117 protein-coding genes and 2 pseudogenes (1 of these 119 running past the window's edge) are annotated in these 110261 nt (G+C 71.8%); 61 read left to right on the top strand and 58 right to left on the bottom strand.

What is annotated here, in order from left to right; translation table 11 throughout:
- Together ABZ714_RS18085 and ABZ714_RS18080 are read right to left on the bottom strand one after the other, a co-directional pair.
- A protein-coding gene (locus ABZ714_RS18085) for a (Fe-S)-binding protein (protein WP_358826222.1) crosses the window boundary here: on the bottom strand, nt 1-569 show its start. The gene continues 1726 nt to the left of window position 1, outside the view; only the first 569 of its 2295 coding nucleotides appear in the window; its start codon is at nt 567-569; its stop codon lies off the left edge, out of view.
- Between the two features lie 144 nt (nt 570-713).
- On the bottom strand, nt 714-1313 hold the full coding sequence (locus ABZ714_RS18080) for a sugar transferase (RefSeq protein WP_358826221.1): 600 nt from the start codon (nt 1311-1313) through the stop codon (nt 714-716).
- A 300-nt stretch (nt 1314-1613) separates the two neighbouring features.
- Between ABZ714_RS18080 and dnaK the strand changes: the two genes are divergently transcribed.
- The 4 genes from dnaK to ABZ714_RS18060 are packed head-to-tail and all read left to right on the top strand — an operon-like array spanning nt 1614 to nt 5859.
- Nucleotides 1614-3470, top strand: coding sequence for a molecular chaperone DnaK (dnaK, locus tag ABZ714_RS18075; RefSeq protein WP_358826220.1), 1857 nt, complete (start codon nt 1614-1616; stop codon nt 3468-3470).
- A complete protein-coding gene (grpE, locus tag ABZ714_RS18070; protein WP_358826219.1) occupies nt 3467-4150 on the top strand; it encodes a nucleotide exchange factor GrpE in 684 nt (227 codons plus the stop codon). Before dnaK ends, grpE begins: the two co-directional genes overlap by 4 nt.
- A 60-nt stretch (nt 4151-4210) precedes the next feature.
- Nucleotides 4211-5407: a molecular chaperone DnaJ gene (dnaJ, locus tag ABZ714_RS18065; protein ID WP_358826218.1), complete on the top strand. Its 1197-nt coding sequence runs from the start codon at nt 4211-4213 to the stop codon at nt 5405-5407.
- 5 nt (nt 5408-5412) lie between these two features.
- Nucleotides 5413-5859 (top strand): helix-turn-helix domain-containing protein, encoded by a 447-nt coding sequence (locus ABZ714_RS18060; protein WP_358826217.1) that lies wholly within the window; start codon nt 5413-5415, stop codon nt 5857-5859.
- A 294-nt stretch (nt 5860-6153) separates the two neighbouring features.
- On the opposite strand, the gene ABZ714_RS18055 is transcribed toward ABZ714_RS18060, so the two are convergent.
- Nucleotides 6154-7209, bottom strand: a complete 1056-nt coding sequence (locus tag ABZ714_RS18055) for a helix-turn-helix transcriptional regulator (RefSeq protein WP_358826216.1) — start codon at nt 7207-7209, stop codon at nt 6154-6156.
- A 344-nt stretch (nt 7210-7553) separates the two neighbouring features.
- On the opposite strand from ABZ714_RS18055, the gene ABZ714_RS18050 reads away from it, so the two are divergent.
- Complete coding sequence (locus ABZ714_RS18050) at nt 7554-7880, top strand: (2Fe-2S)-binding protein (RefSeq protein ID WP_358826215.1); 327 nt, start codon at nt 7554-7556, stop codon at nt 7878-7880.
- Nucleotides 7881-8111: 231 nt separating this feature from the next.
- Here ABZ714_RS18050 and ABZ714_RS18045 read toward each other — a convergent pair whose 3' ends face one another.
- Entirely contained in the window at nt 8112-8525 is a 414-nt protein-coding gene (locus ABZ714_RS18045; RefSeq protein ID WP_358826214.1) for a TIGR03618 family F420-dependent PPOX class oxidoreductase, read from the bottom strand.
- 145 nt (nt 8526-8670) lie between these two features.
- On the opposite strand from ABZ714_RS18045, the gene clpB reads away from it, so the two are divergent.
- Complete coding sequence (gene clpB, locus ABZ714_RS18040; protein ID WP_358826213.1) at nt 8671-11304, top strand: ATP-dependent chaperone ClpB; 2634 nt, start codon at nt 8671-8673, stop codon at nt 11302-11304.
- A gap of 135 nt (nt 11305-11439) precedes the next feature.
- Nucleotides 11440-11976: a YbjN domain-containing protein gene (locus ABZ714_RS18035; RefSeq protein WP_358826212.1), complete on the top strand. Its 537-nt coding sequence runs from the start codon at nt 11440-11442 to the stop codon at nt 11974-11976.
- 63 nt (nt 11977-12039) lie between these two features.
- On the opposite strand, the gene ABZ714_RS18030 is transcribed toward ABZ714_RS18035, so the two are convergent.
- Complete coding sequence (locus tag ABZ714_RS18030) at nt 12040-13413, bottom strand: hypothetical protein (protein WP_358826211.1); 1374 nt, start codon at nt 13411-13413, stop codon at nt 12040-12042.
- 446 nt (nt 13414-13859) lie between these two features.
- Complete coding sequence (locus ABZ714_RS18025; RefSeq protein WP_358826210.1) at nt 13860-15071, bottom strand: pyridoxal phosphate-dependent aminotransferase; 1212 nt, start codon at nt 15069-15071, stop codon at nt 13860-13862.
- A 94-nt stretch (nt 15072-15165) separates the two neighbouring features.
- Here ABZ714_RS18025 and ABZ714_RS18020 point away from each other — a divergent pair, with 94 nt between their 5' ends.
- The 8 genes from ABZ714_RS18020 to ABZ714_RS17985 all read left to right on the top strand — a co-directional run bounded on the left by ABZ714_RS18020 (nt 15166) and on the right by ABZ714_RS17985 (nt 23984).
- Complete coding sequence (locus tag ABZ714_RS18020) at nt 15166-15378, top strand: hypothetical protein (protein ID WP_358826209.1); 213 nt, start codon at nt 15166-15168, stop codon at nt 15376-15378.
- 505 nt (nt 15379-15883) lie between these two features.
- The gene (locus ABZ714_RS18015; RefSeq protein ID WP_358826208.1) at nt 15884-16432 is read left to right on the top strand and encodes a DUF2617 family protein; all 549 of its coding nucleotides are present in this window, start codon (nt 15884-15886) and stop codon (nt 16430-16432) included.
- A 118-nt stretch (nt 16433-16550) separates the two neighbouring features.
- Entirely contained in the window at nt 16551-18200 is a 1650-nt protein-coding gene (locus ABZ714_RS18010) for a polyamine aminopropyltransferase (protein ID WP_358826207.1), read from the top strand.
- A 65-nt stretch (nt 18201-18265) separates the two neighbouring features.
- Nucleotides 18266-19195 (top strand): SRPBCC domain-containing protein, encoded by a 930-nt coding sequence (locus tag ABZ714_RS18005; protein ID WP_358826206.1) that lies wholly within the window; start codon nt 18266-18268, stop codon nt 19193-19195.
- A gap of 57 nt (nt 19196-19252) precedes the next feature.
- Nucleotides 19253-20044 (top strand): aldose 1-epimerase, encoded by a 792-nt coding sequence (locus ABZ714_RS18000; protein ID WP_358826232.1) that lies wholly within the window; start codon nt 19253-19255, stop codon nt 20042-20044.
- A 195-nt stretch (nt 20045-20239) separates the two neighbouring features.
- Nucleotides 20240-20788 carry an orotate phosphoribosyltransferase gene (gene pyrE, locus ABZ714_RS17995; RefSeq protein WP_358826205.1) on the top strand — a complete coding sequence of 183 codons (549 nt, stop codon included), beginning with the start codon at nt 20240-20242 and terminating at the stop codon, nt 20786-20788.
- A gap of 344 nt (nt 20789-21132) precedes the next feature.
- Complete coding sequence (fbaA, locus tag ABZ714_RS17990; RefSeq protein ID WP_358826204.1) at nt 21133-22155, top strand: class II fructose-bisphosphate aldolase; 1023 nt, start codon at nt 21133-21135, stop codon at nt 22153-22155.
- Nucleotides 22156-22421: 266 nt separating this feature from the next.
- The gene (locus ABZ714_RS17985; RefSeq protein ID WP_358826203.1) at nt 22422-23984 is read left to right on the top strand and encodes an MFS transporter; all 1563 of its coding nucleotides are present in this window, start codon (nt 22422-22424) and stop codon (nt 23982-23984) included.
- Between the two features lie 161 nt (nt 23985-24145).
- Here ABZ714_RS17985 and ABZ714_RS17980 read toward each other — a convergent pair whose 3' ends face one another.
- Nucleotides 24146-25057, bottom strand: coding sequence for a LysR family transcriptional regulator (locus tag ABZ714_RS17980; RefSeq protein WP_358826202.1), 912 nt, complete (start codon nt 25055-25057; stop codon nt 24146-24148).
- Between the two features lie 134 nt (nt 25058-25191).
- Between ABZ714_RS17980 and ABZ714_RS17975 the strand changes: the two genes are divergently transcribed.
- Nucleotides 25192-26427, top strand: a complete 1236-nt coding sequence (locus tag ABZ714_RS17975) for an MFS transporter (RefSeq protein WP_358826201.1) — start codon at nt 25192-25194, stop codon at nt 26425-26427.
- Nucleotides 26428-26444: 17 nt separating this feature from the next.
- On the opposite strand, the gene ABZ714_RS17970 is transcribed toward ABZ714_RS17975, so the two are convergent.
- Complete coding sequence (locus tag ABZ714_RS17970) at nt 26445-27176, bottom strand: hypothetical protein (RefSeq protein ID WP_358826200.1); 732 nt, start codon at nt 27174-27176, stop codon at nt 26445-26447.
- A 183-nt stretch (nt 27177-27359) separates the two neighbouring features.
- On the opposite strand from ABZ714_RS17970, the gene ABZ714_RS17965 reads away from it, so the two are divergent.
- The 3 genes from ABZ714_RS17965 (at nt 27360) to ABZ714_RS17955 (ending at nt 29822) form a co-directional block, all read left to right on the top strand.
- On the top strand, nt 27360-28709 hold the full coding sequence (locus ABZ714_RS17965; protein WP_358826199.1) for a histidine kinase: 1350 nt from the start codon (nt 27360-27362) through the stop codon (nt 28707-28709).
- A gap of 10 nt (nt 28710-28719) precedes the next feature.
- A complete protein-coding gene (locus tag ABZ714_RS17960) occupies nt 28720-29403 on the top strand; it encodes a response regulator transcription factor (protein ID WP_358826198.1) in 684 nt (227 codons plus the stop codon).
- A gap of 179 nt (nt 29404-29582) precedes the next feature.
- On the top strand, nt 29583-29822 hold the full coding sequence (locus tag ABZ714_RS17955; protein WP_358826197.1) for a DUF6411 family protein: 240 nt from the start codon (nt 29583-29585) through the stop codon (nt 29820-29822).
- A gap of 103 nt (nt 29823-29925) precedes the next feature.
- Here the strand turns inward: ABZ714_RS17955 and ABZ714_RS17950 are convergent, their stop codons facing one another.
- Nucleotides 29926-30477, bottom strand: coding sequence for a Uma2 family endonuclease (locus ABZ714_RS17950; RefSeq protein WP_358826231.1), 552 nt, complete (start codon nt 30475-30477; stop codon nt 29926-29928).
- Nucleotides 30478-30644: 167 nt separating this feature from the next.
- Here ABZ714_RS17950 and ABZ714_RS17945 point away from each other — a divergent pair, with 167 nt between their 5' ends.
- The 4 genes from ABZ714_RS17945 to ABZ714_RS17930 all read left to right on the top strand — a co-directional run bounded on the left by ABZ714_RS17945 (nt 30645) and on the right by ABZ714_RS17930 (nt 34597).
- Nucleotides 30645-31058 (top strand): DUF3151 domain-containing protein, encoded by a 414-nt coding sequence (locus ABZ714_RS17945; protein ID WP_358826196.1) that lies wholly within the window; start codon nt 30645-30647, stop codon nt 31056-31058.
- A gap of 187 nt (nt 31059-31245) precedes the next feature.
- The gene (locus tag ABZ714_RS17940) at nt 31246-32133 is read left to right on the top strand and encodes a tryptophan 2,3-dioxygenase family protein (RefSeq protein WP_358826195.1); all 888 of its coding nucleotides are present in this window, start codon (nt 31246-31248) and stop codon (nt 32131-32133) included.
- Nucleotides 32126-33472, top strand: a complete 1347-nt coding sequence (kynU, locus tag ABZ714_RS17935; RefSeq protein WP_358826194.1) for a kynureninase — start codon at nt 32126-32128, stop codon at nt 33470-33472. Before ABZ714_RS17940 ends, kynU begins: the two co-directional genes overlap by 8 nt.
- A gap of 171 nt (nt 33473-33643) precedes the next feature.
- Nucleotides 33644-34597, top strand: coding sequence for an alpha/beta hydrolase (locus ABZ714_RS17930; RefSeq protein WP_358826193.1), 954 nt, complete (start codon nt 33644-33646; stop codon nt 34595-34597).
- A gap of 294 nt (nt 34598-34891) precedes the next feature.
- On the opposite strand, the gene ABZ714_RS17925 is transcribed toward ABZ714_RS17930, so the two are convergent.
- The 5 genes from ABZ714_RS17925 to ABZ714_RS17905 form a co-directional block, all read right to left on the bottom strand.
- Nucleotides 34892-35071: a hypothetical protein gene (locus tag ABZ714_RS17925; protein WP_358826192.1), complete on the bottom strand. Its 180-nt coding sequence runs from the start codon at nt 35069-35071 to the stop codon at nt 34892-34894.
- Nucleotides 35072-35407: 336 nt separating this feature from the next.
- On the bottom strand, nt 35408-35617 hold the full coding sequence (locus tag ABZ714_RS17920) for a DUF397 domain-containing protein (protein ID WP_358826191.1): 210 nt from the start codon (nt 35615-35617) through the stop codon (nt 35408-35410).
- Between the two features lie 114 nt (nt 35618-35731).
- A complete protein-coding gene (locus tag ABZ714_RS17915; protein ID WP_358826190.1) occupies nt 35732-36250 on the bottom strand; it encodes a hypothetical protein in 519 nt (172 codons plus the stop codon).
- The gene (locus tag ABZ714_RS17910) at nt 36250-36495 is read right to left on the bottom strand and encodes a hypothetical protein (RefSeq protein ID WP_358826189.1); all 246 of its coding nucleotides are present in this window, start codon (nt 36493-36495) and stop codon (nt 36250-36252) included. Before ABZ714_RS17910 ends, ABZ714_RS17915 begins: the two co-directional genes overlap by 1 nt.
- On the bottom strand, nt 36485-36700 hold the full coding sequence (locus tag ABZ714_RS17905; protein ID WP_358826188.1) for a hypothetical protein: 216 nt from the start codon (nt 36698-36700) through the stop codon (nt 36485-36487). The genes ABZ714_RS17910 and ABZ714_RS17905 overlap by 11 nt, the downstream gene beginning before the upstream one ends.
- A 141-nt stretch (nt 36701-36841) precedes the next feature.
- Between ABZ714_RS17905 and ABZ714_RS17900 the strand changes: the two genes are divergently transcribed.
- Together ABZ714_RS17900 and ABZ714_RS17895 are read left to right on the top strand one after the other, a co-directional pair.
- Entirely contained in the window at nt 36842-38176 is a 1335-nt protein-coding gene (locus tag ABZ714_RS17900) for a tetratricopeptide repeat protein (protein ID WP_358826187.1), read from the top strand.
- Nucleotides 38177-38239: 63 nt separating this feature from the next.
- Nucleotides 38240-39289: a transcriptional regulator gene (locus ABZ714_RS17895; protein WP_358826186.1), complete on the top strand. Its 1050-nt coding sequence runs from the start codon at nt 38240-38242 to the stop codon at nt 39287-39289.
- Between the two features lie 65 nt (nt 39290-39354).
- On the opposite strand, the gene ABZ714_RS17890 is transcribed toward ABZ714_RS17895, so the two are convergent.
- Nucleotides 39355-40620, bottom strand: a complete 1266-nt coding sequence (locus ABZ714_RS17890) for an MFS transporter (protein ID WP_358826185.1) — start codon at nt 40618-40620, stop codon at nt 39355-39357.
- Between the two features lie 414 nt (nt 40621-41034).
- Here ABZ714_RS17890 and ABZ714_RS17885 point away from each other — a divergent pair, with 414 nt between their 5' ends.
- Together ABZ714_RS17885 and ABZ714_RS17880 are read left to right on the top strand one after the other, a co-directional pair.
- Nucleotides 41035-41502: a TIGR03618 family F420-dependent PPOX class oxidoreductase gene (locus ABZ714_RS17885; RefSeq protein ID WP_358826184.1), complete on the top strand. Its 468-nt coding sequence runs from the start codon at nt 41035-41037 to the stop codon at nt 41500-41502.
- Nucleotides 41503-41555: 53 nt separating this feature from the next.
- Nucleotides 41556-42074 (top strand): GNAT family N-acetyltransferase, encoded by a 519-nt coding sequence (locus ABZ714_RS17880; RefSeq protein ID WP_358826183.1) that lies wholly within the window; start codon nt 41556-41558, stop codon nt 42072-42074.
- Between the two features lie 30 nt (nt 42075-42104).
- Here the strand turns inward: ABZ714_RS17880 and ABZ714_RS17875 are convergent, their stop codons facing one another.
- Nucleotides 42105-42638, bottom strand: a complete 534-nt coding sequence (locus tag ABZ714_RS17875) for a MarR family transcriptional regulator (protein ID WP_358826182.1) — start codon at nt 42636-42638, stop codon at nt 42105-42107.
- Nucleotides 42639-42789: 151 nt separating this feature from the next.
- On the opposite strand from ABZ714_RS17875, the gene ABZ714_RS17870 reads away from it, so the two are divergent.
- Both ABZ714_RS17870 and ABZ714_RS17865 read left to right on the top strand, forming a co-directional pair.
- Nucleotides 42790-43779 (top strand): ABC transporter ATP-binding protein, encoded by a 990-nt coding sequence (locus ABZ714_RS17870; protein ID WP_358826181.1) that lies wholly within the window; start codon nt 42790-42792, stop codon nt 43777-43779.
- Nucleotides 43780-43910: 131 nt separating this feature from the next.
- Nucleotides 43911-45428 (top strand): ABC transporter permease, encoded by a 1518-nt coding sequence (locus tag ABZ714_RS17865; RefSeq protein ID WP_358826230.1) that lies wholly within the window; start codon nt 43911-43913, stop codon nt 45426-45428.
- Nucleotides 45429-45781: 353 nt separating this feature from the next.
- Here the strand turns inward: ABZ714_RS17865 and ABZ714_RS17860 are convergent, their stop codons facing one another.
- Both ABZ714_RS17860 and sigK read right to left on the bottom strand, forming a co-directional pair.
- Nucleotides 45782-46531: an anti-sigma factor gene (locus ABZ714_RS17860; RefSeq protein WP_358826180.1), complete on the bottom strand. Its 750-nt coding sequence runs from the start codon at nt 46529-46531 to the stop codon at nt 45782-45784.
- Entirely contained in the window at nt 46528-47121 is a 594-nt protein-coding gene (gene sigK / locus ABZ714_RS17855; protein WP_358826179.1) for an ECF RNA polymerase sigma factor SigK, read from the bottom strand. The genes ABZ714_RS17860 and sigK overlap by 4 nt, the downstream gene beginning before the upstream one ends.
- Before the next feature lie 449 nt (nt 47122-47570).
- On the opposite strand from sigK, the gene ABZ714_RS17850 reads away from it, so the two are divergent.
- Both ABZ714_RS17850 and ABZ714_RS17845 read left to right on the top strand, forming a co-directional pair.
- Nucleotides 47571-49157, top strand: coding sequence for a molybdopterin-dependent oxidoreductase (locus ABZ714_RS17850; RefSeq protein WP_358826178.1), 1587 nt, complete (start codon nt 47571-47573; stop codon nt 49155-49157).
- A gap of 88 nt (nt 49158-49245) precedes the next feature.
- A complete protein-coding gene (locus ABZ714_RS17845) occupies nt 49246-49890 on the top strand; it encodes a fasciclin domain-containing protein (protein WP_358826177.1) in 645 nt (214 codons plus the stop codon).
- A gap of 112 nt (nt 49891-50002) precedes the next feature.
- Here the strand turns inward: ABZ714_RS17845 and ABZ714_RS17840 are convergent, their stop codons facing one another.
- The 4 genes from ABZ714_RS17840 to ABZ714_RS17825 all read right to left on the bottom strand — a co-directional run bounded on the left by ABZ714_RS17840 (nt 50003) and on the right by ABZ714_RS17825 (nt 54689).
- The gene (locus ABZ714_RS17840; protein ID WP_358826176.1) at nt 50003-51208 is read right to left on the bottom strand and encodes a cytochrome P450; all 1206 of its coding nucleotides are present in this window, start codon (nt 51206-51208) and stop codon (nt 50003-50005) included.
- 72 nt (nt 51209-51280) lie between these two features.
- Nucleotides 51281-51949, bottom strand: a complete 669-nt coding sequence (locus ABZ714_RS17835) for a response regulator transcription factor (protein ID WP_358826175.1) — start codon at nt 51947-51949, stop codon at nt 51281-51283.
- Entirely contained in the window at nt 51946-53316 is a 1371-nt protein-coding gene (locus ABZ714_RS17830; RefSeq protein WP_358826174.1) for a sensor histidine kinase, read from the bottom strand. Before ABZ714_RS17830 ends, ABZ714_RS17835 begins: the two co-directional genes overlap by 4 nt.
- Nucleotides 53317-53900: 584 nt before the next feature.
- Nucleotides 53901-54689, bottom strand: coding sequence for a diacylglycerol kinase (locus ABZ714_RS17825; RefSeq protein WP_358826173.1), 789 nt, complete (start codon nt 54687-54689; stop codon nt 53901-53903).
- Nucleotides 54690-54853: 164 nt separating this feature from the next.
- On the opposite strand from ABZ714_RS17825, the gene ABZ714_RS17820 reads away from it, so the two are divergent.
- On the top strand, nt 54854-56137 hold the full coding sequence (locus ABZ714_RS17820; RefSeq protein ID WP_358826172.1) for an adenylosuccinate synthase: 1284 nt from the start codon (nt 54854-54856) through the stop codon (nt 56135-56137).
- A gap of 238 nt (nt 56138-56375) precedes the next feature.
- Entirely contained in the window at nt 56376-56900 is a 525-nt protein-coding gene (locus tag ABZ714_RS17815; protein WP_358826171.1) for an RICIN domain-containing protein, read from the top strand.
- A gap of 78 nt (nt 56901-56978) precedes the next feature.
- Here ABZ714_RS17815 and ABZ714_RS17810 read toward each other — a convergent pair whose 3' ends face one another.
- A complete protein-coding gene (locus ABZ714_RS17810; protein ID WP_358826170.1) occupies nt 56979-57356 on the bottom strand; it encodes a hypothetical protein in 378 nt (125 codons plus the stop codon).
- A 366-nt stretch (nt 57357-57722) separates the two neighbouring features.
- Here ABZ714_RS17810 and ABZ714_RS17805 point away from each other — a divergent pair.
- A pseudogene (locus ABZ714_RS17805) lies at nt 57723-58191 on the top strand (hypothetical protein).
- Between the two features lie 97 nt (nt 58192-58288).
- Here the strand turns inward: ABZ714_RS17805 and ABZ714_RS17800 are convergent.
- Nucleotides 58289-60178 (bottom strand): ABC transporter ATP-binding protein, encoded by a 1890-nt coding sequence (locus ABZ714_RS17800; protein WP_358826169.1) that lies wholly within the window; start codon nt 60176-60178, stop codon nt 58289-58291.
- A 145-nt stretch (nt 60179-60323) separates the two neighbouring features.
- On the opposite strand from ABZ714_RS17800, the gene ABZ714_RS17795 reads away from it, so the two are divergent.
- Together ABZ714_RS17795 and ABZ714_RS17790 are read left to right on the top strand one after the other, a co-directional pair.
- The gene (locus ABZ714_RS17795; protein ID WP_358826168.1) at nt 60324-60632 is read left to right on the top strand and encodes a hypothetical protein; all 309 of its coding nucleotides are present in this window, start codon (nt 60324-60326) and stop codon (nt 60630-60632) included.
- The gene (locus ABZ714_RS17790; RefSeq protein ID WP_358826167.1) at nt 60629-60877 is read left to right on the top strand and encodes a hypothetical protein; all 249 of its coding nucleotides are present in this window, start codon (nt 60629-60631) and stop codon (nt 60875-60877) included. The genes ABZ714_RS17795 and ABZ714_RS17790 overlap by 4 nt, the downstream gene beginning before the upstream one ends.
- A gap of 103 nt (nt 60878-60980) precedes the next feature.
- On the opposite strand, the gene ABZ714_RS17785 is transcribed toward ABZ714_RS17790, so the two are convergent.
- Genes ABZ714_RS17785 through ABZ714_RS17770 form a run of 4 tightly spaced genes read right to left on the bottom strand, consistent with a single transcriptional unit; the run spans nt 60981 to nt 65377 of the window.
- Entirely contained in the window at nt 60981-62687 is a 1707-nt protein-coding gene (locus tag ABZ714_RS17785; RefSeq protein ID WP_358826166.1) for an FAD-dependent monooxygenase, read from the bottom strand.
- Nucleotides 62684-63490 carry an ABC transporter permease subunit gene (locus ABZ714_RS17780; protein ID WP_358826165.1) on the bottom strand — a complete coding sequence of 269 codons (807 nt, stop codon included), beginning with the start codon at nt 63488-63490 and terminating at the stop codon, nt 62684-62686. The genes ABZ714_RS17785 and ABZ714_RS17780 overlap by 4 nt, the downstream gene beginning before the upstream one ends.
- Nucleotides 63471-64499, bottom strand: coding sequence for an MqnA/MqnD/SBP family protein (locus ABZ714_RS17775; RefSeq protein WP_358826164.1), 1029 nt, complete (start codon nt 64497-64499; stop codon nt 63471-63473). Before ABZ714_RS17775 ends, ABZ714_RS17780 begins: the two co-directional genes overlap by 20 nt.
- On the bottom strand, nt 64496-65377 hold the full coding sequence (locus tag ABZ714_RS17770; RefSeq protein WP_358826163.1) for an ATP-binding cassette domain-containing protein: 882 nt from the start codon (nt 65375-65377) through the stop codon (nt 64496-64498). Before ABZ714_RS17770 ends, ABZ714_RS17775 begins: the two co-directional genes overlap by 4 nt.
- A 464-nt stretch (nt 65378-65841) precedes the next feature.
- On the opposite strand from ABZ714_RS17770, the gene ABZ714_RS17765 reads away from it, so the two are divergent.
- The gene (locus ABZ714_RS17765) at nt 65842-66291 is read left to right on the top strand and encodes an RICIN domain-containing protein (protein ID WP_358826162.1); all 450 of its coding nucleotides are present in this window, start codon (nt 65842-65844) and stop codon (nt 66289-66291) included.
- Nucleotides 66292-66382: 91 nt separating this feature from the next.
- Here the strand turns inward: ABZ714_RS17765 and ABZ714_RS17760 are convergent, their stop codons facing one another.
- Entirely contained in the window at nt 66383-67006 is a 624-nt protein-coding gene (locus ABZ714_RS17760; protein ID WP_358826161.1) for a TetR/AcrR family transcriptional regulator, read from the bottom strand.
- Nucleotides 67007-67166: 160 nt separating this feature from the next.
- Between ABZ714_RS17760 and ABZ714_RS17755 the strand changes: the two genes are divergently transcribed.
- Together ABZ714_RS17755 and ABZ714_RS17750 are read left to right on the top strand one after the other, a co-directional pair.
- Nucleotides 67167-68624 (top strand): FAD-binding oxidoreductase, encoded by a 1458-nt coding sequence (locus ABZ714_RS17755; RefSeq protein ID WP_358826160.1) that lies wholly within the window; start codon nt 67167-67169, stop codon nt 68622-68624.
- A gap of 75 nt (nt 68625-68699) precedes the next feature.
- Entirely contained in the window at nt 68700-69068 is a 369-nt protein-coding gene (locus tag ABZ714_RS17750) for a peptidase inhibitor family I36 protein (protein WP_358826159.1), read from the top strand.
- A gap of 141 nt (nt 69069-69209) precedes the next feature.
- On the opposite strand, the gene ABZ714_RS17745 is transcribed toward ABZ714_RS17750, so the two are convergent.
- From ABZ714_RS17745 to ABZ714_RS17735, 3 genes are all read right to left on the bottom strand, one after another.
- On the bottom strand, nt 69210-69983 hold the full coding sequence (locus ABZ714_RS17745; RefSeq protein WP_358826158.1) for a hypothetical protein: 774 nt from the start codon (nt 69981-69983) through the stop codon (nt 69210-69212).
- A 32-nt stretch (nt 69984-70015) separates the two neighbouring features.
- Complete coding sequence (locus tag ABZ714_RS17740) at nt 70016-70786, bottom strand: hypothetical protein (RefSeq protein ID WP_358826157.1); 771 nt, start codon at nt 70784-70786, stop codon at nt 70016-70018.
- A gap of 96 nt (nt 70787-70882) precedes the next feature.
- Nucleotides 70883-72631, bottom strand: a complete 1749-nt coding sequence (locus ABZ714_RS17735; RefSeq protein WP_358826156.1) for a serine/threonine-protein kinase — start codon at nt 72629-72631, stop codon at nt 70883-70885.
- A 343-nt stretch (nt 72632-72974) separates the two neighbouring features.
- Between ABZ714_RS17735 and ABZ714_RS17730 the strand changes: the two genes are divergently transcribed.
- A complete protein-coding gene (locus tag ABZ714_RS17730; protein WP_358826155.1) occupies nt 72975-73478 on the top strand; it encodes an RICIN domain-containing protein in 504 nt (167 codons plus the stop codon).
- A gap of 86 nt (nt 73479-73564) precedes the next feature.
- Here the strand turns inward: ABZ714_RS17730 and ABZ714_RS17725 are convergent, their stop codons facing one another.
- Nucleotides 73565-74050, bottom strand: a complete 486-nt coding sequence (locus ABZ714_RS17725) for a helix-turn-helix domain-containing protein (RefSeq protein WP_358826154.1) — start codon at nt 74048-74050, stop codon at nt 73565-73567.
- Nucleotides 74047-74688: a DJ-1/PfpI family protein gene (locus ABZ714_RS17720; protein ID WP_358826153.1), complete on the bottom strand. Its 642-nt coding sequence runs from the start codon at nt 74686-74688 to the stop codon at nt 74047-74049. Before ABZ714_RS17720 ends, ABZ714_RS17725 begins: the two co-directional genes overlap by 4 nt.
- A 147-nt stretch (nt 74689-74835) precedes the next feature.
- Between ABZ714_RS17720 and ABZ714_RS17715 the strand changes: the two genes are divergently transcribed.
- A complete protein-coding gene (locus ABZ714_RS17715; protein ID WP_358826152.1) occupies nt 74836-76236 on the top strand; it encodes an aspartate aminotransferase family protein in 1401 nt (466 codons plus the stop codon).
- A gap of 14 nt (nt 76237-76250) precedes the next feature.
- Here the strand turns inward: ABZ714_RS17715 and ABZ714_RS17710 are convergent, their stop codons facing one another.
- From ABZ714_RS17710 to ABZ714_RS17690, 5 genes are all read right to left on the bottom strand, one after another.
- On the bottom strand, nt 76251-76448 hold the full coding sequence (locus ABZ714_RS17710) for a hypothetical protein (RefSeq protein ID WP_358826151.1): 198 nt from the start codon (nt 76446-76448) through the stop codon (nt 76251-76253).
- A gap of 4 nt (nt 76449-76452) precedes the next feature.
- Nucleotides 76453-76731, bottom strand: coding sequence for a hypothetical protein (locus ABZ714_RS17705; RefSeq protein WP_358826150.1), 279 nt, complete (start codon nt 76729-76731; stop codon nt 76453-76455).
- An 86-nt stretch (nt 76732-76817) separates the two neighbouring features.
- The gene (locus ABZ714_RS17700) at nt 76818-77246 is read right to left on the bottom strand and encodes a hypothetical protein (RefSeq protein WP_358826149.1); all 429 of its coding nucleotides are present in this window, start codon (nt 77244-77246) and stop codon (nt 76818-76820) included.
- A 133-nt stretch (nt 77247-77379) separates the two neighbouring features.
- Nucleotides 77380-77607, bottom strand: coding sequence for a hypothetical protein (locus tag ABZ714_RS17695; RefSeq protein WP_358826148.1), 228 nt, complete (start codon nt 77605-77607; stop codon nt 77380-77382).
- A gap of 50 nt (nt 77608-77657) precedes the next feature.
- Complete coding sequence (locus tag ABZ714_RS17690) at nt 77658-77888, bottom strand: hypothetical protein (RefSeq protein ID WP_358826147.1); 231 nt, start codon at nt 77886-77888, stop codon at nt 77658-77660.
- Between the two features lie 103 nt (nt 77889-77991).
- Between ABZ714_RS17690 and ABZ714_RS17685 the strand changes: the two genes are divergently transcribed.
- Both ABZ714_RS17685 and ABZ714_RS17680 read left to right on the top strand, forming a co-directional pair.
- Nucleotides 77992-78831 carry a helix-turn-helix transcriptional regulator gene (locus ABZ714_RS17685; protein ID WP_358826146.1) on the top strand — a complete coding sequence of 280 codons (840 nt, stop codon included), beginning with the start codon at nt 77992-77994 and terminating at the stop codon, nt 78829-78831.
- Nucleotides 78831-79046, top strand: coding sequence for a DUF397 domain-containing protein (locus tag ABZ714_RS17680; RefSeq protein WP_358826145.1), 216 nt, complete (start codon nt 78831-78833; stop codon nt 79044-79046). The genes ABZ714_RS17685 and ABZ714_RS17680 overlap by 1 nt, the downstream gene beginning before the upstream one ends.
- A gap of 154 nt (nt 79047-79200) precedes the next feature.
- Here ABZ714_RS17680 and ABZ714_RS17675 read toward each other — a convergent pair whose 3' ends face one another.
- Genes ABZ714_RS17675 through ABZ714_RS17665 form a run of 3 tightly spaced genes read right to left on the bottom strand, consistent with a single transcriptional unit; the run spans nt 79201 to nt 81919 of the window.
- Nucleotides 79201-79665 carry an NUDIX domain-containing protein gene (locus ABZ714_RS17675; protein ID WP_358826144.1) on the bottom strand — a complete coding sequence of 155 codons (465 nt, stop codon included), beginning with the start codon at nt 79663-79665 and terminating at the stop codon, nt 79201-79203.
- On the bottom strand, nt 79662-80921 hold the full coding sequence (locus tag ABZ714_RS17670) for an aminotransferase class I/II-fold pyridoxal phosphate-dependent enzyme (RefSeq protein ID WP_358826143.1): 1260 nt from the start codon (nt 80919-80921) through the stop codon (nt 79662-79664). Before ABZ714_RS17670 ends, ABZ714_RS17675 begins: the two co-directional genes overlap by 4 nt.
- Complete coding sequence (locus tag ABZ714_RS17665; protein WP_358826142.1) at nt 80918-81919, bottom strand: Gfo/Idh/MocA family oxidoreductase; 1002 nt, start codon at nt 81917-81919, stop codon at nt 80918-80920. Before ABZ714_RS17665 ends, ABZ714_RS17670 begins: the two co-directional genes overlap by 4 nt.
- Before the next feature lie 237 nt (nt 81920-82156).
- Between ABZ714_RS17665 and ABZ714_RS17660 the strand changes: the two genes are divergently transcribed.
- The 6 genes from ABZ714_RS17660 (at nt 82157) to ABZ714_RS17635 (ending at nt 86815) form a co-directional block, all read left to right on the top strand.
- On the top strand, nt 82157-83467 hold the full coding sequence (locus ABZ714_RS17660) for a helix-turn-helix transcriptional regulator (RefSeq protein ID WP_358826141.1): 1311 nt from the start codon (nt 82157-82159) through the stop codon (nt 83465-83467).
- Between the two features lie 183 nt (nt 83468-83650).
- Nucleotides 83651-84073 carry an ATP-binding protein gene (locus tag ABZ714_RS17655; RefSeq protein ID WP_358826140.1) on the top strand — a complete coding sequence of 141 codons (423 nt, stop codon included), beginning with the start codon at nt 83651-83653 and terminating at the stop codon, nt 84071-84073.
- Nucleotides 84074-84382: 309 nt separating this feature from the next.
- Nucleotides 84383-84679 (top strand): putative ATP-grasp-modified RiPP, encoded by a 297-nt coding sequence (gene tgmA, locus ABZ714_RS17650; protein ID WP_358826139.1) that lies wholly within the window; start codon nt 84383-84385, stop codon nt 84677-84679.
- A gap of 5 nt (nt 84680-84684) precedes the next feature.
- On the top strand, nt 84685-85116 hold the full coding sequence (locus ABZ714_RS17645) for an MvdC/MvdD family ATP grasp protein (RefSeq protein WP_358826138.1): 432 nt from the start codon (nt 84685-84687) through the stop codon (nt 85114-85116).
- Between the two features lie 41 nt (nt 85117-85157).
- Nucleotides 85158-85649, top strand: coding sequence for a hypothetical protein (locus ABZ714_RS17640; RefSeq protein WP_358826137.1), 492 nt, complete (start codon nt 85158-85160; stop codon nt 85647-85649).
- Nucleotides 85646-86815 (top strand): methyltransferase domain-containing protein, encoded by a 1170-nt coding sequence (locus tag ABZ714_RS17635; RefSeq protein ID WP_358826136.1) that lies wholly within the window; start codon nt 85646-85648, stop codon nt 86813-86815. The genes ABZ714_RS17640 and ABZ714_RS17635 overlap by 4 nt, the downstream gene beginning before the upstream one ends.
- 32 nt (nt 86816-86847) lie before the next feature.
- On the opposite strand, the gene ABZ714_RS17630 is transcribed toward ABZ714_RS17635, so the two are convergent.
- The gene (locus tag ABZ714_RS17630; protein WP_358826135.1) at nt 86848-87954 is read right to left on the bottom strand and encodes an acetylhydrolase; all 1107 of its coding nucleotides are present in this window, start codon (nt 87952-87954) and stop codon (nt 86848-86850) included.
- An 84-nt stretch (nt 87955-88038) separates the two neighbouring features.
- Here ABZ714_RS17630 and ABZ714_RS17625 point away from each other — a divergent pair, with 84 nt between their 5' ends.
- A complete protein-coding gene (locus tag ABZ714_RS17625) occupies nt 88039-89004 on the top strand; it encodes a winged helix-turn-helix domain-containing protein (protein ID WP_358826229.1) in 966 nt (321 codons plus the stop codon).
- Between the two features lie 34 nt (nt 89005-89038).
- Here ABZ714_RS17625 and ABZ714_RS17620 read toward each other — a convergent pair whose 3' ends face one another.
- A complete protein-coding gene (locus ABZ714_RS17620; RefSeq protein WP_358826134.1) occupies nt 89039-90616 on the bottom strand; it encodes a TerD family protein in 1578 nt (525 codons plus the stop codon).
- A gap of 84 nt (nt 90617-90700) precedes the next feature.
- Nucleotides 90701-94660, bottom strand: a complete 3960-nt coding sequence (locus ABZ714_RS17615; RefSeq protein ID WP_358826133.1) for a hypothetical protein — start codon at nt 94658-94660, stop codon at nt 90701-90703.
- A 136-nt stretch (nt 94661-94796) separates the two neighbouring features.
- On the opposite strand from ABZ714_RS17615, the gene ABZ714_RS17610 reads away from it, so the two are divergent.
- On the top strand, nt 94797-96296 hold the full coding sequence (locus tag ABZ714_RS17610) for a glycosyltransferase family 39 protein (protein WP_358826132.1): 1500 nt from the start codon (nt 94797-94799) through the stop codon (nt 96294-96296).
- Nucleotides 96297-96339: 43 nt separating this feature from the next.
- Here the strand turns inward: ABZ714_RS17610 and ABZ714_RS17605 are convergent, their stop codons facing one another.
- Nucleotides 96340-97194, bottom strand: coding sequence for an SDR family NAD(P)-dependent oxidoreductase (locus ABZ714_RS17605; protein ID WP_358826131.1), 855 nt, complete (start codon nt 97192-97194; stop codon nt 96340-96342).
- 91 nt (nt 97195-97285) lie between these two features.
- Here ABZ714_RS17605 and ABZ714_RS17600 point away from each other — a divergent pair, with 91 nt between their 5' ends.
- From ABZ714_RS17600 to ABZ714_RS17590, 3 genes are read left to right on the top strand one after another with little or no spacing between them, the layout of a single operon-like run.
- Nucleotides 97286-97846 carry a helix-turn-helix domain-containing protein gene (locus ABZ714_RS17600; protein ID WP_358826130.1) on the top strand — a complete coding sequence of 187 codons (561 nt, stop codon included), beginning with the start codon at nt 97286-97288 and terminating at the stop codon, nt 97844-97846.
- A gap of 38 nt (nt 97847-97884) precedes the next feature.
- Nucleotides 97885-98382 carry a hypothetical protein gene (locus ABZ714_RS17595; RefSeq protein WP_358826129.1) on the top strand — a complete coding sequence of 166 codons (498 nt, stop codon included), beginning with the start codon at nt 97885-97887 and terminating at the stop codon, nt 98380-98382.
- A 44-nt stretch (nt 98383-98426) separates the two neighbouring features.
- Nucleotides 98427-98942, top strand: a complete 516-nt coding sequence (locus tag ABZ714_RS17590; RefSeq protein ID WP_358826128.1) for a GNAT family N-acetyltransferase — start codon at nt 98427-98429, stop codon at nt 98940-98942.
- Here ABZ714_RS17590 and ABZ714_RS17585 read toward each other — a convergent pair.
- From ABZ714_RS17585 to ABZ714_RS17570, 4 genes are all read right to left on the bottom strand, one after another.
- Entirely contained in the window at nt 98923-99081 is a 159-nt protein-coding gene (locus ABZ714_RS17585) for a hypothetical protein (protein ID WP_358826127.1), read from the bottom strand. The genes ABZ714_RS17590 and ABZ714_RS17585 overlap by 20 nt on opposite strands.
- Nucleotides 99078-99356 carry a hypothetical protein gene (locus tag ABZ714_RS17580; RefSeq protein WP_358826126.1) on the bottom strand — a complete coding sequence of 93 codons (279 nt, stop codon included), beginning with the start codon at nt 99354-99356 and terminating at the stop codon, nt 99078-99080. The genes ABZ714_RS17585 and ABZ714_RS17580 overlap by 4 nt, the downstream gene beginning before the upstream one ends.
- A gap of 373 nt (nt 99357-99729) precedes the next feature.
- Nucleotides 99730-99918 carry a hypothetical protein gene (locus ABZ714_RS17575; protein ID WP_358826125.1) on the bottom strand — a complete coding sequence of 63 codons (189 nt, stop codon included), beginning with the start codon at nt 99916-99918 and terminating at the stop codon, nt 99730-99732.
- A gap of 94 nt (nt 99919-100012) precedes the next feature.
- Entirely contained in the window at nt 100013-101185 is a 1173-nt protein-coding gene (locus ABZ714_RS17570; protein WP_358826124.1) for a helix-turn-helix domain-containing protein, read from the bottom strand.
- A gap of 116 nt (nt 101186-101301) precedes the next feature.
- Here ABZ714_RS17570 and ABZ714_RS17565 point away from each other — a divergent pair, with 116 nt between their 5' ends.
- Both ABZ714_RS17565 and ABZ714_RS17560 read left to right on the top strand, forming a co-directional pair.
- Nucleotides 101302-101841, top strand: coding sequence for a flavoprotein (locus ABZ714_RS17565; protein WP_358826123.1), 540 nt, complete (start codon nt 101302-101304; stop codon nt 101839-101841).
- 19 nt (nt 101842-101860) lie between these two features.
- A complete protein-coding gene (locus ABZ714_RS17560) occupies nt 101861-102439 on the top strand; it encodes a class IV adenylate cyclase (RefSeq protein ID WP_358826122.1) in 579 nt (192 codons plus the stop codon).
- A gap of 75 nt (nt 102440-102514) precedes the next feature.
- Here the strand turns inward: ABZ714_RS17560 and ABZ714_RS17555 are convergent, their stop codons facing one another.
- The 5 genes from ABZ714_RS17555 to ABZ714_RS17535 all read right to left on the bottom strand — a co-directional run bounded on the left by ABZ714_RS17555 (nt 102515) and on the right by ABZ714_RS17535 (nt 104953).
- The gene (locus tag ABZ714_RS17555) at nt 102515-102982 is read right to left on the bottom strand and encodes a hypothetical protein (RefSeq protein WP_358826121.1); all 468 of its coding nucleotides are present in this window, start codon (nt 102980-102982) and stop codon (nt 102515-102517) included.
- A gap of 93 nt (nt 102983-103075) precedes the next feature.
- The gene (locus ABZ714_RS17550) at nt 103076-103306 is read right to left on the bottom strand and encodes a DUF397 domain-containing protein (RefSeq protein WP_358826120.1); all 231 of its coding nucleotides are present in this window, start codon (nt 103304-103306) and stop codon (nt 103076-103078) included.
- A 91-nt stretch (nt 103307-103397) separates the two neighbouring features.
- Nucleotides 103398-104240: a helix-turn-helix transcriptional regulator gene (locus tag ABZ714_RS17545; RefSeq protein ID WP_358826119.1), complete on the bottom strand. Its 843-nt coding sequence runs from the start codon at nt 104238-104240 to the stop codon at nt 103398-103400.
- The gene (locus ABZ714_RS17540) at nt 104230-104754 is read right to left on the bottom strand and encodes a DUF6879 family protein (RefSeq protein WP_358826118.1); all 525 of its coding nucleotides are present in this window, start codon (nt 104752-104754) and stop codon (nt 104230-104232) included. Before ABZ714_RS17540 ends, ABZ714_RS17545 begins: the two co-directional genes overlap by 11 nt.
- Nucleotides 104738-104953 (bottom strand): hypothetical protein, encoded by a 216-nt coding sequence (locus ABZ714_RS17535; RefSeq protein WP_358826117.1) that lies wholly within the window; start codon nt 104951-104953, stop codon nt 104738-104740. The genes ABZ714_RS17540 and ABZ714_RS17535 overlap by 17 nt, the downstream gene beginning before the upstream one ends.
- 400 nt (nt 104954-105353) lie before the next feature.
- On the opposite strand from ABZ714_RS17535, the gene ABZ714_RS17530 reads away from it, so the two are divergent.
- Nucleotides 105354-105665: a 4a-hydroxytetrahydrobiopterin dehydratase gene (locus tag ABZ714_RS17530; protein ID WP_358826116.1), complete on the top strand. Its 312-nt coding sequence runs from the start codon at nt 105354-105356 to the stop codon at nt 105663-105665.
- Between the two features lie 27 nt (nt 105666-105692).
- Here ABZ714_RS17530 and ABZ714_RS17525 read toward each other — a convergent pair.
- The 3 genes and pseudogenes from ABZ714_RS17525 to ABZ714_RS17515 all read right to left on the bottom strand — a co-directional run.
- Nucleotides 105693-105914: pseudogene (locus ABZ714_RS17525) on the bottom strand (peptidase); the annotation flags it as partial.
- 139 nt (nt 105915-106053) lie between these two features.
- Entirely contained in the window at nt 106054-106467 is a 414-nt protein-coding gene (locus ABZ714_RS17520; RefSeq protein ID WP_358826115.1) for an NUDIX hydrolase, read from the bottom strand.
- Nucleotides 106464-107126: an NUDIX domain-containing protein gene (locus ABZ714_RS17515; protein ID WP_358826114.1), complete on the bottom strand. Its 663-nt coding sequence runs from the start codon at nt 107124-107126 to the stop codon at nt 106464-106466. Before ABZ714_RS17515 ends, ABZ714_RS17520 begins: the two co-directional genes overlap by 4 nt.
- 463 nt (nt 107127-107589) lie before the next feature.
- On the opposite strand from ABZ714_RS17515, the gene ABZ714_RS17510 reads away from it, so the two are divergent.
- The 4 genes from ABZ714_RS17510 to ABZ714_RS17495 form a co-directional block, all read left to right on the top strand.
- On the top strand, nt 107590-108099 hold the full coding sequence (locus tag ABZ714_RS17510; RefSeq protein WP_358826113.1) for a nucleoside-diphosphate kinase: 510 nt from the start codon (nt 107590-107592) through the stop codon (nt 108097-108099).
- 105 nt (nt 108100-108204) lie between these two features.
- Nucleotides 108205-108513, top strand: a complete 309-nt coding sequence (locus tag ABZ714_RS17505; RefSeq protein ID WP_358826112.1) for a hypothetical protein — start codon at nt 108205-108207, stop codon at nt 108511-108513.
- Between the two features lie 166 nt (nt 108514-108679).
- Nucleotides 108680-109327, top strand: a complete 648-nt coding sequence (locus ABZ714_RS17500) for a hypothetical protein (RefSeq protein WP_358826111.1) — start codon at nt 108680-108682, stop codon at nt 109325-109327.
- 35 nt (nt 109328-109362) lie between these two features.
- Nucleotides 109363-110261: hypothetical protein (locus ABZ714_RS17495; RefSeq protein ID WP_358826110.1), on the top strand; the 899-nt coding region annotated here is incomplete at its 3' end.

Raw genomic sequence — 110261 nt, 5'->3', positions numbered from 1 at the left:
ACGAAGTACGCGGCCTCGTAGCCGGCCACGCCGTGGATGGCGCCTTCCAGTCCGCGCAGGACGAGGATCGCCAGGCCGATGGTGAGGATGACGTACTCGACGAAGTACGCCTGCCATGCCTTGGAGCCGGTGAACCGGGACTTGCGGCCCGCCCGGGAGGGCAGGTTCAGCAGCCGGATCGCGATCAGTACGAGGATGCCCACGACCGTCATCAGACCGATGAACTCGGTATACATCTCGAACGGGATCCAGCCGCCGATGACCGGCAGGATCCACTCGGCCTCGAAGAGCTGGCCGTACGCCTGGAGCAGGGTCGGCGGCAGGGTGAGGAAGCCGATCGCGACGAACCAGTGGGCGAAGCCGACGATGCCCCAGCGGTTCATCCGGGTATGCCCCAGGAACTCCTTCGCCAGGGTGATCGTGCGCTGCTTGGGGTCGTTGACCCGGCTGCCCGCGGGGACGGGCTGGCCGAGCTTGACGAAGCGGTAGATCTGCGCGACGGCTCGGGCGATGAGCGCGACGGCGACCACGGTCAGGACCAGCGACACGACGATCGCGGCGAGCTGCATTTCGGGCTCCTCGGGACTGCGAGGGGAGCGGTCCGGCACGACCGCACTACTAAGCGGTAACTTAATGGTTTCGGGCCGAGACTACCCACTTATGACGCCGCACTGTAGCCGCGCGGGCGGTGATCTGTGTCGCTCAGGCTCGCCTCAGTCCCGGTGGGCGCGGTACGCGGGCTCGGCCTGGTCCGGGGGGCGTGCGGAGGGGCGCGGTACGCGTACGGCGGCGCCGGGCTCCGCGGCCGTACGGGCGGGTCTGCCGCGCCGGAGTACGGGGAGCGTACGGGCCATGATCGCCAGGTCGAGCCCGAGCCAGTGCTCCCGTACGTAGTAGAGGTCCTGGACCGCCATCTCCTCCCACGGCAGCCCCGATCTGCCGCCGGTCTGCCAGAGCCCGGTCATTCCGGGGCGTACGGCGGTACGGGCCCGCTCCGCGCCGGTCAGGATCCGGTCCGGGGGCAGCGGGCGCGGGCCCACCAGTGACATCTCGCCCCGGACCACATGCCAGAGCTGGGGCAGATGGTCCAGGTAGTGGCGGTGCAGCAGCCGGCCGGTCCGGGTGCCGGGGACGGCCCGGAACATCAGCATCCGGAACGGCCGCCCGCCCGCGCCCGCCCGGGCCCCGCCGGTCAGGATCCGGCCGCGCGACGGGACGGCGACGGCGATCGCGAGTGCCAGCAGGGCGGGGGCGAGGAGCAGTAGTAGGAGGGAGCCGCCCAGGAGGTCGACGGCGCGCTTGGAGGGGGACATCGCTCTTCTCCCACCGGAGGGACGGCCAGGGGAATCGTACGGAATGGTGCTGTATGGGGGTTTTGTGAATTCCTCGGTGGACGACTGTGGCAGATCGGGGTCGGGGGGTGGAGATGCCACGCCCGCGCCCGCCCCGCGCCCACCCGCGCCGGTCCCGGAGCCGCGATCCGGCCCGCGGTCGGGGTGCGGATAAGGGGCGGATAAAAGTTGAGCGGGCCCGACTCAGGTCTGTTGACTCGCGCGGAGGTGTGAGGCATCCTTGAGTCAGTTCCACTCAAGTAGTCAGCTGGAGGAATTGACATGGCACGTGCGGTCGGCATCGACCTGGGCACGACTAACTCCGTCGTCAGCGTTCTGGAGGGCGGCGAGCCCACCGTCATCACCAACGCCGAGGGAGCCCGGACCACGCCGTCCGTCGTCGCCTTTGCGAAGAACGGCGAGGTGCTGGTCGGCGAGGTCGCCAAGCGCCAGGCGGTCACCAACGTCGACCGGACGATCCGATCGGTCAAGCGCCACATGGGCACTGACTGGAAGATCGAGATCGACGGCAAGAACTTCAACCCGCAGCAGATGAGCGCCTTCATCCTGCAGAAGCTGAAGCGCGACGCCGAGGCGTACCTGGGCGAGAAGGTGGCCGACGCGGTCATCACCGTCCCGGCGTACTTCAACGACTCGGAGCGCCAGGCCACCAAGGAGGCCGGTGAGATCGCGGGCCTCAACGTCCTGCGGATCGTCAACGAGCCCACCGCGGCCGCCCTGGCGTACGGCCTGGACAAGGACGACCAGACGATCCTCGTCTTCGACCTCGGCGGCGGCACCTTCGACGTGTCCCTGCTGGAGATCGGTGACGGCGTCGTCGAGGTGAAGGCCACCAACGGCGACAACCACCTCGGTGGTGACGACTGGGACCAGCGCGTCGTCGACTACCTGGTCAAGCAGTTCCAGAACGGCCACGGCGTCGACCTCGGCAAGGACAAGATGGCGCTCCAGCGCCTCCGCGAGGCCGCCGAGAAGGCCAAGATCGAGCTGTCGTCGTCCACCGAGACCACGATCAACCTGCCCTACATCACGGCCTCCGCCGAGGGCCCGCTGCACCTGGACGAGAAGCTCACGCGCGCCCAGTTCCAGCAGCTCACCTCGGATCTGCTGGACCGCTGCAAGACCCCGTTCCACAACGTGATCAAGGACGCGGGCATCGCCCTCTCCGAGATCGACCACGTGGTCCTGGTCGGCGGCTCCACCCGGATGCCCGCGGTCGCCGAGCTGGTCAAGGAGCTGACCGGCGGCAAGGAGGCCAACAAGGGTGTGAACCCGGACGAGGTCGTCGCCATCGGCGCCTCCCTCCAGGCCGGTGTCCTCAAGGGCGAGGTCAAGGACGTCCTGCTGCTCGACGTCACCCCGCTGTCCCTCGGTATCGAGACCAAGGGCGGCATCATGACCAAGCTGATCGAGCGGAACACCACGATCCCGACCCGCCGCTCCGAGATCTTCACCACGGCCGAGGACAACCAGCCGTCCGTGCAGATCCAGGTCTACCAGGGCGAGCGCGAGATCGCGGCGTACAACAAGAAGCTCGGCATGTTCGAGCTGACCGGGCTGCCCCCGGCGCCGCGGAACGTCCCGCAGATCGAGGTCTCCTTCGACATCGACGCCAACGGCATCATGCACGTGACCGCCAAGGACCTGGGCACGGGCAAGGAGCAGAAGATGACCGTCACCGGCGGCTCCTCGCTGCCGAAGGACGAGGTCGACCGGATGCGCCAGGAGGCCGAGCAGTACGCGGAGGAGGACCACCGCCGCCGCGAGTCCGCCGAGAGCCGCAACCAGGGCGAGCAGCTCGTCTACCAGACCGAGAAGTTCCTCAAGGACAACGAGGACAAGGTCCCGGGCGAGGTGAAGACCGAGGTCGAGACGGCCGTCACCGAGCTGAAGGAGAAGCTCAAGGGCGAGGACGGGGCCGAGATCCGCACGGCGACCGAGAAGCTGGCGGCCGTCTCCCAGAAGCTCGGCCAGGCGATGTACGCCGACGCGCAGGCCCAGCAGGCCGGCGCGGCCGACGGCGCCCCGCAGGGCGACGCCGGTCAGGCCAAGGCCGACGACGACGTCGTCGACGCCGAGATCGTCGACGACGAGAAGCCCAAGGACGGTGCCGCGTGACGGAGGAGACCCCGGGCTTCGACGAGAAGCCCGACGTCCCCTCCGGCGCCACCGCCGACGACGCCGCCGAGACCGCCGCGCCCTCCGAGAAGGAGGGCCCGGCGGCCCCGGCAGGGGACGCGGAGAAGACCGCAGGCCTGACGGCCGAGCTGGACCAGGCGCGTTCGGCGCTCGCCGAGCGCACCGCCGACCTCCAGCGGCTCCAGGCCGAGTACCAGAACTACCGCCGCCGTGTGGAGCGGGACCGCGTCACGGTCAAGGAGATCGCCACCGCGACCCTCCTGTCCGAGCTGCTGCCCGTGCTGGACGACATCGGCCGCGCCCGGGACCACGGGGAGCTGGTCGGCGGATTCAAGTCCGTCGCCGAGTCCCTGGAGACCGCGGTCGCCAAGATGGGCCTCCAGCAGTTCGGCAAGGAGGGCGAGCCCTTCGACCCGACGATCCACGAGGCGCTGATGCACAGCTACGCGCCGGATGTCACCGAGACGACGTGCGTCGCGGTGCTCCAGCCGGGGTATCGCATCGGCGAGCGGACCATCCGCCCCGCGCGGGTGGCCGTCGCCGAGCCCCAGCCGGGCGCCGGGCCCGCCGCCAAGGAGGGCGACGAGTCCGACGGCGGCGAGGAGACCGGTGGCCGCGAGGCCGACGGTGAGGAGAGCGGTGGCCCGGACAAGGGCTGACGCACAGGAAGGCGTACGCGTACGGAGCGTGCGCGGCACCGCCCGGAAGGAGGGACGTCGATGAGCACGAAGGACTTCGTCGAGAAGGACTACTACAAGGTCCTCGGCGTCCCCAAGGACGCCACCGAGGCCGAGATCAAGAAGGCGTACCGGAAGCTCGCCCGCGAGTACCACCCGGACGCCAACAAGGGCGACACCAAGGCGGAGGAGCGCTTCAAGGAGATCTCCGAGGCCAATGACGTGCTCGGCGACCCCAAGCGGCGCAAGGAGTACGACGAGGCGCGCGCCCTCTTCGGCAACGGCGGCTTCCGGGCCGGCGGCCCCGGCGGTCCCGGCGGCGGCAGCTTCAACTTCGACCTGGGCGACCTCTTCGGAGGCGCCCAGGGCGGGGGGCAGGGCGGCGGCGCCGGGGGCTTCGGCGGCGGTCTGGGCGATGTGTTCGGCGGGCTGTTCAACCGGGGTGCCGGTGCCGGCACCGGCACCCGGGTGCAGCCCCGCCGGGGCCAGGACATCGAGTCCGAGGTGACGCTCAGCTTCACCGAGGCCGTCGACGGGGCCACGGTCCCGCTGCGGATGTCCAGCTCGGCGCCGTGCAAGGCGTGTTCGGGCACCGGCGACAAGAACGGCAACCCCCGGGTCTGCCCGACCTGTGTCGGTACCGGACAGGTCTCGCGCGGCGGCAGCGGCTCCTTCTCCCTCACCGACCCCTGTGTCGACTGCAAGGGCCGCGGGCTGATCGCCCAGGACGCCTGCGAGGCGTGCAAGGGCAGCGGGCGGGCCCGCTCCTCGCGCACCATGCAGGTCCGGATCCCGCCGGGCGTCTCCGACGGCCAGCGGATCCGGCTGCGCGGCAAGGGCGCCCCGGGCGAGCGCGGCGGCCCGGCCGGTGACCTCTATGTCGTCGTCCATGTCGGCGAGCACCCGGTGTTCGGCCGCCGCGGCGACAATCTGACGGTCACCGTGCCCGTCACCTTCACCGAGGCCGTCCTCGGCGGCGAGGTGAAGGTGCCGGTGCTCGGCGGTCCGCCGGTCACCCTCAAACTGCCGCCCGGCACGCCCAACGGGCGTACGATGCGGGCCCGCGGCAAGGGAGCGGTCCGCAAGGACGGCACCCGCGGCGATCTGCTGGTCACCGTCGAGGTCGCGGTGCCGAAGGATCTGAGCGGCAAGGCGAAGGAAGCGCTGGCGGCCTATCGCGAGGCCACCGCGGACGAGGACCCCAGGGCCGAGCTGTTCGAGGCCGCGAAGGGAGCATGAGGACGATGGACGGAAGGCGTCGCAACCCCTACGAACTCACCGACGAGTCCCCGGTGTACGTGATCTCGGTGGCGGCCCAGCTCTCCGGGCTGCACCCGCAGACGCTCCGGCAGTACGACCGGCTGGGCCTGGTCTCCCCCGACCGTACGGCGGGCCGGGGGCGGCGCTACTCCGCCCGGGACATCGAACTGCTCCGGACCGTGCAGGCGCTCTCTCAGGACGAGGGCATCAACCTCGCCGGGATCAAGCGCATCATCGAACTGGAGAACCAGGTCGCGGCGTTGCAGTCCCGGGTGGCCGAGCTGTCGGCGGCGGTCGAGGGAGCGGCGGCGGCGATGCGGCAGCGCGAGTCGCAGGTCCATGCCTCGTACCGACGCGATCTGGTGCCGTACCAGGACGTCCAGCAGGCCGGCGCGCTGGTGGTGTGGCGCCCCAAGCGGGGCGGCGAATAGCCACCGGCCGCGCGCACCCTTCTGTGTCCCCGTGCGGGCGCTCTCCGGAGCGCCGGCCCGGGGACACGGCCGTTTGCGGGGCGGGTTGCCGCTGCGAATCGATCACCCCGGGGGCGTACGCCTCCGGGCGCGCGCGAGCCGGTACGCGCCCCGTCGAGGGGCGCGTCCGGGCTCCCCCGGGTACCGCGAAACCGGGGCGAATACGCCCGTCCGCGCCCCCGGGCCTCGTTGTGTCCGGATCCTTTCGCCGGGCCCCGCCCGTACCGCCGGTACGTCGGTCGCCCGGGGCCCCGCTCAGCCCGGGTTTCCCGTTGTGCCCGGGTGTCCCGGCGCCCCCGGGGCCGGTGGATGCGGCGGTGCCGTGGTCTGGGTCTCGTGCGCCAGGATCCCCGACTGGGCGATCAGATAGCCCAGCTGGGTCCGGCTGCCGCTGCCCAGGGACGAGCCCAGCTTGGCGATATGGGCCCGGCAGGTGCGGACGTTCATTCCGAGCCGACGCGCGATCGCCTCGTCCACATGTCCTTCGACCAGCAGTTTCGCGATGGACCGCTGGACGCCGGTGACCCCGTTGAGATCGGGGCCGTAGGAGATCGGCTCGTCCCAGGGCAGTCCGTGCAGCCAGAACTGTTCGAAGACGCCGACCAGATAGTCGACGATCCCCTTGTGTCGCAGCTCCAGGGCGAAGAGCCGGTCGCTGCTGGCGGGGATGAAGGCGACCTTGCGGTCCACCACGATCAGCCGGTCGATGATCTCCTCCAGCGTGCGGACCTCCACGCCGGACGGGCCGACCTTCTCCATATAGGAGAGGGTGGCGGGGTGGTGCCGGGCCGTGTGCTGGTAGAGGGTCCGCATCCGGACCCCGCGTTCGATCAGCGGCTGGACCCGGCGCAGGGCCTTCTCCAGGGAGTGCGGCTGGCGGCCGCTGCCCGGCTGGACTGTGAGAAGCTCCTCCGTGCAATCGGCGGTGACCTGGTCCAGGGTCGAGTTGATGCGGTTGAGGCCCTCGAGGACGGTGATGCCGTCCGGGACGGATGTCGACTGGGCCGTTATCGACAGAAAGGGTTCGAGGGCGTCGGTGAGGGCGACGGTCCGCCGGCGGCGGTCCTGGATCTCCCTCTCGATCGGGTGAATCAGTTGTGCCAGTGCCGTGGTCGGGGCAACCGGACGGAGCCACTGGGCGTCATACGGGTCCGGATCGAGTAGGGCGAGGTCGAAGAGACAGGGTGTGGACTCGGCCTCCAGCCGGGACAGGCGTCCGGTTCTCAGGGCCGTGATGTAAAGACTCTTTCCCGCCTCGCACAACTTGCCGTCTGAGTGAGGGTGTCCGAGTTCGCCCCCATGAGACGTCATATGTACCCCCTCATGTTCCTGCATTACAGGAACATGATGCCTGCCGTCGCTGGTGCAAGCGTTCGGAGTGAGACATCGTCTTATGCGCGGGGGAGGAGGAATGATCAAATGAGGTGGAGATCACCCATGTCTAGGACGCTACGTGCGCTATGTGCTCTTGCCTTGGCGGGCGCCGCGCTGGGTGCGGCCGCATCCGTCGGCGAACCCTCCTGGGAGCGCGTCCCCGTCGCCGTGTCGGTGGCGGACCAGGGTGAGCCCTCGTGGGAGGCCGTAGGACCGTTCGCGGCAGCGGGCGAGCCTTCCTGGGAACTCACCACCGCACCCGCTTCCGAAGGTGCGGACGCATGACCGTGCCACCGGACGACCGGTCCTTCCGGCGCGAGATGGCCACGGCCTACCGCTCCGGGTGGCACTTCATCGATCTCGTCACGGCCATTCCCCACCGCGGCGATTCGTTGATGGTCACCCTGTTCGGCGAGCCCATCGTCGTGGCCCGCGAAGAGGACGAGGACGTACGCGCGTATCGCTGCCTCCGGCGGCCGAGGGGTGCGCCGCAGCCGGTCCGCTGCGCCATCCGCTACGGAATGATCTTTGTCAATCTCGACCAGCGTGACCACCAGCTGGCCGACCCGGATACGAACACCACTCGAGCCACCCCCCGCAGTGCCTGAGCGATTCCCCCGTCGTAACAGATCGCTCCGGCACTTCCCCCACACAGCGGCGCCATCGCGGACCTGAAACGCGATGGCGCCGCTGTGCTTTCACATTCGGACGCAGGTATTCCGGATGTGTTTATCCGGTGTACGAATGTCCCGGGAGCGGGTGGCCCTTCCCGGGCGTGCGGCGGCTTTCGCCGGGCGCGGGGCGGCGCTCCCCGTACGCCGGGCGGCGCTTCCCGGGCGTCAGGCGCGGCCCAGGGCCCGTTCGACCGCGATCTCGATCACGACCCGGTCCGGATTGGGCTTCGGCGTCCGGCCGTACCGCTCCGCGTACCGAGCCACCGCGTCCGCCACCACCTCCGGCTCGGTCCGCACCCGGGCCCGGCCCTCCAGCGTCGCCCAGCGCCCCCGGTCGAACTGGCAGACCGCGACCCGGGCGCCCGGCTCCGTCCCGGCCGCCGCGAGTACGTTGGCGACCTTGCGGCTGCCCTTGTTGGTGATGATCCGGGCGATACCCGCCCCGGGGTCGAAGGTCACCCCCACCGGCACGACATGCGGTGAGCCGTCCCGGCGGAGGGTGGTCAGGGTGCACAGCTGGTGCTCGCGCCAGAACGCCAGGTAGTCCGGGGTCAGCTCGCTCAGCTCGGTGATCGCCATGTTCCCCAGCCTAATCGGGCCCCGCTACGGCCCCGATTCTGTTGAGCGATGCCCTTGAGTGGAATAGACTCAACTTTGTGCAGGTTGATTGAGTCAGATTTTGAGCAGTGTTTCCGAGCCGACCTGCGAGGAGGAGTAACCGCACGTGGACGCCGAGCTGACCAACAAGAGCCGGGAAGCCCTCAACGCCGCCACCAGCCGGGCGGTGGCGGCGGGCCATCCCGATCTGACCCCCGCGCATCTGCTGTTGGCTCTGCTGGCGGGGTCCGACAACGAGAACATCGTCGATCTGCTGGCGGCCGTCGAGGCCGACCAGGCCGCCGTCCGCGGCGGCGCCGAGCGGATCCTCGGCGGGCTGCCGAGCGTCGCCGGTTCCACGGTCGCGCCGCCCCAGCCCAACCGGGAGTTCCTCGCCGTCCTCGCGGACGCGGGCGAGCGGGCGAAGGAGCTGGGCGACGAGTTCCTCTCCACCGAGCATCTGCTGATCGGGATCGCCGCGAAGGGCGGCCGGGCCGGTGAGGTGCTGGCCGGGCAGGGCGCGACCGCGAAGAAGCTGCTGGCCGCGTTCTCGGCCGCGCGCGGGGGGCGCCGGGTGACCACCGCCGACCCCGAGGGGCAGTACAAGGCGCTGGAGAAGTTCGGTACGGACTTCACCGCCGCCGCCCGCGAGGGCAGGCTCGACCCGGTCATCGGCCGGGACCAGGAGATCCGCCGGGTGGTCCAGGTGCTGTCGCGCCGGACCAAGAACAACCCCGTCCTGATCGGTGAGCCCGGCGTCGGCAAGACCGCCGTGGTGGAGGGTCTGGCGCAGCGGATCGTCAAGGGCGACGTCCCCGAGTCCCTGAAGAACAAGCGGCTGGTCTCCCTCGATCTCGGCGCGATGGTCGCCGGGGCCAAGTACCGGGGCGAGTTCGAGGAGCGGCTGAAGACCGTGCTCTCCGAGATCAAGGAGAGCGACGGCCGGATCATCACCTTCATCGACGAACTGCACACCGTGGTCGGCGCGGGCGCGGGCGGCGACTCCGCGATGGACGCGGGCAATATGCTCAAGCCGATGCTGGCCCGCGGCGAGCTGCGGATGGTCGGCGCGACGACGCTGGACGAGTACCGCGAGCGGATCGAGAAGGACCCGGCGCTGGAGCGCCGTTTCCAGCAGGTGCTGGTGGCCGAGCCGACCGTCGAGGACACCATCGCCATCCTCCGCGGTCTCAAGGGCCGTTACGAGGCCCATCACAAGGTTCAGATCGCGGACGCGGCGCTGGTCGCCGCCGCCTCCCTGTCGGACCGCTACATCACCTCCCGCTTCCTTCCGGACAAGGCCATCGACCTGGTCGACGAGGCCGCGTCCCGGCTCCGGATGGAGATCGACTCCTCCCCGGTCGAGATCGACGAGCTGCAGCGCGCCGTCGACCGGCTGCTGATGGAGGAGATGGCGCTGAAGAACGAGTCGGACGCCGGGTCGCGCCAGCGTCTGGAGAAGCTCCGCCGCGATCTCGCCGACAAGGAGGAGGAGCTGCGGGGGCTGACCGCCCGCTGGGAGAAGGAGAAGCAGGGCCTGAACCGGGTCGGCGAGCTGAAGACCCGGCTGGACGAGGTCCGCGGCCGGGCCGAGCGGGCTCAGCGGGACGGCGACTTCGACGCCGCGTCCAAGCTGCTGTACGGGGAGATCCCGGCGCTGGAGCGGGAGCTGGCCGAGGCGTCCGAGGCCGAGGCGGAGGCCCGTACCGACACCATGGTCAAGGAGGAGGTCGGCTCCGACGACATCGCGGACGTCGTGGGCTCCTGGACCGGGATCCCGGCCGGGCGGCTGCTGGAGGGCGAGACGCGGAAGCTGCTGCGGATGGAGGACGAGCTGGGGCGGCGGCTGATCGGCCAGTCCGAGGCCGTCCGGGCGGTCTCCGACGCGGTGCGCAGGACCCGGGCGGGGATCGCCGACCCGGACCGGCCCACCGGCTCCTTCCTCTTCCTGGGCCCGACGGGGGTCGGCAAGACGGAGCTGGCGAAGGCGCTGGCGGACTTCCTCTTCGACGACGAGCGGGCCATGGTCCGGATCGACATGTCCGAGTACGGCGAGAAGCACAGCGTCGCCCGGCTGGTCGGCGCGCCTCCCGGCTATGTCGGCTACGAGGAGGGCGGCCAGCTCACCGAGGCCGTCCGGCGGCGGCCGTACAGCGTCGTCCTGCTGGACGAGGTGGAGAAGGCGCATCCGGAGGTCTTCGACGTACTGCTCCAGGTCCTGGACGACGGCCGGCTCACCGACGGACAGGGCCGGACGGTCGACTTCCGGAACACCATCCTGATCCTGACGTCCAACCTGGGCAGCCAGTATCTGGTCGAGCCGCTGACCTCGGCGGAGGAGAAGAAGCAGCGGGTCCTGGAAGTGGTCAGGGCCTCCTTCAAGCCCGAGTTCCTCAACCGGCTGGACGATCTGGTGGTCTTCTCGGCCCTCGACCGGGACGAGCTGCGGCGGATCGCGGAGCTCCAGATCGGCCGGCTGGCGAAGCGGCTCGCGGAGCGCAGGCTCACCCTGGACGTCACGCCCGCCGCGCTCGACTGGCTCGCCGACGAGGGGAACGACCCGGCGTACGGTGCCCGTCCGCTGCGGCGGCTGGTGCAGACCGCGATCGGCGACCGGCTGGCCCGGGAGATCCTGGCGGGCGAGGTCGGCGACGGCGACACCGTACGGGTGGACCGGTTCGAGGACGGTCTGATCGTGGGCCGGGCGGAGGCGCCGGAGACGTCGGAGCCGGAGTCCGCGGCGGAGGCCGACGCGGGCTGAGCCGTACGGGGCGGGGCGCGGGGCGGGTTTACGGCCCGCCCCGCGCCCCGGCCCGGTGCCGGGCCCGGAGGGGGGTTGCGGTTCCCGCCCCGGGATGGGGGAGGATGGCGGCATCCGTACGAAGGGAAAAACAGGGTGACCATCGATCCGTCCTCGATTCCGAATTTCGGGGGCCAGCCCCAGCCGCAGGCCGCTGGACCGGCGGGCCCCGTCGTTCCCGACCAGGACCTCGTCAAGCAGCTCCTCGAACAGATGGAGCTGAAGTACGTCATCGACGACGAGGGCGACCTCGCCGCGCCGTGGGAGGAATTCCGTACGTACTTCATGTTCCGCGGCGAGAAGGAGCAGCAGGTCTTCTCCGTCCGCACGTTCTACGACCGTCCGCTGGACGTCGAGGAGCGCGACCGGATCCTGGAGAAGATCGACGACTGGAACCGCCGTACCCTGTGGCCCAAGGTCTACACGCACCTCCACGAGGACGAGGAGGGCGGCGCCTCCGTCCGGCTGATCGGCGAGGCGCAGATGCTGATCGGGATGGGCGTCAACCTCGACCACTTCGTCTCCTCCACCGTGAGCTGGGTCCAAGCGTCGATGGAGTTCGACAACTGGTTCTCCACGGAGATGGGCCTCAAGCCCGCGAGCGGCGAGGACGCCGGGTCCGACGAGGCGTGACGGTCCGGGACGGTTCGCCGACGGCAGTCCGCCGACGGCGGTCCGCCCGGTGCCCCGCGCGGCTCAGAGCGCGATCGGCGACAGCGTCAGCAGATACGTCCCGTAGCCGAACGAGAGCCCGGCCAGGGCGGCGATCACCACGATCGCCGGTCTCGGCCGGGCTCTCGTCAGTGCCAGCGCCAACGGCAGCAGCAGCGGGAACGCGGGCAGCAGGAACCTCGGCTTGGACTCGAAGAAGCCGGAGCCGCCGACCGTGATCAGTACCAGGACCGCGGTGTACACCAGCAGGGCTGCGGGCGGTCGGCCCAGGACGAACAGGACGAACAGCACCACGGCGGCGAGCACGATCAGCAGCGCCGCGGTGAGCGGCAGTACGGCGGGCCGCAGCACGATGTCCCGGACGACCCGGGCCGAACCCGCGCCGAAGTCGAAGGTGGAGGTCCAGCCCCGCTGGACGGCGAAGTAGCCGCCGAGCGGATCGCCGGTACGGAACCCCACCCACAGCACATAGCCGCACCAGCCGGCCGGGGCGAGCGCGGCGGCGGCCCAGAGCCGGGGGTCGCGGCGGGTGGCCCGCCCGGTCCTGTCGGTTTCGCCGGATCGCTCCGGGCGCGTACGGCCCCGGGCGCCGCCCCGGACGATCTCGTACGCGACGACCCAGAGCACCGCCGCGACCACGGCGATCCCGTTGGGCCGCGAAAGACCCGCGAGGACCGCCAGACCGCCGGCCCACAGCCAGCGGCGGGTCAGCAGCGCGTACAGCGTCCAGGCGGCGAATGCGGTCAACAGGGGCTCGGTGTACGCCATCGTCAGCACCACCGAGTGCGGCAGCAGCCCCCAGAGCAGTACCAGCAGCGTCGCCGCCCGGCGGCCGTACAGCCGCTCGCCCACCGCGTAGATCCCGCCCGCCGCGACCAGAGCCGCCGACCAGGAGACCAGCAGCCCCAGAGTGCCGCTCGTCACGCCCGGTACCAGCTCCGACAGCCCGCGCACCAGCGCCGGATAGAGCGGGAAGAAGGCGAGATCGCTCTGGACCGCGCCCGGCCAGTTCAGTACCCGGCCGTAGCCGTGCTCGGCGATCAGCATGTACCAGTCGGCGTCCCACGCCCGGCCGAGGATCGCCCTCGGCCGCCGCCCGATGCGCTCCGCCCAGCCGCCCATCAGCAGCAGCCCGGTCAGCCGCGCGACGGCGAACAGCCCGACGGCGGGCGCGGCCCGGCGCAGGAACCGCGTGGCGGCGTTCAGTTGGTGGGGGTTGTGCCGGGTGGCGGGCGCCGCGGTCTCGTCGAAGGTGGTCTCGGCGGACAGGGGGACACCTCCGGGCGCGGTTCGTCTCTCCGGGACAACATGCGGGGCGCGCCGGAGCAGTGCGAGCGTTGCTGCGGCGACACGCCCGTACGCGCCGCCCCCGCCACCCTTTCGGCGGTACGCCCCCATGCGCCGTGCGCCATGCCCCGGAGCGCCTCCCCGAACTACCCGGGCCGCGTCCGGCGGCTTGCTGTTGTCGGCGGCCTGCGGACCGCCTGTGGTTGCTCGCGCAGTTCCGCCCCCTACGCCTGGCGGCGTGGGGGGACCCCCAGCGCCACCTGGGTTGCCCTTCTCGCCGCCCTTGCAGAGAGGCGGGCCCTGTTCAAGGGCAGAGCTGGGGAGAGCGTTGAGGGGCGCGGGGAACTGCGCGACAAGCCCACGACGGCGGGCGGTCGCCCGACGACATTCGCCCGGCTGGGCGGGTGGCGTGGGCCTCACCCGGAGGGCCGAGGCGCTGGGGGTCCCCCCATTGCCGAAGGCATAGGGGGCGGAACTGCGCGAGCAACCACAGACGGGCCGCAGGCGGCGGAACAGTTTCCGTGGCAGACGGGTCCCCGCACCGGTGGAGGGACCCCTCAGCGGGAGGCGCGGAGGCGGGTGAGGGCCTCGTGGAGGACCTCGGGGCGCTTGCAGAAGGCGAAGCGGACGAAGGGCGCCCCGCGCGCCGGGTCGTCGTAGAAGACCGCGTTGGGGATCGCGACCACGCCTCGCCGCGCGGGCAGTTCGCGGCAGAACGCGAAGCCGTCCGTCTCGCCGAGCGGCCTGATGTCGGCGGTGACGAAGTAGGTGCCCGCCGGGCGGTGGACGCCGAAGCCCGCCTCCGCGAGCCCGGCCGTGAGGAGGTCGCGGCGGGCGCGCAGGGAGTCGCGGAGTTCGTCGTAGTAGGAGTCCGGCAGTCGCAGCGCCTCCGCGATCGCGTACTGGAAGGGGCCCCCGGAGACATAGGTGAGGAACTGTTTCGTGGTGCGGACGGCCGTGACGAGCGGGGCCGCCGCGGTGATCCAGCCGACTTTCCAGCCGGTGAGGGAGAAGGTCTTGCCGGAGCTGGAGATGGTGACGGTCCGTTCCCGCATGCCGGGGAAGCCGGCGATGGGGTGGTGCTCGCCGTCGAAGACGAGGTGTTCGTAGACCTCGTCGGTGACTACGAGGAGGTCGCGGTCGACGGCGAGTTCGGCGATCGCGGCGAGTTCGGCGTGGTCGAGGACCGTACCGGTGGGGTTGTGGGGGGTGTTGAGGAGCAGGAGACGGGTGCGGTCGGTGACGGCGGCTCGGAGTTCGTCGAGGTCGAGGTGGTACGTACCGTCGCGCGGCCGGAGGGTGACGGGGACCCGCCGTCCGCCCGCCATGGCGATACAGGCGGCGTACGAGTCGTAGTAGGGCTCCAGGGCGATCACCTCGTCCCCGGGTTCGACCAGGGCGAGCAGGGCGGCGGCGATGGCCTCGGTGGCGCCCGTGGTGACCAGGACCTCGGTATCGGGGTCGAAGGCCAGGCCGTAGCGGCGGAGCTGGTGGTCGGCGACGGCCTGCCGCAGTTCGGGGACGCCGGGGCCGGGCGGGTACTGGTTGCCGCGGCCGTCGCGGATGGCGCGTACGGCCGCCTCGCGGACGGATTCGGGGCCGTCGGTGTCGGGGAAGCCCTGGCCCAGGTTGATCGCGCCGGTCTCGGCGGCCAGTGCCGACATCTCGGCGAAGATCGTGGTCCCGAAGCCCGCGAGGCCGCGGTTGAGGAGGGGGCGGGCCGCCGGGCCCGTCGCCGGTTCCGGTGTGCGTTCGTCCATGGTCGGCATGCGGTCATCCTGGGGCGAAGCTCTGGACTTGCTCAAGTCGGCTTTCACGCGCGGCGGGGCGGGGCATCCCGGGTTAAGGAGAAGCTCGGAAGGAATGGTGAACGTCGTGGGGGTAGTCCTGGTGATCGGGGTCGCGGCCCTGGCGGTGGTGGGCTGGCTGGTGTGGATGTCCGTGCTCAAGCAGGGCAACACCCGCCCGGCCCGGCGGAGGAGCGGCTCGGACGGCGGCGGCGGTGGCTGGCTCGGCGGCGGGGACTCGGGGCACAGCTGTGGCGGCGGGGGCGGCTGCGGCGGCGGCGGGGACTGAGCCCTCGGGACCCGGGGCCCGTGGCGGGGGCCCGGCCCGGGTCCGGGGACGTAGCGGACGGTGTGTCGACCAGGGGGACCTGACGGCGGAAGCGGCTGACACGGGGCAGCCGATCCGCGACCCGGAGGCACCTGGCGGGAGGAACGGCTCTCCCGCCAGGTGCCGAAGTCGTTCCGGCGGGGCGGGCGTTGGGGCCGTCGGGTCCGCCGGGCCGGGCCGGGGCCGGGCGCCGGAAGGTTACCGTCATTCGATACTACGTGCGGATTTTCTTGAACAGGTGAACCGCAAGGCCACCCAGGGGATGGAAACCCCGCCAACTTGGGTAAAAACGCTGTGAGCCCCGCGTACTTCGTGATTCCGTTGACGCTGGAACCTGTTGGAACCGTCCAGCCTCCGGGCCGGCGCCCGGGCCCGATCAGGCGTGTCCCTTCCCTTCCGCCCCTGCCGCCCAGGGCGCCTTCAGGTCCCCATGACCACCGCCGAAGCGTGTTTGCGGAGCCCACCCATGCTCACGACCCTCCATACCGCCTACACCGATACCCGAGCCGATGACCTCGCCTGGGCACTCGGCCGGGAGCCCCTTCCCGCCCTCGCCGTGCTCGATCTCGAACTCGCCGGGGCCAAACTCCAGCTCAGGCTGCTCGGCGCCTCCCATCAGGTGCTGCTGGAGGAGGAGCAGGGCACCTGCTCCGAGACCGTGGCCTGTATGCCGGGCAGCAGAACCCCGCTCCCGCTGGGTGTCTCCGAGCGGCTGGGCGCCTGGGAGTACGAGTTCGCCGCCCGGGTCGAGACGCTCTCGGAGGGATCGTTCGCCGGGCGCGCGCAGGAGCTGCTCGCCCTGGTCGCCGACCATCCGAACTCGCTCGCCGGAACGTTTCCCGGAGATCCGAACGCCTTTACGGCGATGATGGCCCAGCGGCTCGGCCGCCAGGTCCTCTGGCGTACCTGGCACGCCTATCCGCAGGAGGGCAGGCTCGTGGTGACCCGGACCCGGGTGGGTGTGCCGGTCCGGGGCGCGAAGGCGGCCTGCTGTCCGGAGCAGGTGCTGTTGTAGTCGCAGGCGCATTTACCGGATAACCCGGGGGCGCGTACAGGGGGCGGACTGCGTTCGCACTACGGATCCACACGTGTGAGTGACAAACCGTGGATGAATCGTGACGTAGCGTTACTACATGGTGATCGACCGGCCCCCTCAGTTGTCCCCGCCGCCACCGGCCGTGCTGCCGCTGCCGGTGCGTCCGGACGCGGGCCGGTTCCTGGTTCTGCTGGGAGTCTTCGTCTGCGCCGCCTGCGGATTGGTGTACGAGCTGGAGCTGGTGGCCCTCGCCTCCTATCTGATCGGCGATTCGGTCACCCAGGCGTCCGTCGTGCTCTCCCTGATGGTCTTCGCGATGGGCGTCGGCTCCCTGCTCGCCAAGCGGCTCCGCTGCCGGGCGGCCGTCGGTTTCGGGGTGCTGGAGCTGGCGCTCGCCCTGGTCGGCGGCTGCTCGGCGGTGGTGTTGTACGCGAGCTTCGCCTGGCTCGGCGAGTCCCGGACGGTGCTGGTCGCCTTCTCCCTGGCGATCGGGGTGCTGATCGGCGCCGAGATCCCGCTGCTGATGTCCCTGATCCAGCGGATCTCCCGGCGGGACGCGGAGGGTACGGTCGCCGATCTGTTCGCCGCCGACTATGTGGGCGCGCTGGTCGGCGGGTTGGCGTTCCCGTTCCTGCTGCTGCCCTGGCTCGGCCAGCTCACCAGCGGCCTGCTGACCGGCGCGGTCAACGCGCTGGTCGGCGGCGGTCTGGTGCTCTGGCTCTTCCGCCGGGATCTGACCGCCCGTTCCCGGATCTGGCTGCTGCTCGCCAATGCCCTGGTGCTCGCCCTGCTGGCGACGGCGACCGTGCTGGTCGGCGATTTCGAGGAGGCCGCCCGGCGGGCCCTCTACGGGGACCGGGTCCGGGTCGCCGTCCAGACCGGGGTCCAGGAGGTGGTGCTGACCGGTGACGGCTCCGGGCCGCCGGATCTCTTCCTCGACGGCAGGCTCCGGGTCAGCGGCCGGGACGAGTACCGCTATCACGAGGCGCTGGTCCACCCGGCGATGAACGGCAGGCACCGGCGGGTGCTGATCCTCGGCGGCGGCGACGGGCTGGCCGCGCGGGAGGCGCTGCGCTATCCGGATGTGGAGTCGGTGACGATCGTGGAGCTGGACCCCTGGGTGGTCCGGCTGGCCCGGACGGACCGGGCGCTGGCCGCGCTCAACGACCATGCCTACGAGGACCCGAGAGTGCGGGTGGTCACGGCCGACGCGTTCGCCTGGCTGCGGGAGCCCGGCAGCGGGGTGCCCGGGGCGTACGACGTGGTGCTGGCCGATCTGCCGGACCCGGCCGCCACGGAAGGCGGCAAGTTCTACTCCCAGGAGTTCTACGGCCTGGTCGCCGGGATCCTGGCGCCGAAGGGGCGGCTGGCGGTGCACGCGGGCCCGCTGGAGGGCCGCAGACGCGCCTACTGGACGGCGGAGGCGACGCTGCGCGCCGCCGGTTACGGCACCAGCCCGTACCGGGTCGGGACCGGCGGGCCCGCCGCCGGAAGCGGCGGAAGCGGTGGAAGCGGCGGGTTCAACGAGGACTTCCAGACGCTGGGCGCGGGGTCGGCACCGGACGACTGGGGGCTGCTGCTGGCAGCGTCCGGCGGCCGGGCGCCCCGGCTGGCCCTCGGCCCGGACGCCCCCGTACTGCGGTCGCTGACGGACGCGGATCTGCTGGCGGACGCCTGGGACGCGGAGCGGACCCGGCTGACCGGGCTGCCGCCGTCGACGCTCGTCCATCCGCGCTACACCGGCTGAGGCGGCTGGCCCGGGGACCGCGAGCGGCAGACGGCGGACGGGCGCCGTGGGTAGGCTCGGTTGCCATGGAGCATGAGGTGTTCGTTCCGGTTCCGGCCGAGACCGTACGAGGGGTGCTCGGCGACCCCGTACGGGCGGCGCGCTGCGTCCCCGGCTTCCGGCCCGACGCGGATCAGGGGACAGAGGCGGGGGCGGGGGCGCGGGGCGTCCCGGGGCGGCTGAAGATCCGGGTCGGCAGCCATACCATCACCTACCGGGGCACCCTGCGGATCGCCGGGCACGACGGCGAGTTCACGGTGGACGGCGACGGTACGGAGGCCCGGGGCGACGGGTCCGCGCGGATCGCGCTGACGTTGCGTACGACGGCGGTCGAGGGCGGAACGGACCTCGCGTTCGCCGGGAGCGTGGCGTCGGAGGGACGGCTGGCGGAGGCGTCGGACGCGGCGCGCGAATCGGCGGCGCGTCGTCTGCTGGACCGTTTCGCCGAGGCGGTCGCGGCGGAGTCGGCGGCCGGTGCGGTCGATGGTGACGGCGGTGACGACGAGGCCGGAGACGGTGGTGACGGTGCTCCGAACGCCGTGGCGCCCGAGGCCGGTTCGGACGGCGGCGACGATGTCGTCGACGGCGAAGGCGCGGACGGTGATGTCGTCGACGGCGAAGGCGACGGTGACGGCGAGGTCGACGGGCGGCGGGACGAGGGTGTCGCGTACGAGGCGGTCGTACCGCCCGTACCGCCGCCGGGGCTCGCGGACGAGCTGACCGGTCCCGTCGGCGACGAGCCCGTAGCCGAGGCCGCGCACGCCCGGCGCACGATGATCGGCCGCAGCGCCGAGGAGGTCGACCACGCTCCGCCGCGCGGCAGATACGCGCCCCGCCCCGCGCCCGACGCGGGCCGGGCCGGGCCGCCCGCCCGCTGGCTGGTCCCCGCCGCGGCGGTGGCACTGGCCTCGGCGATCGCCGTCACGCGGGTACTGCGCCGCCGCCGGAGCGGGTAGCCGTACCGGGCCCGTCGGCTGCCGCGCCGGTGGCGGTCCCGTTAGGGTCGAGGGGTGATCAGCAGTGATGAGGGTGTCCGGCTGCGCGCCGGTGATGTCGAGGTGGGGATCGCCCCGGAGCACGGCTGCCGGGTGACGAACCTGGTCATCGGGGGGACGGAGGTACTCCGCCAGGGCGAGCGGTACGGCTCGTTCCCCATGGTGCCCTGGTGCGGCCGGGTGGACCGGGGCCGGTTCCGTAACGGAGCCGTACAGCACCGGCTTCCGCTCAACGCCGATCCCCACGCCATCCACGGCACCGGCCGCGACACGGCCTGGCGGACCCGGCGGGCCGACGACACGGGCGCCGTGTTCACGTACGAGCTGGCCGACCCGTGGCCGTACCCGGGTCTCGTCACCCAGGTCTTCGAGCTGACGGAGTCGTCGCTGACCACGACCATCGCCGTCGAGGCGCACGAGGACTCGTTCCCCGCGCAGGCGGGCTGGCATCCGTGGTTCCTGCGCCGGATCGGCGGGGTCGACGCGGAGCTCTCCTTCGCCCCCGCCTGGCAGGAGGAACGCGGCGCGGACCATCTGCCGACGGGCCGCCGGATCGACCCCGGGCCGGGCCCGTGGGACGACTGCTTCGGGATGCCCGACGGGGTGGACGCCACCCTCACCTGGCCCGGTGTGCTGGAGCTGAAGGTCACCAGCCGGGCCGAGTGGGTCGTGGTCTACGACGAGCAGCCGGAGGCGATCTGTGTGGAGCCGCAGTCCGGCCCGCCGAACGGGCTGAACACCCTGCCCCGGCTGGTCACCCCGATCGATCCGCTGGAGACCGCTACGACCTGGTCGTGGCGCCGTCCGTGAGAAGGGCCCAGGCGGGCGTTTCAGACCGTTTCTTTCGGATCAGTCCGGATCGGTGAGCGGGGTCTGGTGCGTGCGATCGCGCGGCGGGGGAGGGAGTCCACGCGGAGCGTCGACGACTGACGGCAGCGCGGCGAGTGCGCGTGCCAGGGCACGCGCGCCCGGCGAGATCCGGAAGAGACGGCCTAAGCTCGGGGCATGACTGACGTACGCGCTGACCTGCTCCAGCAGATCAAGGACAAGGCCGTGGTGCACGGCAAGGTGACCCTCTCCTCGGGCATCGAGGCCGACTACTACGTGGATCTGCGGCGGATCACGCTCGACGGTGCCGCCGCCCCCCTGGTCGGGCGGGTCATGTCGGATCTCACCGCCGGCCTCGACTTCGACTGCGTCGGCGGGCTGACTCTGGGCGCCGACCCGGTGGCGGCCTCGATCCTGCACGCCGCGGCGGCCGACGGGCGCCGGGTGGACGCCTTCGTGGTCCGTAAGGCCGCCAAGGCGCACGGGATGCAGCGCCGGGTGGAGGGCCCCGACATCAAGGGCCGCCGCTGCCTGGTCGTGGAGGACACGTCGACGACCGGCGGGTCCCCGCTGACGGCGGTCGAGGCCGTGCGCGAGGCCGGGGGCGAGGTCGTCGCGGTGGCGACGATCGTGGACCGGGCGACGGGCGCGGGCGAGAAGATCAGCACGACGGCCGGGGTGCCGTATCTGTACGCGTACTCCCTCGACGAGTTGGGCCTGGACTGAGCCGTACCCCTGGGCTGAGCCGTACGGGGTCGGCGCACCGGCCGCCCCGGGGCCCGGGGCGGCGGTCGTTTCGGGCCGGTTCCGGATCGGCGGCGCACCGGGGTCGTACCGGGTTTTTCGCCCCCCGTTCCGGCCGGGCCTCGGGCTGCTCCGGGGCCCCGCCGCGGGGCGTCGCCGTGATCCGGACAGCCGTGTGACCTGCCCGGGGGACAGCTCGTACGTATGCCCGCAGACCGGGCGGCGGCCCTCTTCCGGAGTCTGCGAAGATAGGGGCCGACGATGACGTCGCCCCAAGGTCAGGGCCCGCACATACGCAGAACCGCAGACATCCAAGGAGCGGACAGATGCCCATCGCAACCCCCGAGGTCTACAACGAGATGCTCGACCGGGCGAAGGCAGGCAAGTTCGCCTACCCGGCGATCAACGTGACCTCCTCCCAGACTCTCCACGCGGCCCTGCGCGGCTTCGCGGAGGCCGAGAGCGACGGCATCGTCCAGATCTCCACCGGCGGTGCCGAGTTCCTGGGCGGCCAGCACAACAAGGACATGGTCACGGGCGCGGTCGCGCTCGCCGAGTTCGCGCACATCGTCGCCGCCAAGTACGACGTGAACATCGCGCTGCACACGGACCACTGCCCGAAGGACAAGCTGGACACGTACGTCCGCCCGCTGATCGCGGTCTCCGCCGAGCGTGTCGCGGCCGGCCGGAACCCCCTCTTCCAGTCGCATATGTGGGACGGCTCCGCCGAGAACCTGGCCGACAACCTGGCCATCGCCGCCGAGCTGCTGCCGCAGGCCGTCGCCGCCAAGATCATCCTCGAGGTCGAGATCACCCCGACCGGCGGCGAGGAGGACGGCGTCACCCACGAGATCAACGACGAGCTGTACACGACGGTCGAGGACGCGCTGCGCACCGCCGAGGCGCTCGGCCTGGGCGAGCAGGGCCGCTACCTGCTGGCCGCCTCCTTCGGCAATGTCCACGGCGTCTACAAGCCGGGCAATGTCGTGCTCCGGCCCGAGCTGCTGAAGGACCTCCAGCAGGGCGTGGGCGAGAAGTACGGCAAGACGTCGCCGTTCGACTTCGTCTTCCACGGCGGCTCGGGCTCCACCGTCGAGGAGATCGCCACCGCGCTCGACAACGGTGTGGTGAAGATGAACCTCGACACGGACACGCAGTACGCGTTCACCCGGCCCGTCGCGGCGCACATGTTCAAGAACTACGACGGTGTGCTGAAGGTCGACGGCGAGGTCGGCGACAAGAAGACGTACGACCCGCGGACCTGGGGCAAGCTGGCCGAGGCGGGCATGGCCCAGCGCGTGGCCGAGGCGTGCGCGGCGCTGCGTTCGACGGGTACGCGGATCAAGTAACCCGCACCGGCCGGACCGGCACTGCCCGGACCGGCACCCGGCCGGACCCGCACCGGCCGACAGCGGATTTCGCGGCGGTTTCCGCGGCGGTTTTGTACGGGAAGGCCCGGCGCTCCTTCGGGGGTGCCGGGCCTTCCCGTGTGCCGAGCTGTTCGGGATACCGACTGTCGTCCCTGGTCAGGGGCTTGGGCAGGGGTCTGGCGGGGCTGGTGCGCGGGTTATCCACAGGGGTCGCGGGGGTCGCGGGGCGCTGGGATGATCCGGATATGGACGCGGAAGCGGGGGACGAGAAGGGCCTGGCCGCGGGCCGGGACGGCCCGGGAGGGCCTGCGCCGGGCGGTGCCGGTGATGCCGCCGGGGGCGGGGTCCGGTTGTCGACGGCCGCGGGGCGGTGGGTCGTCCTGACGACGGTCCTCGGCTCCAGCATGGCCCTGCTGGACTCGACCGTGGTCAATGTCGCCCTGCCCCATATCGGTGACGACCTGGACACGGACCTGGCCGACCTCCAGTGGACCGTCAACGCCTACATGCTGACCCTGGCCGGGCTGATCCTGCTCGGCGGCGCGCTCGGCGACCGTTACGGGCGGCGGAAGGTCTTCGTCGTCGGAGTGGTCTGGTTCGCCCTGGGGTCGCTGCTCTGCGGTATCGCGCCCGACGCCGGGTTCCTGATCGCGGCCCGCGCCCTTCAGGGCATAGGCGGCGCGCTGCTCACACCGGGCTCGCTGGCGATCATCCAGGCGAGCTTCCATCCGGACGACCGGGCCCGGGCGGTGGGCCTCTGGTCGGGCTTCGGCGGTGTGGGCGCGGCGATCGGGCCGTTCGTCGGCGGCTGGCTGGTCGACGGGCCCGGCTGGCGGTGGATCTTCCTGATCAATGTGCCGCTCGCCGCGATCTGTGTGCCCGTCGCCCTGAGATACGTCCCCGAGACCCGTGACCCCGCGGCGCGTACCGGGCGCTTCGACGTACTGGGCGCGGTGCTGGGCGCGGGGGCGCTGGCCCTGGTGACCTATGCGCTGATCGCCGCCGAGTGGTGGCCGGGGGTGCTCGGGGTGCTGGTCGCGGTGGTGTTCATCCTGGTGGAGCGGCGGACGAGGAACCCGATGCTGCCCTTGACGATCTTCCGCTCGCGGATGTTCACCGTGGTCAATGCGGTGACGCTCTGTGTGTACGCGGCATTCGGAGGCTTCTTCTTCCTGGCCGCGCTCCAGCTCCAGGTCGTCTCCGGCTACTCGGCGCTGGGCGCCGGGTTGGCGCTGCTGCCGACGACCCTGCTGATGCTGCTGTTCTCGGCGGCCTCGGGTGAGCTGGCGGAGCGGACGGGGCCACGGCTGCCGCTGACGGTGGGGCCGCTGCTCTGCGCGGCCGGGATGCTGCTGATGCTCCGGGTGGGTCCGGACGCCTCCTATGCGGTGGATGTGCTTCCGGGGCTGATCGTTCTGGGGGTGGGGATGGTGGCCCTGGTCGCCCCGCTGACGGCGACGGTGCTCTCGTCGGTGCCGACCTCCCGGGCGGGGATAGCCAGCGGGGTCAACAACGCGGCGGCCCGGGCGGCGGGCCTGGTGGCGGTGGCGGCGCTGCCGCTGCTGGTCGGGATGGGTCCGGAGGCGTACCGCTCGGCGACGCAGTTCGACACGGCCTTCGACCGGGCGATGCCGATCTGTGCGGGGGTGCTGGTGGTGGGTGCTCTGGTGGCGGCGGTCTGGATCCGCCGTCCGAAGGCGCCGTGCGCCCATCCGGAGTGCCGGGTCAACTGTGGGGTGGGGGCGCCCCCGCTGGAGACCGGCGGCACCCGCGAGGCGAGACGGGCCGAACCGGAAGGAGGGGGGTGAGGGGCGGGTCCGGGGCCGGGTTGTCGGTGGGCCGGGCGGGTCGTGTCCGGTCGGTGAGGCGAGGGGAGTCCTGCGGATTCGGTACGGCGCCGGGCCCGGAGCGCCAGTACGGCACCGGCCGCCGCCACCACGCCCACCGGTCCGGGTGAGGTGAGACGGGGTCAGGGCCGGGGCGGGGTGCCGGTGTTCGTGCCGGTGCTGGTGGCGCCGCCGGTGGCTGTGGCTACGGCTGTCGCGTCGAGGAGATAGCGCTCGGCGAGCGGATGCGGATTCCGGGCGGGGATCGCCAGGCGTACGGCGACCCTGGGGGCGTTCTTCAGCCGTAGCGGGCGCAGATTGGGGTGGCGCAGACGGCGGATGACGGGCTCGGTGGCGATACCCACGCCGTGGCCCGCCGCGACGGACTCCAGCCATTCGTCGACGTTGTCGGCGTGGCAGGCGAGTTCGGGGCGGTGGCCGGAGGGCCAGAGTCCGGGGTGGGTGGTGCCGGTGACGGTGTCGACGACCAGGGGGAGGTGGGCGAGTTCGGTCCACTCCACGACGCGGCGGCCGGTGAGCCGGGTACCGTCCCGGGCGACGACGGCCATCCGGGGTTCGTGCAGCAGGACCCGGCTCCGTACCGGCGCTTCGGGCGGGATCTCACCGCGGACCACCGCGATGTCGCAGGCCCCGGCGTCGAGTCCGGCCAGTGGGGTGTCCTTGCGGACCAGCCGGACCCCGGCGCCGGTGGCCCGCTCGAAGGCGGCGGTCAGTCCGGCGCAGACGGCCGGGAGCTGGGCGGTGAAGCCCAGCCGGAGCAGGGCGCCGTCCGCCGTGCCGCGCAGCGCCGAGTCCAGGCCGCCGAGGAGCGGGGTCAGCTCGTCCCGCAACCGGCGTCCGGCGTCGGTCAGTTCGACGGACCGGGTGGTCCGGGCGAGCAGCCGGGCGCCGAGGGACTCCTCCAGGGCGCGCACGGTCCGGGTGAGGGCGGGCTGGCCGATGCCGAGCCGGGCCGCGGCGTGGGTGAAGTTCAGCTCGTCGGCGACGGCGAGGAAGCCGCGCAGATGCCGGAGTTCGACGGTGGACAGATCCATGCCTCCCAAGCATAAACACGCCGTCCGGGGCATTTCCCCGGTGGACCGGAGCCCGCCTACGTTTCCGGTCGGCCGGTCGCCGTGGAGCGGCCGTTCGGACAGGTCTTCCGGCACCAAGGGGAGTGAACAGGGCCGTGCGCAGAATCTGGTTGTTGATCCTGGGAGCGTTCACGCTGGGGCTCGACGCGTATGTGATGGCCGGTCTGCTGCCGGTCGTGGCGGACGACCTCGATACGACGGTGTCGATGGCCGGGCAGATGGTCACCGCGTACACCCTGGCGTACGCGGTGAGCGCGCCGCTGGTGGCGGGCCTGCTGTCGGGGACGCGGCCCGGGGTGCTGCTGGTCGTCGCGCTCGCCGTGTTCACCCTCGGGAACGCGGTCACGGCGGTCAGTACCTCGGTCGCCGTACTGCTCGGCTCCCGGGTGATCGCCGGGGCCGGGGCGGGGGTCTTCTCGGCACTGGCCACCGCCGGGGCGTCGGCGCTCGCCCCCGAGGGGCGGCAGGGCCGGGCGCTCGCCCTGGTGATGGGCGGGATGAGCGCCGGGACGGTACTCGGCGTGCCGGTCGGGGTGCTGGTCGCGGAAGAGGCGGGCTGGCGGGCCACGATGTGGCTGGTCACCGGGCTCGGGGTGGTCGCCCTGGCGGGCCTGTGCGTCCGGCTGCCGCGGATCCCGGCGAGTCCCGGGGTGCCGATACGGGCCAGGTTCGGCGCGCTCACCGACCGGCGGGTGGCGCCGGTCGTCGGTGTCTCCTTCCTGGCCGCCGTCGCCAGCCTCGGGCTCTACACCTACCTCGCGCCGGTGCTGGGCGCGGCGGGTGTCGACGCGGGCGGGACCGCCCCGTATCTGTGGGCGTGGGGTATCGGCGGCGTCCTGGGCAGTGTCGTGGCCGGACCGCTGCTGGACCGTACGGGCCGGGCGGCGGCGCTGGTCACCGCCGTACTGGTGGTGCTGGTACTCGCCGAGGGCGCGCTGCCGCCGCTCGGCGCGGCGGCCTTCCCCGCCCTCGTGCTGTGGGGTGCGGCGGGCTGGGCCCTGCAAGTGCCCCAGCAACAGCGGCTGCTGGCGCTGCGGGGCGGCGACGGGGACGCGACGGTCGCCCTCGCGCTGAACAACTCCGCGCTCTATCTCGGCAGTGCGATCGGCTCGGGCCTGGGCGGTCTGGCGCTCGCGGGCGGTCTGCCCGCCGAGCGGCTGCCGTGGCTGGCGGCGGGGGTCGCCGTGCTCGGTCTGGGCCTGCATCTGGCGGCGGGCCGCCGGGCTCCCCGTGGCGGCGCGCCGGGCCGGGGGCCGGAAGGTGCGCCGGGCCGGGAGCCGGAAGGTGCGCCGGAACGGGTGTCGGGCCGGGAGCCGGAGGGGTCGCGTTGACCACGGGTGATGATGCGTCAGGGGCGGGCCGTGGTCGCGGTGGTGGGGATCGGCGGGATCTCGGCGTGCCGGATCCGGTAGCCGCCCTCCGTCACCCGGGAGAAGGGGGCGGGTGCCTGGCAGGTGCCCGTACCGCCCACCTGGCCGTCGGCGTCGGTACCGCCGTCGACATTGACGACGCCCCAGCTGAAGCCGAGCCGCGCCGGGGCGCCGCGCTCGCCCTGCTGGAAGCTGATGCCGACGCGCTTGCCGACCCGTTCGACGTTGGTCTCGCGGATGATCGCGGTGACGGTCGCCGTCTTCCCGCCCGTCGACACGCAGTCGATATCGGCGACCGCCCAGCCGGTTTCGCCGGTGTCGGGGTTGTAGTGGCTGTAGCGGAGCGTGCCCTCGCCGTCCGTCGGCATTCCGGTGGGCAGTCCGGGCAGCGGCTTGCCGTACGGCACGGCCACGGCGTCCACCTCGAAGCGGATGGTGTCCTTCGGCCGGAGCGTGAAGTGGATCCGCCCCTTGCCCTTCACGCTCGCGGCGGGGCCCTTGCGGGAGGTGCCCTGAGTGTTGGAGACAGAAGCGACCGGGGTGACCGGAGCGGCGGTTGCGGTGGCGGCGGGGTTCGCGGCGCGGTCGGCGCGGTCGGCGGCTGTGCCGGAGCCGTCGGCGGCCGTGGAGGCGCTGACCGTCCCCGTGAGAAGGGCGGCGGTGGCACAGGCGAGGGCGACGGTACGGGTGGAGGTGAGGTGCTTCCGCATTGATGACTCCCGTTGCTGGAGGGGCGGTTGTTCGATGTGAGAAGCCTCGCCCCTGACCGGTGTCCGGGCCCATCCGCCGATCGGCAGAGAGCCGGGGCCGGGTGGACCGGGGCGACTGTGCCGTTCGGGGGAGGCGGGCGGGCTCGTAGGCTGAGCCCCACCGACGGGGGACGGAGGGGAACGATGACGGGTGCCGACGGGCCCTGGAACGCACTGGTCGTGGCGCCGGCCGTCGGCTGTGTGAGCACGATCGGCTGGGCCGCGGCCCGGCCGGCGGCGGCCCGGCTGAGGGCCGACCGGGGCTCCGGCGGAACCGGTGGGGAAGGTCGCGGGCTCGCGGCCGTTCGGTCCGGAATCGCTCCCGCGACCGCCGGGTGCGCGCTGCTCTCCCTGGCCGCGACGTTCGCCGTTCCGGCGGCTTCCGGGGAAGAGGCCCGGTCCGCGTGGAGCCTGGCCGAGGCCGGGCTGCTGCTGGTGCTGATCGCGGCCGTGGTCCGGCTCGCGCCGCGCCGCCGGGCCGGGTACGCAGTCCCGCTCGCCGCCCTCGCGGTCTGTCTCTGGCCGGTGCCGTCCCTGACCGACGGTTCCTGGGCGGAGGTCGTCGCCGTGATGGTGTTCTGGCTGCTGCCGGTGGGCGGGGCCCTCGCGGTCGGCGGCTATCCGCGCCGGGCGGCGGCCCGGCGCCGCGCCGCGGTCGACACGGCCCGCCGGGAGCAGCGGCTGCGGCTCTCCCGCGATCTGCACGACTTCGTGGCCCACGACATCAGCGGGATCGTGGTGCAGGCGCAGGCCGCGCGGTTCGTCGCCGAGTCCGACCCGGGGGCGGCGCTGCTCGCCCTGGAACGGATCGAACGGGCCGGGCTGAACGCGCTGGCGTCCATGGACCGTACGGTCGCGATGCTCCGCGACCGGTCCGCCGACGGTACGGGCGGCTCCGCCGACACCCCGCCGCCCGGCCCGGAACTGCTGCCCCGGCTGGTCGCCGACTTCGGCACGGCCGGGGCCGGGGGGTCCGGGGCCTCGGGCGGCTCCGGACGGCCCGGTGCGATGGAAGCCGTACTGGACGCCGACGAGGACGCGCTGGCCGCACTGGACCGGGAGGCGGGAGCGGCGGCGTACCGGATCGTCGTGGAGGCGCTGACCAACGTCCGGCGGCACGCGCCGGACGCGACCCGGGTGACGGTACGGGTCCACCGCGCCCCGGCCGGGGTCGCGGTCTCCGTCACCGACGACGGTACGGGCGGCGGCCCCACGCGCTTCCGGCTGCCGCGCAGGTCCCGGGACGCGGGCGGACTCGGCCTGCCCGCCCTCACCGAACACGTCACGGCGCTCGGCGGCACGCTCACGGCGGGCCGGGCGCCCGGGACGGCGGCGGGGGGACCGGGCGCGGGCTGGTGTCTGACCGCCGTTTTCCCGGCCGACGCCGACGCCGACGCCGACGCCGACGCCGTTGTCGTTGTCGTTGCCGAGGATTCCGCCCCCGCCGCCGGATCACCGCCCGCCGGCCTCCCGGCCCCGTACGCCCAGCCCTGAAAGGCCCGCCATGACGACCAGTGCCGCCACCGGACCGGCCGCCGACCGGACCGGCCCCACCCGGATCCTGCTCGCGGACGACCAGGACGACGTACGCAGCGGATTCCGGCTGATCCTCGGCTCCCAGCCGGACATGACGGTGGTCGGCGAGGCCGCCGACGGCCTCACCGCCGTCGCCCTGGCCCGGGAACTCCGTCCCGACCTGGTCGTCGCCGACATCCGGATGCCCGGCCTCGACGGCCTGGAGGTCACCCGCCGCCTCGCGGGCCCCGACGTCCCCGATCCCGTACGGGTCCTGATCGTCACCACCTTCGACCACGACGACCAGGTACGTTCGGCGCTGCGCGACGGCGCGTGCGGCTTCCTGCTGAAGAGGTCGGGCCCGGGGCTGCTGATCGAGGGGGTACGGGCGGCGATGTCGGGCGACGTCCTGATCAGCCCCCAACTGACGGCCGGCCTCCTCCGGCCCCCGGCCGCGTCCGCGCCGTCGCTACCCGCCCGGGAGGACTCCCCGCTGACGGCCCGCGAGGCGGAGATCGTCCGGCTGGTCGCGGACGGTCTGACCAACGCGGAGATCGGTTCGGCGCTCTTCATCACCCCCGGCACGGTGAAGACGCACGTCGCGAACATCCAGGCCAAATTGGCAGTCCGCAACCGGGTAGGCATCGCGGCCTGGCACTTCGACCGGGGCTAGGGCGTGCCTTGTGGATCTTGCCGGGCCCGACTTCCGAGGCGGGGCGTGTCGGCGTCGGGCGACTGGGTAGGCGGGCAGCCTGAGTCCTTCCGAGGGGAAGGACCGCGCACGACCTTGTGGTCCGGTGTCGTCGCCTCCCGGCGACCGCGACGCCGCCGCATACCCGGAAGGAGACCCGCGTGATCATCGCAATTATCGGTGTCTGTGCCGCTCTGGCCGTCCTGGGCTTCCTCGTCCCCCGCCTCTCCCGCCACCCGGAACGCGGCACCCAGCGCACCCTCGGGGCCGGATCCCGCCTGGGCGGCAAGGCCCCGGGAATCCTCGGCCGCCTGCTCAGCAAGCCGTTCCGCAGCAGCTCCCGGGCCGTGGGGCGGAGCGGATCCGCCGGGCGGCGGGCCCGCCGCCGCCTGCCCTTCTGACGACCGCACACCACCCGGGCCGGGGGACGGTGACCGCGTACGCGCGCACCGGACTCCGCTCGCACATCCGGTCCGGCGCGTGCGAAGCCCTGACGTACGGCGCCTACTGCCGGGCGATCCCGGCCGGGTCGAGCTTCATCGGGAACGGCCCGTCGATCGTGGTGACGGTGCCCGGGAGCGCGATGACCCGCTCGGCGTACCTGCCGTTGTCCAGCTCCGAGACGATCAGACGCGGAGCGGGGTCGAACTCCAGCCGCCAGTAGTGCGGAATGGCGGCCTCGGCGTAGAGCAGTGGTTCGACCTTGCGGTCCATGGTCTTGTTGCCGGGCGAGACGAGTTCGACCACGAGCTGTACGGCTTCGGCGTCGATACTCACCGCGTCCTCGGCCGTCGCGCCCGCGTCGGCCACGACGATGTCCGGGACCGCCAGCCCGGAGGGCAGGGTGACGTTGATCGCCTCCAGGACCTCGACCGGCGCACTCGCCGCCTGCGCGGCGGCCTCGAGCGCCACATGGAGCCGGAAGCTCGCACGCTGATGGCGCAGCCCCGGCGCCGGGGACGTCACGAGGGATTCCCCCAGCAGCTCGTAGCGCACGGAACGGTCCTCGGGCAGGGCCAGGACATCCGCGACGGTCCAGGGACCATGGTGCTCCATAGAGCTGGCAACGCTCACTCCTCCGCCTCCTGATGGCCGGCACGTCCAAGTGTGCCGGGGTCGGCCGAGCGATGTCTTGAAGAGTCCGGTAGAGCGGGCGGGCAGCCCTTGGTCCGCGCCCCCGCCCCGTGCCCGGGGTCGCCGCGGGGGTGGGGGAGACTGGGCGTATGGCCATTCATGAGAATCTCCTCGGGGGTCCGCCCCCCACCCTGCTGCCCGACGAGGCCGGGCCCCGTGAGGCGCTCGCCGCCGGGACCGCGCCCGTGGACGTCGCCGCTCAGTACCCGACCTCGTCGCTGGCCTGGGCGCTGCTCGCGGACGACGCCTTCGAGGCCGGGCGGGTCGTGGAGTCGTACGCGTACGCCCGGACCGGGTACCACCGGGGGCTCGACGCCCTGCGCCGCAGCGGCTGGAAGGGACACGGGCCCGTGCCGTGGGAGCACGAGCCGAACCGGGGCTTCCTGCGCGCCCTGCACGCCCTCGCCCGGGCCGCGGGCGCCATCGGCGAGAAGGCGGAGTACGAGCGCTGCTCGCAGTTCCTGCGGGACTCGTCGCCGCTCGCCGCGGACACGCTGGGCTGAGGCCGAGACGGTTCGTCTCGTTCGGGGCGCCGGGTTTGAGGTCCGGTGCCCCGTGCGGTTCCGCCTGGTTCCGCGCGGAGATATCTGGAGGGGACACGGGTCCGCGTCTAGGATGCGCTCGGGGACCGGAGCTCCCACCACCAACAGGAAGGGGCGGACCGCTACCCGGACACATCGAGGAGACGCGATGTCCCAGTCCGCTGCGCACGACTCCCCGGCGCGTGAAGCCACCGCGCCCACCGCACCCGCCGATGGTGCCGTCGAGGACGCGCCGACCGTCGACTTCGCGGGGACCACCCCGTACGAGGACTACGTCCAGGCCGATGTCCTCACCCATTTGCAGCATCCCCTCTCCGACGACCCCGGCGAGATGGTCTTCCTCGTCACCACCCAGGTCATGGAGTTGTGGTTCACCGTCGTCGTCCACGAGTGGGAGACCGCGACCGCCGCGCTCCGCCGTGACGACGTGCCCGTCGCCATAGCCGCCCTCAAGCGTTCGGTACGCGAGCTGGAGGCGCTCAACGCGTCCTGGCGGCCCCTCGGACAGCTCACCCCCGCGCAGTTCAACTCCTACCGGGGCGCCCTCGGCGAGGGTTCGGGCTTCCAGTCCGCGATGTACCGGCGGATGGAGTTCCTGCTCGGCGAGAAGTCCGCGTCGATGCTGGTCCCGCACCGGGGCGCGCCCCGGGTCCACGCCGAGCTGGAGAAGGCGCTGGCCGAGCCCAGCCTCTACGACGAGGTGCTGGCGCTGCTGGCCCGGCGCGGCAAGGCGGTCCCGGCCGAGGTGCTCGACCGCGATCCGGACCGCCGGTACGAGTCGCACGAGGCCGTCGAACGGGTCTGGTCGGAGATCTACCGCGAGCCGGACCGGGACGAGGAGCTGGTACGGCTCGGGGAGGCGCTGACGGATGTCGCCGAACTGGTCTGGCGCTGGCGCAACGACCATCTCGTGGCGACCCGGCGCGCGATGGGCGCCAAGACGGGGACGGGCGGCTCCGCCGGGGTGGCCTGGCTGGAGAAGCGGGCCCGCCGCAATGTCTTCCCCGAGCTGTGGACGGCGCGCAGCCATGTCTGAGCCCCGTACGACCTCCGTCGCCCCGGCTGTCCCGGATGTCCCGCAGCCCAGCGCCGAGCCCGTCGTACCCGCCGCTTCCGTACGCGACGCGCTGCGGGACCGGGCCGCCCGGCTCGACGGCGCCGACCCGCTCCGGTTCGCCCGGGACCGCTTCGCCCTCCCCGACGGCGTCGTCTATCTTGACGGCAACTCCCTCGGCGCGCTCGCCGCCCACGTCCCCGCCCGGCTCGCCGATGTCATCGGCCGCCAGTGGGGCGAACTGGGCATCCGGTCCTGGACCGAGAGCGGCTGGTGGCAGGCGCCCGAGCGGATCGGCGACCGGATCGCGCCCCTCGTCGGGGCCGCGCCGGGTCAGCTCGTGGTCGGCGATTCGACCAGCGTCAACGTCTTCAAGGCCGTGGTCGGCGCGGCCCGGCTGGCGGGCGACGGGCGTACGGACGTCCTGGTGGACGCCACCACGTTCCCCACGGACGGCTATATCGCCGCGTCGGCGGCCCGGCTGACCGGGCACCGGATCGTCCCGGTCGACCCCGCCGACCCGGCCGCCGTCGGCCGGGCGCTGGGCCCGCGGACCGCGGCCGTACTCCTCAACCATGTCGACTACCGCTCCGGCCGCCGCCACGACCTGCCCGGCCTGACGGCCGCCGTCCACGAGGCGGGCGCCCTCGCCGTCTGGGACCTCTGCCACAGCGCCGGGGCCCTGCCGGTGGACCTCGACGCCCACGGCGTGGACCTGGCCGTGGGGTGTACGTACAAATATCTGAACGGCGGCCCCGGCGCCCCCGCGTTCCTCTATGTCGCCGCCCGCCACCAGGCCGCCTTCGACTCGCCGCTGCCGGGGTGGAACGGGCACGCGGAGCCGTTCGCGATGACACCGGGGTACGAGCCCGCGGCCGGGATCGGGCGCGGCCGGGTCGGGACGCCCGACATCCTCTCCCTACTGGCGCTCGACGCGGCGCTGGACGTCTGGGACGGGGTCGGGATCGATGCCGTACGGGCCAAGAGCCTGGCCCTGACCGACTTCTTCCTGGAGTGCGCGGCGGCGTACGCGGGCCTCGCCGGAACCGGTCCCGAGGGTGGTGACGCCCGGCTGCGGTCTCTGACGCCGGAGCGGCACGAGGAGCGCGGCAGCCAGATCGCGCTCTCCTGCCCCGGGACGGCACCCGCCGTGATGGACCGGCTGATCGCCCGTGGCGTGGTCGGGGATCTGCGCGGCCCGGACGTCCTGCGGTTCGGGTTCACCCCGCTGTATACGGGCTTCGCGGATGCGGAGCGCGCGGCGGGCGTACTCGCGGAGGTACTGGCGGAAGTGGCGGCGGAGCCGGTGGCGGCCGAGTAGGACGGTGGCGGCGGCCGGGCCTTCGAACAGGGCGCCCGGGCCGCCGGAAGGAGCCCTTCCGGCGGCCGTTCGGGCGTCCTCGGGGACGGCCGCCCCTTCGGTGGTACCGTCCCGCTGACCAGGTCGTTCCAGCGGTACAAGTCCGCGTGAACATCGGAGGGTTGGAACCGCATGGCGGAATCCAGCGTGCCGGACCCGAGCCGGCCGGAACCGAACACCCCCGAGGCCGCCGCCGTCGAACGGGACGCGGCCGAGGAGAAGTCGGCGTTCGCGCATCCGGCCGTCGACCCCGACGCGACGGAGGCGTACGGCCCGCACCCGGACCAGATCGTCGACTTCCACGCGCCCCGGGGCGGCGGCCCGGACCACCCCGAGGGGGCGGGCGGGGCGCCGCTGGTCGTGGTCTTCCACGGAGGCGCGTGGCGTACCCCGTACGACCGTCGGCACATCAGCCCGTTCGCGGACTTCCTGGCCCGGCGGGGGTTCGCGGTGGCGAACGTCGAGTACCGCAGGGGACGGGACGTCCCCGCTCCCCGCACGGGCCCCGAGGGCGGTCCGGTCGCCGGACGCTGGCCGGAGACCTTCGACGACGTCGCCGCTGCGATGGACGCCCTGCCGGAGCTGGTGGCCCGGGCGCTGCCCGGTACCGACATTCGCCGGACCGTCCTCACCGGCCACTCCGCGGGCGGCCAGCTCGCGCTCTGGGCGGCGGCACGCCACGTACTGCCCCGGGGCAGCGCCTGGCGCCTGGACCGCGCACCCGAACTGCGCGGAGTGGTGGCACTCGCCCCGATCGCCGACTTCGACCGGGCCACGGCGCTCGACGTATGCGGCGGCGCGGTCCGCCAACTCCTCGGCGCCGAGGACGACGAGGCGGCGGCGCGGCGCGCGGAGGCCGACCCGGCGCTGCTGCTGCCGACGGGCATCGCGACGACCGTGGTCCAGGGGTACGACGACATCGTCGTACCCCCGCCGGTCGCCGAGGCGTACGCCGACGCGGCGGCCCGCGCGGGCGAAACGGTGGGCCTGACACTCCTGGCGGAGGTGGGCCACTTCCCCCTGATCGACCCGTCGGCGGACGCGTGCGCGGTGGTGGCGGAGGAGATCGCGCAACTCGCCTGGTGACGGCCTGTACTCCGGGCGCCGGACCGCATCGGCTCGACCCCGGGTGGGACGGCCGCGACCGGGCTGATTACGGCCTGCTGGTCGGCATTCACCTTTGGGCTCAGTAGTCGATCACGTCGTCGGGTGAGGGGCCGGCGCCGTGTCGCGTGGCACAGGTGTGGCAGGTGTACTGGACTAGCGGCGGGCCGCTGGCTCGTTCGGTCACGCCGACTATGACGGGTGCGCCGGTGGGGTGTGCGCAGTAGGCGCAGGGTGGGGTGAAGGGGCGCGGGGTGTTGAGGAGCGATTCACGGGTCATGGTGTCGCCCCGGCGGGGACCCGGTGCACGCCGGGGGCGGCGCGGTGGCGGTCGAAGCCGAGTCCGGCCGAGGCGGTGGCGTGGAACCGCTCCCGCCGTTCCAGTCCCTGTGGGGCGGGAAGTAATCGGTGCAGCGTCCAGGTGGACGCATGGACGATAAGGTCTCGCAATGTCATCAGCTCCCATTAGCTGATCGGCGGGCCCCGATGGACCGGTCCTACGCGGCCTGTCGGGGCGTCTTCGTGTCCCGGTGAGGGGACTGCGCGTGCTACGGCAGCCCCGCCCCGAGGTTCGGGATGGGGCAGGGTGCCGCTTCGCGCATCAGTGGTTCAGGTGCCGGGAATCTCGCAGTACGCGAAGACCGGGCATGAACCGCGGAAGTGAACCGCCGCAGACGGGTTCCCGCAGCGGTGTCCACGTGAGCCAGCAGGAAAGACACCAGCGCGTGTCGGTGTGTTCGGGGTCGTGCTCCGGTACTCCACCGCAACGCGGGCACTCCTGCATGGACGCTCCTACACCGAGAGGTCGAATTCGCCCAGCTTCGCACCGCTCAGGAAGCCGGTCCACTCAATCGCCGTGAACTCGACCGTGCGTCCGGACACGGAACTGCGGACGGCTACGACCCCGGGAACGTTCGTCGCCACCTCGACGCAACGGGGGTTGCTGTTGTTGTACGTGCAGGCAGTCGACGTGCGGAACTCGAACTCGGGAAACACGTCCATGACCCTTCCTTTCTTCGCAGTGTGGGGAGTCGGTCCCCACGGCCGTCTCGCGACCCGTCCAGCCGTCGAAGACTCTCGCGACGGGACGGGGGTCGGGAGCGTGCCGGAGGGCGTTCATGTGGTGTCGGCGATGGGCTGGTGCCCTCTGGCTTGGTGGCGTCGGCGCAGGATGCGGCAGTCGGTGGCGCGTGAGTAGTCCCCGACCCGTACGGCTTCCTTCTCCCGCATGGTGAGGTCGCGGCAGGTCTCGCACTCGGCCGTGGTCGGCGTCCGGGCGAAGGCGTCGGCGAGGAGCGCGGCCTGCTCGGGGGTGGGCCGATCGCGGAGCCCGAAGCTGTGGGGGTCGTAGGACGGACAGTCCATTCCGCTGTCCCGGTCGCCGCATCCACAGCCGTGACGGGCGGAGATGCCCCACTCGACGTCACTTCCGGACCGATGGCACCAGGCGAGCCAGACATGCCCCCGGTCCGGGGCGGGCAGTTCGCACAGGACGGCGATATGCGAGCCCGCGTGTCCGTGGCCGATCCGGCAGGCGATACGGCTCCGGAACCGGTCGGGGTCGGTGGCGGGAAAGCACGGAAGTACCAGTTCCCGGATCTTCGCGCCGACGGTGAGTTTCTCGTCGCACGTCATCACGTCAGATGTCCTCTGCTGCTGCGCTTGTTGATCTCGGTGAGGGACGGGCGGAGAAGGTCGGTGGTCTTCACGGGCCGCAGGTCGGTGGGGAAGGCGTCCCATTCGATGCCGCCACCGAGGGGGCGGAGCGCGTAACGCGGCGGCGTCCGGGCCACCACCCGTCCGATGCGGTCCCGCGCGGTGTCCCGAACGGTGTCGCCGACCTGCGGCTCCCACGGGCCGGGGTGGTCGTCACCGAGCACGTCCACGTCCCCGGCGCAGGCGGATCGACTCGTTCTGAAGCAGCCGCCGAAGCCCGGCGAGGGCGGCGACGAGGGTGCCGGGGTCGCGGGTGTAGCCGGCGCGGGGCACCCAGTCGGGGGCGAGACCCCAGTAGCCGCCCGCCGCGAGCAGCGCGACGAGTAAGGCGGCTTCCCGCTCCGGGGGTTCAGCGGTGATGCGGTTCATGTCCTGCCCTCCGACGTGACGCAGCGTTGTCGCTCTGTGCTCGCTCTAGGCAACGCCGCGATCACCGACAGCGGTACCGTGGTGACGGAACCCGCGCGTAAATCCGCTAAACGGCCGCTCAACGCGAGGAGTTGACCTTCGTTGGCAACCCGCGAACCGAACACACGTCTGGCAACCCTCCTCCACGAGACCGGATGGACCCACCGCCAGTTCGCGCAAGCAGTCAACCGAATCGGCACCGAACGCGGCACTCCCACCAAGTACCAATCGCCATCGGTCAGTCAATGGCTGGGTGGGTATGTGCCGAAGGAATCAACGCGTCCGTTGATTCGTGAGGCGTTGGCCCGGAGGCTCGGGCGCCCGATCACCCTTGCCGAGGCCGGATTTCCCGCATCGGCCGATCCGCCCGGAGATACCGGGACCGTCGTTGACGATCTTATTGACCTCGGGACCGCCGACATGTTGCCCGGACGGCGCAGCGTCATAGGCACAGTGAGCCTATTCTCCGCCGCTCTGGCAGTTCCGAACTGGCCAGAGGTCATAGGGAGAATGGAGTCGGTGCAGTCCGGCGTGATGGCGAGCATCGGGATGTCGGATGTCGATATGGTCGCCGAAATAATGGATCAATTAAACGACATCTACAACAAGCGCGGCGGGCGCGTCACACGCCCGATGGCTGCAACATTTTTAGCTAATACCGTTGCGCCCTGTCTTCGCGCAGAAGCATCCGATGATGTCCGCAAGGCCATGATGACCGCCGCCGCATTCTCGTGTTACATCACCGGCTGGATGGCGGTGGACGAGGGGCTGCACGGTCTTGCGCAGAAATATTACACCAAAGCCTTGGAATTGGCGGGCGCGAGCAGTGACTATCTGACGTACTGTCATGTGCTCCGGGGTATGTCGGTTCAGGCCGCAGACCTCGGTCATGGTGCTTCCGCTACCCGCCTGGCCAATGCCGCAGCTTCCGCTGCCCCGATAACGGGCCCGCTCATGCGTGCTTTCATGGCAGGTCAACAAGCGCACAGTTTCGCCCTTTCGGGCGACCGTGCTGCCGCGCTGCGCAGCATCGCAGAAACAGAACGAGCGATGGAGGTGGCTGGCAGCGGAAAGGCTCAGCTGGGAGGGTATACGCTAGCCACCCTGGCATATCACACCGCGCAGGTTCGTTATGCGTTGGGAGATGTGGCCGGCAGTGTTGACTCTCTTGAGTCTCACTTCCAGTTGAGAGCTCCGACTGATTCACGGGTTACCGAATTGCGCTTCCGCTCCATGTTGGCAGAGCGACAGTTGGAGCTGGGCCATCTGGAATTGGCATGCGCCACATGGGGTCAAGTCCTGGAAAAGCATTCCGGCCTCCAGTCGGGGGCAGTCGATAATTTCGTTGCGAATATCGCTGGCCGCCTCCAGTCTTACCGCCTCAACCCGACGGCGAAGGAAGTGTACGAGAAGGCATTGACCGCTACTCGGCGCTGAATGCCGAGAGCCCTCTGTTCCCGACGTTCTTGGGCGCCGCTCAGTGCGAGGAGTTGACCGTCAATGGAAAACTGCGAACGCCTCGGTCCGGAAAATTTATTCCCTCAGCGGCGGCTATTCATGGGGGTGGGGCTCTTCTCCGTTGCCGTGGGTATTCCGAATTGGCTGGACGTTGCCGGGCGGATGGAAGCCGTTCAATCGCGAACCGTTTCGCGTATCGGAATGCCGGACGTCGACATGGTCAAAAAGATGACGGATCAATTCGAGGAATTGTACGGCCAGTTTGGTGGGAGGCGCTCGCGGCCGATGGCGGCGCGATTCTTGGCGAACACCGTAGTGCCTTATTTGCATGCAGATGCTTTCGATGGCGTCCGCAAAGCCATGCTGTCGGCCGCGTCACTTCTCTCCTATCTGACCGGCTGGATGGCGGTCGACGAAGGTCTTCATGGGCTTGCCCGGGAGTACTACGCCAAAGGATTGGAACTGGCGAGTGCTGGCGCCGACCATCTGACGTACTGTCGCGTCCTGCGAGGGATGAGCGTTCAGGCCGCCGACCTCGGACACGGGGAAATCGCGGTTCGCCTGGCAAATGCTGCCGCTGCCACATCCGCCGAGGCGGGGCCACGAATGAGTGCATTCATGGCAGGGCAGCAGGCACATTCATTTGCCGTAGCCGGAGAAAAGAGTTCGGCGCTACGCAGCATTATGGAGACGGAGCGGGCCGTAGACGTAGCGGAAAGTGGGTCGGGATCTTTTGGAGGTTACGGGCCAGCTACCCTGGCGTATCATGCGGCGCAGGTCAGATACGCCTTGGGGGATGTATCGGGCAGCATTGAGTCCCTTAAGCTGTATTTCCAGTTGCGTGGCCCCTCGGAGACTCAGGTTTCAGGAATCCGTTTTCAGCTCATGCTGGCCGAACGCCAGCTTGAACTGGGGCATCTGGAGGCGGCCTGCGCAACGTGGAGTGAAGTCCTGGACAAGTACCCTGCCATGCATTCCGGGAGAGTTGACAGGCGGGTCAGGGCGATCTCTCGCCTCCTTCTGCCGTATACCTCCAATGGGCTTGCCCGGGATATTTCCGAGAGGTCCCGCCATCTTTCCCGGGCAGCCTGAAAAGTAGTGTGCCCCGCGCTCGCCCCCTCGACGGTGACGAGTGCGGGGCGCGCTCGGCCGTGGGGTCATCGTGTCGTGGGGGCGAGGGGCTTCGTGTTCGGGGGGTTCCAGGTGCGGAGGGCCGAGGCTGCCGACAGGAGGACCGGGATCGCGGCCAGGGCGAAGCAGAGGGGGAGCGGGAGTCGGCCCACCAGCAGGCCCACCGCCGCCGTCGCCCCCGACGAGCCCGCGTTGAGCGCCGTGTTCACCCAGGCGCCCGCCGTGGTGCGGAGCGCCGGGTCGGCGGACTCGTCGGCGATCAGATAGGCCGTGGTCAGCGCCGGTGCGATGAAGAGTCCGCCGAGTGCCGCCGCCGCGACGAGTACCGCCGGATGCGGGGCGAACCCCGTCCCGGCCAGCGTCAGCCCCAGCGCCACCGCGAGAAACGCCAGCCGTGTCCGGCTCGCCGCGCGCCAGGAGATCGCGCCGTAGACCAGCCCGCCGACCGCGCTGCCCGCGGACATCGCGGCCAGTGCCCAGGCGACGGTCGCCCCGGGTGCCCCGTGTGCATCGGTGTAGGCGATCACCAGCAGGTCGAACGCGCCCAGGCAGATGCCGACCGCCGCCGCGGCGGCGGTCGCCTGACGCAGCCCGGGGTTGCTCCGCCGTCCCCCTCGGCGTGCGGCGGAGGGCCGTTCGTCCGACGCGGGCCGTGTCGCCTTGTGGCCCGTCCGGTCGCGTACCGGCGGCGCCGAGACCAGGGCGAGCGTGCCGGTCAGTACGAGCGCGGCGCTGACCGCGAGACCGGCGGACGCCGTCGCGAACTGGGCCAGCACCCCCACCACCAGCGGGCCCGTGACGAAGAGGAGTTCCTCGGCGACCCCGTCCAGGCTGTACGCGCGCCGCAGCAGCGCCCGGTCGGGCACCAGGTCGCTCCAGAGCGTCCGCATCACCGGGCCGAGCGGTGGTGTGCACATCCCGGCGGGCACGGCCAGAGCTCCCAGCAGAACGCCCGGCGCCCCCGGCCACGAGGTCGCGACGGCCAGCGCCGTCAGCGACAGAGCGTAGCCGGCGGCCATCGGGAGCAGGGCCCGGCGGGGCCCGTGGCGGTCGACGAGTCCGGCCCTCGCAGGGGAGAGCAGCACGCTGGTCAGCCCGAACAGGGCCATGACGGTTCCGGCCACGGCATACGAACCGGTGGCGCCCTTGACCGCCAGGATCAGCGACAGGGAGACCATTCCGTAGGAGAGACGGCCCAGCAGGGCCGCCCCGAAAGTGCGGCAGGCGTAAGGGGTACGCAGTACGGCCGCGTACGAGGGCGCGGCCGGCGGCGGCGCCGGAGAAGCAGACATGGTGGTGTTCCTCAAGGCCGAACGCCCGGGTCGGGGGCGCTCTTCGACGTGCGTGCGGGGACGGCGAGGACCGCGCCCGGCGGCCGGATGATTCGGCGGCCCGGTGCGCGGCTGTGCCGACGCCTATGCACGGAAGAGGAACATCCGCGCACCGTAACAGCGCGCGGCCGGGCGGACCAGACCGGGGCCGGGAGACGGCCGTCGCGGGCGGGGCGGAATTCGTCCGCGTACCCGGGCATGATCGGCGGGGGCCGTGCGTTGTCGAAACCGATGGGCGGCGGTGGAACGGGGGTTCACCGCCGCCCGGCCCGAACGCCCCGTGAGGAGAAGCGGAGTGCGCCCCGATTTCCCGGTGATGGGGCGTGATCGGCCGTCGCGCTGGCCGAATTCCGTACCGCCCCCGATACTCGGGCCATGGCTCAAGGACCCGCCGCCCCCCGTGCCCTGTCCGACGACGAGCTGTCGAAGCTGCTGTCGGCAGGCAGGTTCGGCACGCTCGCGACCCTGAAGCGCGACGGGCATCCGCATCTGACGACGATTCTGTACCACTGGGATCCGGAGTCCCGGACGGTACGTTTCTCCACGCTCGCGGGCCGCGCCAAGGCCGGGCACGTCCGCCGCAACCCGCTCGCCTCGGTCCATGTGCAGGGGCCCGACATCTGGTCGTTCGCGGTCGCCGAAGGGGAGGCGGAGGTCACCGCGCCGACGGTCGTGGCCGGTGACGAGGTCGGCCGGGAACTGCTGTCGATGATCCCGGCGGCGGCCCGGCCCGCGACCCCGGCGGACGAGGCGGCGTTTCTGGAGCAGCAGGTGGCGGAGAGCCGGGTCGTCATCCGGCTGCGGGTGAGCCGGCTCTACGGCACAGCGCTCGACATCTCCTGACCTGCTGATCTTCTCGGGTGACCCGGTGCGGTCCGGCGTGATGGGATTTGGAGGTGACGACGACGATCCGCCTCCGTACCGACGACGATCTCCCGGCCTGTGCCGCCGTACTCGCCGCGGTGCACACCGGCGACGGCTATCCCGTGGACTGGCCCGCCGACCCCGGCCGCTGGCTCTCGCCCGGCTCCCTGCTCGGTGCCTGGGTCGCCGTGGACGGCGCCGGACGGGCCGGTTCCGGTGTCGTCGCGCATATCGCCCTGTGCGCGCCCGGCGACGGTGACCTGGCCCCCGGGCTGTGGTCCCGCCACAGCGGTACGCCGTCGTCCGGGACGGCCGTCGTCAGCCGGTTGTTCGTCGCCCCCGGCGCCAGGGGCCGGAATCTGGGGGAGCGGCTGCTGGCCGGGGCCGCCGAGCACGCCGCGCGTCTCGGGCTCCATCCGGTGCTCGACGTGGTGGAGTCCGACCGGGCCGCCGCCGCGCTCTACGAACGCCTCGGCTGGCGGCGGCTCGCGGCCACCGGCCAGCGCTGGGCCTCGGGGCGGACGGTGACACTGCTCTCGTACGCCGCCTGATCCGCCCGGGGGCCTCTTTCACGCGGTACGTCAGCCCTGCGGGGCGGGCCCCGCCCCGGCGCCGGGGCCGTAGACCTGGTCGCGGTGTTCCCGCCAGCGCGCCATCAGCTGCGGCAGCTCTCTCTCGATGAACTCGAAGAAGCCGAGCGTCTCCGCCATCCGCGCCCCGGCCGGGCTGTCCGGGCCGAGGGATTCGATGCCGTGCCGCAGGGTCTCCTCCCAGCGGCGGATGATCTGCTCGCGGCTGGTCAGCGCCTCGTACCACTGGTCGGAGTGGACCCGGTAGCGCTCCCGTCGCGAGCCCGGCTCGCGCTCCCGCGACAGCATGTTGACCCCGGCGAGATAGCGGACCGCGCTCGAAACCGCCGCCGGGCTGACCTTCAGCCGCTCGCCCAGCTCGGCCGAGGTCAGCTGGCCCTCGTCCGAGGAGAGGATCGCCGCGAAGACCCGGGCCGACATCCGGGCCATCCCGGCCTCCACCAGCTGCGCGGCGAACCGTTCGACGAAGGCGGAGACCGCCGCCTCGTCCCGCTTCTCCGGCCGCCGCCGCTGCTCGGTCGTCATGCCCCGGTCCTCACGATCCCGCGTCCCGCACTCCGCGTGGCGCGGGTGCGTCCAGATTGTCACGTTCCGTCGCCGCTACCGGCTCCGGACTTTCGATTTTATACACTTCCTTAACTTCACAAATTTCTGAAGGAAGCGTACTTTCGAAACCATGACGAAGGCCATCACCGTCTCCGGACTCCACAAGTCCTTCGGCCGTACGCACGCCCTCGACGGACTCGATCTCACCGTCGGGACGGGGGAGGTGCACGGCTTCCTCGGACCCAACGGCTCCGGCAAGTCGACCACCATCCGGGTACTGCTCGGGCTGCTCCGCGCCGACGCCGGAACGGCCCGGCTGCTGGGCCGCGACCCCTGGCGCGACGCCGTCGAACTGCACCGCAGACTCGCGTACGTACCCGGGGACGTCACCCTCTGGCGGAATCTCTCCGGCGGCGAGGTCATCGATCTGTACGGGCGGCTGCGCGGCGGACTCGACCGGGCCCGGCGGGCCGAGCTGATCGAGCGGTTCGAGCTGGACCCCACCAAGAAGGGGCGCACCTACTCCAAGGGGAACCGGCAGAAGGTCGCCCTGGTCGCCGCGTTCGCCTCCGACGTCGACGTACTCGTTCTCGACGAACCCACGTCCGGGCTCGACCCGCTGATGGAGGAGGTCTTCCAGGAATGTGTGCTCCGGGAGCGCGACCGGGGCCGGACCGTGCTGCTGTCCTCGCACATCCTGTCCGAGGTGGAGACCCTCTGCGACCGGGTGTCGATCATCCGGCGTGGCCGGACGGTGGAGACCGGTTCACTCGCCGACCTCCGGCACCTCACCCGTACCAGTGTCACCGCCGAACTCGCCGCGCCGCCGCCCGAAGGGCTCAGCCGGCTGCCGGGTGTCCACGACCTCGACGTCCGGGGCCAACGGGTCCGGCTCCAGGTCGAGACGGACAAGCTGGACGCGGTCCTGCGGGCGCTCACCGAATCCGGCGTACGGTCGCTGACGAGTACGCCGCCGACGCTGGAGGAGCTGTTCCTGCGGCACTACGCGGCGGACGGCGACGGCGCCTCCGGTTCGGCGGGGGCGGCGGGCGCGGCGGTCGGTGCCGGTTCCGCCGGAGTCGCCGGTTCGGCCGGTTCCGCTGACGGGGGCGGGCGATGAGTACCGTCTCCGCCGTCCCCACCCCGGCGCCGGGCCCCGCTTCCGGCCGCCGCCCGGTCGGCGCGGGCCGTCAACGGCCCTACGCCGGGACCGGCACCCTCTTCCGGCTCGCCCTCCGCCAGGACCGGATCATGCTCCCGGTCTGGGTACTCGTCCTCTCCGTGATCGTCGTCAGCGGCGCCGGAACGATCGAGGGGCTGTACGACACCCAGGCCGAGCGAGCCGAGTTCGCCGACTCCATGAGCACCAACGGCTCCCTCCGCGCCCTCTACGGAACCGTCTTCGGCGACTCCGTCGGCGCCCTCGTCGCCTGGCGCTTCGGGGTCTCCACCGCCGTACTCGCCGCCGTGATGAGCCTGCTGATCGTCGTCCGGCACACCCGCGAGGAAGAGGAGACCGGCCGCCAGGAGATGATCGCCTCCGGGATCGTCGGCCGCCGGGCGGGACTGACCGCCGCGCTGCTGACCGCGTTCGTCGCCAACGCCTCCATTGCCGCGTTCGTCGCCGCCGGACTCGCCGGGGCCACCGGCGACCCGGCGGGCGGGATCGCCCTCGGCCTCGGGATCGCCGGATTCGGCCTCCTCTTCGCCGGAGTGGCCGCGATCGTCGCCCAGTTCACCGAGAGCGCCCGGCTCGCTCGCGGCCTGACCGGCGCCGTACTCGGCCTCGCCTTCGGGCTCCGCGCGGCGGGCGACGCGGGCGACGCGCACGGCGACGCCGTACTGACCTGGCTCTCCCCCCTCGGCTGGGCCGGACATCTGCGGCCCTACGCCGGGGAACGGTGGTGGATCCTGCTGCTCTTCGCCGCCGCCGTACTCGGCCAGATCGCCCTCGCCTTCGGTCTCGCGGGCCGCCGTGACGTCGGCATGAGCTTCCTGCCCACCCGGCCCGGACCCGCCGAAGGACGTCTCGGCACCCCCGCCGCGCTCGCCTGGCGGCTCCAGCGGGGCGCCCTGTACGGCTGGACCGCCGGATTCCTGGCCGCCGGGATCCTCTTCGGCGGTATGGCCGACGGCGCGGCCGACCTGGTCGGCGAGAACGAGTCCACCCGCGAGATCTTCGAACGCATGGGCGGCCAGACCGGGATGACGGAAGCGTTCCTCGCGGCCATCGCCGGACTCTTCGGCATGCTCGCGGCGGTCTACGCCGTCGGATCCGTACTCCGGCTCCACGGCGAGGAAGCCGGACAGCGCGCCGAACCCCTGCTCGCCACCGCCGTCAGCCGCACCGCCTGGGCCGCGAGCCATCTGACCATCGCCCTCGGCGGCGCGGCCGTCGTCGTCACCGCCGCGGGCCTCGGCCTCGCCATCGGCCACGGCGAGGACACGGGCGCCGTGCTCGGGGCGGCGCTCGTCCTCCTCCCGGCGGTCTGGCTGCTGGCCGGGCTCGCGGTCCTCGTCCACGGGCTGCTGCCCCGCTACGCGCCCGCCGCCTGGGCCGTCGTCGGTACCGCCCTCGCCATCGGCTGGCTCGGCCCGGCGCTCGACCTCCCGGCGGGGGTGCTGGACCTGTCGCCGTTCAACCATCTGCCGAAGATGCCGGGGGAGGCGATGAACTGGCCGCCGGTCGTCATCCTGACGGGGGTGGCGGCGGCCCTGGTGACGGCGGGGGTGGTGGCGCTCCGGCGCCGCGACATCCTGACGGGCTAGCCCGTCCCCCGTGGGGTTCCTGGTGCCGGGGCCCGTCCCGGGGAGGGGAACGGTGCCACTTGAGGTCGGTGATCCACCTGCTGCCCGGTGGCTGGCTGGTCGCGCAGTCCCCGCGCCCCCAGACGGGCCCGTCCTCTTTACGAGGGCGGGGAAGGGGGAGATGGTCAGGGGCGCGGGGAACTGCGCGACCGGCCGCGGGCGGTCCGCAGGCCGCCGACAGCGCGCGGTTGTCGGGTGAGACCCGGGCAGTGGGGCCTCACCCGGAGGGCCAAGGCGCTGGGGGTCCCCCATTGCCGAAGGCACAGGGGGGCGGGGCGGAACTGCGCGATCCGCCACCGGTGGGCCGTGGCCGGTCAGGCGGGCAGTTTCATCAGGAGGAGCGGGTCGGTGGTGGGCCGGGGGGATCCTCCGGCGGGTTCGAGGGTGAGTCCGACGGCGCCCGCGTCGGCGGGGTCTCCGGTGAGGATCACGGTGCCGTCGTGGTCGATCAGACCGGCCGGGCGCATGGTGCCGTCGTGGGCGAGCCAGAGCTGGTAGGTCTTCCCGGCGGCCGGTGCGGGCAGGTTCGCGGCGGTGAAGACGGCCTTGTTCTGCCGCTCGGAGGAGACCACGGTGGTGTGGGCCCCGTTGGCGGCCTTGCCGTGGACGGTAAGCGCGTCCGGGGCCGCCAGCACGGCGCTGACGGCGTCGAGCTGCTGCCGCGCCTGCCGGGCCCGCTGTTCGAGGTCCCGTCCGTTCTGCGTCTGCCACACCGCGACCGCGCCCAGCGCGACCGCGGCCGCGCAGGCGGCCAGCGCCAGCGGTACCGCCCGGCGCCGCAGGATGCCGCCGAGGACGGGTGTGCCGCGCGGGGTGGGGATACGGGGGGGAAGCTGGCGTACGCCGTCGACGGCGGCCATGACCCGCGCCTTGGCCGCGGCGGGAGGGGCCTGGGCGACGGCCGCGGCGAGGCGTGCCGTGGTGGCTTCGAACCCGGCCGCTTCCCGCCGGCATGCCTCACACCTTCGGAGGTGGGCCTCGAAGTCCTTGCGCTCGGTGTCGTCGAGAGCGCCGAGGGCGTGGGCGGCCGCCAGGGTGTGGACGTCGGTGGCGTGGTGTTTCATGTGGTCACCCCCATGCAGTCGCGGAGCCGGATGAGCCCGTCGCGCATGCGTGTCTTGATGGTGGGAAGAGGCGTGCGCAGGGCTTCGGCGACTTCACGGTAGGTCAGGCCCCGGTAGTAGGCGAGGGTCACGGCCTGGCGCTGGATTTCGGTCAGTCCGCGCAGACAGCGGCGTACCTGTTCCGACTCCAGCCGGGTCTCGACCTGCTCGGCCACCTCGTCGAAGGCGGTGGTGTGTTCACGGGCGGCCCGGGCGTGCTCGCGGTCGGCCGCGGCCTGGGCGGACCGCACCCGGTCGACGGCGCGGCGGTGGGCGATGGTCGCCGCCCAGGTCCGGACGGAACCGGCGTCGGGCCGGTAGCGGGCGGCCTGGCGCCAGAGGTCGATCATGACTTCCTGGGCCACCTCCTCCGACTGGGCCCGGTCGCGCACGACTTTGAGCACGATGCCGAAGACCAGGGGTGCGAGGGCGTCGTAGAGGGTGGCGAACGCCTGCTTGTCGCCCTGGGCGACCTGCCGCATGACCTCGGTGATGTCGTCGGGGCCGGTATCCGCGAAACGGCCGGAGCCGAGGGGGATCGGTTGATTCACCTGTGCCGCCCCGACTGTGGCGAGAAGGCGAGGGGACGGCCCGGGGTGGCCGTCGGGGGGCGGGACGTCCATCGCATGCCGCTCCTTGTGTCGTCGCTCGTACGGGGCCGGACCGTGCCCCGGCCCGCGGCCCGGTTCGGTTCGTTTCGTTGAGTCTCCGGGGGCCTCACCTGTGCTTCGTAGCCGATGGGCCCGCGGATGGGAGATGTGTCCGGCACCCGTGCCGTCGCGGGAGAGAGTCCGGTCCGGCGGGCGCGTGCGGGCCGGGGACATCTCGTACGTATGCCTCTTCGGTATCGCCGCCCCTGTACGCGAAGCCGGCCGCCGCGCTTGTCGGCCCGGTGGTCTGCTCGGCCGACGGCCCTGACCCGGCGCCGGGTGCGACAACAAGGGGCGGTCGTTCTCACTCTTCCGGGGGTCGGACCAATCCGCCGGGCGGGGGCCGCCGAATGCCGGGTGTGAGCAGCTTCAGCGGGAAACTCGTCCGGGCCGCGGTCGGCGCGTCGGCCGGGCTTCTGTCTGCCTTCACGGCTCTGGCCGTGGCCGAGTTGGCGGCCGGGCTGGTGCGGCCCGCGGCCGGGCCGGTGACGGTCGTGGGCGGTGCGGTGATCGACCGTACTCCCGCCGCGGTGAAGGACTTCGCGATCCGTACGTTCGGCGAGAACGACAAGATGGTCCTGCGGCTGGGCATTCTCGCGATTCTCGCCCTCTTCGCCGTCGCCCTGGGCGTCCTCGCCCTGTCGTACCGGCGGGCGGGAGCCGTGGGCGTACTGCTGTTCGGGGTCGTCGGAACGGCGGCCGCTCTCAGCCGGCCCGACTCCACCGGTGCCGGGGACGCGCTGCCCTCGGCGGCCGGAGCCCTCGCGGGAGCCGCCGTCCTGTACGTGCTGGCGTCCGGAGCCGTCTCCGCCGGGGCCGGCGCGAACGACGAGGACGGCGCCCGGGGGCGGAGTCGGCGGCGCTTCCTCACCGAGGCCGGGGTGATCGCCGCCGCGGCGGCCTCGGCCGGTGCGCTGGGCCGCTTCTTCACCCACCGGCACGGCCGGGCCGCCGCCGCCTCCCGCGACAGCCTGGTCCTGCCCCGGCCCGCCTCCCCCGCCCCCGCCGTGCCGGCCGGTGTGCGGCTGAAGGTCCCCGGTATCACCGGCTTCACCACCCCCAACTCCGACTTCTACCGCGTCGACACCGCCTTGACCGTGCCCAGGGTCGACGCCGACACCTGGCGGCTGAGGATCCACGGCACGGGGGTCACCCGGCCGCGCACCTATACCCTCCGCCAGCTCCTGGCCCGTCCGCTGATCGAGCGCGACATCACCCTCACCTGTGTCTCGAACGAGGTCGGCGGCCCCTACGCCGGCAACGCCCGCTGGCTCGGCGTGCCCCTCGCCGCCCTCCTCCGGGACGCCGGGGTGAAGCCCCCCTCCCAGGGAGGCGGGGCCGACCAGCTGGTGGCCCGCTCGGTGGACGGCATGACGCTGGGCTCCCCGGTGGAGGACGTCATGGACGGCCGTGACGCCATGCTCGCCGTCGGAATGAACGGCGAACCGCTCCCCTTCGACCACGGCTTCCCCGTCCGCATGCTCGTCCCCGGCCTCTACGGATACGTCTCGGCCTGCAAGTGGATCACCGACATCGAACTCACCACCTTCGACGCCTACGACCCCTACTGGGTCAAGCGCAAGTGGGCCCGCAGGGCGCCGGTCAAGACCCAGTCCCGGATCGACACCCCCAAACCCTTCGCCCGCCCCGCCGCCGGCCCCGTCACGGTCGCGGGCGTCGCCTGGGCCCAGCGCCGCGGCATCACCCGCGTCCAAGTCCGGATCGACGACGGGCCGTGGCGGGACGCCGATCTCGCCGCCCAGGCCGGTATCGATACCTGGCGCCAGTGGTCCTACCGCTGGAACGCCACCCCCGGCGGCCACGACATCACCGTCCGTGCCACCGACGGCACCGGCCAGGTGCAGACCGAACAACGTGCCCGCACCGTCCCCGACGGGGCCACCGGTCGGCACAGCGTCTTCGTCACCGTCACCTAGACCACCCGGGCGGCAGACCGGCCGCACCCGGGCAGCACGACCAGCGATACCGGCAATCCAGCAGAAACAGCACCTCAAGGAGCAATCGATGACGAACACGATGAAGATCCGCCGTACCGCGATCGCCGTAGCCGCAGCGGCCGTGCTGCCCTTCTCCCTGGCCGCGTGCTCCGACTCCGGCGGCGACGACACCAAGGCCGCCCCCACCGCGGACGCGCCGGCGGATTCGGTCGCCCCCACCGAAGAGCCGATGACCGGCGGAAAGCCGTTCGGATCCGCCTGCGCGGGTGTGCCGAAGGAAGGCGCGGGCTCCTTCGACGGCATGGCGAAGGACCCGGTGGCCACCGCTGCCTCGAACAACCCGGCCCTGTCCACCCTGGTCGCCGCCGTCAAGAAGGCCGGACTCGTCGACACCCTCAACAACGCCCAGGACATCACCGTCTTCGCGCCGACCAACGACGCCTTCGCGAAGATCCCGAAGGCCGACCTCGACAAGGTCCTCGCCGACAAGGCGGCCCTCACCAAGATCCTCACCTACCACGTCGTCGGGCAGAAGCTCACCCCCCAGCAGCTGAAGGCCGGCTCCTTCGAAACCCTCCAGAAGGGCATGATCGCCACCAAGGGTTCCGGCCAGGAGTACACCGTCAACGACACCTCCCAGGTCGTCTGCGGCAATGTCCGGACCGCCAACGCCCATGTCTACATCGTCGACACCGTCCTCATGCCCCAGTAGCCCCCGGCCCTCCCGGTCGCGCCCGGCGGCCTGATCCTGTCCGCGGTCCGCAGGCCGCCGACAGCGTCAGTGCGCCGGGCGCGGGCCCGGGTCGTTCGGGCGCTCCCCGGGGCTACAGCTCCACCGGGAGGGCGTGGACGCCGCGGATGACGTAGCCCGGTTTCCACTCCGGGGTACCGGCGAGCCGCAGCGTCGGCGTCTCGCGGAGGAGTTCGCCGAAGGAGGCCGCCAGTTCGAGGCGGGCCAGCGGCGCGCCCAGGCAGAAGTGGATTCCGGCGCCGAAGGTGATGTGCGGGTTCTCCGTACGGGCGAGGTCGAGGGTGTCCGGGGCGGGGAAGCGGGCCGGGTCGCGGTTGGCCGAGCCGAAGAGGAGGGCGAGTTCCGCGCCTCTCGGGACGACCGTGCCGCCGATCTCGATGTCGTCGAGGACCCAGCGTTCGAACATCTGGAGCGGGGTGTCGTACCGCATCAGCTCCTCGACCGCCGTCGGCAGCAGCGAGTGGTCGGCGCGCAGGGCGGCCAGCTGTCCGGGGTGGCGGAAGAGGGTCCACCACCCGTTGGCGGTGGTGTTGACGGTCGCCTCGTGGCCCGCGTTCAGCAGCAGTACGCAGGTGGAGATCATTTCCTGTTCGCTGAGCCGGTCGCCCTCGTCGTACGCGGCGATCAGCGCCGAGATCAGGTCGTCGCCCGGATCGGTGCGCCGTTCGGCGATCAGGCCCCGCAGGTAGGCGGAGAACTCGACGGACGCGGTGACGGCCTTCCGCGCGGTCTCCTCCGACGGGTTCAGTTCGAACATGCCGCAGATATCGGCGGACCAGGGCCGCAGCAGGGGCCGGTCGCTCTCCGGGACGCCCAGCATTTCCGCGATCACGGCGACCGGGAGGGGTTCGGCGACGTCGGCGAGGAGGTCGCCGCCGCCCGCCTGCTTCAGTCCGGCGACGAGTTCGGCGGCCAGCCGTCGTACGGTCGGCTCCAGCGCGGCCACCGTACGGGGGGTGAACGCCTTGGTGATCAGCCGCCGGATCCGGGTGTGGTCGGGGGCCTCCAGGTCGAGGATCCCGTGGTCGTTGAGGGTGTGGAACGGTTCGTGGGCCGCCGGGGGCGGGGTCCGGCCGAACTCCTCGTGGGTGAAGCGGTGGAGGTACGTACGGCCCAGGCGCCGGTCCCGCAGCAGCGCCGACACATCCGCGTAGTGGGGGACCAGCCACTGCCCGGTCGGCTCGAACCAGTGCACCCGCCCGTCGGCCCGCAGCCGCTCGTAGGCGGGGTACGGATCGGCGACGAAAGCGGGTGACCATGGCTCGAAAAGTGCGTGCATATCCGGACGCTAACCGCCGGGAGGGGTCGCTGACCAGGGTCCCACCGGCCCGGATACCGAGAATCGGAAAAGCTACGAGGGTGTGACGAGCCGGGCCTCGTAGGCGAACACCGCCGCCTGGGTCCGGTCCCGCAGCCCCAGCTTCACCAGGACCCGGCTGACATGGGTCTTGATGGTGGACTCGGCGACCACCAGATGTTCGGCGATCTCCGCGTTCGACAGCCCCTGGGCGATCAGTACCAGGACCTCCGTCTCCCGCTCGGTGAGATCCCCGACCTGGGCCACCGCCCCCACCTTCGGGGCCTGGGTGAGCCGGGAGAACTCGTTGATCAGGCGGCGGGTCACGGTCGGCGCCAGCAGCGCCTCGCCCGCCGCGACGACCCGGACGCCGTCCGCGAGCTGCCGGGCCGAGGCGTCCTTCAGGAGGAAGCCGGACGCCCCGGCGCGCAGCGCCTGGTACACGTACTCGTCGAGATCGAAGGTGGTCAGTACCAGCACCTTGGACTCGGTCCGCGAGGCGATGATCTCGCGGGTGGCGTCGATGCCGTTCAGCTCCGGCATCCGGATGTCCATCAGGACCACGTCCGGCGCCAGCTCGGCCACCCGCTCGACCGCCTCCCGGCCGTTGACGGCCTCGCCGATGACCTCGATGTCCGGCATCGCGTTCAGCAGGACGGAGAAACCCTCCCGGACCATCATCTGGTCGTCGCAGATCAGGACCCTGATGGTCGAAGCGGTCACGGCGAGGGCTCCTCGGTGGTGGCGGGCGCGGGGGACTTCTTCAGCATGACGGGTGCCGTGGGCGCCTCGTCCCGGGGGGCCACCGGCTCGGCCGGGGCGACCGGGACGAACGCGGCCACCTCGTAGCCGCCGTCGGCCGTCGGGCCCGCCGTCAGCTCGCCTCCGAGCATCGCGACCCGCTCCCGCATGCCGGTGATCCCGTGCCCGGCGCCCGGCGACGGCTTGACCGGACCCTCCGGCGGGGTGTTGACCACCCGCAGGCCGAGGCCGCCGAGTACGTACGACACCTCCACCCGGGCCGTCGCGCCCGGCGCGTGCCGCAGCGCGTTGCTCAGCGCCTCCTGCACGATCCGGTACGCCGACAGCTCCACGCCCTGCGGCAGCGGCCGGACCGAACCGGTGACCACCTTCTCCGCGTCCAGACCCGTCTCCCGGACGTTCTCCAGCAGCCGGCCCAGATCGGCGAGTACGGGCTGCGGGGCGTCGGGGGCCTCGTAGTCCTCCGCGCGGACGACCCCGAGGATGCGGCGCAGCTCGGTCAGGGCGGCGACGGCGTTCTCGCGGATCGTGGCGAAGGCCTTCTCCAACTCCTCCGGCGGGTTCTCCACCCGGTAGGGCGCGGCCTCCGCCTGGATCGCGACGACGGACATATGGTGCGCGACGACGTCGTGCAGCTCACGGGCGATCGTGGTGCGCTCCTCCAGCAGGGTCCGCTTGTCCCGCTCCACGGCGGTCACGGTCCGTTCGGCGCGGACCTCCCGGTCGGCGGTCCTGCGGACATTGATCGCCACCGCGAGCAGCAGCGTCATCGCCAGCACGACGAGCATGTGCGCCATGTTGTCGTTGTAGTAGCCGCCGAGCACGATCTCCGCCGCCCCGGTGCTGAGCGCCGTGAGAATCCACATCCAGACCGCGGTCCTGGGCCGGGCCCACAGGGCGATCACAAACGTCACCAGCAGATGCGCGGCGAAAGTGCCCGGACTCCAGTGCCAGGAGTTGTAGTAGTTCGCGAGCAGCGGCGCCCAGACCGGCGACGCCAGGGAGAGCCAGAACGCGCCGACGGGCCGGATGACCACGAGCGCGATCAGCCCCGCCGGCCAGAGGCTCAGCGCGACCATGTCCGAAGTGACACCCATGAAAGTCGCCCCACTGAGGGCGACCAGACCCGCGACGGCCAGCAGAAAGGCGTGCGGGGTCCACCGGGCGTAATGGCGCATCCGGTCCGGCAGCAGCCGGATCAGCGGTCCGTCCGTCCGCATCGGCGGCAGCGGCCGATAGGCGAAGGCGTTGTGGAGGAGGTCCTCCCGTAGGCCCTGGAGGACCCCGGCGGCCAGGTGGTATTCGGGGCTGCGGGTCGTCTCTGTCACGCCTTCGAAGGTACGGGGCGGGCGGGGTGCCGTCGTCACCAAGGATGCGGATCCGTCGCGGTCCGCCTCAAGGACGACCCGCCTCCCCCTCCGGAGGTGCGCGCCAGCCTCGGGCCCCGTCCCCTGGTTTCCGGGTCGCGCCCGGCGGCCTGATGTTGTTCGCGGTCTGCACCCCGGTGGTGGGCTGGTCGCGCAGTTCCCCGCACCCCTGGGTTGCCCTTCTCGTCGCTCTTGGGAGGAGGCGGCCCCTCATCACCAAGGGCGAGGCCCTCTTCAGGGACGGTGCCGGGGAGAGCATTCAGGGGCGCGGGGAACTGCGCGAACAGCCACAGACGGCCTGCGGTCGCCCGACAACACCTGCCCGGCTGGGCGGGTGGCGTGGGCCCTCACCCGGAGGGCCGAGGCGCTGGGGTTCCCCATTGCCGAAGGCATAGGGGGCGGAACTGCGCGATCAGCCGCAGGCGGGCCGCAGGCCGCCGACAACGCTTCCGTGGCACACGGTGTCCGGGCCGGTGAGGGCCCTGGACGGCACAAGGGCCCGGGCCCCGGACCGGTGAGGCCCCCGGAGGGCGAGGCCCCCGGGGCTACGGGAGCGTCAGGCCCCAGGCGCCCGCGCGGACCGACCAGGTGCGGGTGCGGACCGGGCCCGTGATGACCGCGTCCGCCCGGTAGCGGAAGTCCGGGCCGGAGACCGTGACCGTCTGCGCCTTCACCGTGACCGGCGCGACCGGGCCGGCGCCCGTGTGGCGGACGGTGATCTCGGCGCGGCCGTGGGCCGTACGGACCGTGACGTCGGCCACTTCCTGGTCGAGGTCGCAGAGCAGCGCGCCGTCCGCCTCGACCCGGAGCCGCAGGCCCGGTCCGGCCACGCCCACCGGGGCGACCCGGGGCCGTCTGCCGAGGAGGGTCCGCCAGGCGCCCCGCAGCGGGCCGGGGCGGGTGCCGGGGGTGACGGGGATGGCGAGGTCGCCGACGACGACGCCGTCGCTCTCGTCGACCAGGAGGTCGAGCCGGCGTACCACCCCGTCCAGTGCCGCGCGGGCCGCCGCGACGGGCCCGGCGGGGACGCCGAGGGAGTGCGCGAGCCGGACGGCGGCCCCGACCGGTACCAGGGAGAGCGCGCCGTCACCCAGCCAGCGGTCCCGGTGCAGCAGGGCGACCGCCCGCAGCAGCGCCCGGTCGTCGCCGATGATCACCGGACGCCGGGAGCCGCGCCGCGCCAGGGCCCTGGCGAACTCCTCCGGGCTCTCCGGCAGGCAGATCTTGGCCCGGGATCCACCGCACAGGACGTCCTTCGCGATCCGCGCCGATTCCCCGTCCTGACGGCGGGCGACCGGGTCGATGACCACCAGCAGCCGGTCGTGATCCGACACCTCGGTCCTTCCTCGGGTAGCATCTTTGTGCAAGAGCCCCTTGCGCGATTGCGCCAGGGGCTTCGTCTATTCCGGGGCAACCGGTCCGAGGGATCCAGGAAAAACACGGGACACACTGATCCCCCTGACCTTGGACATGCCCCGCCCGGAAGGGGTGTACGCCTGTGCCCGCACTTGTGCTGCTCGGTGCTCAGTGGGGTGACGAGGGCAAGGGGAAGGCCACCGACCTGCTCGGCGGGTCCGTCGACTACGTGGTGCGTTACCAGGGCGGCAACAACGCCGGTCACACGGTCGTCGTCGGCGACCAGAAGTACGCGCTGCACCTCCTCCCCTCCGGAATCCTGTCACCGGGCTGTACCCCGGTGATCGGCAACGGTGTGGTGGTCGACCCGGCCGTCCTGCTCTCCGAGCTGAGCGGGCTCAATGACCGTGGTGTCGACACTTCCAAGTTGCTGATCAGCGGAAACGCCCATCTGATCACGCCGTACAACGTCACGCTGGACAAGGTGACGGAACGGTTCCTCGGAAAGCGGAAGATCGGTACGACGGGCCGGGGCATCGGCCCCACCTACGCCGACAAGATCAACCGCGTCGGCGTCCGGGTCCAGGACCTGTACGACGAGTCGATCCTCACCCAGAAGGTCGAGGCGGCGCTGGAGCAGAAGAACCAGCTCCTCGCCAAGGTCTTCAACCGCCGGGCGATCGAGACCGGCCGGATCGTCGACGAGCTGCTCCAGTACGCGGACCAGCTCCGCCCGTACGTCGCCGACACGACCCTGATCCTCAACGACGCCATCGACGAGGGCAAGGTCGTCCTCTTCGAGGGCGGCCAGGGCACCCTGCTCGACGTGGACCACGGGACGTACCCCTTCGTCACCTCGTCGAACCCGACCGCGGGCGGCGCCTGCACGGGCGCGGGCGTCGGCCCCACCAAGATCACCCGGGTCATCGGCATCCTCAAGGCGTACACGACCCGCGTCGGCGCCGGCCCGTTCCCGACGGAGCTGTTCGACGAGGACGGCGAGGCGCTGCGCCGGATCGGCGGCGAGCGGGGCGTGACCACCGGCCGTGACCGCCGCTGCGGCTGGTTCGACGCGGTGATCGCCCGGTACGCGACCCGGGTCAACGGTCTGACGGACTTCTTCCTGACGAAGCTGGACGTCCTCACCGGCTGGGAGCAGATCCCGGTCTGCGTGGCGTACGAGATCGACGGCAAGCGGGTCGAGGAGCTGCCGTACTCGCAGACCGACTTCCACCACGCCAAGCCGGTCTACGAGATGCTGCCGGGCTGGTCGGAGGACATCACCAAGGCGAAGACCTTCGACGACCTGCCGAAGAACGCGCAGGCGTACGTGAAGGCGCTGGAGGAGATGTCGGGCGCGCCGATCTCGGCGATCGGTGTGGGTCCGGGCCGGACCGAGACGATCGAGATCAACTCCTTCCTCTAAAGGACGCGTACGGAGCGGCGCCCGGTACGGGAATCCACGGATTCCCGCGCCGGGCGCCTTCGTATGCTCATCGGTCTATTAGCTCTCAGGTGGGAACCCTCGCATATTCGTCCCCATTCGCGGCTACTCATGGTGTCGATCGGTAGCACACCGTGAGTTCGTGAGTGAAGGGATGTGGGCCCGTATGCGTTTTGGTCCGAGAGGTCTGCGAACGAGGGGTGCGCGAGCCGCGACCGTCGTGTCGGCCGTCGCGCTGGCGCTGGGAATGTCGGGTACGGCGACCGCCGGCGCGCCCGTGCCGCTCGCCGAGGGGGCCGCCGCCGCGACCACGGTCCAGCAGGTCACCCTGCGGCTGTCGAGTGATCCGGGGCAGGTCGTCAACGTCAAGGGCGCGTCGACCGCCAACGGCGCCGAGGTCATCCAGTGGCCCTGGTCGGGCGCGGCCAACGAGCGGTGGGAGCCGGAGCCCGCGGACTGGGGCTACCACCGCTTCAGGTCGGCGCACAGCGGGCTCTGCCTCAACGTCGAGGGCGGCGGGGACGAGAACGGCGCCCGGATCATCCAGTGGACCTGCGGCACCGCCGACAACGAGCAGTGGCGGTTCGTCGCCAAGGGGCGCGGCTATCAGATCGTGGCCCGCTCCAGCGGCAAGTGCCTCAATGTGGCGGGCGGGGTCGGCCAGGGCCGTCAGCTGATCCAGTACACCTGTACGGCGAACGGCGCGGCCAACGACGTCTGGCTGCCGGTCTGGGAGCAGGTCTGACGGGTCCGGCAGGTCCGCCGGGCCGGTTGACGCGTCATCGTGGGTTGACACCCTGGTCGGGTGTCAACCCCGATCGTCTTACGGGCGTCGGCGGCGGCCGGGGTCCGGCCACCGCCCGCCCCGGCGCCGGAACAGGTGTTTGTCCAGCGTCGCGCAGATCCCGAAGAGCAGGGTGCTCGCCATGGCGGTCCACAGCACCGGGGTCGACCAGGCCGGGGCGGACGACACCATCTCGGTGTCGTCGTACTCGCACCACTGGTCGGGCGGAAAGACGTCGAATCCGGTGGCGGTCAGATCACCGGACGACGAGGCGTAGCGGCAGTCGTTGGATTCGGGCAGCAGCAGAAGCGCGGAGGACGCGTAGGCGAGGCTCAGTGCGACGACGGACCAGCCGAACGCGATCCATAGCGGGCTGCGGTACGAAGACGATTGGGGGACGGGGTCGCAGGCGCTCATTCTCCATGCCTAGGGGGTGGGTTCGGACACGATGGACCTGTGGCGGTGCGGGCGGTGAACCTGGCGTCGGTACGGGAATACGACGCCGCCCCCGCTCGCGGGGTTTCGCGCGCCCGGAGAGATTGTCGTCATGTCCCCATCATGCCGATGCCTGCCCGCCTTCCGCCGCCCGGTCCGCCGTCCGGACGCGCCCTACCCGGCGGTACGGCTCGTCGTCCCGCTTCCGATGCTTTTCGGCCGCCCTTCTGTCGGCCGGCCCGCCCGTATGTGAAAGCCCGGGCGGGCCGACGGGCCGACGGGCCCGAGCGTGCGGCGTCCGGTGCGGAGCCCGGCCCCCGGCCCCGGTCGCATGGGACGTTGATCGCCATGACAGGTCAGATCTGGGTGTCGTTCATATCGTTGGGCGGCGTCGTCCTCGGCGGCTTACTGTCCTATCTCGTCCAGCACCGGACCCAACTCTCGGCCGAACGCGCCGAACAGGGCCGCCAGCTCCTCGCCGTCTCGGAGACCCGGCGGGCGGAACGGCCGGCGCTGCTGGAGCGGTTCATCGAGGTAGCGGCGGACGCGGAGCGCTCGGCGTTCAGCCCGCCCTCCCGAGTTCGACGAGACCCACCCCTGGCACCTCAGGACCCAGGACGTCATGAACCGGCTCTGGGTCGCGGACCGGCTGATCCGGATTCAGTTCCCGCTGCCCGTGCACGATGCCGCCCACACCTACTTCCTCGATCTCAACCGGACCGTATGGGAGGGGCCGCCCGACGGCGAGAGCCTCCGTGACTGCCTGGAGGCCAACCGTCTGGCCTTCCTCGACGCGGCCCGTACCGCCATGGGGTGACAGCCGGACCGCGGCGCCCGCGGTATCCGCACCGCCCGCCCGCGCCGACGGGCCCGGGGTATAAGCCCCGGGCCCGTACCGCCTCCCCGCCCCTGTGTTACGCCACGACCGCGGGCGCCCCCGTCGCCGGCTCGGCGAACTGGGTGCGGTACAGCTCCGCGTACCGGCCGTCCGCCGACAGGAGTTCGTCGTGGGTGCCCTGTTCCACCACCCGGCCCGACTCGACCACCAGGATCAGGTCGGCGGCGCGGACCGTGGACAGGCGGTGGGCGATGACCAGGGCCGTACGGTCCGCCAGCGCCTCCGTCAGGGCGGCCTGGACCGCCGCCTCCGAGGTGTTGTCGAGATGGGCCGTCGCCTCGTCGAGGACGACGACGCGCTGGTTGGCCAGGAGCAGCCGGGCGATCGTCATCCGCTGGCGCTCGCCGCCGGAGAGCCGGTAGCCCCGTTCGCCGACGACCGTGTCGAGGCCGTCCGGCAGGGCCCGGACCAGCGGGGCGAGCCGGGCCCTCGCCAGGGCCGACCACAGGTCGTCCTCCGACGCGTCCGGGCGGGCCAGCAGCAGATTGGCGCGTACGGACTCGTGGAAGAGATGGCCGTCCTGGGTGACCATGCCGACCGTGGCGCGCAGGGACTCGGCGGACAGTTCGCGGACGTCGGTACCGCCGATCCGTACGGTGCCCGCGTCGACGTCGTAGAGCCTGGGCAGCAGGGCCGCGATGGTCGACTTGCCCGCGCCCGACGTGCCGACCAGGGCGATGGTCTGGCCGGGTTCGGCGCGGAACGAGACGCCCTTGAGGACTTCCTCGCCGCCCCGGGTGTCGAGCGCCGCGACCTCCTCCAGGGACGCGAGGGAGATCTTGTCCGCCGACGGGTAGCCGAACCGGACGTCCTCGAACTCCACGGACAGCGCCCCCTCCCGGGTCTCCCGGGCGTCCTCGCGGTCCTCGATCAGCGGCTTCAGATCGAGCACTTCGAAGACCCGCTCGAAGCTGACCAGCGCGCCCATCACCTCCACCCGCGCCCCGGCGAGTGCGGTCAGCGGTGCGTAGAGCCGGGTCAGCAGCAGGGCGAGGGCGACGACGGCACCGGGTTCCATGCTGCCGCGCAGCGCGTACCAGCCGCCGAGGCCGTAGACCAGGGCCAGCGCGAGGGCCGACACCAGGGTGAGGGCGGTGATGAAGACGGTCTGCGCCATCGCGGTCCGTACCCCGATGTCCCGGACCCGCTCGGCCCGTTGGGCGAACTCGCGGGACTCCTGGCCGGGCCGGCCGAACAGCTTGACCAGGGTCGCGCCCGGCGCCGAGAACCGTTCCGTCATCCGGGTGCCCATCTCGGCGTCGAGCCGGGCCCCCTCCCGCTGGAGGGCCGCCATCCTGGTGCCCATCCGCCGGGCGGGCAGGACGAACACCGGCAGCAGTACCAGCGCGAGCAGGGTGATCTGCCACGACAGGGTGAGCATCACGATCAGGGTGAAGAGGAGGGTGACGATATCGCCCGCGACCCCGGAGAGCGTGCTGCTGAAGGCCCGCTGCGCGCCGATGACGTCGTTGTTGAGCCGGCTGACCAGGGCGCCCGTCCGGGTCCTGGTGAAGAAGGCGACGGGCATTTTCTGTACGTGGTCGAAGACGGCCGTCCGCAGATCGAGGATCAGGCCCTCGCCCAGCCGGGACGAGAGCAGCCGCTCGACCACGCCGAGTCCGGCCTCGGCGACGGCGATCACGGCGATCAGCAGCGCCAGCCGGATCACGGTCCCCGGGTCGCCGCCGCCGACGATGGTGTCCACGACCCGTCCGGCGAGTACCGGGGTCGCGACGGCGAGCAGCGCCGTGAGGACGCTCAGTCCGAGGAACCGGATGATCCGGCCCCGGTGCGGGCGGGCGAAGCCGGCGATCCGGCGCAGGCTCGCCCGGTTGAACGGACGCCGGTCCTGCTCGGCGTGCATGGCTCGGTATGCCTGCGTCCAGGCCGTGGTCTCCATACTCATAACGGGAACCGTAGAACCTCAACCAATCTTGAGGTCAACTGCGAGGGCGGATCACCCGCAGATCGGCGTTCGGGTCCCGGCCCGGGCAGCGGCGCCCTACGCTCGTCCCGTTCGGCCCGCGCGGCGCATACGGACGGAGGCACCGATGAGGAACCCGGGCGGCGATCCCGGATCGCTGACGATGTATATGACGGGGGGACCGGTCGCCGTACCGGCCACCATCTCGGGCGTACGGGACGCCCTGCCCGAGACCGAACGCGCCCGGTTCACCGACGAGATCGAGTCGATACCGGCCGACGGGCTGCAAATGGCGCTGATGCGCTGGGCGATGCTGATCCCGACCGAGCAGGACGCGGCCGAGGAGGAGCTGACCGCCCGGCTGATCGCGGGCGACTTCTCCGGGGTGACGTACACCGACGACCTGGGCGACGACGAGTACCGGGGCGCCCCGTGACGTACCGGATCGCCTATACCGACGAGGCGGGCGCGGGCCGGGCCGCCCTCGGCCGGATACGGCGGAAGGAGTTCGACACCGGGGTGGCGGCGCTCTCCCGCGATCCGTACGGCGTCGGATCGTGCGGGGTACGCGGCAACCGGGACCGCCGGGACGCCTCGATCGGCCGGATCGCGGTGGTCCGCTACGAGGTCAGCCCGGGGGTCGTGACGGTGACCGTGCTCCGGGTCGTCCCCGCGCCCTGAATCCGCGCCCTGGGCCCGGCCGCGCGCGGGAAGTGGAGTGAGAGACCCCCGGGCCGGGGCCATTCGAACCCGGGGGCCGGTCTCGTACGAGACGACGGGACCGCTACGCCTCCGCCGCCCGGGCCGCCTCCGCGGGCTCTTCCGGCCTGCGCAGCACCGTCCGCAGTACGCCCTCCAGCAGGCCCGCCGGGTCCGGGACGAGTGCCGGACTCCGCCAGGCGACATGGCCGTCGGGACGGACCAGGACCGCGCCCGAGCCGGTGATCCCGTACGCCTCCGTCCAGTCACCGGCGATCTCCCCGGGCAGCGCCCCGAGGACACGCGCCGACAGCGGCACCCCGAGCCGGTCCGCCGCACGCCCGGCGGCGGCCGTCCACTCGGCACCCGCGCCCCCGGCGGCGAGCAGGGTGAACCCGGGCCCGAACAGATCGAGTACGGAACCGCCGTCCGCGCCGAGCGGCAGATGCGGCGCGCGGTGTCCCGGCCGGGCCGTGGGCCGGTAGTCGGTATACGGGTCGGCGGCCGTCTCCCCGGGCTCCGGCTCCGGGTCGGCCTCGGGGACCAGCGCCCCCTCGGTGTAGTGGAAGCCCAGGATGATGCCGTCCTTGACCCGCCGCTTCGGCAACTCCTCCCGCCAGCGGTCCCAGTTGCCGGTGGCGATGGCGTCCGCGTTGTTGGCCCGGTCCTCGCGGGCCGTCCACTCGGCGACCGGGCGGCGCTCGGGGTCGTAGCTGTCGAGGAGTTCCCGGCCCGCCCAGCCGTGGACGACGGCCGCCAGCTTCCACGCCAGGTTGTGGACGTCCTGGACGCCCAGATTGAGTCCGGAGCCGCTGAACGGCGTCACCAGATGGGCCGCGTCACCGGCGAGATGGACCCGGCCGGACGAGAGGCGTTCGGCGACCTGGCTCCGGCTGGTCCAGTGCGACTCCTCCAGCACCTTCACCGCCAGCGCCGGATCGCCCGCGACCGTACGGACCAGATCCGCCGGGTCCGCCGGGGCGGCCGTGTCCGCCGGGTCCTCCAGGATCCGGTTGAACGTCCACCGGTCGGGGACCGACGTCGGCTGGAGATAGCCGCGCACCCCGTCGGATTCGAGGAAGGTGATGGTGGCCCGCAGCTCCCCGAGCAGGGGGCCGAGCGCCGCCTCGAAGAGGACCTGGTGGTTCTCGGTGACGGGCCCGCCGCCGAGCAGCTCCGTACCGATGGAGCGGCGGACGGCGCTGTGCGCCCCGTCGCAGCCGACCAGCTGGCGGCAGCGGATCCGGCGGGGTGTGCCGTCGGGGCCGGTCACGGTCGCCGTGACCCGGTCGTCGGCGGTCTCGACCCCGGTCAGGGTCGTGCCGTAGCGGATCCGGGTGGTGTCGAGCCGCCGCCGCAGTACGGACTCCACCACGTCCTGCGGGCACATCACCGTCGACGTCGGGCTGAACGAGGCGCGCCGCCCGGCGACCAGGCTCTGCGCGAGCAGGGTGTCCGGGGTGTTCAGCGCCGCGAGGGTGGTCGTGAAGGCGAACCGCAGCCCCGCCCGCTCCTGGGCGAGGGCGGTACCGGCGATCTCGTCGGCGACGCCGAGGGTCCGGAAGACCTCCATACTGCGGGCGTTGACGGCCCGGGAGCGCGGCAGGACCGACGGCGCGGTCCGCCGCTCGATCAGCAGATGGGGGACGCCGAGCCGGTCGAGGAGGAGGGCGAGGGTCAGCCCGGCGGGCCCGGCGCCGACGACGAGTACGGGTACGTCGTCGCTGACGGGCACCGGGTCCGAAGCGGCGTGCGGGGCGGTTCCCCGGGAGGCTGCGGAGGCCGTGGTCACGGGATGGTCCTTTCGAGTACGGGTTCGCCCGCGGGGCCGCCCGCGGCGGGATCGCCCCGCCACCGGCGGGCCCGGCGGCGCAGCGGGCCGATCAGCAGATGCTCGGCGAGCAGGGCGACGGCCACCGCGACGGCGGCCCAGGCGAATACCTCGTCGGTGGCGAGGTTGGTACGGGCGGTGGCGATCCGGGCGCCGACCCCGTCCGGGGCGGCGAGCAGTTCGGCCATGATCACGGTGCGCAGCGATGTGGTGGTCACCAGCGCGACCGAGGCGAGCAGGGGCGCCGTCAGGGCCGGGAGCACCAGATGGCGCAGCCGGTGGACGAGCGGTACGCGGAAGGCGGTGGCCATCTCCCGTAGTTCGGGGTCGAGGGCGCGCACCGCCTCGGCTATCGCGACCGCGACGACCGGCACCGAGACCAGGGTGGCCACGAAGACGGGCACCTCGCCGCCGCTGCCCCACCAGACCATGCCCATGACGACGGGCACGATCGGCGGGATCCCCAGCAGCAGCGCCCGCAGCGGTCTGCCGAGCCCCTCCGCGAGACTGCTGCCACCGCCGATCAGTCCCCAGGCGACACCGATCAGCAGGGCCAGTACGGAGCCGGTGAGGGCGCGGCCGAGACTCCGTACCACCTCTTCGTAGAGCACCCCGTCGGCGGCGAGCCGCCCCAGCGCGTCGGCGGTCTCGGCGGGGGAGGGGACGAGGACGGCGGGCTGCCGGGCGGCCCACAGCTGCCAGAGCCCGAGCAGAACCGCCGTACCGGCGGCGACGAGCGCCGTGTCACGAGCCTTCCGTGACATAGAGTTCCGCACCCGGCACCTTCCCTCCCAGCAGGGCCGGCGAGGCGGCGGCGAGTTCCTGGAAGAGGGCGGTCAGCTCGCCCTTGACGTCGGCCGCCGTGCGGTACGCCGGGTCGAGGCGGCCGAGCAGTCCGGTGATCAGGGGCTGGGGCGCGCCGGTGCGTTCGGCGACGCCGGGCGCTATGTCGGCCGCGCGGGAGACCGCGTTCTGGGTGGAGCGGGCGAGGGCCTGGTGGAGCGTACGGACGACCTCGGGGTTGGCGTCCGCGTACTTGCCCCGGACGCCGATGGCGTAGGTCGGCAGGGTCTCCCGGCCGGTCTTCTTCTTCCACTCGGCGCCCAGGGTGAGGACCGGCTTCTTCGGCTTCCCCGCCGACTTGGCGCGGGCCGACGCCAGGCTCGCCTGGTGCTCGGGGAGCAGCGCGTAATCCGCCTTCCCGGCGCCGACGGCGGTCAGCAGGTCCGGCAGGCCGGGATGGTTGACGACGGTGACGTCCTCGCCGGGCTTGAGCCCGTTCTTCTCGGCCAGGCTGCGGAAGAGGACGTCGTTCACATCGCCCTTGAAGGCGATGTGCACGGTCTTGCCGCGGAGCGACTCCCAGGACGTGCCCGCGTCGGCCGGTCCCACCAGGACGTCGACCGGGCCGTCGAGGACACCGAGGATCCGGACGTCGACGCCCCGGCTGTGCAGATTGGCGGCGATATTGCTGGGCAGGGTGAGGACGTCGACGGAGCCGCTGGTGAGCTGGGTCCGCATCTCGTCCGGTGAGCGCAGGGCGCTGAAGGAGACCTTCCCCGCCTCCGTCTTCAGCTCGGAGTCGGTCCGCAGTCCGGCGGTGACGGCGTCGAGTACGGCGTTGGGCGCGACACCGATCCGCAGCCCCGACGACTTGCCCTCGTCCCCGGAGTCCCCGCAGCCGGTCAACAGGGCCGCCGCCACCAGGACGTGGGCGGTCACCGCGAGCCGGACGCGGGACGAACGGGGGGTGCGGAGGACGGGCGTGATCACTCGGGCGCTCCTGAGCTGTAGGTGTGGTGCGGTCCTGAGGGGGGCGCCGCCGGGGTGGCGGGGTCGTGCGCCGTGCTGTGTGCCCGGGGGCCCTGGGGGCCCGGGGTGCGGGTGCCGGCGGGGGCGCCTTGGGCGTCGGGGCCGGGGCCGGGTTCGGGGGCGTCCGGTGCCTGGTCTTCGGGGCCGGTGAGGGCGGCGACGATCTCCGCTTCGGCCCGGATCGCCGCCTCGCCGTCCCGGCCGCCGTCCGGGGTCGGGCCCAGCGGCAGGATCCGGTGTCCGCCGGGCCGGATGATCAGCGCCTGCCGGGCGGTGATCGCGGCCTCGTGGGGGTCGTGGGTCGACCACAGGACCGTGGAGCCCGCGTCCCGGGCCAGTTCCAGCAGGGTCCGCCGCACCTCGGCGCGGAGCGTGATGTCCAGCGCCGAGACGGGTTCGTCGAGGATCAGCAGGGGGGCTCGTACGATCAACGCCCGTGCCAAGGCGACGCGTTGGCGCATTCCGGTCGAGAGCGCGGCGGGATAAGCGGGGGCGGAATCGGCCAGTCCGAGCCGGGTCAGCAAGGTACGGGCATGGTCGCGGTCGGCGTCGGAGGGGCGGCGGCCGAGGGCGAACACCACATTCTCCAGGGCGGTCCGCCAGGGCATCAGCCGCGGCTCGGCGAAGGCGTAGCCCACCCGGCCGGGCGCGGTCACCACCCCCGCCGACGGCTTGTGCAGCCCGGCCGCCAGCCGTAACAGGGTGCTCTTCCCGACCCCGGACGGGCCGAGCACGGCGAGGACGGTCCCGGCGGGAACATCCAGGTGGAGATCGTGGAACAGCCGTCGCGCGCGGTACGCGTGCCCGACGGCGCGGAACGTGACTCCCCCTGCGGACATCCGCCCCCCAGAACGTGTCGGATCTCTACCCGTCGGCCAACCGCCGTCTGCCCGCGGCCTGTTCGTGCCCCGATCAGCTAAGGCGAGCCTAACTATAGAGTACGACTCCAATCAACGCCGCGCCCGTTACCTCCCCGGTATCGCGTGTGATGGGGTGCGGCGGTTGCGGGTGCAACGGTTGCTGGCGGGATTTGCCCCTTGGCGGGAGCGGGAGCGGGCTGCCAACCTGTCGGCTCCGCCCGCGATGTGACGGACGGTACGGCGGTGACGGGGCGGACGTATGCCCCGGGACGGACGCGATGGGCCCGTCGCGCCATTCACCCCGGTGTGTCCGGGCCTGTCGGGGTATGCCCCGGCGGGTCCACGCGGTCCGCCGCGCACGGCGCGTCGGTACCTCGACTCATGCGTTTCCTCATTCGATCTCTCATCCGATCTCTCGTCGGATTCGAGCAGGAGGTTCAGTCATGCGGTTACGGAGCACCCTCTTCGCGGCCCTGGGCGTGGGATGCGCCCTGGTGGCCACCTCGGCCACCCCGGCATCGGCCGCCCCGCAGGTGCGGTTCGCGAGTGTGGCCACCGGCAAGTGCCTCGACAGCAACGGCGCCGGGAACGCCTACACGCTGGGCTGCAACGGCGGCGCCTACCAGCGCTGGACGGTGGAGTTCAACGGCACCGGAGGCGGACTGATCAAGAACGTGGCCACCGGCAAGTGCCTGGACAGCAACGGCGCCGGTGATGCGTACACGCTCGGCTGCAACGGCGGTAACTACCAGCGCTGGACGGTACGGGAGTCGGGCGCGGGCGTCATCGTCTGGCGGAACGTGGCCACCGGCAGGTGCCTGGACAGCAATGGCGCAGGGAAGGTCTACACGCTGGGCTGCAACGGCGGCGACTACCAGCGCTGGCGGTCGTGACCCCCGGTTGAACGGCTGAGGCCCGCGGCTCCGCTCCGGAGCCGCGGGCCTCAGTGGCCGTCGGCCCGGACGCGGGCCGTCCGGCGGCCGGTCACCCGGCGGGCGGGGTGCCGCGGAGCGCCGCGAGCGCCTGCCGGGCGAGCCAGGGCTCGGCCTGCTCGTAGGGCCATCCGTTGTCGTCGACCAGCGTGAAGTAGCCGCTGTAACCGAAGTAGAACCACAGGATGTCGGTCGCCTGATCGGCCGTCATCTCCGGGTGGGTACCGCCGATTCCGTGCAGATGCGCGGCGACGAGGGCGAGCGCCTCCCGGTAGCGCCCGGTCCCGATCGCCAGCCCCTCGGCCGCGTCCTCGTTGTGGGGCGCCGTCGCGATCAGGATGCGCATGATGTCGCCGAAGCTCTCCCGCATGGACCGTGTCACGGCGGAGAGCTGCCGTAGCAACCCCTCCGGGTCGGTGAGCGAATCCAGCTCGTCCATCTTCTCGGCGACGATCGGGGCCTGACTCCAGATGTCCACCAGGGTTCGCAACAGCCCCTGCTTGCCGCCGCCGACGGCGTAGACGGTCGTCGGGGCGACCCTGGCCTCGGCGGCGATCTCCTCGACCGTGGTCGTGAAGTACCCCTTGCGCGAGTAGAGCAGCCGGGCGGCGTCGACGATGGCCAGCCGGGTGGCCTCCGCGTAGTCGCTCCGCCGGCTTCTGTGCGGTGTGGACATGATCGTTCCTTGCCGTTCTCCGGACTCCGTTGCCCGGCTACGTTAATCGGAGTTAGACTCCGATGAGTGGATTGCTTCTTTGATCGACATTGATCGATTGATCGACGAGTGCGGTAACGGCCCGGCGGGCCGTACGGCGAGCGTAGGGAGGAGCACGGCGGTGACCTATCCAGGGGGAGGGGCGGCCGGGCGCTCGGAGCTGGCCACCCGCTTACGCCAAGTGGTCGCCCCGGAGCGGGTGATGACCTCCGGCCCCGGCTACGACACCGGCCGCACGCTCTGGAACGGGGCGGTCGACCGCCGCCCTGCCGTCGTGCTGCGCTGCGGGGACCCGGCCGACGTCCGGGCGGGCGTACGGATCGCCGGGGAGCTGGGGGTCCCCTTGTCCGTCCGGGCGGGCGGCCACGGCTGGACCGGCTCAGCCGTCGCCGATGACGGTCTGACCATCGACATCGGCGGACTGCGGCGGGTGACGGTCGACGCCGGGGCGAAGACGGCCGACGTCCAAGGCGGCGCCACCGCCGGGGAGCTGATCGCCGCCACCGAGCCCCGCGGCCTGGTCGCGGTGACCGGGACCGTCGACGCGGTGGGGGTGGCCGGGCTCGCCCTGGGCGGCGGATACGGCCCGCTGACCGGCCGGTTCGGTCTCGCGGTCGACAATGTGCTGGCCGCCGATGTCGTACTCGCCGACGGTACGGAGCTCACGGCGGACGCCGACCACGAGCCGGACCTCTTCTGGGCGCTGCGCGGCGGCGGGGGCAACTTCGGGGTGGTGACCTCGGTCCGGGTCGCCCTGCACACCGTGCCCGCCGTCCTCGGCGGGGTGATCCTCTATCCGTGGGCGCAGGCCGGGGCCGTGCTGGCGGCCCTGGCGGAGACGGCCCTGACCGCCCCGGACGAACTGACCTTGCAGAGCGGCATCGTGACCGGACCCACCGGGGAGCCCGTGGTCTTCGCGGCCCCCACCTGGTGCGGTGAGACGACCCGCGGCGAGCGGGTGCTGGCGGAGCTGACCCGGCTCGGGGACCCCGTCGTCCACCGGATCGCCCCCACGACCCTCACCGAACTGCTCCGGCGGAACGGCGAATCCTTCCCCGCCGGGCGGCATGCCGAGGTCCGCCCGAGGAACCTGCCCGGCCTGACGCCCCGGGCGGTCGACGCGCTCGTCGCCGGAGGCGAGTCGATGACCTCGGCGCTGTCCGCGGTCTCCCTGCACGTCCTGCACGGCGCGGCGGCCCGGGTCCCCGTCGACGACACGGCCTTCGGTATCCGCACTCCGCATCTGATGGCGGAGAACATCGCCCTCTGGGAGCCGTCCGACCACCGGGCGGCGGAGCACCGCGACTGGGCCCGCGACCTCTCGGACGCCCTGTCCGGCGAGGCGCTGCCGGGCGGCTACGTCAATCTGCTGGCCCCGGACGAGACGGACCAGATCGCCCACGCGTACGGCCCCAACCGGGACCGTCTGCCGGCGGTGAAGCGGAAGTTCGACCCGGCGGGGGTCTTCTCCGCGACCCCGCTTCCACCGGACGCCGGTCCGCCCCCGGGCTCCGGCCGTCCGGCGGACTCCGGTCCTTCCGCGGACTCCGGTTCGCCCCCGGATCCCCGCCACCCCTGACCACCTGCCGCACCACCGGCCGGCGGAAGTCTCCGCGGGCCGTACTCAACCGTGCGAGAGAAAAAGGTGAACCATATGAAGAGGAAGAAGACCTTTCTGGCCGGCGCCGTCGCCGGAGCGCTCATGACGGCGGCCTCGGTCGTGACGGGAGGCACCCAGGCGGTCGCGCACCCCAACGACTGCCCCAACGGCTATGTCTGTGTCTGGGGTGACAGCAACTACGAGGGGCGTTTCCTCTTCGTCCCGGGGACCAGCCGCTCCAACGTCGGCAACCACATGAACGACCACACCACGTCCCTGTGGAACCGCACCGGCTCCCGGGTCTGCTTCTACGACCACGCCGACTACCAGGGCTCCGTCCTGGCGATCGTGAACCCGGGCGACTGGCGCGGCAACGTCGGCCCCACCGCCAATGACCGGATCAGCTCCTGGCGGGCCTGCTAGCAGGGCTCCCGGCGGCCGGAGTGCCTGACGGCCGCCGGTAGGAAGGGGGAAAAAGGCGCGGCCCGGCGCAGGGAGTGCGCCGGGCCGCGCCCGGATGCCACGGGGCGGAGCCCTGATTCAGGCCCTCCCCGATCGGTGTGGTCAGCCGAGCTTCTTCAGCTGGGCGTCGGCGACGGCCTTCGGCTGCTCGGCCTTGCCGGAGAGGCTGATGGTCGTCACGGTGAAGATCTCGTTGCCCTTGCGGACGACGACGGTCGGGGTCTCGATCTTCATCCCCTCCCCGTCCATGGTCAGCGTGTAGGCCAGGGCCTCGTCGCCGCCGGTGTAGGCGGCCGGAGTGACCTTGGTGACCTTGTTGCTGTCGGACTTCACCTTGCTGACGAAGCCCGCGCCGCACGACTCGCCGGCCTTCTTCAGCTCGGCCATCGCCTTCGTGGCGCCGTCACCCTCGTAGCTGCCCAGGCCGAGAGAGGTGATCGACATCAACTTGATGGACTCCATCGCCTCCTCGAACTCCTTGTCGGAGCTCTCCTCCGTCAGCCTGCCGTCGGTGGGCAGCGGCGGCGAGACGCGGCGGATGATGGTGTTCTTCGCCTCGCCGGGTACGCCGCCCAGCATGACCGTGCTCAGCGCCTTGCACTCGGGCTTGTCGCTCGTCGCGACCTGCGCGTCCTTCAGCTCCGACAGCGGACGATTCTTGACTTCCTGGGGCTTCACATCGGCCGAGACGATGGCGAGCTTGTCCAGCTCGGCCTGTGTCTTCGCGGGGGCGGACTTCTTCGTGTCGTTCTTGGCGCCGTTCGAGCTGTTCGAGTCGTCCTTCTTGTCGTCGCCGCCGCTGCAGGCGGAGAGCAGCAGGGCGAGGGAGACGGCGGAAGCGGCGACGGCGCCCCGGCGGAAAGCGGTGCTCTGCATCAGAGGAGTCCTTGTGACAGAGGGAGGCGGGCTCAGCCGAGCTTCTTCAGCTGGGCGTCGATGACGGCCTTCGGCTGCTCCGACTTGCCGGAGAGGTTGAAGCTGAAGATGGAGAAGACCTCGTTGCCCTTGCGAACCACGACGACCGGGGCCTGCATCGACTCGCCCTCGGCGTCCACCGACACGGTGTAGGCGAGGGCCTCGTCACCCCCGGCGTAGGTGGCCGGGGCGACCTTGGTGACCTTGGTCTTGTCGGACTTGATGGTGCTGGTGAAGCCCGCGCCGCACGCCTCGGCGGACTTCTTGAGGTCGGCCACCGCCTTCGTGGCGCCGTCACCCTCGTAGCTGGCCAGGGTCAGCATGGACATCGACATGTTCTTGAGGGCGTCCATGGACGCGGCGGCCTGCTCCTCGGGGGTGCCGGTCTTCGGCGGCTCCATGCCTGTGGTGACCCGGCGCGACACCGAGGCGGCGGACTCGCCCGGGGCGCCACCGGCCATGACCTTGTTCAAGGTGGCGCACTCGGACTTGTCGCTCTTCGCGCCCGCCGCGTCCTTGATGTCGGAAGCGAGGGCGGGCTTGACCTCGTGCTTCGCCCCGCCCTTCACATCGGCCGAGACGATGGCGAGCTTGTCCAGCTCGGCCTGTGTCTTGGCCGGGGCCGACTTCTTCGTGTCGTTCTTCGCGCCGTTCGAGCCCTTCGACTCGTCCTTCTTGTCCTCGCCGCCGCAGGCGGAGAGCAGCAGGGCGAGGGAGACGGCGGAAGCGGCGACGGCGCCACGGCGGAAAGCGGTGTTCTGCATGAAGGGAATCCTTGCAATGGGGAGTTGAGATTGATGAACGGTGATTGCAGGCGGAAACCCGGAGGGGAGGGCAGCGGAAACCAAAGGGGGGAGTTCCTACTGCTTGATGTAGCGGAGCGGTTCTCCTCCCGAACCGACCAGCTCACGAACGATCGTCGAGCCGTCCGGCATGGTGAGGGTGCTCCACTGCCCGGGTGAGCAGGACGCGCGGTCCCCCGTCTCGACCTCGGTGGGACCGAGTTCGAGCGGTGTACCGGCGGACTTCAGCGTCGCCGACCAGGTGCAGGAGTATCCGGGGCCGGTTCCGGTGAGCTTCATGACCTTCTCGCCGGTGGTGCCGTTCCCGATCGTCATCGTTCGGATGTTCTCGCCCTGGGACGACGCGAAAGTCGCACGCCAGGTGCCCAGATAGGCCCCCGGTATGTCGCCCCCGCTGTCGGGAACCGTATCACTGGTCCCACTATTACCGGGATCCGGTTTTTCGGTCGTCTTCCCGGCGGGCTTTCTGGCGGAATCGGCACCGTCGCCGGTCGATTTGACCGCGTAAACAACCCCGACGACGACCAAGGCACCGATACCGAGCGCCGCGGCCAGAACGAGCCGGGCCCTTCTTCTGCGCCGGTCGCCCGCGCGGAGCACCCGGCCGGGCGGGTTCATCGCCCCGGAATGAGACGACGGCGGCGGCCCCGGCGTCTCCGCGACCGTCCCGGCCGTGCCGGACACCCCGGCACCCGGACCGACTTGCGGCAGCGGCCCGGGAACGGCCCCCGGACCGTGGCCGATCGGCTGCGGTCCGCTGAGACCACCGGTCCCGCCCGGTGCCGCCGTCTCCGGTCCGCCCCCGTACGCGTACCCGTAGTCGTAGCCGTACGACGGTTCATCCGGCGTCCCGCCCGGCAGCGGCGGGGTCACCGGCAGGTCGGCCCGGCGGTGCGCGCCCGTGTTGTGCTCGAACTCCAGCAGACGTACCGCGTGCCGCCCCAGTTCGGCGACGAGCGCGCCCGGGAGCCACGGTTCGGGATCCGCCCCGATCGCCGTCGTCCGGGCGACGATCTCCGCCGGTGCCGGACGCCCCTCGGGGTCCTTGCGCAGACAGTCCCGTACCAGCTCCAGCAGCCCGCCCGGCAGGCCGGCCAGGTCCGGTTCCTCCTCGGCGATCCGGAACATCACGGCGTGCCCGGCGCTGTCCGCCGGGCCGAACGGCAGCCGTCCGGTGGCCGCGAACATCAGGATCGTGCCGAGGCAGAACACATCGGCGGCGGGCGTCAGCCGCAGCCCCCTGACCTGTTCCGGCGCCATATAGCCGGGTGAGCCGACGACGGCCCCGGTCCGGGTGATCCCGGCGTCCGCCGACGCCTCCAGGGCGCGGGCGATCCCGAAGTCGATGACCCGGGGGCCGTCGATGGTGATCAGGATGTTGGAGGGCTTCAGATCGCGGTGGACGAGACCGGCGCCGTGGACGGAGCGCAGGGCGTGGGCGAGGCCCCGGCCGAGGATCCGTACGGAACGTTCCGGCAGCGGCCCGTGGACCCGGTTGACCACATCGCTGAGCGCGGGCCCCGCCACATAGCCGGTGGCGACCCAGGGCACGGCCGCCTCCGTGTCGGCGTCCAGGACGGGCGCGGTCCATTCGCCGCCGACCCGGCGGGCCGCGTTCACCTCGTGCCGGAACCGGGTCCTGAAGGACTCCTGCGCGGCGAGTTCGGGCCGGACGAGTTTGACGGCGACCGTACGGCCCCGGTCGCTGCGGGCCAGATAGACCTGGCCCATGCCGCCCGCGCCGAGCCGGGCGATCAGCCGGTACGCGCCTATGCGTCGCGGATCCCCAGGCGCCAGCTGTTCCATCGCTTCCCCCCGGACCCGCATCCCCGTCGCTGGACGCTTCGAGGATAGGCGGCGGCCGGACGGTCCTTCGCACGGGCCCGGAGTCCGCCCCGGTCGCCGCCCCGGTAACCCTCCCGGGGCGGGCCGTGGCGCCGACCGGCGTCATCGGGCCGCGACGCCGTTCACCCGATGGCGGGAAGATCCCCGGCGGCCCTTTCCGCCGGTCGCGCCGGGCCCAACACTGGCCCGGCGGGACGAGCCCAATCCCCCCATCGCGGTTCGTCCCGCCCTCCTGTCCTCCTGCTGTTCCTCCGGGCTCCGCCCTGCCTTTCGGGCTGTGCCCGGACCTGCGAAAGGTGTTCCTATGCGTACGGGGAAGAAGTCCCTGGCAGCCCTGGCGGTCATGGGCGCGGCGGCGTTCGGGCTGTTCACCGGGCCCGGCGCCCAGGCCGCGACGGCGACGCTGTACTCGGCCGAGTCCTTCGCGGGCCTCTGTCTCCAACTGCGCCCCGCGGACCAGGTGCTGGTCCAGCAGGACTGTCTGGGCACGGCGGACCAGCAGTTCGAGTTCATCTCGGCGGGCGGCGGCGCGTACGAGATCCGCGATCTGGGCACCGGCCGCTGCCTGGAGGTGAAGGACGCCAGTACGGCGGTGGACGCGGGGCTCGTCGGCGCGCTCTGCGGCGGGCTGCCGCACCAGCGGTTCCAGCCGATCGCCGGGGCCGAGGGGTATGTGATCCACACCGTCGCGGGCCAGTGCCTCGATGTGAAGGGCGGAAGCGAGGCGGCGGGCGCGCCGATCGTCCAGTCGGAGTGCGCCCTCGCCAAGGAGAGCCAGCAGTTCGCGATCGAGGCGATCCAGCCGTAGCGCACGGGCGGCGGCGGTACGGCAGCGGCGGTACGGGTCCGGAGGCGCCCGCCTCCGGACCCGTACCGCCGCTCCCGTACCGCCCGCTACGCCTGTTCCGCCTCCGTCAGCTCCGTCATCACCGCGCCCAGCCGCTCCAGCACCCGGACCGTCTCCGCGAACCCGGCCGGGCCGAGGGCGTCGGCCAGCTCGGCGGCGAGCGCCGTGTGACCCGGGTCGAGCAGCCGCAGGGCCGCCCGGCCGTCGTCGGCGGCCACGAGGAGCTTGGCCCGGCGGTGCGCCGGATTGGGCCGGTACGCCGCGAACCCCCGCCGCACCAGCAGATCGGCGGTCCGCTGGACGCTCTGCCTGGCCAGGCCCATCGACCGGGCCAGGTCGGAGACGGTCCGCGCCTCACGGGCGACCGCGCCCAGCACCTGCCAGGAGGCGGCCGTCAGCCCGCCGTCGGCGGCGATCCGCTCGGAGACCGTGATGAAGTGGCCGTTGAGCCGGAAGACGCCGAGGGCGGTCCGGGTCAGCAGCTCCCGGGCGTCCGGATCGGATGCCGTCTCCCGGGCGGCGGCCGGACTCACTCCGTACCGCCTTCGCCTTCGCCGCCTTCGAGGACGGCGTAGGCCGACACGTCGGAATCGTGGAAGAGGCGGTACCAGGCGTCGAGCCGCTCGCCCTCGAAGACCCCGAGCCGGGCGAAGACCTCACGGGCGAGGGCGACGGGCTCGGTCGGCCCGGCGGTGATCAGATCCCGGTCGGTGACGGCGTCGGCCTCGCGGTAGCGGTCGCCCCCGGCGTAGCCGGTGACCGCCAGATAGTAGGAGACGGCACTGGTGTGGTCCCGGTCGTCCAGCAGCCCCTCCCGGGCGAGCCCGGACGTGGCGCCGCAGATCGCGGCGACCGGGACACCCGCGTCGAGGAAGGTCCGGGCCTTGGCGGCGAACGGGGCCAGCTCGTCACCGTCCTCCCAGGCGCTCGCCCCGGTGAGGATCAGCAGTTCGCTCCCGGCGGGGTCGAGTTCGGCCAGCGCCATGTCGGGCTGGATCCGGAGCCCGCCCATGGTGGTGACGGGGTCGGTGGTGAGTCCGACCGTCCGTACCGTCCAGCCGTTCCGGGCGAGATGGGCGGTGGTGTAGCCCGTCTCCCAGTCGGCCCAGGTGTCGTACACGGCCAGATGGACGGTGCCGGGGCGGGTTCCGTGCGGGGTCGCTGTCGTCATGACAGAAGACTGTCATCATGACAGCATGCTGTCAATTGGTGGAGTCCCGGCGGGCCGCCGGGGGCCGACAGAACGCCGCAGACCACCGGCGCATCACAGACAACGTGCCGCTGCCGGGGCGGGCGCGGGCTGCCTACCCTGACGCGTATGACCCCTCCTCCGAACCCCCGCGACCCCGCCGCCACCACCGCTTCCGCGCCCGCGCCCGACGCCGCCGCCGGTGCCGCCGTGAAGGCCGCCGACCGGGACCATGTCTTCCACTCCTGGTCCGCCCAGGGGCTGATCGACCCCCTCGCCGTCGCCGGGGCCGAGGGCTCGTACTTCTGGGACTACGACGGCCGCCGCTATCTCGACTTCAGCAGCGGCCTGGTCTTCACCAACATCGGCTACCAGCACCCGAAGGTCGTCGCCGCGATCCAGGAGCAGGCCGCGAAGCTCTGCACCTTCGCCCCGGCCTTCGCCGTCGAGTCCAGGTCCGAGGCGGCCCGGCTGATCGCCGAACGCACTCCCGGTGAACTGAACAAGATCTTCTTCACCAACGGCGGCGCCGAGGCCGTCGAGAACGCCGTCCGGATGGCCCGGCTGCACACCGGCCGCCCCAAGGTTCTCGCCGCCTACCGCTCGTACCACGGCGGCACCCAGACCGCGATCAACATCACCGGCGATCCGCGCCGCTGGCCCTCCGACAGCGGCACCGCCGGAGTCGTCCGCTTCTGGGCGCCGTACCTCTACCGCACGCAGTTCCACGCCACGGATGAAGCGGAGGAGTGCGCGCGGGCCCTGCGGCACCTGGAGGAGACCATCCGCTTCGAGGGCCCCGGCACCGTCGCCGCGATCATCCTGGAGACCATCCCCGGCACCGCCGGGATCATGGTCCCGCCGCCCGGCTATCTGGCGGGCGTCCGGGAGATCTGCGACCGGTACGGCATCGTTTTCGTCCTCGACGAGGTGATGACCGGCTTCGGCCGGACCGGCAAATGGTTCGCCGCCGAACACTTCGACGTCGTCCCCGACCTGCTGACCTTCGCCAAGGGCGTCAACTCCGGCTACGTACCGCTGGGCGGCGTGGCGATCTCCCCCGAGATCGCCGCCACCTTCGACCAGCGGCCCTACCCCGGCGGACTCACCTACTCCGGCCACCCGCTGGCCTGCGCCGCCGCCGTCGCCACGATCAAGGTGATGGCGGAGGAGGACGTGGTGAACCGGGCCGCCGCGACCGGCGACCGGATCATCGGCCCCGGCCTGCGCGAACTCGCCGAACGCCACCCGAGCGTCGGCGAGGTCCGGGGTATGGGCGTCTTCTGGGCCCTCGACCTGGTGAAGGACCGCGAGACCCGCGAGCCCCTGGTGCCGTACAACCCGTCCCCGGCGGAGAACGCGCCGATGGGCGCCTTCGCGGCGGCCTGCAAGGCGGGCGGGCTCTGGCCGTTCGTCAATATGAACCGCACCCATGTCGTCCCGCCGTGCACGATCACGGAATCGGAGGCGAAGGAGGGCCTGGAGATCCTGGACGCGGCGCTTTCGGTGGCGGACGAGTACGCGGCCTGACTCTTGCGGCGGCGCTAGCCGATCACATCGTCGGGCGAGGGCCCGGCGCCGTGCTCGGCGGCGCAGCCGGGGCAGGCGTACTGCACCATCGGCGGGCCGCTGGCGCGTTCGGTCACGCCGACTATGACCGGGGCTCCGGTGGGCTGTGCGCAGTACGCGCACGGCGGGGTGAAGGGGTCCGGGGCGTCGTGGAGAAGTGCCTCGCGGGTCACGGGGTCACCCCGCCGGTGCCTGGTAGGCGACGCCGAGTTCGTCCCAGGCGGTGGCGTAGAACCGCTCCCGCTGCTCCGGCGTGAGCGCGTCGGCTTCCGGGGCGCGGAAGACCTCGCGCGCGGTCTGGGCGCTGGGCCCGGTCCACGGCCGCAGCCACGGCGATTCATGGCCGGGCGGTACGGGGGGTATGGACCGGGTCGATCCGGCGGCCCGATGCCGTCCCCGGGCCGGAAGTAACCGGTGCGGCATCCATGTGAACGCGTGGGCGATAAGGTCGCGCATGTCGGTTCAGCTCCTCAGAAAGCTGATCGGCGGAGCCCCGATGGACCGGGTCTAGGCGGTCCATCGGGGCGTTTGCCGCCGGGAGTTCAGGAGTTACGTCCCTTGTACGGGCGAGGGCGCTGAATGGCCTTGGCCTCGGCGGGTCCCCGGCGGGCGATGCCGAGATCGTCGAGGAGCGCGGCGAGCCACCCCTGGCTCACGCCGTACTCATGGGCGAGCCGGGTGACCGACGCACCCATCAGATACCGGTCGACCACCCGTTCCTGCGCGATGACGACCCGCTCCTGGGCGGCGCTCATCGGATCCGCCTCCCGCCCGACCCGGGCCCGGGCGGGGGCGCGGCCGTCGGTGTGGGCGGTGTTCTCGTGCATGGCCCGCAGATCACGGACCCGTAGAAACGGCTCGACCAGCCTCGCCGCCGCCATGTGACGCATCCGCGCCCGAAGGTTCCGGCACACCTCGCAGCGCTCCGGGTCGGGCGGGAAGCCACGCGGCCAGGTGAGATCGTCTTCCATGGTTCGCCACCAGGCTTTCTGTACGGCCGGGGGAGGGGGGCGGCGCCCTCAACACCGCCCCCCGTTGCCGCTCCGCGCGATTCTCCGCAGCATCGAGAGGTGTGCTGCCGCGCGGAACGGGGTTCAGGGGGATCTAGAGGATGTGCGACAGCCCTTTGCACCGGACCCGCTGGAACCGGGCGAGGGCGCCGAGCTGGTACCGCTCGGCCGGGGTCGCGGGACGCAGTCGCGTGTACGAGCGCGTCCAGGTGTTCCCGGCGGGCCGGATCACGGTGACGGTGTGCCCCTGTATTCGATGCACCATCGCGGGCCGGTCCGAATCCCGGTCGAACACCACGGCGCCGACCTTGACTTCGGACACATCCGCGAACGAGGCGGGCGGCCGGGTACGGGGTATGCGGTTACGCCACATCAGAGCCCGCCCCGGCTGCTGCGAAGGTTCCGCGCCGCGAGCCCGGGCGCGATCTGATCACCGACGGTCGCGGGCCGGCACGCTTCCCGCACCACATCCCACTCGCACCCGCCGTGCACCGGGCGCAGGATGTAGCGCGATCCGTAGACCTCCATGACGACGCCGATGCGCTGTCTGCCGGTGTCGTACGCGAGGGTTCCGACCGGGAGGGTGCCGTCCGGGTCAGCCATGGCAGTTCCTCTCTGTAGCAGAACGGCTACCAAGGGCTGTCAGCGTGACCTAGAGTCTGAACCCGATCAACGTGGCTGGGTTGATAGATAAGTTGGGGGCAGGATGGTGAACTGCAAGGAGCTGAACCCGGACGCGTCACCGCAAGCAGCGTTCGGTGCACGCTTACGCAGCTCACGTGAGTCGCGGGGTTGGACTCAAGAGGAACTGTCCGAGCGTATGGGCATTTCCAGCGGGCATATTTCGGGAGTTGAAACTACTCGCAAAGCACCTTCTTTGCTCTTCGCGAAAGCTGCGGACCGCGCCTTTGGCTTGGTGGGTACAGGAGATACTTTCGAGCGCCGGTGGAGCGAGATGCACAACGGCAGCTTGCTGGAGGGCTACCCGGAGTACGTCGGCTACCAGAGCCGTGCGGCGGAGATCCGTCTATTCGAGACGGGAGTGATACCCGGCTTGCTTCAGACGCGGGAGTACGCATCCGTACTGGCGGATGCCGCAGTTCAGCGGGGCGAGATCACGCCGGAGCAGGCAGCCGAACGTGTTGAAGTGCAGATACAGCAGCAAGCCGTGCTTGTGCGGACGCTCCCGCCGCTCACCTTCGCGGTGCTGGATGAGAGCTGCATCCGCAACCCCATCGGGGGTCCTGTCGTGATGGAACAGCAGTTCCGCCGACTCCTGGAGTTCGCCGAACAGGCCACTACTTCAATCCAGATCGCCCCCTACTCCATGGCGGAACGGAAGCCGTTCAGGCGATTGGTCTACCTCCTGACCATGCCTGACCGTTCAGTTATGTCTTATGTCGAGTCGCAGACCCACGGTCATCTCGACCGTGAACTGACCTCCGTGCTCCCCCTGGTGAGGGCCTACCATCAGCTTCAGATCGGGGCTGCCTCGCAGGCGGAATCCGTAGCCGTGATCCAACAGCTAAGAAAGGGCATCCTGTGATGAACACGACCAACTCGCCCCCGCTGCTGCGGTGGGTCAAGTCCTCGTACAGCACCGACAACGGTGGGGCCTGCGTGGAATGGGCTCCCGCTCACGCATCCAACAACGGCGTCGTCCCGGTTCGGGACAGCAAGCGTCCTACCGGCCCAGTTCTGTTGGTCTCTACCGACGCCTTCGCCGGACTGGTCGCCCTCGCCCGGTCCGCCGAACTGTAGGTCCCGCGCGATCTTCCCGAGCCCTGCCGACTCCCATTCTCCGGGTCGGTGGGGCTCGGCCTGCCTGATCGCCCACCGGGTCAGAGGGTCGCCGACCGCTTTCCCCACATCACGACGACGGGCGGCTGGCGAGTTCCTGTGCCTCGGGACGGGTCTATGAGGCGACGTCTTTCCGCCAGGTGGTGAGGACGGCTTGAACGGCCCTGGAGACCTGTCCCTGTTCTGTACGGCCGGCCCACAGGTGTGCATCGTGTTCGGTGAGCTTGACCGTGCTGTTCTCGTCGGTGACGCGGGCGGTGAAGTTGAACTGCCGCGTCTTCTTGCCACTCTTGGAGAGATAGTCGAAGTGCCCGAGGTAGGACCCGATGGCGGTGATCGTCAGGCCGGTTTCCTCGGCGACCTCGCGGCGCAGTGCCTCGGTCAGGGTCTCGCCTGCGTCGACGCCGCCGGAGGGGAGCTCCCACAGGCCGCCGAGGTAGTCGTCGGCGGTGCGGTGCAGCAGCAGTACCTCGCCTTCGGCGTTCGGGATGACGGCGCCGACGACGTGCTTGGTGATGCCGTCGACATCGGCGGCGTGGAGGAGGTCGCGCGAGAGGGCGGCGTCGACGGGGGTGGTCACGTCAGGAGGTCCTTGTGGTGTTCGGCGACCTTGATGACGGCCGCGGTGTACGCGTCGGCGAGGTTGAGGTCCCGCTCGCGGTGCCACACCGGAAGTTTCACCGTGCTGCCGTGCACGCGTTGGGCCGTGGTGTAGCTGTCGGCTGCGGGGCCCTGGTGGTCAGCGTAGCCGGGCAGGAGCACCCCGGGCGTGTGGAACAGCGGGTGCTCGCCGAGTGCGCGGGTGGAACCGGGCAGGTCGACGTCGAGAGCGCCTTCGGCTCGGACGGCTTCGGTGAACCGTTCGACGGGCAGGCCGGATAGCTGGTTCGGGTTGTAGTGAAGCGGCAGTGCGTACCAGGCCGGGCGAGCGTGGGTCGGCGGGTGCGGCACGTCGATGCCCGGCACGTCTCGCAGAGTCCTCCCCATGCGGTCGGCTACAGCTTCCCGGCCGGCCAGGTATCCCTTCAGCCGGGGCAGCTGGGCGTGGGCCAGTGCGGCGGCCAGGGGGTGGATGCGCAGCTTGAGTCCCATACCGGTGACCGCGTACGGGGCGAGTTCGTGGTTGGCGGGTATCTCGCGGCGGCACCGTTTGTTGTACTGGCCGTGCAGCAGCAGACGGTAGTACAGCTCGGTGTCGTCGGTGGCGATGAATCCGCCCTCTCCTGCGGACAGGGGCTTGGGGCCGTTCATGCTGAACGCCGCGGCGCGGCCGAAGGAGCCGACCGGCTGTCCGCGCCAGGTGGCGCCGTGGGCATGGGACCCGTCTTCCAGCAGCATCAGGTCGTGTCGGGTGGTGAACTCGGCCAGGGCGTCCATGTTCTCGGGCAGGCCCCACAGGTGGACGGCGACGAGGGCTGTCGTTCGCGGGGTGATGCGGCGGGCGGCGTCGTCGAGGTCGAGTTGCCCGCGGGCGTCGACGTCGGCGAGTACGGGACGGGCGCCGAGGTGGAAGAGCGGCGTGGCCGTGGCGTGGAACGTCAGTGCCGGGACGATCACCTCGTCACCGGGTCCGATGTCGGCAGCGGCGTACATCGAGTGCAGGGCGGCCGTCCCCGTGCAGGTTGTGACGGTGTGCCGGACGCCGAGGAAGGAAGCGAGGGCGTCTTCCAGTTCGGCGATGATGCCGGAGCGGTCGGGGATGGAGACTGCGGTCGTCAGCTGGCGGGTTATCGCCGCGATGTCGTTGTCCTCGACCGGGGGCCACGAGAAGTGCGGGCCGGGGGCGTCGATGACGGGTGTACCGCCGAGAAGGGCGAGGGGTGAGGTGACGGTCACAGCAGATACTCCTTCGGGTCGGCGGGCGTGCGGGTGTTCTGGGAGGTGTAGGCGGCGGCCAGGAACGCGGCGTGCGCTACGTGGGCGCTGGGTCCGGAGGGGTTGGTCCGCTCGCCGTCGAGGATTCGGCAGAAACAGTCGATCTGGGCGGTCGCGGCGGAAGGCCGGGTCAGCTCCCGGGTCAGGGACTCGATCAGCTGTCCGTCCGGGGTCAGGCGCCGCACCCGGCCGCGCTCGATTACGACCGCACCGCGCGGGCCGGTCACCGTCAGCATTTCGGTCTTCGGCCCGGTGGAGCGGGAGATGAGCAGGGAGCCGTAGAGGCCGGAGTCGTAGGCGAGGTGGACCAGGGCGGTGTCCTCGGCGTCGTAGTCGGCGTCGGGAAGCGCGGCGGTGGAGGTGTCGGCCAGGATGCGGTCAGGCAGGCCGAGGTACCAGATGAGCAGGTCGATCAGGTGGTAGCCCATGTCCATCAGGGCTCCGCCGCCGGCCAGGGACGCCTGACCCCGCCAGCCGGCGGCCGGGTCGGGGCAGTGGAAGGTGTAGCGGCCCTCGACCAGGTAGGGCTGTCCGATCTGCTCCAAGAGCTGTACTGCGGCGGTGTAGACGGGGTGGAAGCGGCGCTGGACGGTGACCATCAGCTCGACGCCGGTCTTGGAGCACAGAGCTGCCAGCTCGGCGGCTTCGGCCGGGCCGGTCGCGAACGGCTTCTCCTTCATCACGTGGACCCCGGCCGCCGCGCAGGTCTCGATGACGCCCCGGCCGGCGTGGTGGGGTACCGCAACGATGGCGAAGTCCGGGCGGACGCCCTCCAGCAGGAAGCGGATGTCGGTGAACCCGGGCACCTGGTACAGCTGGGCCTGAGCAGCGACTTTGTCGGGGTCGGTGTCGCAGACCGCGGCAAGGCGGGCGAACTGGGAGTCGGCCAGGCCCGGCAGGTGGTCCTCCAGGGCCTGATGGCCGAGCCCGATCACGACTGCTTTCTTACGTTCACTCATTCGCGTTCACGCCCTTCGGTGAAGGCGGGTCGGCCCGCTGTGCTGCGGGCCTAGGCATGCTCCAGAGCACGGTGTCCGGTGTGAACCGGCGCGGATCCAGAACACCGTGATCCGCCCTCAGTGCCGAACTGATTCCCGGCGCGCGCAGGCCGTGTGCGCATCTCGCACACGGACTCGAACGGGTAGTGGCGGCTCGGCTACCGTGGGTTGGTTGCCGTCTGGTGACCGGGAGGCGTGATGCGCACAGACGCACCGAACTGGGGCTCTCCCAGGGCGCGGGCACTTATCGAATCGGGCGACGTGGGCGGCCTGATCCGCTGGGCTCGCCTTGAACTCGGGTGGCGGCAGGTCGACCTCGGCAAAGCCACCGGGTACTCGGCCTCCGCCGTGTCCCGCCTGGAGACCGCGGACCGCAGCGCCACCGACCTCGACATGATCCGGAACTTCGCGCAGGCCCTGTTCATCCCTGCGGGCGCACTCGCAGCGGTTCTGCGCGTAACACCTCTTGGGCGCACTAAGGTTGCTGCCGAAGCAGGCAGGCATACCGTAGTCGAAGAGGATTCGATGAGGCGCCGTTCTCTACTCCAAGCCGCGGGCCTGGCTGTGCCGCTCTCCGTCCTGGACGGATTCGACGAGTCGCTCGCCCTGCTGCCGAGCCCGGCTTCGTCACCAACGCCGTCGAGCCTTGTCACCCAGTTCCGTCGGGCACGCGCGCTCTACGACGCGGGCGGCCACAAGAAACTCGTCCTGGCCCTGCCGAACCTTCTCGCCACCGGACACGCCTGTGCCGAGGACGGAGAGGCAGGCGACTACGTGCGGCTCGCGGCCTGCTACGACCTCGCCACCGAGGCCCTGTCGAAGATCGGCCGCTACTCGGCCGGCAGGATCACCGCCGACCGGTCCAACATCTTCTCCGAGCTGTCGGGTTCGCCCCTTGCCGCCGCGGCCTCCGCCCGGGCGTTCAGCATCGTCCTGCGCCACGAAGAGCGCGGCGCGACCGCGCAACGCGTCACCCTCCACGCCGCCGCGAAGGTGGAGGCCACCGGGCTGAAGACCCCCGCGCAGGCTGCGACGTTCGCGCAGATGCTCTGCACAGTGGCCTACGCGGCCGCCCAGGCAGGCGACCGCGACCGCGCCCTGGAGATGATCGGCGCGGCTGAAAGCGCGGCGAAACTCCTTCCCGACCGGCACGCGGGTCCACAAACATTCAGCGTGACCCCGGCATCCGTCGCCCTGTACAAGGTCGGAGTCCTCTGGGGCCTCGGCGACGCCGGAGCGGCTGTCCACGCGGGCAAGGACCTCCACCCCGGGCAGTTCCCCACCGCCGAGCGCCGGGGCCGACTGCACACCGATATGGCGCGGGCCTGGTGGCAATGGGGCAAGGCGGACGAGACCACGCTCGCCCTCCTCGCCGCTCACCGGGAAGCCCCCGCCGAGGTCCGCGACCGCCCGAGCATGCGCGCGATTGTCACCGAGCTCACCGAACGCCACCCCCGTACCACCGGCGTCCGCCAGTTGGCCGCCGCCATGCATGCGCGAAGTGCCTGACAGGACCGGCGAGCCTGCTCTCTCCGAACACGATCGGATGAAGACGAGCATCTGTCCGGTGGGGAATCCTCAGGCGCGCAGGAGCGGCCGGAACTCGTACGGAGAATGTGCGGATCCGTACGTCACCAGCCATCGTTGTCCACATGCTGTGCGGCGGCGTGCACGGGCTGTCACGCTCTATGCATGGAAGCCGAGACCTCCGCCCCCGCGGTCGAATTCGTCCACCGTTTTCCGGCCGACCGCCAGTCCGTACGACCGGCCCGGCTTCTCGCCCTGGGCGTGCTCGGCAGTTGGGGCATCCGCCAGGGATCCCGTGCCGCCTGGCAGGCCGCCCAGATCGTCGGCGAACTCGCGGCCAACGCCGTCCAGCACGCCCGGATCCCGGGCTGTGACTTCGAACTCCGGCTGATCCTCTCCCGCGGCATCCTCCGTATCGAGGTCAGCGACCCCCGCTCCGTACGCCATCCCCGCCTTCGGCTCCCTGATCCGGACGCGGAGTCCGGCCGGGGGCTCGTCGTCGTGGAGTTCTTCTCCTCGGCCTGGGGCGTCGCCCCCCGCGCCATCGGAAAGACCGTCTGGGCCGAGCTGCCCGTGCGACCCGACTGATCCTGTCGCCCAGGGACCACACCGGCGGGGGCCCCGGCCCGGCCTCGGTCCGGATGCCGGTCGGTGGACAACTGGTGGTATTGATCCCATCGGATGAGTGACGCTACCGTCACTCATAGTGTCTCCAGGGGTCGCGGTAGACCAACCTCCCAGGCATGCCGTCTGGTCGGGGGCGGCTCTGATGGTTCTGTCTCCTCCTCGCCGGACGTAGGACGTACGTCTCCCCCGTGGGCGAGCCGACCGCTCCGATGTTCCCGACCGTTGCCCCAGTGGTCCCCGCTTGGCGCTCACCCGAGAGGACTTCGCACCGTGACCACTCTTCGTCAACTGGCTGAGGCGTTCCCGCTCGCCCCGGAGGAAGGGCGTCTGCCTCGCAGTGCCGAGCCGCCGTCCGGTCCCGACACCCGGCCCTGGGTCCTGCGCTTCGCGCGGACGCCCGACTCCACCACAGCAACCGGTCTCCCGGCCTCGATCTACGACGAGGAACGGCAGATCTCGATCGGCGTCGACACCGATCTGCTGCCCTACATGGCGACTCACAAGCCCACTGTTCCGGACGGCAACATCAAGAACCCGCCGCCGCTGGACGAAGGCGTCAAGGACTGAGGTCGATGTCGACCATTCTCGTGATCGCCGCACGGGAGGACTGGCCCACCGATCGCGTGGTGAAGGCCCTCACCGACCGTGGTGTCGACGTCTTCCGGATGGATGCCGAGGACTTCCCCCAGCGGCTCGCCCTGGGCGGACGTATCGAAGACGGTAACGGGTGGACGGGTTCCCTGCGGTCCCCGTATAGGAGGCTCGAACTCGGAGATGTCTCAGCCGTCTACTACCGCACCCCGAACCCGTTCCGCTTCCCTGGCGGCATGTCCGGTCCGGAGCGGCGGTTTGCCGCAGCGCAGGCACGGTCCGGACTCGGCGGCATCGTCGCTGCCTTGAACTGCCGATGGGTCAGCCACCCCTCGGCCATGTCCCGCGCCGAGTACAAGCCGGTCCAGCTCGATGTGGCACGCCGTAGTGGCCTGGGAATCCCCCGACGCTGATCACCAATAGTCCGGACGCGGTCCGATCCTTCGCGGCCGACTTGTCCAGCCCGCTGATCTGCAAGCCGGTCGCTTCGCCCGTCCTCATCGAGGAAGATCGACTCAAGACCGTCTACACCCGTCGGCTGGCCGTGGAAGACCTTGCCGACCTGCGGGGCATCGACACGACAGCGCACCTCTTCCAAGCCTGGATACCGAAGGCGCACGAAGTCCGGTTGACGGTCGTCGGCACTCGGCAGTTCGCCGCCGAGATCCACGCCGGAAGCGCTGACGCGCACACTGACTGGCGCAGCGACTACGCCTCGCTCACGTACCAGGTCGGAGAAGTGCCCGACGACATTGCCCGAGGCGTGGAACGCTATATGGCAGCCCTCGAACTGCGCTTCGTCGCGTTCGATTTCATCGTCTCGCCGGCAGGCGCCTGGACGTTCCTGGAAGCGAATCCTTGTGGCCAGTGGGACTGGATTCAGCATCACACCGGGCATCCCATCGCCGAGGCGATCGCGGATGAACTGCAAGGAGTAACCACGTGATTCAGGACCATTTCGACGTTGCCCGTCCCCACTTGACCAGCATGGTGGAGGCACTCCGGGCGGCCAGGGCGATCCGAACCGAACCGTGGGTCGAAGCGTTCTCCGCCGTGCCCCGGCATCCGTTCGTGCCCCGCTGGTACGAGATGGGGAGCGCCGACGACGGCATCTCGGTGTGGCGGATGGTGGACGCCGACGACGAGCGGCGTCTGGCGCTCGTCTACCGCGACGAGACCCTTGTGACGGCCCTCGACCCCGCCACGGCCGAGCGCGTCGGCGAGCACACCTGGACCGGTATCCCGACCTCGTCGAGCACCTTGCCGAGCGTGCTGGCAGGGATGCTGGAGGACCTCGACGTCGAGGACGGGGACCGGGCGCTGCATATCGGGACGGGTACCGGCTATCTCGTGGCCCTGCTCTGCGCCCGTCTCGGGGAGAAGTCGGTGTTTTCAATAGATATCGACCCCGCCACCGTCGACAGCGCCCGGGAGCACCTCGCGCAGGTCGGATACGAACCCCGTCTCACCTTCGGCGACGGCCGCAAGGGCTACCCCGACGCAGGGCCGTTCGACCGAATCATCGCCACCTGCTCGCTCCCCGGCCTGAGCGACGAGCTGATGACCGACACCAGGCCCGGGACCGTGATCGTGACCGATATCGGCCTCGGCATCGAAGGCGGGGTCGTGCGGCTCGTGGTCGACGGCAACGGCCGGGCTTCGGGCCGCTTCACGACCGCAGGCGGGCGATTCATGCCCGCCCGGTCCGGGGCCGCCACGTACTCCCCGGCCGAGCCCCTCGATTACGCGCCGGAGGCGGCGACCAGGACGACGGGCGTCACAGGGCTCGACCTTCGGTCGAACTACGCCTTCCGTCTGCTGCTCGCCGCCGAGCTGCGCGAGACCGAGTTCGTCTACCACTCCGACGAACGAACGGGGACGGTGTCCATCCAACTTCAGCGGCCGGACGGGTCCTGGGCCCGGTCCCCGATCGCGGGTGAACCGACGGTCACTTTCGGGGGAACGCCGTCCCTGTGGCGGCGGGTCGAACATCTATGGGCGTGGTGGACCGAGAACGGACGCCCGGAGCACGACCGGTTCGCCTATGTCCGCGAACCCGACGGCAGCGCGTATGTCGCGCACCACGACAGCGGGCGGCGCTGGCCTTTGTGAGCCGACCCCGACCGGTCGGAGGGGGTGGGCCGTCAGTGTCCAGGAGCCCTCGGCGTCGGCAGACGGCGGGCGAAGAAGGTCCCCACCCGGCGTCGTACCCCGGCGAGTGCCACCGTGGGATCGCCGGTGCCGACGAGCGCCGTCCGCGTTGCCGCTGTCACGAGGCCGGAAGCCCGGAGCCGGGGGACGAGCGAGCCGTAGTCCGTGAATGCCCAGTGGTTCGCGTCGGGGAGCAGTACGCGGTGGCCGGGAAGGCCCGCCCAGGAAGAGTCGATTCGGGCGGCGCCGTCGAAGCCGTCGGTGCGGAACAGCAGGAGCGGCCGGTCGGCTTGGGCCGGTATCGGGTACAGGTCGAGATAGCCCTCCAGGTTCGCCACCGCGCCGACCCGGCGGTCGGCACGGGCCGCGTACACCACTGCCGTTCCGCCCGCGGAGTGCCCGTACAACCCGATCCGGCGTGGGTCCATGACCCGGGCTAGCGGCAGTTCGGGGAGCCGGTCCAGGACCAGTCGGAGGTCCGCGATCCGGGTGTCCACCATCGTGCGGAAGGTCGCCGGGTCCGGGGGCCCGAACAGGACGGTCGTCCGCAGCCCGGTCGGCAGTTCCACCTGGGAGGCGTCACCGGGGTGATCGACGAGTACGACCACTCGGCCACGGCTCGCCAGGTCCTCGGCGAGGGTGCTGCCGAGGGCGCGGTAGTCACCGCCGCCGGGCGAGTACACCAGCACCGGCCGCCGCCCCGGCAGCGGTGGCGCGCCCTCGTACCCGTGGGTGAGGACCGCGCCCCAGTCCACCGCTCCCGGTTCCGGCAGCCCCGGACGGGCGTGCGGCGCGTATTCGGCGAAGAACCGGGCCTCGCCCGGGGTGAGCTGCGGGGCCCGGGAGAAGCCGCGTACCGATCGGGCCGGGTAAAGGACGGTCAGCATCAACTCCCGTACGCCGCCCACCCACGGGTCGGTCCGGGACGGGTCGGTCAGATGGACCGTCCGCATGCCGACGGGGTACGGGCCGGTGGGGGCGGGCAGCCGGAGGGCCGGGCCACCACCGGATGCGGACTCGGATGCGGACGCGGCCGTGGGCAGCAGGGCGGTAGCGCTGCCGAATAGGGTGCCTTTCAGAAGGGTGCGTCGCGAAGTCATACGGGCATCCTCGGCGCGGGGACGTCACGACGCGAAGGTTCAGGCCCTGGCCGAAAGGCGGGCCCGGGACGAGGAGCTGTGGGAGTGCTGCGAGTCCACTTCACCTCGGCGGACTTCGCCCGTACCCGGTTCGCGGTCCGCCCGGCGCCGCTCCAGGAACTGCACGCCGCCTTGACCACAGCCGTGACCCGGAGCGGCGGGCCGCTGTTCGCGCCGTGGCGCGGGCGTGTTCTGCGCTCCCTCCCGGCCGCGAGCGGCGCCCTTGCCGACCTGGTTCCGGCGGGCCGCCCGCCTTCATTCCTCGACGTCCTCGGTGACACCCTTGCCGAGGGCTTCGAACACATCCGCGCCACCAGCTCCGTTCTCGTCCGCTCCGAGCTGGAGCGGGTCTGCGGCACGGCGCCCGCTCCTCGGTGGATCCGCGATCTGCACTCGGGCGACGAGACGGCCTGGCAGACCCTGCACCGCGCCCAGCGGGCCGCGTACGAGACGGTCCTCGGTCCGGTCTGGTCCGTCGTGCAGGACCTTCACCGCGAGGAATTCACCCGGTACGCCCTGACGGTCGCCGAGCACGGCGTGGCCGCCGCCATGACCGGCCTGGCTCCGGGGAGCCGACTTCACGAGGGCGTATGGGAATGGCCCGGCGCGGTGCCGGGGCGCGATGTCCGCCTCGACGGGCGCGGCCTGGTTCTGCTGCCCACCTTCCATCACCCGGCGGGCCCGCTTCTTCAGGACACCCCGGGCCGTCCCCCCGTCCTGACGTACCCGGCCGGTCCCAAGCTTCCGCCCACCACAGGAGGTCCGGCCGGCTCCGCCGAGGCCCTTGCCGCCGTGCTGGGGCGCACCCGGCTGGACGCCCTGCGCCTGCTCGCCGAAGCCCACACCACGACGTCCCTGGCCCGTGCCCTCCACGTCAGCAACGCGACGGCTTCGTCCCATGCGGCCGCGTTGAGATCGGCGGGCCTGGCGACGACGACCCGCGCGGGCCGCTCGGTCACCCACCGGCGTACGGCCCTCGGCACGCTGATCGCGGGCGCTCGGTTTCCGTAGTCGGCCGACTTCTGACCGGCTCGGGCCGGCCCGGTCAGAGGGGATGTGCCGTCAGCGTCCAGGCGCCCTTCGCGTCGACGTGGATCAGCCGCGTGCCTCCCGACAGCAGGACCCGCTGGCGGAACGGGCCCACCGCCGAGACCAGCAGGCAGTCCGTCTGGACGAAGTCCGCGTCGTCCATGTCGAGTTCGCCGGGGCCCAGGACCGTCAGGCTCATCGAGGCGTCGGCCCGGTCCGGGTCGCCCCGGTATTCGACCTCCAGTTCCGCGTCGGGGCCGTGGTAGGCGAGGACGTCGTGGGTGTGGCCGTTGAGCGGGACGGCGGGCAGCAGGCGGCGGGCCGACGACAGGGGGAGTGCGGTGATCGTCCACTCGGCGGTGCTGATGATCTCCAGGCTCAGCGGGTAGTCGTCGGGGACGACGGCGGGCGTCCGGGCCACGAAGTCGTCGCCCTCGCCGGAGAGCAGCAGATTGCCGGTCTCCCGGCGGCGGTTGAGCTGGTAGACCACCGGCCAGTCGGTGTCCTGGTCCCGGAAGACCATCTCCAGCAGTACGGGTCCCGGGGGCAGTGGCTGGTGGAAGGACGGCACCCCGCCGCCCTTGCCCCGGATGAGCTGGGGGGTGAACTCGGGGAACTCGGCGAACGGGTCCACCGCCGGGGCCGCGGGGGCAGCCGGGGGTACGGGTGCCGCCGGGGCCGGGGCCGGGGAGGCGTACGGGTGTGGCTGCTGTGGCTGCTGTATCTGCGCCGGGATCCCGAACTGCGGGATCGGGTCCGCCGCCGGGGCTCCGAACGTCGGCGGCGCCTCGTACCGCGGCGCCGGGGGCCGGAACGGCACCGGATTCGCCGGGTCCAGCGGGTCCAAAGGGTCCGGCGGCGGCTGGAACTGCGGCTGCGGCCGCGGCGGGTGCTGGTACTGCGGCTGCGGGTCCACGATCCGGTGTCCCGGGGCGTACGAATGCCCGGCCACCGGCGCCCGCATTGTGCCCGTCGTCCCGTTCGGGTTCTCCGGGACGAACGGCGGTACGTCGGCCCCCGGCGCGTACCGGTCGGGCGCCTGGAACTCCGGCGCCTGGATCCCCGGCCCGCCCTGGAGCTCCGCGAGGACGCCCGCGAGGCCGTGGACGTACCCCTGCCCCGTCGCGCGGAACCACCACCCCCCGTCCCGCCGGTAGAACTCGGCCAGCAGGAAGACCCGCTCGTGCGTCGCGCCCTGGACCTCGTACCGGGCGGCGAGTGCCCCGTCGTAACCCTGCGCCTGGACGTAGAGCCCCGGCACCATGCCGAAGACGAGCCCGTCGACCCCGTCCACGGACGCGAGGAAGACCACCCGCTGGATCTCCGGCTCGACGGCGGGCAGATTCACGTCCAGCCAGACCGCCGCCTGGCCGTGCCCGTCGGTCCGGCCCGCGTATCCGACCGTGCCCGACGGGTGCGGGGTCGACCCGTGGCAGACCATGTCCTGATGTCCGGGACGGCAGCGTCCCCCGGCGTCGAGCAGCAGCGCCGCCGCCTCGACGCCCGGTACGGACGGGGAGTGCGCGTGCCCCACCAGGACCCGCAGCGGCACGGCGGGCACGGGAACGTCGCCGCCTCGGGGGATGTACGTCATACGGCACATGCTGACATCGGGGACACCGCCCCGTCGACGCCCTTCGTCCCGATCACCGGCTCCCGGATCATCTGCGCACGGGGTTCAACAGACGTCGCGGTACGGAACGCCGGGCAGCAGGGCTGCCCACTCGCCGGGCTCCGGGCCGCCGCCCGCCCGGGCGCAGACCGTCCGGACCGCGTCCTCGGTGGAGAGGGAGTACGAACGGACGGGGGTGTCCGGGGTCGTCACCCGCAGCTCCCGCCCGTCCGGCGCGAACGCCAGCGCCAGTACCGGGCCGTCGGCCGGGGGCAGCGGGGATCCGGCGGCGTCCGGCGCGGCGGTGTCCCGGATCCGCAGCGCGCCGTCCCGGTCCCCGTACGCCAGCCACCGGCTGTCCGCCGAGAACGCGACCGCCGGGTCCGGGCCGGCCGTCGGGCCGATGACGGAGTCCTGGAGGACGGCGAGCAGCTCTCGGCCCGTACCGTCCCAGAGGGTCGCCCGTCCTTCATGGCCGACGACGGCGAGGAAGCGGCCGTCCGGGCTGAACGCCGCCGCTTGGACGAGGTCCTCGCCCGGGGCGACGGTGACGGTCCGGCCGGTCGCGGTGTCGACCAGCTTCCGCTCGTCGGTCAGGACCCGGCCGTCGGGCGCGGTCGCCAGCGGAACCCCGTACGGGCCCGTCCGCAGGGTCGACCACCGCCGGGCCGGTACGTCGAGGACGTCCAGCGACTTGTGGTCGTCGCCGGACCGGGCGGCCAGCACGGTCTTCCCGCCGGACGACAGGCTCAGGCCGGGGAGGACGTCCGGCGGCAGGGGTACGGAGACGCCGGCCCCGGAGCGGATGTCGCGGACCGCCACCGAGCCCGGGGTGTCCCGGTAGGCGAAGTGGCCGGCGTCCGGGCTGAAGGCCATCTCCGGGCAGGGACCCGGGCACGGCTCGGGCCGCCGGGGCACGGGGAGTTCGGCGACGGTCCGCCCGCCGGGGCCGTCCGGACCGAGGCCGTGGAGCCGCCGGACGCCGTCGTACTCGACGGCGAGGGTCCGGCCGTCGGGCGCGTACCGTGCCGCGACGGCGGGCGTCGCCGACGGCCCGGGCCCGGAGTCCGGCGGCCGGAACGAGAGGGTCCAGACGGACGAGCCGGGCAGCCGGGCGTCCCGGAAGCGGATCGTGCCCTCCGACACGTCGAGCGCGGCCTCCGAGAACATGGGGTTCCGGGTGGCGACCCGCAGTATCCGCACGGGGGCGGCCCCGGCCGGGAGCCGCCACAGCGCGATCTCGTCGGAGGTGCTCGTAGCGGCGTACTGGTCGCCGTCCTCGCCGCCCTCGCGGTCGAACGCCGGGTACACCCAGCCCTTCGTGGGGATCGGGGGGCGCTCGCGACCCGTCCGGACGTCCCACATCCGGATCGTGTCGTCCGTGGGGACGGCGATCGTCCGCCCGTCCGGCAGGAAGAGATAGTCGTTCCCGGCGCACACCCCGGCTCGCGCGGCCCACGCGTCGCCGGGCGTACGGCGCCCGGTGGCGGTGTCCCATACCTGGAGCGGGCCATGGCGCGCCGGGCAGAACGTGAGCAGCCCGCCGTCCGGCGAGACCTGGACCCGGCCGAGATCGTGCCGCTCGGGCCCGCTGCTCAGCAGCTCACGGCCGGTGGCGGTGTCGTACATCCGGACCGGTTCGCCGTCCCGGTGCGTGACCAGGGTCCGGCCGCCGGGCCCGAACCAGGCGTAGTCGGAGGCCGGTTGCCGCCGGGGGCGGGACGGGCCGAAGACGCGGCCGGCCGACTTGCCGGTGCCGGTGCCGGTGAGCAGATCCCGGATCCGGATGCCGTCGTCGGCGTAGTACGCGACCTTCGTGGTGTCCGGGGAGATGTCGAGGATGTGATCGGCGTACCGCCCCAGCCCCGGCAGGACGGGGAGTTCGAACCGGCCCGGGACGTCCCAGCGTTCCGTGGTCTCCGGGCCGACGGTCGTCATGGTCCGGCCGTCGTCGCTGAGCCGGGTCCACACATTGTTGACGTCGTTGGTCACCTCGGCGAGCGGCACGGTGTAGACGTCGGTCAGCGGCTGGGCCGCCGCCGCGAACAGGGCGTCCCGGGTCTCGGGCGTCTCCGCCAGCCGCCAGGCCGCGACGCTGAGCCGCATCGCGGTCCTCGGGTCCGTCGTCCGGCGGGCGTCGGAGACACCCGCCAGCCAGCGGGCCGCCGACTCGTCCGCGCGCCGCTCGCTCACCCGGTTCTGCTGCCAGGCCACCAGACCGGCGACGGCCGCGAGACAGAGGAGTACGGAGAGGGCGGCGATCAGCCCGCGCAGCCGTCGCGCGGCCCGTACGGCGGCCCGCGCCTCCCGGGCCCGGGCGCCGAGCGACGCGTCGAGGAAGCCCCGCTCGGCGGGGGTGAGGGGGACACGGGCGGCCGTACGGGCGGGTGCGGTTCCGGGGACGGGTTGCCCATCGGCCCGGGCGGCGGTGCCGTGACCGGTCCGGGAGGCGGTGCCGTACGAGGGCCCGCGCGTGTCCCGGACCGTCCCGCGCGCCGAAGCCGAAGCCGAAGCCGGGCCCGATGCCGATGCCGTACGACCGCGCCGTCGGCCCCGGAGCCGTAACGCGGGACCGCTTCCCGACCCCTCCGGCGGATCGCCGAACGCCTCCCTCGCCGCCTCCAGTTGGCTGCCGCGCAGCAGCGCCCCCGGGTCGCGGCCCAGCTCGGTCCAGACCCGCGCGCCCTCCGCGAGCCGACGCCGCAGCCGCAGTACGTCCCGGTCGGCGTCGACCCATGCCCGCAGTCGGGGCCAGGCGGTGAGCAGCGCCTCGTGCGCGAGATCGACGGTGGTGCCGTCGACGGTGAGGAGCCGGGCGCGTACCAGCCGCTCCAGTACGGATTCGTCCCCGTACGGCGCCAACTCGGCGCGCTCGGCGGGGCGCCGGGTGTCCTCGGTGCCCTCGCCGGGGGAGACCAGCCGCAGCAGCAGCGCCCTGGCTGCCTCGGCCTCTTCGGTCGTGAAGCCGCCGAAGACGTCCTCGGCGGTATGGGCGATGGCGCCCTGGACTCCGCCGACTGCCTCGTACGCGGCGAGGGTGAGGGTACGGCCCCGGCGGCGGCGCCACACCTCGCGCAGGGCGTGCGCCATCAGCGGCAGCCCGCCCGGTTCGTCGGCGACATCGGCGGTGATCCGGGCGGTGAGGGCCCGTTCCACGACGAGCCGCGCGGCGGTCGCGGGCCCGACGACGGCCTCCCGGGTCTGCTCCGGGCCCATCGGCCCGACCAGCAGGACGGAGTCCTTGAGGGCGGCAGCCAGGGCGGGGAGTTCGGCGCAGCGGCCGTAGAAGTCGGCGCGGACGGCGATCACGACCCGGGCGCCGCCGGTCAGCAGGAGTTCGGTGAAGGCGGCGCGTTCGGCGGGGTCGTCGCAGAGGGTGAAGACCTCTTCGAACTGGTCGACGAGGACGAGCGCGCCCTTGGTAAAGAGGTCCTTGTGGGTGCGGGCCGGGGTGGCGCCGGGGGTCAGGATCCGGACCACGGACGGCGGGGCCGCTCCGGACGGCGGGGCCGGCTCTTCGTACGTCTCCCCGTACGTCTCGCCTCGTACGGCGGGTATCAGCCCCGCCCGTAACAGGGACGACTTGCCGCTCCCCGACGCGCCGACGAGTGCGGCGAACGGCCTGCGCCGGACGAGTTCGAGGAGTTCGGCGACGAGGGCGTCCCGGCCGAAGAAGCGGTCGCTGTCGTCGGGGCCGTACCGGGCCAGTCCCGGATACGGCCCCGGGCCGTCGTCCGGGGACGCGGGCCCGCCGCCGTCCTCCGCGACGGCCCGCCACCGCGCCTCCCACTCGGCGGCGGCCGTACCGTCTCCACCGCAGGCGGCGATGTACGCGAGGGTGACGGCGAACGACGGCAGCCGTTCGCCGGAGGCGGCGGCGGAGAGGGTGGGCGCGGAGTACCCGGAGTCGCGGGCCATCGCGCGATACGTGGGGCCGCCCGCGAGACGGCGGAACTCCCGCAGCTCGTGGGCGAACCGCTGGACGGGCCCGGCGTCCGGGTCCAGCGGTTTCTCCCGGCGTCCCATGGCCCCCGACCCCCGTCCATCCCGTCCCGATACCGCGTACCGGCCCCGGTCACGGCCCCGGTCTGCGAGCGTAATCAATTGATGGGCCCGGGGCGGGGGCCTGCCTATCAACAGGGGTGCCGGTTGGACTCGGCACATGCTCGACACTCCGGCACGCCGTCGCGTGGCACCCGTCGCCGCTTCCGTAGCCGCCCCCTCCTCCGGCCCCGCCCGCGCCCGTACCTCCGGCGCGTGGTGGGTCGCCCTGCCGCCTGCCCTGCTGATGCTCGCCCTCGGGCTGTGGGGCCTGGAACGCGACGGCGCGCTCTGGCAGGACGAGGCCGTCAGCTACGACATGGCGACGCGTACGGTCCCGGAGATCTGGCGGACCCTCGGCACCGCCGACGCCGTCCACGGCCTCTACTACCTGCTGATCCACGCGGTGTTCGAGATCTGGGAGCCCGGTGTCGTACCGCTGCGGCTGCCGTCCGTCCTGGCGATGTGCGCGACGGCGGCCGGGGTCGCGGTCATCGGCCGCCGTCTCGCGGGCCCGCGCGCCGGACTGCTCGCGGGGCTGCTGCTGCCGCTGCTGCCGATCGTGCAGCGGTACGCGCAGGAGGGGAGGTCGTACGCGCTGGTCACCGCCTTCGCCACCTGGGGGACGTGGCTGCTGCTGCGGCGCCGGTGGACGGCGTACGCGATCGTGATGCTGATCGCCTGCCTGCTGCACGAGTTCGCGGTCCTGGTCGTCGCGGCGCACGGGGTGACCCTGTGGCGGACCCGCCGTACGAGGACACTGCGCGCCGACCCGGACGACCCGGGGGAGCGGCTGCTGGCCGTGGCCCGGGCGCTGCCGTACGGCTGGCGGATCGCGGCCTGCGCCGTCGCGGCGGGCCTGGCGCCGCTGGCGGCCCTCAGCGTCACCCAGTCCCAGCAGGTCGACTGGATCGGCTTCCCCAGCCTCCCCGCGTTCCTCATGGTCGTCATGATCGGCGTCCTGGCGTGGCTGGCGCCGAGGGACCCGGCCCTCGCGGACGTACGGGAACTGGCCGTACCGGTCATGGCGCTGCCGACGGCCGTACTCGCCGTGGTCTCCGTCTTCGACCCGCTGTTCGTCGACCGCTACGTCCTCGCCTACGCCATCGGCGCCGCCCTGCTCCTGGGCGCGGCGCTCGACCGCCACTGGACCCGGGCGCTGGCCGCCGGGGTCGCGGCGGCGACCGTGCTCACCCTGGTGGTCAACGGCCCGCCGCTGCGGACGCCGGAGAGCCGTAAATCCGATATCCGGGAGGTCGCGTCGGCGGTCGCGGCGCTCGCGAAACCGGGCGACGGCCTGCTCTTCACCCCCAACCGCCGCCGGGTCTTCACCCTGGCCCACCCCTCGGAGCTGCACACCCTGAAGGACGTCTCCCTCGCGGCCCGCCCGCGCGCGTCGGACACCCTCTTCGGTACGGAACTCCCCCCGGCGGAGATCCGGGCGGCGATGCTCCGGACGGACCGGATCGTCGCCGTCCAGGACCCGCGCGGGGAACCGGTGGACCCGTTCCCGGAGGAGCGGGTGAAGCGGGAGGTACTGGCGGAGTCCTTCCGGCTGGTGGAGGAGCGGGTGGTGGACGGGGTCCGGGTCGGGCTCTACGTCCGCGAGGGCGCGCGGTGACGGGTGCTGGTGCGGGCCGTACGGCTGCCCCGGCCTCCCCGCCTCAGAGGTCCCGTACGACCACCGCCGCGAGGCGTGCCGCGTCCCCGGCGTCGTCCGCGCCGACGGTGAGCGGCCGTTCGGCGGCACCCCGATGGGCCGACCGACCCGGAACGGGGTCGTCCACGAGCCGTACGACGGGGCGTACCGCGACCTCCGGGCGCTGCCCCAGCAGCCGTCCGAGCACCGTGGCGGTCAGCCGCAGGCCCGGTCCGATGTCCCCGGCGAAACCGGTTCCGACCAGCCGGGCCGGACCCCAGGTCGCATAGGCGAGCCGCGAGTTGTCGGCGGTGGCGAGCAGTCCGAGCAGCTCATTGGCGCGGCGCTGCCGGGCGTTGGCGCGCCGGGCGGTGAAGCCCCGGGTCAGCTCCGGGTCGGCGAAGTCCACGGCGTCCGCCGGCGCGCCGGGTACGGCGGTATTCACGATCACCGGCCGGTCGGAGGCCCGCAGCAGCGGGGCGAGTCCGGTGACGAGGACGTACTTGCCGAGGAAGAACAGGGCCCAGGTCGCTTCATGGCCCTCGGCGGTCGTCAGCCGGTGCCGCCGGACGAAGGATGCGGCGAGGATCAGGGCGTCGACGCGCCGGTACCGGGCCTTCAGCAGCTCGACCACCCGGCGGCTCTCGGCCACCAGGCTCAGATCGGCGGCGATGAACTCGGCCCGCGCGTTCACCGTGTGATCGCCGCTGCTGTGATCGCGGCCCGCATCGCCGCTCGCCGCGACGGCTTCCGCGACCAGCGTGTCGAACTTGGTACGGCTCCGGCCGATCACGGTCACCCGGTCCCCGGCCGCCAGATAGTGCCGGGCGAGGGCCGCGCCCATGCCGTCGGTGCCTCCGGTGATCACGATCGTTCGCATCGCGTGCCTCCCCATGGCCGTAACGGAACATCTGTTCCGGATCACCGTAGCAGTATCCGGAACAGTTGTTCCGAATCGCTATGATGGGTGGATGGCACAGGACCGCAGACCGCGCCGGGACGCCGTCGCCAACCGGGACCGCATCCTCACCGCGGCGGGCGAGGCGTTCCGGCGGTCCGGGATGGCCGTGGACATGCGGGCCGTCGCGGCGTCGGCCGGTGTCGGCATCGGCACGCTCTACCGGCACTTCCCCACCCGCGACCATCTGGTGCGGGCCGTCACCGGCACGGATCTCGCGGCCCTCGCCCGCGCCGGACTGCCGGACGGCACCACCGCGATGGACGGCCTCCGCGCGTTCTTCACGGCGACGATCGCCGCACTCGCCGACAACCGGGCGATGATCGACGTCCTGACGGGCGGCGCGCCGGCCGACGCCGACCTCGAACGCTGCCTGGCCCATCTCACGGTGATCGGCCGGGACGCGGTCGACCGCGCGCGTACGGACCACACCCTGGCGCCCGACGTCACCGCCGAGGACATCGCCTATCAACTCCTGGGCCTGGTCCGGATCGTCCAGCTCCTCCCCGCCGACGCCCCGGACGCGACCGCCCGCCAGGTGGCCCTCGCGCTCCGCGCCCTGGCACCGGGCTGACCGTCCGCCGGTCCGGCCCGGGGTGACAGCATGCGTCCATGCCTCCGCTGAACCACCCCGACGGCGAGTACGCGATCACCGCCGTCTACGCCGTCGCCGACGACGCCTGGTACCTGGAACTGGACCTGGTCGCCGAAGAGCGGACTCTGGTGACGGCGATCGTGCCCGACGAGGACCCCGCCAGGGAGCCGACGCTCTGCTTCGACTCGGCCGGGCCGCACCACGACATCCCGTACGAGGTCGTGCGGTGGTTCACGGGGCAGGTGGAGCGGGAGATCCGGTACGGGCGGGCATGGATGCGGCTGCGGCCCGAACTGGTCGAGGTCGTCCACCGGCTGCGGCAGGAACACCTGGGGGTGATCGGCGACGACGAGTTCCCCGGGGTCCTGGCGGAGACCCGCGCGCAGGTGCCGGAGGCCGATCTTCCGGCGGTACTCGTCGCCGCGTTCGGGCGGCTGCCGGACGGTACGACCACGGATTCCCTCGCCGTCCTGCTGGCGGCGGTCGACGGATCCGACACCGGGTCCGGCGGTTGAAAAGGGTTGGTGCGGGTGAGGGGCCGGGCGGCAGGGTGGGACGTATGCGTATCACCGAGTGCCGCGCGGAGGACATCGCCCTGCTCGACCGGCATCTCCCCTCGGGCGGGGCGACCTCGTTCCACACCCGGCGCTTCGCCCGCCACGCGGCGGGCACCAGCACGTATCTCATCGCCTGGTCGGCCGACGGCTCCGGCCCCGGCCGCCCGGTCGGCAACGCGGAACTCCGATGGACCGGCTGTACGGCCCCGGAGGTCCGGGCCGCCGTCCCGGACTGCCCCGAGATCAACGGCCTGCTGGTCGCCGAACCCCTGCGCGGCACGGGCATCGGCACGGCCCTGATCCACCACGCGGAACACCTCACGGCGGCCCGGTCCCTCGATCGGATCGGCCTCGGCGTCGACGACGACGGCAATCCGCGAGCCGCGAACCTCTACACCCGCCTCGGCTACCGCCCCACGGTCCGCTACCTCGACCGCTGGTCCTGTACGGACCTGTCCGGTACGGAACACCAGCAGGCGGACCCCTGTGTCTTCCTGGTCAGGGATCTCGGGGTGTGAGGGCGTCGAGGATGTGGTCGGGGCAGGTGACGCGCCCGGGGTGGACTTCGACGGGTGCGGTGGTGGTTCTCCGGCAGAGCAGGCATTGGGCGGTGTCGGGCTCGGGCGGCGGCTCGGTGAGGAGTCCGTCGCGGGTCACCGGATCCACGTCCAGGCCGGTCCGGGCCGGGCGGCTCGTACGGCGACGGGCCGTTCGAAGTGGAGCCCGTTCCGGGCGATGATCAGCCGTCGGGCGCCGGGCGGGGCGTTGGTTCCGGTGATGGTCGCGGTGGCCCGCTGCCGGAGGATGTTCTGGGCTTCGGCCCGGGTGGGGCTGGTCCAGGGCCGGACCACCACGATGACGGCGGGACGGCTTCGACGCGGCTTGAGTAAAGCCCGTACGGCGGCGATGAGGCTGGAGATAGGGTCACGCATACGACAGGTCAGCTCCTCTGAAGCTGGTCGGTTGAGCCCCGGGTGACCGCTGCACACGGTCGGTCGGGGCGTCTTTGGTTTCTGGGGTTGGGTGGTCCCGGCTCCGTGCCGCGGGGGACGGTTGTACGGAGCCGGGACCCGTTCCCGGGCCCGGGGCGTAGACCACCGAGCCCGGGAGGCTTTCACACGTGCCGTGGCCGTACCGGGGCCCGCTTACGCGGCTTCGGGCACTCGGGGTGCGCGTACAACGACGGCCGTGCCCCGGACGCCGAAAACCCGAGCATCAACAGCGTCTCCTCGGTCCGTTCAACCAACCGCTCGCAGTACACGCAGTACTCCGGAAACCCACCCAACACCGGACCGGGGACGCCGGTCACCGCACACCCCCGGCGGTCACGAGCCGGTACAGCGGAACGATCCCCCGGCCCCGCGCACACTCCGCGTGCCCGAACACCGGCCGCTGCCGCTCACCGGGAGCACCGGAGGCCATCCGGACGCAGGCGTCCGCGCCCGGCTCCCCGCACAGATCGCACACCCGTTGGCAGCGCTGATGATTCGACATGATTGCTCCCGGGCTGTCGCCGTTCAGGTACGAGAACAGGGTGCTGCTCTGGAAGCCCGGGAATGCTCACACATTTGTGAGCGTGTGGGGCGGTTCAGAGGCCGATCCACCGGGCCATGTGCCCGAGGGTGTCCGGTGTACGGCGGCTGAGGTGCACCAGGCCGGTAATTGTCTCCCGGGTGCCCGGATGGTGCCGGGTCTGCTCGGGAGCGATCCGGCGGGCCGTGGCGATGTGCTTCAAAGCGGCCTCGGGGCGCCCGGTCTCCATCTCGACACGTGCCCGGTCCACGAGGAATCGGGCCCGGCGGCTGATCACCGTGGACGGCGCCAATTTCATCTGCCGGGCCTTGTTCAGGGCGTCGTCGTACTGGCGCATGGCCACGGCGGCACCGAAGGCGTGCAGATCCGTATTGCGGTCTCCGAAGCTGAGCCAGTGGATCTCCGGGGCCTCGCCGCCCACCTGCCGGGCCAGCTCCCGGGCCTCGGACAGGTGATGGTCGACGGCGCTCTGATCCCCGGACCGTGCCGCCAGGGCGGACGCGCCGAGATGCAGCTGTCCGGCTACGGCCAGCGCCTCCCGGGAGGTCTCCCCGGTGAGAAGTTGATGGCCGCAGGCGATGAGCCGTGGCCCGATGGAACGGTCGCTCTCGGTCTTGTAGAGGAGCGCCCTCTTGTACTGGCGGATCGCCGCAAGGCACGGATCGGAGGCGCGTTCGGCGGCCCAGGCCATCCGGTCGAGGGCGATCCGCGACAGATCCGGGTAGCCGAGTTTGAGCGCGATGTCGGACGCCGTCCGGTACCCGGAACCCAACGCCTGCCAGGCGGCTGTGGAAGGCGCGTTGCGCACCACGAACGTCAGCTCGGTGATCAATACGGGCAGCGCCCCCGCCGCCTTCCGCAGATGCGTCGCCCGCACCTGCTGACACAACCGGTCCGCCTCGGCGCTCAGCGCCTCCACCGGCCGGGTCTCGACCACAGCACCGGGGCCGATGTCGTAGATGTCGAGCGCCAGCCGGACGCCGGCGAGTATCGCCGGGTCCGTATGGCTGTCACCGGTCCGCCCGGTCAGTACGGAGACCTCGACGCCGAGTGCGCGGGCCACCGCGCCGCAGAAGTCGGCCGTGGCGGGCCGGGCGCCGCACTCCACCTGGTTGAGAAGGCTGTAGGAGTACGGAATACGAGCCGCCAGCCCCTGCTGGGTGAGACCGGCCAGCCGACGCTGCTCCTTGATACGGAGCCGGATGAGATCGTCGTCATGAAGTGACATCGCGATGACTCCGTTTCTGACACCACCGGGAACGGTACGCGCCCACCACCGGCTTGGTCCTTCATTCGCCTTGATGTCCCCGGAACAGGTGGCTGCCCTGTGATCGGATGGCCCGTATGAAGACGATGTACCTGTTCGGGTCGGCGGCTCCGCCGGTCCTTCAGTTCCCCGAGGTGATCGCCTCCGCCCGGGAACGCGGCTGGGACGTCTGCGCGGGACTCACCCCGACCGCCGCCGACTGGCTCCACGACGAACTGCCCGGCCTGGAGCAACAGACCGGTCACCCCGTACGGTCCCGCTACAAACGCCCCGGCCAACCCGACGTCTGGCCCCGCGCCGATGTGATCCTCTTCGCACCCGTTACCGCCAACTCCCTCTCCTCCTGGGCGCTCTGCCTCACCTCGAACTTCGTCGTCGGCGTCGTCGCCGAGGCCACCGGCAAAGGCATCCCCGTCGTCGCCATGCCCTGCGTCAACGCCGCCTACGCCGCCCACCCACAGGTCAGCCGGAGCATCGCCGCACTGCGCGAGACGGGCGTCACCGTCCTGTACGGCGACGGCGGCTTCACCCCCAACCCACCCGGCGAGCGCCACCCCTACCCCTGGAACACCGCCCTCGACGCAGCCGAAGAAGCCGGCCGTACCGCCCGCCGATGACCGGAGAGGGAGCAGACCGGTGATCGAGGCCGAGTTGAAGGCCCGGGTGCGTGACCCGGAGGGTGTCCGGCGGCGGCTGGACGCGCTGGCCGTGGGTCGGGTGGAGGTGTACCGGGACACGTACTACGACACCCCGGACCATGCCCTGGACGCCGACGGCCGGGGACTGCGCGTACGAACCGTCCACAGTGACGCGGGCGACCGCGCGCTGCTCACCTACAAAGGCCAGGTGGCGGACGAGGACTCCGGCTCCAAGCCCGAGTACGGGTCCCGGGTGGCCGACCCGGACGCCGTCCACGGCATGCTGCGCGGCCTCGGCTACGTACCCCTCATCGCGTTCGAGAAGCACTGCCGCAACTACACCTTCACCGCCCGGGAACGGCCCGTGCTCGCCACCCTGGTCCGCGTACCCGAACTCGGGAACGACACCTTCCTCGAACTCGAAACACCCGCCGAGGAAACCGACCCAGGCCCTCGACACCGTACGAGCCGTACTGGCCGAACTCGGTATCCGGCCCGCCGACCACACCCGCGAGCTGTACACCGACGCCGTACACGCCAACCGTGTGACAACCGGCCCCGGACGGTGATGCCGTAGCCGCCGAAGCCGTACCGTCCGCTCCTGCCAGGGACATCAGCTGAGGGCGCGGCGCGGCGTGGGCGACGAGGCCGGTCATCTCACCGGGCAGTCCAGTTCCGGCCTGGCGCGGTTCGGGGAGCAGCACACCAGGGCCAGCGACAGATAGGAGGGGCGTTCGAGGTAGAAGCCGTGGGATACGTCCCCGCCGCGAGTCAGCCGGTCACAGGCGGAGGTGGGCAGCAGGGTCAGCCGGGTACTGTCCCGGTCCGACTCGGACATGAAGCGGGGCGCGTACTCGGTGAGGCGTTCCCCGAGCCATACGGCCGCTTCCTTCGGCTCCTGCCAGGTGCCGCGAACCAACGCCTCGGGTTTGATCAGCCAGTACGCCGTCTCCAGCGGCGGAAGGTCCACGACGGGGAACTCCGCCTTCACTTCCCTGTGCCGCCGGATCAGCTCCGGCCCGCCGTCCGCCGGGGGTGGGTCGGGGTACGGGGGACGTCGCAGCGCTTCGTCGTCGAACCGCTGCTTGGGGCCGGTCCACAGATAGCCGTGGTGATGCAACGTGCCGTTCCGATCGACGCGGGGCGGGAAGGCGGCGACCGGTTCCGGCCCTCTCGTGGGAGAGCCGGGACCGTCCGCCGAGGGGAGCGGTCGTCAGGCCGACAGACCGAACCGCGCCGGGTCGATTCCGGCCGCGTCCAGTTCGGCGGTCGTGAAGCGCAGCGGAGTCAGATCGGGGCGCTTGTGGTCGCCCAGGGCCCACGCGTCCGGGCCGATCTTCGCGAGTGTCGCGCAGGACTCGCCGTCCGGATGGGTATTGCCCCCGCACGCCTTGAGGAACTCGGCTCCGTCGATGGGCAGGCTGTACAGATCGATTCCGGGCATAGGGCTGTGCCTTCCTATGAGGGCGGGCGACGAGGCGACCTGGAAACAGGGCCATGTTCATTCTCGGACCCTCACCGAGGGGCCTCCAGCGCTATTCCCGTTGTCGGGTAAATATCCTGGACCACTCGTTCAGGAGTTCTGAGCACTCGTCTTCGAACACCGCGTACGACTCGTATCTATCGAAGTCCTCGCGGTACGCGGTTACATCGCGATGGTCGCGCAGAATCAACGCGCCGGTGCCGGTTTCCACCGTCGCCAGTCGCCGGTCGTAGACCGTGAAGGTATTCAGCGGCATCTCTGGGATCCGTCCTGCCAGTGGGATGACCCCGAGGCGGACATTCGGAATGCGAGAGACCGAAACCAGCCGATCGAGCTGCATCGCCATGGCGACAGGCGGGAGCAGGGGCCAGCGGACGGCCTGTTCCGTCAGCAGAAAGGTGAACGACTTCGACGAGTTGTAGAGGACGCTCTGGCGCTCCAGTTTCTTCGCGATGGTCTTGGACTGGTCCCCGGGAACGTCCGCGAGGCTGGCTCGGACGTAGTCCGGCGTCGCCAGTAGTCCGGTGATCGCCGAGAGCAGGAAGAACCGGAACTCGGTTGTGATCGCTTCGAGCCCGGCCAACTCGTTCTGCTTCTTGTCGAGGCCCCGGCGCCGGGAAGACCAATCGTCCTGCCACTCGATATTCGCCGTGCGAGCCAACTCGCGGAGCTGTGCGGCTGCCGGATCATCGGTATCGAGTGCCTCCAGGATCAGCTCAACGTCGACGAGAGCGGGAGTAAGCCTCCCGCTCTCGATATTGCTGATCTTGGTTTGTGACATGTTGCAGCGGCGAGCGAGCCAGGTCTGCGTCTTCCCGGCTCGCTTCCGCAGGATTCGTAGCGCTTCCGCTAGGTCCGATCTGGTCCGGCCCAGCCGTTCGGGCTCAAAGGTCAAGACCCTTCACGTACTCCTCGAAGGGCACGGACTCGGCTACCGCGATTCGCTGATAATCGATGAACGGGGTCACGTCGCCTTCGAATACCTCGCGGTTGATCTGCTTCCCGTCGGGTTCGTAGTTCATGAGCACGACTTCCGACTGGTCGAACATCCAGAAATCCTGGACCCCTTCGAGCGGGTTCGCCCGGTCGGTCACATCGAGAATGCGGATCCGCTCCCCGGCCAGGAGATGCGGCCGGTAGTACTGGGAGAACTCGAACCGCAGATACTCGGACAGCGGACGGGTGACGATATGGACCCGGCCCTGAACACGCCCCTCCGCAGCCTGTCGGCGGAGTCTGTCCGTGTACTCATTGCGGACTGTGGCGGGGTCGATCCGTGCCCCGTCGCGGAATGCCCGAAGCTCCTCGGCTTCCTGCGGCATGAGGTACTGCGGCAGGGTTTCCAGCCGCCATGCCTCCTGCCGGTAGTCCTCGAAGCGGGCAGCCCACTCCTCACCAGCCAAGAGCACTGACGGCCTCCCTCAGAACGGTTTCGGGGATCTCGACAAGTCCCTCCCCGTCCGGGGGGCGGAACGCCTTGGACACGTCGCCCTGGACGAGGATGGTGCCGGCAGCGGTGCGATACACGTTCGGGCAGTCGTTCTTGCCGCACGGCCCCCCGTGCCCGTTTCCGTTGCCGGTCAGTCGGATTAAGCCCTCACGAGCCATGGTGAAACCCCCTGTCCCGCGCCCCGCACGGGGCGTCACCCAGACCCTACGGAGAGGTACCGGTCGTCGTCCACGCGGTCCCGCCCGTATTCGCGTTGTCGGATAAAGAAGGCCCGGCGGCGGGGCAAGGGGGCCGCGCTGCCAGGGGTTCAGGAGATGGTCAGGGCCTCTGTCGGGAGGCCCTCGGGCGTACCGGTGAATAGCCGCCCCGGGCGCACCGGCGGCGACACCCCCGGTCGTTCGGGGACGGGACCCCGGCGCGCTGGATAGCCTTCGACGCGGCGGGCGGACGCGGGCGGGCGTACGGCAGGCGCTCCGGCCGGTCGCCGCGTAAACCGTCCGCCGTCCCACGACGTCCCCCGCCGTCGCTCAGCCGTCCGAACTCGAAGAGGAGTGCCCCATGGCCGCCACCCCGCTCACCGACGCCGAACTCGACCGGGCCCTGGGCGAGCTGCCCGGGTGGCGGGTCGAGGACGGCAAACTGACCGCCGTCTTCAAGATCGACCGGGGGGCCGTACCCGGGCTCTACGCGACCGTCGCCGCCGCCGAGGACGAGGCGAACCATCACGCCGTGGTGACCATCCTCTACGGCACCGTCACCTTCGGCCTGAACACCCACGACGCCGGGGACGCCATCACCGGACTCGACACCGCCATGGCCGCCCGCCTCACCGCCATCGCCGCCGAGCACGGGGCGACCCCGGCCGCCTGAGTCCCCCGTAGCGGCCGGGGCGAGCGGTCAGGAGAACTGGACCGCCGCGTACAGCGGGGCCGTGATCCGGGTGGAGAACTGCGGGCCGCCCAGATGGCGGACGCAGTCCGGGCCCAGCTCCTCGCGCTCGCGGCCCGAGGCGGCCATGAAGAGGCCCTGGGTGTTGACGCCGACGAGCGTGCCCGTGCCCTTCTTCGCGTCGAAGTCCGCCATACGCGGGCCTCCGCTGGAGCCGCCGCCCATGTCACATGAGCCCTGGACGGCGTACCCGCCGGTGATCACGAGCGGGTACGGAGTGCCGGGTCGCTACGCAACGCCTCGGCCGGCGGCCGTCCGGTGAGCCGCTGACGGGCCGCCGCCGGTCCCGGCCCCCGGCCCGGCCGCGCCGTCAGTCCGGCAGCGTCTCGTCCAGATAGCGCTGCACCGGCTCGAAGAAGCCGTACGGGACGTACGACGCCAGCTCCGCGCGCCCGACCCACGCCAGTTCCGCCAGGTCCTCCGGGTCGCCGACGCGGAGTGTGCCGCCGGTGACCTCGCAGGCCGTGTAGGTCATCCGGCGGCCCGTCGCCGGGTGGACGCGCTCGCCCAGGAGGCGGACCGCCGTGACGTCGAGGCCGGTCTCCTCCTTCGCCTCGCGGACGGTGGCCGCGCCGGGCGACTCGCCCGGCTCGATCTCCCCGGCCGGGAACTGCCAGGACAGCTCCCCCTCGCTCTTGCGGCGGCGGACCATCAGAAGTCGGCCCTCGTGGACGACGACCGCCGCCGCGATCCCCGGCCGGTTATCGGCTGCCGGTCGTGTCACTTCTGCTCCTCCAGGACGGCCAGTACGGGTGGAAAGATCGTATCGACCGGAATAAAGCGCGTCACCGAATTTATCGCGACCCACATGACGTCCATATTTTCGACGGTGTCCGAGTTCGTCGCCTCGCCCGTCAGGTATTCGCAGAGGAAGTATTCGCATACGACGCTGGTGACCGGGTGGAGCCGTTCCCCGAGCCGCCGCCGGACCCGGCAGTGCACCCCGGTCTCCTCCAGCGTCTCGCGGACCGTCGCCGCCTCCGGCCGCGCGCCCGGTTTGACGACGCCCGCCGGGAATTGCCAGGTGATACCGCTCTCCTGGCTGTCCCGTCGGCATACCAGCAGCACCGCGTGGTCGTGGATCACCACCGCGATCGCCACTCGCAGAGCCCGCGCCCCGAGCGGCCCCCGGACCCGGTCGCCGTCGCGTTCCCGCCCGGCCAGCAGGGCGAACCGCTGCCGGACCGCCGGGGTGGCCCGCTCGTGGACGGTGTCGAGCAGTTGCTGCATCTCCCGGCGGGGTACGACCCCGGGGTCCGCGTGCCAGCTCGCCACCGTCCGCACCCCGATGCCCAGTTGCGCGGCGAACTGCTCGTTCGTGAGGCGCAGCGCGGCCTGGAGGAGACAGGCGTACCGTCCGCTCCAGACGTCGACGACATCCACCCGCCCACGCCCCCTTCCGTGCCCTCGGCGTCCCCCGTCGTGGTGCAACGTCCGCACTGAAGGTGCACTCCGGCTGCACTGCCGCCGCATGGCGGGTCCGAGGGGCTCCGGAAAGAATGGTGCACACCGGAGGGGGCAGTCCCGTGAACGGTCCGATGGACGGGCCACGGAAGTGCCGGCTCCGGATGTCTTCCCGAATGCGAACTGTGCCGTGCGGTGGCGCTGCCGGTAACGGATATGATTTTAAAGGGGTTGCTGTGATCGATACCTCGGTTACCGCACTCTGGCCGGATAGCACCTTTCACATTCACATATGCATTCACAGCACACGTATTCGATCATGGGATTTCCCGCGGACCGGGAATCTGCTGACTACCCGTTCGGGTGAGTTTCCGCCGGTAGCCTCGGCACCGGCGGCCGTCGGGTCGTCACTCTGTCCGTGCACAGGATCGAAGGGACACCCATGGTTGAGGACCAGGCACATTCCGTCGAGCGCACACTCGTTCTGCTCAAGCCCGACGCCCTGGCGCGCGGTCTGGCGGGACGGATCATCTCCCGATTCGAGGACGCCGCACTGAAGATCGTCGGTACCAAGATGACGTGGATGGACGAGGAGTTCACCCGGCGCCACTACTTCGATCTGGAGGAGCGGCTCGGGGCCGAGGTCTACCGGTTCACGGCGACCTTCATGCAGCAGGGGCCGGTGATCGCCCTGGTGCTGGAGGGGTTCGACGCCATCGCCACCGTACGGAAGATCGTCGGCAGCACCTATCCGAACGAGGCCCCGTCGGGCACCGTCCGGGGCGACTTCTCGCACTACAGCGCCGCCGCCAGCGTCGCCTCGGGCAAGGCCGTGGCCAACCTCGTCCACGCCTCCGGGAACAAGGCGGAGGCGGAGCAGGAGGTCGCGCTCTGGTTCGAGAAGGACGAACTGCACGACTACAAGACGCTCGCGGAGATCTACACCTACTGAGTCCGGCACCCTCGGGCCGCCGGACGGTCGACTCCGGCGCCGGCTCGGGCGGCGCCGGAGCGTTCGACCGCGTCGGACGCACCACCGAGACCGCCGAGAGGGATCATGACCGACCAGACGCGTCCGGCCCCCACCGAGGAGCTGGAATCCGTCTACCGGGACGAGCTGTCGTCCGACCGGTGGGCCGCCGCCGAGACGTCGTACGCCCTGGCCGTACGCCACCGGGAGCTGGGCGACTGGCCCGAGTCCCGGGTCTGGGTACGGGCCTGCCTGCGGCTGCTGGACGGCTTCCCGGACCGGACGGAGGCGCAGGTCGCCACCCGCCGGACGGACGTCGGGGGCGTACCGCTGCCGACCTATCTGCACGAGGGGGTCGTCCGGGGGCGCTTCGGCGACCCGGGCCGCCCGGAGTAGCCGGAGCCCGCGTACCACCGCTTACCGCGTACCCGCCCCGGCCCGCGCACCACCGCCCCGCGCACCCGCCCCACCCATCCAGGTAATCCGCCGACCGGACCGGTTCCGACACCCCACGGAGCGGGTCCGGCGGTGCCGTCGTGCCCGAACGAGGAGGCGAGAGACCGTGCCCGTCGAGATCGAGATGCGCGCCCGTTTCACCCAGGACGTCCATGACCGGCTCGTCGCACTGCTGCGGCAGGGCGGCGACGACCTGGGCCCCGACGACAAGCTGATCCACTTCTACGTACTCCCCGACCAGCTGCTCAAGGTCACGGAGAACATCTCCGCCGGAACCGCCAAGATCAGCCTCAAGGAGAGCCGGATCGGGCGGGGCGCGGCCTTCCCCGAGACCGAGTTCGCCCTCGCGCCCGACGACATCCCCACCGCCGTACGGCTCTTCGACGCCCTCGGCTACGCGGAGACCCGGCACGAGGCGTACACCCGGCGCCACAACTACCGCTACGACGGCGTGGAGATCGCGGTCAAGTGGAGCGGGGCGTGGGGGCATCACGCCGAGTTCGAGGTACTGCTCCCCGACGGCGCGTCGGACGCCGCCCGCGCCGAGGCCGTCGTACGGATCACGGACGTGGCGGGCGCGCTCGGCGTGACCCTGATGACCGAGGACGAACTGGCCGCCTTCACCGCCGCCTTCGAGGCGGGGGAGCGACAACGGAAGGAGCGCGAGGAGCGGAAGGGGCGCGAGGCGGGCGAGGAGCGCCGGGGGAGCGGGGAGCGCGAGGAGAGCGAGCGGTGGGCAACGGGCATCCGATAGCGGTACGGCGACGCCAACGGGAGGGCACGGCACTGATGAGGACGTCTTCCACCCCCGGCAGCCTGGTGGAGCTGGCCGCGCTCCGGCGGCTCCCGGGCCACCAGTACATGGACCGGGCGACGGCGGAGTGGATCGCCGCACACCGGCCCGCGGCCCGGTCCCGATCGCCCCGGGCCGTGCTGCGGCCCGCCACCCGGGCGCTGGTACGCCGGGCCGGGCTGCCGTACGACTGGCTGGCCGAGCCCCGGCTGGCCGACTCGATCCACGGCGTACGGCACGGTCTGCGGACGGCGGCGCTGGCCGCCGTACTGGCCGAGGCGAGCGGGCTCGGCGCCGATGTCACGGCCCTGGCCGTGGTCGCGGCGGCCGTCCACGACTGCCGTCGCGGACACGACCGGGACGACCCCGGCCACGGGGCCCGGGCCGCCGACTGGCTGACCGCCCACGCGGACACCGTCTGGGACCGGTTCGGCCTGGGCCCGCCCCGCGCCGCCGACCTGTTCCGGGCGGCGACGGCGGTACGTCTGCACGACGTGCCGTACGGCGAGTTCGGCCCGGCGCCCGGGGGCGCGCCCGCCGGGCTCACCGGCCGGGACGCCCCGGGCGGCGGGAGCGGGGGCCCGCCTGCCGCCGGTTCGGGTGGCGTGTACGAGTCCGGGGCGTTCGCCGGTTCGGCTGCGGCGATCGGGTCGGGTGCGCCTGCGGGTTCGGGCACGGCGACCGGGACGGGCGTGGGCGACGGCTCCGGCGGCCCGGTGGCGGCGCGCGGTGCCGTGGTGCCGGGCCTGTCCGCCGGGTGGGCCGGATACGACCGCCCGGGCGGCTTATGGGACCCCGGCGGCCGTGACGGCCCCGGTGGGCCCGCCGGCCCCGCGCGGCCCTTCGCCGTGACCCTGGCGGCATGTATCCGACCGCGGCCCGTCGGTGGCTGGTC

The organism is Streptomyces sp. NPDC006798 (assembly GCF_040635975.1).
GTDB lineage: Bacteria > Actinomycetota > Actinomycetes > Streptomycetales > Streptomycetaceae > Streptomyces.
The sequence above is the reverse complement of the archived record's forward strand: the minus strand, read 5'-3'. Positions and strand labels throughout refer to the sequence as shown.

Coding starts and splice junctions, on each gene's coding strand:
- ABZ714_RS17890 (WP_358826185.1), bottom strand. CDS start 40,620: ATGTCTGCTTCTCCGGCGCCGCCGCCGGCCGCGCCCTCGTACGCGGCC.
- ABZ714_RS17905 (WP_358826188.1), bottom strand. CDS start 36,700: ATGAACCGCATCACCGCTGAACCCCCGGAGCGGGAAGCCGCCTTACTC.
- ABZ714_RS17610 (WP_358826132.1), top strand. CDS start 94,797: ATGCTCGACACTCCGGCACGCCGTCGCGTGGCACCCGTCGCCGCTTCC.
- ABZ714_RS17795 (WP_358826168.1), top strand. CDS start 60,324: ATGAGGAACCCGGGCGGCGATCCCGGATCGCTGACGATGTATATGACG.
- fbaA (WP_358826204.1), top strand. CDS start 21,133: ATGCCCATCGCAACCCCCGAGGTCTACAACGAGATGCTCGACCGGGCG.
- ABZ714_RS17535 (WP_358826117.1), bottom strand. CDS start 104,953: ATGGCTCGTGAGGGCTTAATCCGACTGACCGGCAACGGAAACGGGCAC.
- ABZ714_RS17745 (WP_358826158.1), bottom strand. CDS start 69,983: ATGCAGAGCACCGCTTTCCGCCGGGGCGCCGTCGCCGCTTCCGCCGTC.
- ABZ714_RS18045 (WP_358826214.1), bottom strand. CDS start 8,525: ATGGCGATCACCGAGCTGAGCGAGCTGACCCCGGACTACCTGGCGTTC.
- ABZ714_RS17845 (WP_358826177.1), top strand. CDS start 49,246: ATGACGAACACGATGAAGATCCGCCGTACCGCGATCGCCGTAGCCGCA.
- ABZ714_RS17800 (WP_358826169.1), bottom strand. CDS start 60,178: ATGAGTATGGAGACCACGGCCTGGACGCAGGCATACCGAGCCATGCAC.
- dnaJ (WP_358826218.1), top strand. CDS start 4,211: ATGAGCACGAAGGACTTCGTCGAGAAGGACTACTACAAGGTCCTCGGC.
- ABZ714_RS17765 (WP_358826162.1), top strand. CDS start 65,842: ATGCGGTTACGGAGCACCCTCTTCGCGGCCCTGGGCGTGGGATGCGCC.
- ABZ714_RS18030 (WP_358826211.1), bottom strand. CDS start 13,413: ATGGGGGCGTACCGCCGAAAGGGTGGCGGGGGCGGCGCGTACGGGCGT.
- ABZ714_RS17645 (WP_358826138.1), top strand. CDS start 84,685: ATGTCGACCATTCTCGTGATCGCCGCACGGGAGGACTGGCCCACCGAT.
- ABZ714_RS17510 (WP_358826113.1), top strand. CDS start 107,590: ATGGTTGAGGACCAGGCACATTCCGTCGAGCGCACACTCGTTCTGCTC.
- ABZ714_RS18080 (WP_358826221.1), bottom strand. CDS start 1,313: ATGTCCCCCTCCAAGCGCGCCGTCGACCTCCTGGGCGGCTCCCTCCTA.
- ABZ714_RS17885 (WP_358826184.1), top strand. CDS start 41,035: ATGGCTCAAGGACCCGCCGCCCCCCGTGCCCTGTCCGACGACGAGCTG.
- ABZ714_RS17620 (WP_358826134.1), bottom strand. CDS start 90,616: ATGACGTACATCCCCCGAGGCGGCGACGTTCCCGTGCCCGCCGTGCCG.
- ABZ714_RS17730 (WP_358826155.1), top strand. CDS start 72,975: ATGCGTACGGGGAAGAAGTCCCTGGCAGCCCTGGCGGTCATGGGCGCG.
- ABZ714_RS17980 (WP_358826202.1), bottom strand. CDS start 25,057: ATGGATCTGTCCACCGTCGAACTCCGGCATCTGCGCGGCTTCCTCGCC.
- ABZ714_RS17690 (WP_358826147.1), bottom strand. CDS start 77,888: ATGGCTGACCCGGACGGCACCCTCCCGGTCGGAACCCTCGCGTACGAC.
- ABZ714_RS17505 (WP_358826112.1), top strand. CDS start 108,205: ATGACCGACCAGACGCGTCCGGCCCCCACCGAGGAGCTGGAATCCGTC.
- ABZ714_RS17705 (WP_358826150.1), bottom strand. CDS start 76,731: ATGCGCGACCTTATCGCCCACGCGTTCACATGGATGCCGCACCGGTTA.
- ABZ714_RS17740 (WP_358826157.1), bottom strand. CDS start 70,786: ATGCAGAACACCGCTTTCCGCCGTGGCGCCGTCGCCGCTTCCGCCGTC.
- ABZ714_RS17570 (WP_358826124.1), bottom strand. CDS start 101,185: ATGTCACTTCATGACGACGATCTCATCCGGCTCCGTATCAAGGAGCAG.
- ABZ714_RS17960 (WP_358826198.1), top strand. CDS start 28,720: ATGACGACCAGTGCCGCCACCGGACCGGCCGCCGACCGGACCGGCCCC.
- ABZ714_RS18055 (WP_358826216.1), bottom strand. CDS start 7,209: ATGACGTCTCATGGGGGCGAACTCGGACACCCTCACTCAGACGGCAAG.
- ABZ714_RS18025 (WP_358826210.1), bottom strand. CDS start 15,071: ATGCCGACCATGGACGAACGCACACCGGAACCGGCGACGGGCCCGGCG.
- ABZ714_RS17615 (WP_358826133.1), bottom strand. CDS start 94,660: ATGGGACGCCGGGAGAAACCGCTGGACCCGGACGCCGGGCCCGTCCAG.
- ABZ714_RS17865 (WP_358826230.1), top strand. CDS start 43,911: ATGCTCCCGGTCTGGGTACTCGTCCTCTCCGTGATCGTCGTCAGCGGC.
- ABZ714_RS17950 (WP_358826231.1), bottom strand. CDS start 30,477: ATGGAGCACCATGGTCCCTGGACCGTCGCGGATGTCCTGGCCCTGCCC.
- ABZ714_RS17945 (WP_358826196.1), top strand. CDS start 30,645: ATGGCCATTCATGAGAATCTCCTCGGGGGTCCGCCCCCCACCCTGCTG.
- dnaK (WP_358826220.1), top strand. CDS start 1,614: ATGGCACGTGCGGTCGGCATCGACCTGGGCACGACTAACTCCGTCGTC.
- ABZ714_RS17925 (WP_358826192.1), bottom strand. CDS start 35,071: ATGACATTGCGAGACCTTATCGTCCATGCGTCCACCTGGACGCTGCAC.
- ABZ714_RS17920 (WP_358826191.1), bottom strand. CDS start 35,617: ATGGACGTGTTTCCCGAGTTCGAGTTCCGCACGTCGACTGCCTGCACG.
- ABZ714_RS18050 (WP_358826215.1), top strand. CDS start 7,554: ATGACCGTGCCACCGGACGACCGGTCCTTCCGGCGCGAGATGGCCACG.
- ABZ714_RS17840 (WP_358826176.1), bottom strand. CDS start 51,208: ATGCACGCACTTTTCGAGCCATGGTCACCCGCTTTCGTCGCCGATCCG.
- ABZ714_RS17970 (WP_358826200.1), bottom strand. CDS start 27,176: ATGCGGAAGCACCTCACCTCCACCCGTACCGTCGCCCTCGCCTGTGCC.
- ABZ714_RS18060 (WP_358826217.1), top strand. CDS start 5,413: ATGGACGGAAGGCGTCGCAACCCCTACGAACTCACCGACGAGTCCCCG.
- ABZ714_RS17665 (WP_358826142.1), bottom strand. CDS start 81,919: ATGAGTGAACGTAAGAAAGCAGTCGTGATCGGGCTCGGCCATCAGGCC.
- ABZ714_RS17600 (WP_358826130.1), top strand. CDS start 97,286: ATGGCACAGGACCGCAGACCGCGCCGGGACGCCGTCGCCAACCGGGAC.
- ABZ714_RS17565 (WP_358826123.1), top strand. CDS start 101,302: ATGAAGACGATGTACCTGTTCGGGTCGGCGGCTCCGCCGGTCCTTCAG.
- ABZ714_RS17700 (WP_358826149.1), bottom strand. CDS start 77,246: ATGGAAGACGATCTCACCTGGCCGCGTGGCTTCCCGCCCGACCCGGAG.
- ABZ714_RS17605 (WP_358826131.1), bottom strand. CDS start 97,194: ATGCGAACGATCGTGATCACCGGAGGCACCGACGGCATGGGCGCGGCC.
- ABZ714_RS17580 (WP_358826126.1), bottom strand. CDS start 99,356: ATGCGTGACCCTATCTCCAGCCTCATCGCCGCCGTACGGGCTTTACTC.
- ABZ714_RS17590 (WP_358826128.1), top strand. CDS start 98,427: ATGCGTATCACCGAGTGCCGCGCGGAGGACATCGCCCTGCTCGACCGG.
- ABZ714_RS17595 (WP_358826129.1), top strand. CDS start 97,885: ATGCCTCCGCTGAACCACCCCGACGGCGAGTACGCGATCACCGCCGTC.
- ABZ714_RS17930 (WP_358826193.1), top strand. CDS start 33,644: ATGGCGGAATCCAGCGTGCCGGACCCGAGCCGGCCGGAACCGAACACC.
- ABZ714_RS17715 (WP_358826152.1), top strand. CDS start 74,836: ATGACCCCTCCTCCGAACCCCCGCGACCCCGCCGCCACCACCGCTTCC.
- ABZ714_RS18015 (WP_358826208.1), top strand. CDS start 15,884: ATGCTCACGACCCTCCATACCGCCTACACCGATACCCGAGCCGATGAC.
- ABZ714_RS18005 (WP_358826206.1), top strand. CDS start 18,266: ATGGAGCATGAGGTGTTCGTTCCGGTTCCGGCCGAGACCGTACGAGGG.
- pyrE (WP_358826205.1), top strand. CDS start 20,240: ATGACTGACGTACGCGCTGACCTGCTCCAGCAGATCAAGGACAAGGCC.
- ABZ714_RS17550 (WP_358826120.1), bottom strand. CDS start 103,306: ATGCCCGGAATCGATCTGTACAGCCTGCCCATCGACGGAGCCGAGTTC.
- ABZ714_RS17575 (WP_358826125.1), bottom strand. CDS start 99,918: ATGTCGAATCATCAGCGCTGCCAACGGGTGTGCGATCTGTGCGGGGAG.
- ABZ714_RS17810 (WP_358826170.1), bottom strand. CDS start 57,356: ATGAGCGCCTGCGACCCCGTCCCCCAATCGTCTTCGTACCGCAGCCCG.
- ABZ714_RS17850 (WP_358826178.1), top strand. CDS start 47,571: ATGCCGGGTGTGAGCAGCTTCAGCGGGAAACTCGTCCGGGCCGCGGTC.
- ABZ714_RS17870 (WP_358826181.1), top strand. CDS start 42,790: ATGACGAAGGCCATCACCGTCTCCGGACTCCACAAGTCCTTCGGCCGT.
- ABZ714_RS17860 (WP_358826180.1), bottom strand. CDS start 46,531: ATGAAACACCACGCCACCGACGTCCACACCCTGGCGGCCGCCCACGCC.
- ABZ714_RS17530 (WP_358826116.1), top strand. CDS start 105,354: ATGGCCGCCACCCCGCTCACCGACGCCGAACTCGACCGGGCCCTGGGC.
- ABZ714_RS18010 (WP_358826207.1), top strand. CDS start 16,551: ATGGTGATCGACCGGCCCCCTCAGTTGTCCCCGCCGCCACCGGCCGTG.
- ABZ714_RS17965 (WP_358826199.1), top strand. CDS start 27,360: ATGACGGGTGCCGACGGGCCCTGGAACGCACTGGTCGTGGCGCCGGCC.
- ABZ714_RS17985 (WP_358826203.1), top strand. CDS start 22,422: ATGGACGCGGAAGCGGGGGACGAGAAGGGCCTGGCCGCGGGCCGGGAC.
- ABZ714_RS17750 (WP_358826159.1), top strand. CDS start 68,700: ATGAAGAGGAAGAAGACCTTTCTGGCCGGCGCCGTCGCCGGAGCGCTC.
- ABZ714_RS17940 (WP_358826195.1), top strand. CDS start 31,246: ATGTCCCAGTCCGCTGCGCACGACTCCCCGGCGCGTGAAGCCACCGCG.
- ABZ714_RS17760 (WP_358826161.1), bottom strand. CDS start 67,006: ATGTCCACACCGCACAGAAGCCGGCGGAGCGACTACGCGGAGGCCACC.
- ABZ714_RS17735 (WP_358826156.1), bottom strand. CDS start 72,631: ATGGAACAGCTGGCGCCTGGGGATCCGCGACGCATAGGCGCGTACCGG.
- kynU (WP_358826194.1), top strand. CDS start 32,126: ATGTCTGAGCCCCGTACGACCTCCGTCGCCCCGGCTGTCCCGGATGTC.
- ABZ714_RS17630 (WP_358826135.1), bottom strand. CDS start 87,954: ATGACTTCGCGACGCACCCTTCTGAAAGGCACCCTATTCGGCAGCGCT.
- ABZ714_RS17895 (WP_358826186.1), top strand. CDS start 38,240: ATGGAAAACTGCGAACGCCTCGGTCCGGAAAATTTATTCCCTCAGCGG.
- ABZ714_RS17780 (WP_358826165.1), bottom strand. CDS start 63,490: ATGTCACGGAAGGCTCGTGACACGGCGCTCGTCGCCGCCGGTACGGCG.
- ABZ714_RS17720 (WP_358826153.1), bottom strand. CDS start 74,688: ATGACGACAGCGACCCCGCACGGAACCCGCCCCGGCACCGTCCATCTG.
- ABZ714_RS17680 (WP_358826145.1), top strand. CDS start 78,831: ATGAACACGACCAACTCGCCCCCGCTGCTGCGGTGGGTCAAGTCCTCG.
- ABZ714_RS18020 (WP_358826209.1), top strand. CDS start 15,166: ATGGTGAACGTCGTGGGGGTAGTCCTGGTGATCGGGGTCGCGGCCCTG.
- ABZ714_RS17660 (WP_358826141.1), top strand. CDS start 82,157: ATGCGCACAGACGCACCGAACTGGGGCTCTCCCAGGGCGCGGGCACTT.
- ABZ714_RS17770 (WP_358826163.1), bottom strand. CDS start 65,377: ATGTCCGCAGGGGGAGTCACGTTCCGCGCCGTCGGGCACGCGTACCGC.
- ABZ714_RS17875 (WP_358826182.1), bottom strand. CDS start 42,638: ATGACGACCGAGCAGCGGCGGCGGCCGGAGAAGCGGGACGAGGCGGCG.
- ABZ714_RS17655 (WP_358826140.1), top strand. CDS start 83,651: ATGGAAGCCGAGACCTCCGCCCCCGCGGTCGAATTCGTCCACCGTTTT.
- ABZ714_RS17915 (WP_358826190.1), bottom strand. CDS start 36,250: ATGACGTGCGACGAGAAACTCACCGTCGGCGCGAAGATCCGGGAACTG.
- ABZ714_RS17685 (WP_358826146.1), top strand. CDS start 77,992: ATGGTGAACTGCAAGGAGCTGAACCCGGACGCGTCACCGCAAGCAGCG.